The sequence below is a fragment of the Thioclava sp. F42-5 genome (genome assembly GCF_002213195.1).
GTDB classification, from domain to species: domain Bacteria; phylum Pseudomonadota; class Alphaproteobacteria; order Rhodobacterales; family Rhodobacteraceae; genus Thioclava; species Thioclava nitratireducens.
This window is the reverse complement of record NZ_NBNZ01000009.1, coordinates 1-95,914: the sequence shown is the minus strand read 5'-3', so window position 1 is coordinate 95,914 and position 95,914 is coordinate 1. Positions and strand designations below refer to the sequence as shown.

Annotated in this window: 95 protein-coding genes and 1 pseudogene; 58 read left to right on the top strand and 38 right to left on the bottom strand. The window is 64.1% G+C overall.

Going from position 1 to position 95,914, the window contains the following annotated elements; translation table 11 throughout:
- Both B6V74_RS17800 and B6V74_RS17795 read right to left on the bottom strand, forming a co-directional pair.
- Positions 1-173 (bottom strand): adenosylhomocysteinase (locus tag B6V74_RS17800; protein WP_146694578.1); only part of this gene is annotated, 173 nt, incomplete at its 3' end.
- Between the two features lie 73 nt (positions 174-246).
- Entirely contained in the window at positions 247-756 is a 510-nt protein-coding gene (locus B6V74_RS17795) for a hypothetical protein (RefSeq protein WP_075776685.1), read from the bottom strand.
- Between the two features lie 130 nt (positions 757-886).
- Between B6V74_RS17795 and B6V74_RS17790 the strand changes: the two genes are divergently transcribed.
- Positions 887-1,267 (top strand): hypothetical protein, encoded by a 381-nt coding sequence (locus B6V74_RS17790; RefSeq protein ID WP_088723579.1) that lies wholly within the window; start codon positions 887-889, stop codon positions 1,265-1,267.
- A gap of 88 nt (positions 1,268-1,355) precedes the next feature.
- Positions 1,356-1,940 (top strand): hypothetical protein, encoded by a 585-nt coding sequence (locus tag B6V74_RS17785; protein ID WP_075776683.1) that lies wholly within the window; start codon positions 1,356-1,358, stop codon positions 1,938-1,940.
- Positions 1,941-1,994: 54 nt separating this feature from the next.
- On the opposite strand, the gene B6V74_RS17780 is transcribed toward B6V74_RS17785, so the two are convergent.
- From B6V74_RS17780 to B6V74_RS17770, 3 genes are all read right to left on the bottom strand, one after another.
- A complete protein-coding gene (locus B6V74_RS17780; RefSeq protein WP_075776682.1) occupies positions 1,995-2,309 on the bottom strand; it encodes an H-NS histone family protein in 315 nt (104 codons plus the stop codon).
- Positions 2,310-2,375: 66 nt separating this feature from the next.
- Positions 2,376-2,930 carry an ActR/PrrA/RegA family redox response regulator transcription factor gene (locus tag B6V74_RS17775; protein ID WP_075776681.1) on the bottom strand — a complete coding sequence of 185 codons (555 nt, stop codon included), beginning with the start codon at positions 2,928-2,930 and terminating at the stop codon, positions 2,376-2,378.
- 63 nt (positions 2,931-2,993) lie between these two features.
- Entirely contained in the window at positions 2,994-3,656 is a 663-nt protein-coding gene (locus B6V74_RS17770) for an SCO family protein (protein WP_075776680.1), read from the bottom strand.
- Between the two features lie 105 nt (positions 3,657-3,761).
- On the opposite strand from B6V74_RS17770, the gene B6V74_RS17765 reads away from it, so the two are divergent.
- From B6V74_RS17765 to trxA, 8 genes are all read left to right on the top strand, one after another.
- Positions 3,762-5,144, top strand: a complete 1,383-nt coding sequence (locus tag B6V74_RS17765; protein ID WP_088723577.1) for an ActS/PrrB/RegB family redox-sensitive histidine kinase — start codon at positions 3,762-3,764, stop codon at positions 5,142-5,144.
- A 96-nt stretch (positions 5,145-5,240) separates the two neighbouring features.
- Positions 5,241-6,839 (top strand): PAS-domain containing protein, encoded by a 1,599-nt coding sequence (locus B6V74_RS17760; RefSeq protein WP_088723576.1) that lies wholly within the window; start codon positions 5,241-5,243, stop codon positions 6,837-6,839.
- Between the two features lie 46 nt (positions 6,840-6,885).
- Positions 6,886-7,380 carry a tRNA (adenosine(37)-N6)-threonylcarbamoyltransferase complex ATPase subunit type 1 TsaE gene (tsaE, locus tag B6V74_RS17755; RefSeq protein ID WP_088723575.1) on the top strand — a complete coding sequence of 165 codons (495 nt, stop codon included), beginning with the start codon at positions 6,886-6,888 and terminating at the stop codon, positions 7,378-7,380.
- Positions 7,373-8,368 carry a phosphotransferase gene (locus B6V74_RS17750; protein ID WP_088723574.1) on the top strand — a complete coding sequence of 332 codons (996 nt, stop codon included), beginning with the start codon at positions 7,373-7,375 and terminating at the stop codon, positions 8,366-8,368. Before tsaE ends, B6V74_RS17750 begins: the two co-directional genes overlap by 8 nt.
- Positions 8,344-9,027, top strand: a complete 684-nt coding sequence (locus tag B6V74_RS17745; RefSeq protein ID WP_088723573.1) for a nucleotidyltransferase family protein — start codon at positions 8,344-8,346, stop codon at positions 9,025-9,027. The genes B6V74_RS17750 and B6V74_RS17745 overlap by 25 nt, the downstream gene beginning before the upstream one ends.
- Positions 9,020-11,971, top strand: a complete 2,952-nt coding sequence (gene addB, locus B6V74_RS17740; RefSeq protein WP_088723572.1) for a double-strand break repair protein AddB — start codon at positions 9,020-9,022, stop codon at positions 11,969-11,971. The genes B6V74_RS17745 and addB overlap by 8 nt, the downstream gene beginning before the upstream one ends.
- Positions 11,968-15,357 carry a double-strand break repair helicase AddA gene (gene addA, locus B6V74_RS17735; protein ID WP_088723571.1) on the top strand — a complete coding sequence of 1,130 codons (3,390 nt, stop codon included), beginning with the start codon at positions 11,968-11,970 and terminating at the stop codon, positions 15,355-15,357. Before addB ends, addA begins: the two co-directional genes overlap by 4 nt.
- Positions 15,358-15,412: 55 nt before the next feature.
- A complete protein-coding gene (gene trxA, locus B6V74_RS17730; RefSeq protein ID WP_075776673.1) occupies positions 15,413-15,733 on the top strand; it encodes a thioredoxin in 321 nt (106 codons plus the stop codon).
- Positions 15,734-15,780: 47 nt separating this feature from the next.
- Here trxA and B6V74_RS17725 read toward each other — a convergent pair whose 3' ends face one another.
- Entirely contained in the window at positions 15,781-16,686 is a 906-nt protein-coding gene (locus B6V74_RS17725) for a hypothetical protein (RefSeq protein WP_088723570.1), read from the bottom strand.
- Between the two features lie 93 nt (positions 16,687-16,779).
- On the opposite strand from B6V74_RS17725, the gene hslV reads away from it, so the two are divergent.
- The 4 genes from hslV to B6V74_RS17705 are packed head-to-tail and all read left to right on the top strand — an operon-like array spanning position 16,780 to position 20,854.
- The gene (gene hslV / locus B6V74_RS17720; RefSeq protein ID WP_075776671.1) at positions 16,780-17,337 is read left to right on the top strand and encodes an ATP-dependent protease subunit HslV; all 558 of its coding nucleotides are present in this window, start codon (positions 16,780-16,782) and stop codon (positions 17,335-17,337) included.
- Positions 17,330-18,391 (top strand): hypothetical protein, encoded by a 1,062-nt coding sequence (locus B6V74_RS17715; RefSeq protein WP_088719989.1) that lies wholly within the window; start codon positions 17,330-17,332, stop codon positions 18,389-18,391. Before hslV ends, B6V74_RS17715 begins: the two co-directional genes overlap by 8 nt.
- A gap of 3 nt (positions 18,392-18,394) precedes the next feature.
- Positions 18,395-19,702, top strand: coding sequence for an ATP-dependent protease ATPase subunit HslU (gene hslU / locus B6V74_RS17710; protein WP_075776669.1), 1,308 nt, complete (start codon positions 18,395-18,397; stop codon positions 19,700-19,702).
- Between the two features lie 60 nt (positions 19,703-19,762).
- Positions 19,763-20,854 (top strand): alpha/beta fold hydrolase, encoded by a 1,092-nt coding sequence (locus B6V74_RS17705; protein WP_088723569.1) that lies wholly within the window; start codon positions 19,763-19,765, stop codon positions 20,852-20,854.
- Here B6V74_RS17705 and B6V74_RS17700 read toward each other — a convergent pair.
- From B6V74_RS17700 to B6V74_RS17690, 3 genes are read right to left on the bottom strand one after another with little or no spacing between them, the layout of a single operon-like run.
- Positions 20,851-21,444 carry a Smr/MutS family protein gene (locus B6V74_RS17700; RefSeq protein WP_088723568.1) on the bottom strand — a complete coding sequence of 198 codons (594 nt, stop codon included), beginning with the start codon at positions 21,442-21,444 and terminating at the stop codon, positions 20,851-20,853. The two genes, B6V74_RS17705 and B6V74_RS17700, sit on opposite strands and share 4 nt — an antisense overlap.
- Positions 21,441-22,325, bottom strand: coding sequence for an MltA domain-containing protein (locus B6V74_RS17695; RefSeq protein WP_240497142.1), 885 nt, complete (start codon positions 22,323-22,325; stop codon positions 21,441-21,443). The genes B6V74_RS17700 and B6V74_RS17695 overlap by 4 nt, the downstream gene beginning before the upstream one ends.
- Before the next feature lie 5 nt (positions 22,326-22,330).
- Positions 22,331-22,990, bottom strand: a complete 660-nt coding sequence (locus tag B6V74_RS17690; RefSeq protein WP_088723566.1) for a Tim44/TimA family putative adaptor protein — start codon at positions 22,988-22,990, stop codon at positions 22,331-22,333.
- Between the two features lie 118 nt (positions 22,991-23,108).
- On the opposite strand from B6V74_RS17690, the gene B6V74_RS17685 reads away from it, so the two are divergent.
- The 5 genes from B6V74_RS17685 to B6V74_RS17665 all read left to right on the top strand — a co-directional run bounded on the left by B6V74_RS17685 (position 23,109) and on the right by B6V74_RS17665 (position 30,389).
- Positions 23,109-23,633: an FxsA family protein gene (locus B6V74_RS17685; protein WP_088723565.1), complete on the top strand. Its 525-nt coding sequence runs from the start codon at positions 23,109-23,111 to the stop codon at positions 23,631-23,633.
- Between the two features lie 59 nt (positions 23,634-23,692).
- Positions 23,693-24,205, top strand: coding sequence for a protein-export chaperone SecB (secB, locus tag B6V74_RS17680; protein ID WP_075776663.1), 513 nt, complete (start codon positions 23,693-23,695; stop codon positions 24,203-24,205).
- A gap of 138 nt (positions 24,206-24,343) precedes the next feature.
- On the top strand, positions 24,344-24,868 hold the full coding sequence (locus B6V74_RS17675; protein ID WP_088723564.1) for an NUDIX domain-containing protein: 525 nt from the start codon (positions 24,344-24,346) through the stop codon (positions 24,866-24,868).
- 113 nt (positions 24,869-24,981) lie between these two features.
- Positions 24,982-26,775, top strand: coding sequence for an autotransporter assembly complex family protein (locus tag B6V74_RS17670; protein WP_088723563.1), 1,794 nt, complete (start codon positions 24,982-24,984; stop codon positions 26,773-26,775).
- Positions 26,775-30,389 carry a translocation/assembly module TamB domain-containing protein gene (locus B6V74_RS17665; protein ID WP_088723562.1) on the top strand — a complete coding sequence of 1,205 codons (3,615 nt, stop codon included), beginning with the start codon at positions 26,775-26,777 and terminating at the stop codon, positions 30,387-30,389. Before B6V74_RS17670 ends, B6V74_RS17665 begins: the two co-directional genes overlap by 1 nt.
- A 50-nt stretch (positions 30,390-30,439) precedes the next feature.
- On the opposite strand, the gene B6V74_RS17660 is transcribed toward B6V74_RS17665, so the two are convergent.
- On the bottom strand, positions 30,440-31,318 hold the full coding sequence (locus B6V74_RS17660) for a YihY/virulence factor BrkB family protein (RefSeq protein WP_088723561.1): 879 nt from the start codon (positions 31,316-31,318) through the stop codon (positions 30,440-30,442).
- Positions 31,319-31,635: 317 nt separating this feature from the next.
- Between B6V74_RS17660 and B6V74_RS17655 the strand changes: the two genes are divergently transcribed.
- From B6V74_RS17655 to B6V74_RS17640, 4 genes are all read left to right on the top strand, one after another.
- Positions 31,636-33,378: an alkaline phosphatase PhoX gene (locus B6V74_RS17655; RefSeq protein ID WP_088723560.1), complete on the top strand. Its 1,743-nt coding sequence runs from the start codon at positions 31,636-31,638 to the stop codon at positions 33,376-33,378.
- A 79-nt stretch (positions 33,379-33,457) separates the two neighbouring features.
- A complete protein-coding gene (locus B6V74_RS17650) occupies positions 33,458-35,092 on the top strand; it encodes a hypothetical protein (protein ID WP_088723559.1) in 1,635 nt (544 codons plus the stop codon).
- Between the two features lie 89 nt (positions 35,093-35,181).
- Positions 35,182-35,961 (top strand): MipA/OmpV family protein, encoded by a 780-nt coding sequence (locus tag B6V74_RS17645; RefSeq protein WP_075776657.1) that lies wholly within the window; start codon positions 35,182-35,184, stop codon positions 35,959-35,961.
- Between the two features lie 56 nt (positions 35,962-36,017).
- Positions 36,018-36,245, top strand: a complete 228-nt coding sequence (locus B6V74_RS17640; protein WP_088723558.1) for a CerR family C-terminal domain-containing protein — start codon at positions 36,018-36,020, stop codon at positions 36,243-36,245.
- Between the two features lie 52 nt (positions 36,246-36,297).
- On the opposite strand, the gene B6V74_RS17635 is transcribed toward B6V74_RS17640, so the two are convergent.
- On the bottom strand, positions 36,298-36,471 hold the full coding sequence (locus B6V74_RS17635; protein WP_075776656.1) for a DUF1328 domain-containing protein: 174 nt from the start codon (positions 36,469-36,471) through the stop codon (positions 36,298-36,300).
- 177 nt (positions 36,472-36,648) lie between these two features.
- Here B6V74_RS17635 and B6V74_RS17630 point away from each other — a divergent pair, with 177 nt between their 5' ends.
- From B6V74_RS17630 to B6V74_RS17620, 3 genes are all read left to right on the top strand, one after another.
- Positions 36,649-36,843, top strand: coding sequence for a PLD nuclease N-terminal domain-containing protein (locus B6V74_RS17630; RefSeq protein ID WP_088719999.1), 195 nt, complete (start codon positions 36,649-36,651; stop codon positions 36,841-36,843).
- Positions 36,844-36,952: 109 nt separating this feature from the next.
- Complete coding sequence (locus tag B6V74_RS17625) at positions 36,953-37,372, top strand: phage holin family protein (RefSeq protein ID WP_075776655.1); 420 nt, start codon at positions 36,953-36,955, stop codon at positions 37,370-37,372.
- On the top strand, positions 37,369-38,592 hold the full coding sequence (locus B6V74_RS17620; RefSeq protein WP_088720001.1) for a hypothetical protein: 1,224 nt from the start codon (positions 37,369-37,371) through the stop codon (positions 38,590-38,592). Before B6V74_RS17625 ends, B6V74_RS17620 begins: the two co-directional genes overlap by 4 nt.
- Positions 38,593-38,755: 163 nt before the next feature.
- On the opposite strand, the gene B6V74_RS17615 is transcribed toward B6V74_RS17620, so the two are convergent.
- Positions 38,756-38,953, bottom strand: coding sequence for a CsbD family protein (locus B6V74_RS17615; RefSeq protein ID WP_075776653.1), 198 nt, complete (start codon positions 38,951-38,953; stop codon positions 38,756-38,758).
- A gap of 156 nt (positions 38,954-39,109) precedes the next feature.
- Between B6V74_RS17615 and B6V74_RS17610 the strand changes: the two genes are divergently transcribed.
- A complete protein-coding gene (locus tag B6V74_RS17610; RefSeq protein ID WP_158275111.1) occupies positions 39,110-40,171 on the top strand; it encodes an AI-2E family transporter in 1,062 nt (353 codons plus the stop codon).
- Between the two features lie 22 nt (positions 40,172-40,193).
- Here B6V74_RS17610 and B6V74_RS17605 read toward each other — a convergent pair whose 3' ends face one another.
- The 4 genes from B6V74_RS17605 to B6V74_RS17590 all read right to left on the bottom strand — a co-directional run bounded on the left by B6V74_RS17605 (position 40,194) and on the right by B6V74_RS17590 (position 44,425).
- Positions 40,194-41,768 (bottom strand): phospholipase D-like domain-containing protein, encoded by a 1,575-nt coding sequence (locus tag B6V74_RS17605; RefSeq protein ID WP_088720003.1) that lies wholly within the window; start codon positions 41,766-41,768, stop codon positions 40,194-40,196.
- A gap of 61 nt (positions 41,769-41,829) precedes the next feature.
- The gene (locus B6V74_RS17600) at positions 41,830-43,680 is read right to left on the bottom strand and encodes a sensor histidine kinase (RefSeq protein ID WP_077701063.1); all 1,851 of its coding nucleotides are present in this window, start codon (positions 43,678-43,680) and stop codon (positions 41,830-41,832) included.
- A complete protein-coding gene (locus B6V74_RS17595; protein WP_075776650.1) occupies positions 43,677-44,282 on the bottom strand; it encodes an RNA polymerase sigma factor in 606 nt (201 codons plus the stop codon). Before B6V74_RS17595 ends, B6V74_RS17600 begins: the two co-directional genes overlap by 4 nt.
- Positions 44,279-44,425 (bottom strand): NepR family anti-sigma factor, encoded by a 147-nt coding sequence (locus B6V74_RS17590; protein ID WP_075776759.1) that lies wholly within the window; start codon positions 44,423-44,425, stop codon positions 44,279-44,281. The genes B6V74_RS17595 and B6V74_RS17590 overlap by 4 nt, the downstream gene beginning before the upstream one ends.
- 97 nt (positions 44,426-44,522) lie before the next feature.
- On the opposite strand from B6V74_RS17590, the gene B6V74_RS17585 reads away from it, so the two are divergent.
- Together B6V74_RS17585 and B6V74_RS17580 are read left to right on the top strand one after the other, a co-directional pair.
- Entirely contained in the window at positions 44,523-45,320 is a 798-nt protein-coding gene (locus B6V74_RS17585; protein ID WP_075776649.1) for a response regulator, read from the top strand.
- Between the two features lie 202 nt (positions 45,321-45,522).
- Positions 45,523-46,527, top strand: a complete 1,005-nt coding sequence (locus B6V74_RS17580; RefSeq protein ID WP_075776648.1) for an SDR family oxidoreductase — start codon at positions 45,523-45,525, stop codon at positions 46,525-46,527.
- 74 nt (positions 46,528-46,601) lie between these two features.
- On the opposite strand, the gene B6V74_RS17575 is transcribed toward B6V74_RS17580, so the two are convergent.
- The 3 genes from B6V74_RS17575 to B6V74_RS17565 form a co-directional block, all read right to left on the bottom strand.
- Positions 46,602-48,500, bottom strand: a complete 1,899-nt coding sequence (locus tag B6V74_RS17575; RefSeq protein WP_088723556.1) for a glycoside hydrolase family 15 protein — start codon at positions 48,498-48,500, stop codon at positions 46,602-46,604.
- A 132-nt stretch (positions 48,501-48,632) separates the two neighbouring features.
- The gene (locus B6V74_RS17570; RefSeq protein WP_088723555.1) at positions 48,633-49,154 is read right to left on the bottom strand and encodes an HPP family protein; all 522 of its coding nucleotides are present in this window, start codon (positions 49,152-49,154) and stop codon (positions 48,633-48,635) included.
- Positions 49,155-49,251: 97 nt separating this feature from the next.
- Complete coding sequence (locus B6V74_RS17565) at positions 49,252-49,956, bottom strand: GntR family transcriptional regulator (protein WP_233243069.1); 705 nt, start codon at positions 49,954-49,956, stop codon at positions 49,252-49,254.
- Positions 49,957-50,323: 367 nt separating this feature from the next.
- Between B6V74_RS17565 and ehuB the strand changes: the two genes are divergently transcribed.
- The 7 genes from ehuB (at position 50,324) to B6V74_RS17530 (ending at position 56,428) form a co-directional block, all read left to right on the top strand.
- Positions 50,324-51,166, top strand: a complete 843-nt coding sequence (gene ehuB, locus B6V74_RS17560; RefSeq protein ID WP_075776646.1) for an ectoine/hydroxyectoine ABC transporter substrate-binding protein EhuB — start codon at positions 50,324-50,326, stop codon at positions 51,164-51,166.
- Between the two features lie 76 nt (positions 51,167-51,242).
- Positions 51,243-51,908, top strand: coding sequence for an ectoine/hydroxyectoine ABC transporter permease subunit EhuC (gene ehuC, locus B6V74_RS17555; RefSeq protein ID WP_075776645.1), 666 nt, complete (start codon positions 51,243-51,245; stop codon positions 51,906-51,908).
- Between the two features lie 3 nt (positions 51,909-51,911).
- On the top strand, positions 51,912-52,583 hold the full coding sequence (gene ehuD / locus B6V74_RS17550; protein ID WP_075776644.1) for an ectoine/hydroxyectoine ABC transporter permease subunit EhuD: 672 nt from the start codon (positions 51,912-51,914) through the stop codon (positions 52,581-52,583).
- On the top strand, positions 52,583-53,398 hold the full coding sequence (ehuA, locus tag B6V74_RS17545; protein WP_075776643.1) for an ectoine/hydroxyectoine ABC transporter ATP-binding protein EhuA: 816 nt from the start codon (positions 52,583-52,585) through the stop codon (positions 53,396-53,398). Before ehuD ends, ehuA begins: the two co-directional genes overlap by 1 nt.
- Positions 53,399-53,500: 102 nt before the next feature.
- A complete protein-coding gene (locus B6V74_RS17540; protein WP_088723554.1) occupies positions 53,501-54,547 on the top strand; it encodes a pyridoxal-phosphate dependent enzyme in 1,047 nt (348 codons plus the stop codon).
- Complete coding sequence (locus tag B6V74_RS17535) at positions 54,540-55,715, top strand: Xaa-Pro peptidase family protein (protein WP_088723553.1); 1,176 nt, start codon at positions 54,540-54,542, stop codon at positions 55,713-55,715. The genes B6V74_RS17540 and B6V74_RS17535 overlap by 8 nt, the downstream gene beginning before the upstream one ends.
- On the top strand, positions 55,715-56,428 hold the full coding sequence (locus B6V74_RS17530; protein WP_088723552.1) for an aspartate/glutamate racemase family protein: 714 nt from the start codon (positions 55,715-55,717) through the stop codon (positions 56,426-56,428). The genes B6V74_RS17535 and B6V74_RS17530 overlap by 1 nt, the downstream gene beginning before the upstream one ends.
- Positions 56,429-56,501: 73 nt before the next feature.
- Here B6V74_RS17530 and B6V74_RS17525 read toward each other — a convergent pair whose 3' ends face one another.
- The 8 genes from B6V74_RS17525 to B6V74_RS17490 form a co-directional block, all read right to left on the bottom strand.
- Positions 56,502-57,719: an HlyD family efflux transporter periplasmic adaptor subunit gene (locus tag B6V74_RS17525; RefSeq protein WP_088723551.1), complete on the bottom strand. Its 1,218-nt coding sequence runs from the start codon at positions 57,717-57,719 to the stop codon at positions 56,502-56,504.
- 3 nt (positions 57,720-57,722) lie between these two features.
- Complete coding sequence (locus tag B6V74_RS17520; RefSeq protein ID WP_166504587.1) at positions 57,723-60,086, bottom strand: FtsX-like permease family protein; 2,364 nt, start codon at positions 60,084-60,086, stop codon at positions 57,723-57,725.
- Positions 60,087-60,090: 4 nt separating this feature from the next.
- On the bottom strand, positions 60,091-60,795 hold the full coding sequence (locus tag B6V74_RS17515; protein WP_088720011.1) for an ABC transporter ATP-binding protein: 705 nt from the start codon (positions 60,793-60,795) through the stop codon (positions 60,091-60,093).
- Positions 60,796-60,953: 158 nt separating this feature from the next.
- Positions 60,954-61,448, bottom strand: coding sequence for a hypothetical protein (locus tag B6V74_RS17510; RefSeq protein ID WP_088723549.1), 495 nt, complete (start codon positions 61,446-61,448; stop codon positions 60,954-60,956).
- Between the two features lie 145 nt (positions 61,449-61,593).
- On the bottom strand, positions 61,594-61,980 hold the full coding sequence (locus B6V74_RS17505) for a DUF302 domain-containing protein (protein WP_075776635.1): 387 nt from the start codon (positions 61,978-61,980) through the stop codon (positions 61,594-61,596).
- A 28-nt stretch (positions 61,981-62,008) separates the two neighbouring features.
- The gene (locus B6V74_RS17500; protein ID WP_088723548.1) at positions 62,009-63,394 is read right to left on the bottom strand and encodes an MBL fold metallo-hydrolase; all 1,386 of its coding nucleotides are present in this window, start codon (positions 63,392-63,394) and stop codon (positions 62,009-62,011) included.
- A 233-nt stretch (positions 63,395-63,627) separates the two neighbouring features.
- Positions 63,628-64,986: a HAMP domain-containing sensor histidine kinase gene (locus B6V74_RS17495; RefSeq protein WP_075776633.1), complete on the bottom strand. Its 1,359-nt coding sequence runs from the start codon at positions 64,984-64,986 to the stop codon at positions 63,628-63,630.
- Positions 64,986-65,660, bottom strand: a complete 675-nt coding sequence (locus tag B6V74_RS17490; RefSeq protein WP_075776632.1) for a response regulator transcription factor — start codon at positions 65,658-65,660, stop codon at positions 64,986-64,988. Before B6V74_RS17490 ends, B6V74_RS17495 begins: the two co-directional genes overlap by 1 nt.
- A 306-nt stretch (positions 65,661-65,966) precedes the next feature.
- On the opposite strand from B6V74_RS17490, the gene B6V74_RS17485 reads away from it, so the two are divergent.
- The 10 genes from B6V74_RS17485 (at position 65,967) to B6V74_RS17440 (ending at position 73,896) form a co-directional block, all read left to right on the top strand.
- A complete protein-coding gene (locus B6V74_RS17485; protein WP_146694576.1) occupies positions 65,967-66,443 on the top strand; it encodes a hypothetical protein in 477 nt (158 codons plus the stop codon).
- A gap of 8 nt (positions 66,444-66,451) precedes the next feature.
- The gene (locus B6V74_RS17480) at positions 66,452-67,231 is read left to right on the top strand and encodes a hypothetical protein (protein WP_088723546.1); all 780 of its coding nucleotides are present in this window, start codon (positions 66,452-66,454) and stop codon (positions 67,229-67,231) included.
- A 175-nt stretch (positions 67,232-67,406) separates the two neighbouring features.
- Positions 67,407-68,153, top strand: coding sequence for an ABC transporter ATP-binding protein (locus tag B6V74_RS17475; protein ID WP_088723545.1), 747 nt, complete (start codon positions 67,407-67,409; stop codon positions 68,151-68,153).
- On the top strand, positions 68,150-69,082 hold the full coding sequence (locus B6V74_RS17470) for an ABC transporter permease subunit (protein WP_088723544.1): 933 nt from the start codon (positions 68,150-68,152) through the stop codon (positions 69,080-69,082). Before B6V74_RS17475 ends, B6V74_RS17470 begins: the two co-directional genes overlap by 4 nt.
- On the top strand, positions 69,075-70,058 hold the full coding sequence (locus B6V74_RS17465) for an ABC transporter permease (RefSeq protein ID WP_088723543.1): 984 nt from the start codon (positions 69,075-69,077) through the stop codon (positions 70,056-70,058). Before B6V74_RS17470 ends, B6V74_RS17465 begins: the two co-directional genes overlap by 8 nt.
- Positions 70,059-70,060: 2 nt before the next feature.
- Positions 70,061-70,672 (top strand): hypothetical protein, encoded by a 612-nt coding sequence (locus B6V74_RS17460; protein ID WP_088723542.1) that lies wholly within the window; start codon positions 70,061-70,063, stop codon positions 70,670-70,672.
- A gap of 55 nt (positions 70,673-70,727) precedes the next feature.
- Positions 70,728-71,315, top strand: coding sequence for a tyrosine-protein phosphatase (locus tag B6V74_RS17455; protein WP_088723541.1), 588 nt, complete (start codon positions 70,728-70,730; stop codon positions 71,313-71,315).
- 118 nt (positions 71,316-71,433) lie between these two features.
- Positions 71,434-71,901 (top strand): GNAT family N-acetyltransferase, encoded by a 468-nt coding sequence (locus B6V74_RS17450; protein WP_088723540.1) that lies wholly within the window; start codon positions 71,434-71,436, stop codon positions 71,899-71,901.
- Positions 71,902-72,094: 193 nt separating this feature from the next.
- A complete protein-coding gene (locus B6V74_RS17445) occupies positions 72,095-72,640 on the top strand; it encodes a DUF393 domain-containing protein (RefSeq protein WP_206185222.1) in 546 nt (181 codons plus the stop codon).
- Positions 72,637-73,896: an MFS transporter gene (locus tag B6V74_RS17440; protein ID WP_240497141.1), complete on the top strand. Its 1,260-nt coding sequence runs from the start codon at positions 72,637-72,639 to the stop codon at positions 73,894-73,896. Before B6V74_RS17445 ends, B6V74_RS17440 begins: the two co-directional genes overlap by 4 nt.
- A 108-nt stretch (positions 73,897-74,004) precedes the next feature.
- Here B6V74_RS17440 and B6V74_RS17435 read toward each other — a convergent pair whose 3' ends face one another.
- On the bottom strand, positions 74,005-75,117 hold the full coding sequence (locus tag B6V74_RS17435) for a zinc-binding dehydrogenase (protein WP_088720020.1): 1,113 nt from the start codon (positions 75,115-75,117) through the stop codon (positions 74,005-74,007).
- Between the two features lie 316 nt (positions 75,118-75,433).
- Between B6V74_RS17435 and B6V74_RS17430 the strand changes: the two genes are divergently transcribed.
- The 3 genes from B6V74_RS17430 to B6V74_RS17420 all read left to right on the top strand — a co-directional run bounded on the left by B6V74_RS17430 (position 75,434) and on the right by B6V74_RS17420 (position 79,329).
- Positions 75,434-76,810 carry an NAD-dependent succinate-semialdehyde dehydrogenase gene (locus tag B6V74_RS17430; RefSeq protein WP_088723539.1) on the top strand — a complete coding sequence of 459 codons (1,377 nt, stop codon included), beginning with the start codon at positions 75,434-75,436 and terminating at the stop codon, positions 76,808-76,810.
- Entirely contained in the window at positions 76,807-77,421 is a 615-nt protein-coding gene (locus B6V74_RS17425) for a glutathione S-transferase (protein WP_088723538.1), read from the top strand. The genes B6V74_RS17430 and B6V74_RS17425 overlap by 4 nt, the downstream gene beginning before the upstream one ends.
- A 264-nt stretch (positions 77,422-77,685) precedes the next feature.
- Positions 77,686-79,329 carry an NAD(P)/FAD-dependent oxidoreductase gene (locus tag B6V74_RS17420; protein ID WP_088723537.1) on the top strand — a complete coding sequence of 548 codons (1,644 nt, stop codon included), beginning with the start codon at positions 77,686-77,688 and terminating at the stop codon, positions 79,327-79,329.
- Positions 79,330-79,332: 3 nt separating this feature from the next.
- Here the strand turns inward: B6V74_RS17420 and B6V74_RS17415 are convergent, their stop codons facing one another.
- The 9 genes from B6V74_RS17415 to B6V74_RS19090 form a co-directional block, all read right to left on the bottom strand.
- Positions 79,333-80,652: an MFS transporter gene (locus B6V74_RS17415; RefSeq protein ID WP_088723536.1), complete on the bottom strand. Its 1,320-nt coding sequence runs from the start codon at positions 80,650-80,652 to the stop codon at positions 79,333-79,335.
- A gap of 69 nt (positions 80,653-80,721) precedes the next feature.
- Complete coding sequence (locus tag B6V74_RS17410; RefSeq protein ID WP_075777576.1) at positions 80,722-81,045, bottom strand: SHOCT domain-containing protein; 324 nt, start codon at positions 81,043-81,045, stop codon at positions 80,722-80,724.
- 104 nt (positions 81,046-81,149) lie between these two features.
- The gene (locus B6V74_RS17405; protein WP_199224651.1) at positions 81,150-81,923 is read right to left on the bottom strand and encodes an anti-sigma factor; all 774 of its coding nucleotides are present in this window, start codon (positions 81,921-81,923) and stop codon (positions 81,150-81,152) included.
- Entirely contained in the window at positions 81,920-82,444 is a 525-nt protein-coding gene (locus B6V74_RS17400) for a sigma-70 family RNA polymerase sigma factor (protein WP_233243071.1), read from the bottom strand. Before B6V74_RS17400 ends, B6V74_RS17405 begins: the two co-directional genes overlap by 4 nt.
- 56 nt (positions 82,445-82,500) lie before the next feature.
- Positions 82,501-82,872, bottom strand: coding sequence for a hypothetical protein (locus B6V74_RS17395; protein WP_075777578.1), 372 nt, complete (start codon positions 82,870-82,872; stop codon positions 82,501-82,503).
- 101 nt (positions 82,873-82,973) lie between these two features.
- The gene (locus tag B6V74_RS17390) at positions 82,974-83,804 is read right to left on the bottom strand and encodes an FTR1 family protein (RefSeq protein ID WP_088720026.1); all 831 of its coding nucleotides are present in this window, start codon (positions 83,802-83,804) and stop codon (positions 82,974-82,976) included.
- A 24-nt stretch (positions 83,805-83,828) separates the two neighbouring features.
- Positions 83,829-84,170, bottom strand: a complete 342-nt coding sequence (locus B6V74_RS17385; RefSeq protein ID WP_088723535.1) for a cupredoxin domain-containing protein — start codon at positions 84,168-84,170, stop codon at positions 83,829-83,831.
- Between the two features lie 293 nt (positions 84,171-84,463).
- Entirely contained in the window at positions 84,464-85,111 is a 648-nt protein-coding gene (locus tag B6V74_RS17380) for a lysophospholipid acyltransferase family protein (protein WP_077701068.1), read from the bottom strand.
- Between the two features lie 124 nt (positions 85,112-85,235).
- Entirely contained in the window at positions 85,236-85,871 is a 636-nt protein-coding gene (locus B6V74_RS19090; RefSeq protein WP_240497140.1) for a DUF982 domain-containing protein, read from the bottom strand.
- A 361-nt stretch (positions 85,872-86,232) separates the two neighbouring features.
- Between B6V74_RS19090 and B6V74_RS19230 the strand changes: the two are divergent.
- Together B6V74_RS19230 and B6V74_RS19040 are read left to right on the top strand one after the other, a co-directional pair.
- Positions 86,233-86,277 (top strand): annotated as a pseudogene (locus tag B6V74_RS19230) (hypothetical protein); the annotation flags it as partial.
- A 353-nt stretch (positions 86,278-86,630) separates the two neighbouring features.
- Positions 86,631-86,792, top strand: a complete 162-nt coding sequence (locus B6V74_RS19040; protein WP_157771540.1) for a hypothetical protein — start codon at positions 86,631-86,633, stop codon at positions 86,790-86,792.
- A gap of 439 nt (positions 86,793-87,231) precedes the next feature.
- On the opposite strand, the gene B6V74_RS17365 is transcribed toward B6V74_RS19040, so the two are convergent.
- Positions 87,232-87,990 carry a DeoR/GlpR family DNA-binding transcription regulator gene (locus B6V74_RS17365; RefSeq protein ID WP_088723534.1) on the bottom strand — a complete coding sequence of 253 codons (759 nt, stop codon included), beginning with the start codon at positions 87,988-87,990 and terminating at the stop codon, positions 87,232-87,234.
- Positions 87,991-88,191: 201 nt separating this feature from the next.
- Between B6V74_RS17365 and glpD the strand changes: the two genes are divergently transcribed.
- The 7 genes from glpD to B6V74_RS17330 are packed head-to-tail and all read left to right on the top strand — an operon-like array spanning position 88,192 to position 95,729.
- On the top strand, positions 88,192-89,805 hold the full coding sequence (gene glpD, locus B6V74_RS17360; protein WP_088723533.1) for a glycerol-3-phosphate dehydrogenase: 1,614 nt from the start codon (positions 88,192-88,194) through the stop codon (positions 89,803-89,805).
- Positions 89,802-90,896: an ABC transporter ATP-binding protein gene (locus B6V74_RS17355; protein ID WP_075777587.1), complete on the top strand. Its 1,095-nt coding sequence runs from the start codon at positions 89,802-89,804 to the stop codon at positions 90,894-90,896. Before glpD ends, B6V74_RS17355 begins: the two co-directional genes overlap by 4 nt.
- 11 nt (positions 90,897-90,907) lie before the next feature.
- The gene (locus B6V74_RS17350; protein ID WP_075777588.1) at positions 90,908-91,999 is read left to right on the top strand and encodes an ABC transporter ATP-binding protein; all 1,092 of its coding nucleotides are present in this window, start codon (positions 90,908-90,910) and stop codon (positions 91,997-91,999) included.
- Positions 91,999-92,871 (top strand): sugar ABC transporter permease, encoded by an 873-nt coding sequence (locus tag B6V74_RS17345; protein ID WP_075777589.1) that lies wholly within the window; start codon positions 91,999-92,001, stop codon positions 92,869-92,871. Before B6V74_RS17350 ends, B6V74_RS17345 begins: the two co-directional genes overlap by 1 nt.
- Entirely contained in the window at positions 92,871-93,674 is an 804-nt protein-coding gene (locus tag B6V74_RS17340) for a carbohydrate ABC transporter permease (RefSeq protein WP_075777590.1), read from the top strand. The genes B6V74_RS17345 and B6V74_RS17340 overlap by 1 nt, the downstream gene beginning before the upstream one ends.
- 12 nt (positions 93,675-93,686) lie before the next feature.
- On the top strand, positions 93,687-93,959 hold the full coding sequence (locus tag B6V74_RS17335; RefSeq protein ID WP_075777591.1) for a DUF2160 domain-containing protein: 273 nt from the start codon (positions 93,687-93,689) through the stop codon (positions 93,957-93,959).
- A gap of 39 nt (positions 93,960-93,998) precedes the next feature.
- Positions 93,999-95,729: an ABC transporter substrate-binding protein gene (locus B6V74_RS17330; protein ID WP_075777592.1), complete on the top strand. Its 1,731-nt coding sequence runs from the start codon at positions 93,999-94,001 to the stop codon at positions 95,727-95,729.
- Positions 95,730-95,914 lie beyond the last annotated feature (185 nt).

Here is a 95,914-nt window from a genome sequence, read left to right as displayed (position 1 = left end):
GCGGTCTGCACTGTCATGTGCAGCGACCCCGCGATGCGCGCGCCTTTCAGCGGTTTGCTCTCGCCGAATTCTGCGCGGCAGGCCATCAGGCCCGGCATTTCGGTTTCGGCGATGTCGAGCTCTTTGCGGCCATATTCGGCCAGAGCGATATCCTTGATTACGTAATCGGCCATGCGCGGCTCCCAATCTGAATTTGGGAGCTATGTAGCACCGGGACCGTAAAGCGGCAATGAAGGCCGATCACGATCAGGTGGCGGGAAGAATCCCTTCGCGATGCAGAAGCGCTACCGGGTTCTTGCCACGCTTCCAGTCGGTGCCCGAGGATACGATGCAGGAGACGTTGTCGGCGCGGGTATAGACCGCAGTCCAGGTGCCCATGAGGCTCGACGCGTAAAGCTCGACCTTGCGGTGATCGCCGAGCTGTTTCGTCATCGCGGGCTTCTCCGCGAAATCGTGATTGAGGGAATCCACCAGCTTCGCGCGCTTGTCGCAATATGGTTGGTTGGGGCTTTGTGCCTCGCCGATCGCGGTGACGTCGTCGAAGGCGGACAGATCGCCATAGGGAATTTCGGAGGGAATATCCTCCATCGGGCGCCCGTTGCCCTCGTAGCCGTCGAGCATGACCTGCCGCGCCGCTTGGGGATGCTGGGCAGGCGTCACAGCCTCGTCGCTGCGCACGGCGGCGATGGCGATGGTCGCGGGGATCGAAATGATGGCGATCCCGGCGGTAAGAAACGTGGTTTTCGAGGTTTGCATTTTCGCGTCCCCTTTTTCTCTCCGTGTCAACCCGAGAACTCGCCATGCGCGGAAATGTTCCTCTTTCTGTGACGTTTACAGCCGGATTGGCTTTGGCTAGTCACAGATACGCGCTGCATGAGAGGAGCGAATGGAGATCGATCTGGCCTGCTCGAAACCGGCGCAGCACCGCAATGCGATCGCGTTTTGCTGCGACGGCGCTTACCCGCCTTATGCGGCGCATGCGGCCGCCCAGATTGCCGCGCTCCATCCGGATCGGGATTTCGACATCTGCATCGTGAGCGCCGAGCCGGTCACGCTTCCGGATTCGCCCGAGGCGTTGGGTCTGCGGCTGTGCAGTTTCGATGCGGAGCCGATATTCGCGGGCTTTTCGACGGATCGCGGACGCGGTTCGGGCATGTATGTGCGGCAGATGCTCCCGCAGATTTTTGCGGATGACACCGGCCCGACGAAACCGTGTAAAGCGCGACCGGAGACACTGCAGCCACGCTTTGGCCGGGCAGTAAGCTGATGAAGAAAATGCTCTTTCGGCGTCTCATCAACAGAAACAAGATGGCGCACTATCTCGCGCGCTCTCTCGACGACTATACGGTGATCACATGAAACGCGCTTGGCAAAGGATGCTCTCGGGACGCCGGCTCGACCTGCTGGACCCGACGCCCGTCGATATCGAGATCGAGGATATCGCGCATGGTCTGGCTTTCGTGGCCCGCTGGAACGGGCAGACCTTCGGTGACTGGCCCTATTCGGTGGCCGAGCATTCGCTGCTGGTGGAGCAGATTTTCTGCCACCAGAATCCTAGGATCGCGGCGAAATGGAAATTGGCGGCGCTTTTGCACGACGCGCCGGAATATGTACTGGGCGATATGATCAGCCCGGTGAAAGCGGCGATCGGCGAAGGCTACGGCGCGCTCGATAATCGTCTGATTGCGGCGGTGCATATACGGTTTGGTCTACCCGCGGCGCTTCCCGTGCGAATCAAACGCGCGATCAAAAAGGCGGATATCGTTTCGGCGCGGTTGGAGGCCGAACAGATCGCCGGATTTTCCAAGGCGGAATCCGACAAGGTTTTCGGCAAACTCGCGCCCGAATATGCCGAGACCTTTAAAATACACCTGCGGCCACCGTCGGAAGTGCGCGCTGATTATACCGCACGCCACGAAGCGCTTCTGGCAGAGCTGTAATGCGAAAAGCCTGCCATTTCGGCAGGCCTTGCATAAAGGTATCCAATTCGAGACTCAGATCTTCAGATCGTCGAGCGATTTTCCATTATCGAGAGCGGCTTGCACCCAACGCGGCTTGCGGCCACGGCCGGTCCAGGTTTCGCTGGGATTGTCGGGATTGGCGTATTTCGGCGGCACGGTGCGGCGCGGCTTGGCCGAGCCCGAACCGGTCAATTCCGCCAACGAATAGCCCATATCGCGTGCCGCGCGCTCAAGCTGATCGATCGCTTCTTTCTTCTTGCGATCCTCGTAGCTGGAGATCGCCTTGTCGACTTGCTTGCGAAGAGCCTTGAGCTCGTCGAGGGACATATCATCTAGATTCATTTTAATGCTCCGAATTGCATATTCCGAAGCATTAAATAGAAACGTAAATTAATTAACAACCTGACCAAAACGTCAGCGGGGGCTCCGTTTGGCCAAAATCCGCTGAAGGGTCCGGCGGTGCATATTCAAACGGCGCGCGGTTTCCGAGACATTCCGGTCGCAAAGTTCGTACACACGTTGAATATGTTCCCAACGCACGCGATCCGCGCTCATCGGGTTTTCCGGCGGCGGCGGGGCGACTTCGCCTTTCGCCAATAGCGCGTTCGTGACGTCAGTGGCATCGGCAGGCTTCGCGATATAATCGGTCGCCCCCATTTTTACGGCGGCCACCGCGGTCGCAATCGCCCCGTATCCGGTCAGAACCACGATTCGGGCATCGGCACGCTTTTCACGAAGCGCCTCGACCACATCGAGCCCATTTCCGTCCTCGAGCCGCAGGTCGATCACTGCATAGGCGGGCGGGTTCGATTGCACGATGGCGCGGCCTGCAGCCACGGTTTCGGCCGTCTGGGTCTCGAAGCCGCGCTTCTCCATCGCGCGCGCCAGCCGCGTGAGAAACGGTACATCATCATCGACGATCAGAAGCGATTTGTCCGGACCGATATCCGCGCTGATGTCTTCAGCCATTATCGTAACTCCCTGTCGTCGAGTTTAACGTTTGATTGGTTTTAGACGCGCGCGCCTACTCGGTCAATTTCCGGCTGCGCCGTCGGGATTGGCGTTTTTCCATGCGTCGACGAAACAGGCGACGCTGTCGGCCATCTGCTCCGGCGTCGTGTCGCGGTTGTAGTATTCCGCGAAACCGGAATCGGGGAAGACCAGGTAGCTCTGTGTCGAGTGGTCGATCAGCGTGTAGGGGTCGTTAGGATCCTGCACTTTGAAATAGGTACGATATTCCTGCGAGACCTTCTTGATCTGCTCCGGCGTGCCGGTCAGTCCGATCATTTTCGGATGCATGAAATCGGTGAATTCCTTGATAAGCTCCGGCGTGTCGCGCGCGGAATCGACCGAGATGAAGACCGGCGTCACCGAATATCCGCGCTTTTCGAGGAGGCTCACGGCCTCGGCGTTGCGCGCGCTGTCGAGCGGGCAGACATCGGGGCAGTAGGTATAGCCAAAATAGAGAATGCTCGGCTCGGTGATGACATCCGCATCGGTCACCTCCTTACCGTTCTCGTCGGTCAGCGTGAAAGGACCGCCAATCTCGCCCGCGCCGCCTGCGACGACACTCTGGCGGCATTGCGCGAAAATATCGTCGTCCTGGCTGCGGGTCGCTGCGAACCAGGTAACGCCAAGGCCGATGACCACGATCGCCGAAGCGCCGATGGCGGAAATTTTCGCAATACGGTTCATATTGTCACTCCTCTCACGGCTGCATTGATCGCGCGGCGGGCGGCGATTATCAATGCTTTCATGCCGCCAATTCCGGCGATGTGCGCTTTGGACGCGGGAGACGACATGGCTCAACGCCTCGAGGCCCAACCCGGCCCGGCCGAAATTCACCACGACTGGGTACGCCTCCGGACGCTGATCTTCCTGCGCTGGACCGCGATCGTGGGACAGCTTGGCGCGATTTTCGTGGCCTATTTCGTTTATGATATCGCGTTGGATCTGGCGCTGTGCCTCGCCACGGTGGCGGCAGCGATCGCGGCCAATCTCGTGGCGATTTTCCTGTTTCCCGACACCAAGCGCCTCACCCAGCCCGAAGCGGCGGCGACGCTGATGTTCGACATGGCGCAGCTCGCGCTGCTGCTGTCGATTACTGGCGGGATGAACAACCCCTTCGCGTTGCTCATTCTGGTGCCCGTCACCATAGCGGCGACCGCACTGGAGAGATCGGCCACGATCCTTCTCGGCCTTGCGACAATGGTGATGATCTCGATCGTCGCCGTGGTCTACCTACCTTTGGTCAGCAAGACCGGCGAGGTGATCGCGGTGCCGGACGTGTTCGAATTCGGCTACTGGCTTTCGATCATCATCGGCGTCGCCTTCCTCGGGGCCTATGCCCATAAGGTGGCGAGCGAAGTGCGCTCCATGGGCGATGCGCTCCGCGCGACGCAGCTCGCCTTGGCGCGCGAGCAGAAGCTGACCGATCTCGGCGGCGTCGTCGCGGCCGCCGCGCATGAGTTGGGCACGCCGCTTGCGACGATCAAGCTGGTCAGTTCGGAGCTGGCCGACGAGCTCGAAGACAGCCCCGATTTGCGCGACGACGCGCTCCTGATCCGCGAGCAGGCCAATCGGTGCCGCGACATCCTCCATTCCATGGGTCGGATCGGCAAGGACGATCTGCATATGCGCAGTGCGCCGATCGTCGCCGTTCTGCGCGAAGCGGCGGACCCGCATATGGAGCGCGGGATCGAAATTCATTTCGACGCCCATCCGATTGTCGAGGGGCTGGAGCGTCAGCCGACGATCTACCGCTATCCCGAACTGATCCACGCGCTGCGCAATTTCATCCAGAACGCCGTCGATTTTGCCCAATCCACCGTCTGGGTCGAGGCGGAATGGGATGACGAAGAGATCACCGTGCGGATCAGTGACGACGGCAAAGGCTATCCAGCGAGCGTGCTCAACCGGATCGGCGATCCCTTCCTGCAACCGCGGGCAAACGCGGCGGAACGCAAAGGTTACGAGGGGATGGGGCTTGGCGTGTTCATCGCGAAGACCCTGATCGAGAGGACCGGCGGGCGGCTCACCTTTTCCAACGGGGACGTACCCTTTGCGTCCCGCGCCGCAGCGCCTGTGCGCTCCGGCGCGGTTGTGGAGGTCGTCTGGCCCGCTACCCGCCTTCTGGCACGGGACGAGGCAGGGCTTGGCCTGAACCAACCGATCGCGGTCTGATCGCCATCGACGCCTGCATGCTCGACGCGAGTTAACGTCGGCTTAACGATTCTCCCGCACCTTCGACCTCGCGACAGGTTTGAAAGGCCGAAGGATATGAGGACTGCATGGCTCGAGGCGGCGATGATCGCGCTTACCTCGGTGGGCGCGGCTTTGGTCGGATTGCTGCTGACATGGATTGCCGTGGGGCGCGGGCCGAGGCGCAAGCTCACCCCCGCCGCGCGGGAGGACGTCGAGGAGGTGGCCTTGCTGTTCGATGATGAGGCGCTTGTGGATGCGACGCCGCCGGCGCGGCGCTTGCTGGAAACGATGCCCGTCGGGGTGACCGATTGGGCCCGTTTCACCGCCTTCGCCGCGCCGCGGTTTCCGGAGTTTCAGTCCCGGATCGCGCGGCTCTCCGAGTTCGCGCGGCTCGAGATGACAGAAACCGCGACCCGTGGCGACAAACGGCGACTGCGCCTGACTGCCGAAAACCTGCGCGGCCTGGCGCGGATCACCCTCATCGATCCGGAGGGCGAAGGGCAGGGCCAGCGCGTCGACAACCTCTCGCTCCGGGCGATGGAGGACGAGTTGGAGATGATGCGCGCCACGCTCGACCGTTCCCCCGTTCTGATCTGGCGGATCGAGAAAAATGGCGAGCTGACCTGGGCGAACAGAGCCTACCTCCTGCGCGCAGGCGCCTTCGACGCGGATGAAGAGGGGTTCGGCTGGCCGCTGCCGAAGCTGTTCACGCTGCCGCCGGACGCGTTCAGCGGCGGCGGGCCCCACCGGCTCGAGCTGACCTCGCCCGCGCCAGGCGCTTCGGATGTCGCGACCTGGTTCGACTGTCATTCCGTCGTGCTCGAAGGTGGTACGCTACATTTCGCGCTCCCCGCCGAGGCTGCCGTCCGGGCCGAGCAGGCGCTGCGCGATTTCGTCCAGACCCTGACCAAGACCTTTGCCGATCTCCCGACCGGGCTCGCCATTTTCGACCGGGACCGCCAGCTGAGGCTGTTCAATCCCGCACTGAGCGACTTGCTTCAGCTTGGCCCGGAATTCCTCGCCACGCGCCCTACGCTCTACGCATTTCTCGACAGGCTGCGCGAGACCAAAATGGTGCCCGAGCCGAAAGACTACCGAAGCTGGCGGCAGGAAATGACCGAGCTGGAGCGGGCGGCCGCCTCGGGGTTCCACGCCGAAACATGGAACCTGCCGGGCGGGCAGACCTATCGCGTCACCGGACGCCCGCATCCGGACGGGGCGGTGGCGTTCCTGTTCGAAGACATCTCCTCGGAAGCGTCCCTAACCCGGCAGTTTCGCGGTGAAATCGAAATGTCTCAGGAGATCTTGGACAGGATCGGGGACGCGATCGCGGTGTTCCGTCCTTCCGGCGAATTGGCGATATCGAATGCTGCCTATGGCGCGCTCTGGGGCGTCGATCCCGAGGCGACGTTGGGCCGGGTGACGTTACTCGATGCTGTAAAGCAATGGCAGGCCTGCGCCGAACCCAGCGCTTTCTGGTCGTGGCTGCAAAACCTCGCGCGCGAAATCGGCGCACGCGAGAACCTGACCGAAGAGATTACGTTGCTCGACGGTCGGCGGGTAACCTGCCGACTCGAGACGCTCTCGGGCGGGGCGTTCCTGCTGCGTTTCGCTGTTGCCGAGACTTCCGACACGCCGCCGCCACGTAAGGCCGAGGCCATCATCGCTCAGTAAGGCTAGTCGCTTGGCAAAAGGGCGATGCGCGCGCTAGAAGCAACCCATGCCCGCGCCGACGCACGCCCCCGTTTCAACCGAAATGCCCTGTCTCGATCTCCCTGATCCCGAGGCGACAGAGCGGCTTGGCGCGCTGTTTGCCGAATTCGCCGTGCCGGGCGATGTGCTGCTCCTCGATGGCCAGATCGGCGCCGGCAAAACCCATTTCGCGCGGGCCCTGATCCAGACGCGGCTCGGCGTGGCCGAAGACGTGCCCTCGCCGACCTTCACGCTGGTGCAGACCTACGAGGCCGATTGCGAAATCTGGCATGCTGACCTCTATCGGCTCACCGACCCCGACGAAGTTCTCGAACTCGGGCTGGAGGCGGCGTTCGACAGCGCGATCTGCCTGATCGAATGGCCCGACCGGCTGGGCTCCGCCGCTCCGAAAGGAGCGCTTCGGCTGCGCTTCGAGCAAACCGAAGACGGCGCGGCGCGAAGGGTCTGTTTCGAGACTGTTACGCCTCTCGCGCAGGAAGTTCTGGAGGCGTGGAATGGCTGACGAAGCCAAGGTTCATAGCTTCCTCGCCGCCGCCGGATGGCGGGAGGCCGCGCGCAGCCCGCTCGCCGGAGATGCCTCCGCCCGCAGCTACGAACGCCTGACCCGCGGCGCAGATCGCGCCGTGCTGATGAAGGCCCCGAACGGCTCCGAGATCGCGCGCTTCACCCGGATCGGTGATTGGCTTTCGGAGGCGGGGTTTTCGACTCCGCGGGTGCTCGCGCGCGACGATGCGGCGGGCCTGCTGTTGCTCGAAGATTTCGGCGACGCGCTCGCGGCTCGTCACCTTGATGCGACACCCGAGGATGAGGCCGCGCTCTATGCCCTGATCACAGAATTCCTCGCCGAATTGCGCCACCACGCGCCGCCCGCAGACCTGCCGCTGCTGGGCGGGTCGGCACTAGCCGAACTGCTGGATCTGGTGCCGGAGTTCTATCCCTGCACCGACCGCGCCGCCGCGGATCGGTTGCAACAGGCGATCACTCGGAAATTCGACACTATTCCAGCGTGGAAGCCGGTTTTGTGCCTGCGAGATTTCCATGCGGAGAATATCATTCTGCTGGATCGTCCGGGCCTGCGTCGCCTCGGTCTTCTCGACTATCAGGACGCGCTGCGCGCCCATCCCGCCTATGATCTGGTCTCCGCGTTGCAGGATGCGCGCCGCGATGTGAGTCCGCAGGTCGAGGAATCCGAAATTGCCCACTACTGCGCGCTGACCGAGGCCGACACTGGCGCGTTCCACCTCGCCTACCGGCTGCTTGGTCTGCAACGTGCCATGCGCATTCTTGGAATCTTCGCGCGGCTTTGTGTCCGGGATGGAAAGCCGCAATATATTGAGTTTATGCCGCGCGTCTACGACTATATCTCGCGTAACCTCTCCAGTCCGGCTCTTGCGGATCTGGCAGAGCTCTTCCACGCCGCCTATCCTGCGCCCGACCCGAATTTGATTGCTGATTTGAGACGAAAATGCCCGACCAGCCAGACGCCTTGATGCTCTTTGCCGCCGGTTTCGGCACGCGCATGGGTGCGCTGACGCAAAACCGGCCGAAACCGATGATCGAAGTCGCGGGGCGGCCCTTGATCGATCACGCGCTCGACCTTGCGCGGGCAGGCGGGGCGCGGCGGCTCGTGGCCAATGTTCATTACCTTGCTGATCAGGTGATCGCGCATCTGGCCGGTCAGGACGTCGCGATCTCGGATGAGCGCGACGAGATTCTGGAAACCGGCGGCGGGCTGCGCAAGGCGCTGCCGCTGCTGGGCGAAGGGCCGGTGATGACGTTAAATACAGATGCGGTCTGGACCGGCGAGAACCCCGTGGCCCGGCTGCGCGAAGCCTGGCAACCAGAGGACATGTCGGCGCTTCTGATGCTGGTGCGGCCAGAGAATGCCCGCGGCCATGCGGGTGCGGGCGATTTCGCAATGGATGAAACCGGCCGGCTGAGACGCGGGGCGGGCTATGTCTATACCGGCGCGCAGATGCTGAATCCTTCTGGAATAGGGTCTATCTCCGAGCAGAAATTCTCGCTGAACCTCCTTTGGGATGAGATGATCGCGGCGGGGCGTGTCTTCGGGCTCGTGCATGACGGGGGGTGGTGCGATGTCGGACGACCCGAGTCTATTGCGCTGGCCGAGGCGATGCTCGATGAGTGACGGCGCTGCCTCCGTCTACGCCCTCCCGCCCGGCGTCGATTTCCCCCGTGCGCTGGTAGCGGGCCTACGAGCGCGCTTCGCCGACAAGCCGCCCGAGGCACTGGCGCGTGTCACGCTCTATCTGAACTCCGGACGGATGCGCCGCCGTGTGCGGGAGGTCTTCCTCGAAAGCGGCGCGCTCTACCTGCCGCGGCTGCTATTGGTGAGCGATCTCGGGGCAGATCCGCTCGCGGGTCTGCCGCTGCCCGTGCCCCCGCTGCGCCGCAAGTTGGAACTGGCCCAGTTCGTCGAGCAACTCACCCGCGCCATGCCTGAATTCGAAGCCGGCGCGAGCCAGTTCGCGCTGGCCGAGAGCCTCTATTCTCTCCTCGCAGAGATGAAGAGCGAGGGCGTCCATATCGACGATCTCGATCAGCTCGAACTGACCGAGACCCATGCCCGGCACTGGCAGGAGAGCCTGCGCTTCATCCGGATCATTGCGCGCTATTTCGACAACGAAGTCGAACTGGACCGCGAGAGCCGTCAGCGGATGGTCGTCGAGGCAGTAATCGAGCGTTGGCGCGAAAGCCCGCCTGCGGATCCGGTGATCGTCGCGGGATCGACTGGTTCGCACGGGGCGACCTCGCTCTTCATGCAGGCGGTCGCGCGGTTGGAAAACGGGTCGATCGTGCTCCCCGGCTTCGACCGCGACATGACGCAGGCGGCGTGGGATAGTCTCTACTCCGGCCCATTTCCGCTCGAGGACCACCCGCAGTTCCGCTATCGCAGCTTGCTCGATAAGCTCGGGCTCTCGGCGGAGGACGTCGTCGATTGGGACGAGATCTCCGCGCCGGACCCGGACCGCAATCGCCTCCTTTCGCTGGCGCTGCGGCCGGCGCCGGTTACCGACCAATGGCGGCGCGAGGGCGCCGGACTGGGGCCGCTCGTTCCAGCCTGTCAGGGGCTGTCGCTGATCGAAGCACGCGATCCGCGCCATGAGGCGCTGTCGATTGCGCTCGCGCTGCGCGATGCGGTCGAGCGTGGTGTCAGTTCGGCCCTGATTACGCCGGACCGTCTTCTGGCGCGCCGCGTGGCGGCGGCGCTCGACCGGTGGGGACTGGTGCCCGACGACAGTGCGGGTCAGCCACTGCAGCAGACAGCGGCGGGGCGCTTCCTGCGTCAGGTCGCGGCGATGCGGGCGCGTCCCGTCGGGATCGCCGATCTGATCGCGCTGCTGAAACATCCGTTGACCGCGACCGGTGACGCGGAACGCGGGCCGCACTTGCGCAACACGCGCGAACTGGAGCTTCGCCTGCGTCGCTACGGGCCCGCTTTTCCGGATCGGGACAGTCTCACGAAATGGGCAGAAAAAGACCCCAACTCACGGGAAACCTGGGCGCATTGGCTCTGCGATATTCTCGAGGATTTCGCCGCACCTTCTGCGGCCGCGCTGTCCGATCATGTGGAGCAGCATTTCCGTCTCGCCGAACGGATCGCGGCCGGCCCGAGTGCCGCGACCGAGACCAGCGAGCTGTGGCGCGAGGCCGCAGGGCGCGAGGCGCGCCGGTTGATGGAAGACCTGCGCAGTCAGTCCGGCTTCGGCGGGCATCTCGGTGCGCTCGATTACGCCGATCTTGTCAACCGGCACCTTCAGAGCGGGCTCGTGCGCCAGACCCTCGCGGCGCATCCGCTCATCGCGATCTGGGGGACGCTGGAAGCGCGCGCGCAGGGGGCCGAACTGGTGATCTGTGGCGGGCTGAACGAGGGAAGCTGGCCGGAGGCGCCAGCCCCCGATCCATGGTTCAGCCGGCAAATGCGGCTGGAATCGGGTCTATTGCTGCCCGAAAGGCAGGTCGGCCTCTCGGCGCATGACTTCCAGCAGGCGGTTGCCGGGCCGCAAGTAATCCTGTCGAGATGCGCGCGGGATGCGGAGGCGCAGACGATCCCGTCACGCTGGCTCAACCGACTTTTGAACCTAGTCGACGGCCTGCCCGATCAAGGCGGCACCGAGGCGCTGGCCGAGATGCGCGGGCGCGGCAAGCGCTGGCTCAACCTGGCGGACGCGCTCGAGACGCCGCGGATCACGCTGCAGCCTGCCAAACGCCCGTCGCCACGTCCGCCGGTCGACGTGCGCCCGCGCGAGTTGCCTGTCACCGCGATCGAGACCCTGATCCGCGACCCCTACGACATTTACGCGAAGCGCATCCTGAAACTGCGAGTGCTCGATCCGCTGCGCCCCGAGCCCGATGCATTGCTGCGGGGACAGGTGCTGCACCAGATCGTCGAAACCTTCGTGAAGACCTATGACGAGGCGGCCACGATCGAGGCGGCGCAGGCGCGTCTGATGGAGATCGCCGAGGAGGTGATGACCCGGGACATTCCGTGGCCCAGTGCGCAGCGCATCTGGCTCGCAAGGGTCCGGGGGATCGCCGAGACTTTCTGCCGGGCCGAGGCCGAGCGGCGCGCGCAAGGCGCGCCCATGGTGATAGAGAAAAAAGGCTCTGTTTCACTGCAAAAGCCGATTTTCACTCTGACCGCGAAGCCCGACCGGATCGACATTCTCGAGGACGGGCGCGCGTGGATCTACGACTACAAAACCGGCACGCCACCTTCCGAGCGAGAGGTGATGGCTTTCAACAAACAGATGCTTCTGGAGGCGGCGATGGTCGGGCGCGGGGCCTTCGAGGCGATCGGACCGCGCGAGGTCGCGGGCATGTCCTATGTGCGGCTGGGCGGCGACGGAGCCACCACGCAGATCAAGGGAAAATCCGGGGATCGCAGCGAGACGCCCGAGGAGAGCTGGGAGAAATTCCGCAAGCTGATCACGCGCTATTTCGAGCCGACGCAGGGCTTCACCGCGCGGCGCGCCCCGCAGAAGGCCCGGGCGCGCTCCGATTACGATCAGGTTTCGCGCTTCGGGGAATGGGATGTCACCGATGAGGCCGAGGGGGAGGACGTGTCATGACCCATCCGGCCAGCCTAAGACAGCATCAGGCGTCGCAACCGGACAGCTCGGTCTGGCTTGCCGCGAATGCGGGCTCGGGCAAGACCAAGGTGCTCACCGACCGCGTCGCGCGCATGCTTTTGGCCGGAACAGAGCCTCAGCGCATCCTGTGCCTGACCTACACCAAGGCCGCCGCGGCGGAGATGCAGAACCGTCTGCTCGGTTTGCTGGGCGGCTGGGCGATGATGGACGAGGCGAAGCTGCGGGAGAAGCTGCGGGCGCTGGGTGCCGACGAGGCGCTCTCTGCCGAGGATCTGGCGAAAGCGCGACGGCTGTTCGCCAAGGCGATCGAGACGCCGGGCGGCCTGAAGATCCAGACCATCCACGCCTTCTGCGCCGGGCTTCTGCGTCGCTTCCCGCTCGAGGCGAAAGTCTCGCCCGGATTCTCGGAGATGGACGACCGCGCCGGGGAATTGATGCGCGAGGATATCCTCGAGGAGATCGCGACCGGTCCGGATTGCGACCGGCTCGATGCGTTGCTGGGCGTCTATTCCGGTGAGGACCTGACCACCCTCGCAGCCGAAATAAGCCGGAATAGGGTCGGTTTTGCAGGCGATCTGGGCTTGCCCGATCTGCTGGAAGCCTACGACCTGCCGCGGGATATGACCGAAGAGGCGCTGCTCTCTGAGGTCTTCGACGACGGCGATCTGAAGATGATCCGCGACGTCGCGCCCGCGTTCCTCGCGAGTTCAAAGAACGATCAGCGCGTCGGCGCGGGGTTGGCGGCGGCGCGTACCCGCGATCTGGACGCTGTGCAGGCGCTGGAAGACGTTCTTTGCGTCAAGAAACCGAAGGAGGGCCCGCCCTATCAGCCCAAGCTCGACAAGGTCGCCACCAAGGCGCTTGCGAAATCGCTGGGCGACGGCACGATGGCGGCGCTGTCCGATCTTTCCGAGCGCGTCTCCGAGAACCGCCCCCGCCGTCTCGCCTTCGTCGCGGCGAAACGCGCCCATGCGTTGCACCGGTTCGCGCAGGTCTTCCTGCCGCGGCTCGACGCCTATAAGGCCGCGCGCGGCTGGCTCGATTTCGACGATCTGATCGACCGCGCGGCGGCGCTCCTGGATGAGCCGTCGGTGGCGCAATGGGTGCTGTTCCGCCTCGATGGCGGGATTGACCATATCCTCGTCGACGAGGCGCAGGATACCAGCCCCCGACAGTGGCGGGTGATCGAGCGGATCGCCGAGGAATTCACCTCCGGCGAAGGCGCACATAAGGGCGAGCGCACGCTGTTTGTGGTGGGCGACCGTAAGCAATCGATCTATTCCTTCCAAGGCGCCGACCTTCAGCAATTCGAGGAAATGCGCGCCCATTTCGCCCGAAAATTCGCGGATATCGGACGCGCGCTCGCGCCGCTGGAGCTGGAACATTCCTTCCGATCATCCGCCGCTGTGCTGCGTTCCGTGGACCTAGCATTCGCGCGCGGGGCCGAGCAGGGCCTGGGCGGGGCGCCCTCGCATATCGCCTTCCATGAGGCGCTTCCGGGCCGCGTCGATCTGTGGCCCGCGATCGAGTCGGTGAAGACGGATGACGAGGACGATTGGGAGAGTCCGGTCGATCTGACCAGCGCGGAATCTGCGATTTCGCAGCTGTCGCGCATGATCGCCGCCGAGATTTCCGCGATGATCGCGCAAGGTGTGCAAATCCCCGATCACGAGGCGCCCGGCGGCGCCCGCCCGGTGCATGAGGGCGATTTTCTGATCCTCGTGCGGCGTCGCTCGGAACTGTTTTCCGAGATCATTCGCGCCTGCAAGTCGATCGGGCTCGCGGTCGCGGGGGCGGATCGCCTGAAGCTCGGTGCGGAGCTTGCGGTGCGTGACATCCGCTCGCTACTGAGCTTCCTCGCGACGCCGGAGGACGATCTGTCGCTGGCGGAGGCGTTGCGCTCGCCGCTGCTGAACTGGTCCGAGCAGGAGCTTTACCAACTCGCGCAGCCCCGGAAGGGCTATCTCTGGGAGGCGCTCCGCCGTGGCGAGATGCGGCCCGATACGCAGGAGATGCTGAAAGATCTGCGCGATCACTCGGATTTCCTGCGGCCATTCGAGCTGATAGAACGCCTGCTGACCCGGCATGGCGGGCGCGAGCGGCTTCTGGCGCGGCTTGGCCCCGAAGCGGAGGACGGGATCGACGAGCTGATCTCGCAGGCTCTGGCGTTCGAGCGCAATGAAGTGCCGAGCCTGACCGGCTTCCTCGGCTGGCTCGATGCGGACGACGTCCAGGTGAAGCGGCAGCTGGACGGGGCAGGGCGCGCGATCCGGGTGATGACGGTCCACGGCTCGAAAGGGCTCGAGGCGCCTATCGTGATATTGCCCGATACGGCGAAGAAAAAAGAGCCTAATCCGCCTAAAATCCTGCGTCTGGACAATGGCGTCGCGGGGCTGCGGCAGCCCGCGCCGGACGCGCCGGAGGCCCAGCTTTCCGCCGCAGGAAAAGAGACGACCGCCCGCGCGGAAGAGGCGCAGCGACTTCTCTACGTCGCGATGACGCGGGCGGAGAAATGGCTGATCGTGGCCGCAGCGGGCGAGGTCGGCGAGGGCGACGAGACCTGGTATAGCCGGATGAAATCGGGCCTCGAAGCTGCCGGGACCGAGGACGTCACGGGCCTTTCCAAACCGCTGCAAGAACTGGGCGAGTTTCCTCGCCACGCGACCGGCACATGGCCCGAAAACGCTGCGGCGCCAGCAGCCGCGGAGGAGGTCACGCGACTGGATCTACCCGCATGGAGCCTAACGCCGGCAGCTGCCATCGAGCCCCCGCCGCGCCCGCTTTCGCCCTCCGATCTGGGCGGAGCCAAGGCTCTGTTCGGTGATGGCGAGACGATGGACGAAGACGAGGCGCTGCGTCACGGGCGCAACCTGCACCGGCTTCTCGAACATCTGCCGGAACGGCCGCGCGACCAGTGGGAAGACCTTGCCGAACTGTTGCTGTCCGAGGGCGAGGATGCGCTGCTTCCGGGTGAAATAGAGCCTGTTTTGGCCGAAGCGACCCGCGTTCTCGAAGCGCCGGGCATGGCGGCCTGGCTGGGGCCGGACTGTCTGGCGGAGGTCGAGATCACCGCCGCGCTGGAGGAATTCGGCGGCCAGCGGATTCATGGCTTCATCGACCGTCTGCGGATTGATGCCGAAGGGGTTCACATTCTCGATTACAAATCCAACCGCATCGTCCCCCCGTCGCCCGATCAGGTGCCCGACGGGATCGTGCGACAGATGGCCGCCTATCGCGCGGCGCTACACCAGATTCACCCCGGACGCACGATTACCTGCGCGATCCTGTGGACTCAGGACGGAACGATCATGCCGCTCGCAGATGCACAGCTAGACGGGAGCTTGCGCACGCCCACTGTATCTTGACGCCGCCGGGGGCGGAACTTACCTTCCTTGCCGACCCAATATTCAGGAGGCTGACATGGCTACCGTTGCTGTTACCGACGCCACTTTCGATCAGGAAGTGCGTAAGTCCGACGTTCCCGTCGTGGTGGATTTCTGGGCTGAATGGTGCGGCCCCTGCCGCATGATCGGCCCGTCGCTCGAAGAGATTGCCGAGGAAATGTCCGGCAAGATCAAGGTCGTGAAAGTGAACGTCGACGAGAACCCCGACAGCCCGGCGACGCTGGGTGTTCGCGGCATCCCCGCCCTGTTCCTGTTTAAGGATGGCGAGGTCGTCTCGAACAAGATCGGCGCAGCCCCGAAAGCGGCGCTGCAAAGCTGGATCAACGAATCGATCTGATCTGCGGATCAGGTTTGACGGAAAAGGGCGCCCTCGGGCGCCTTTTTTCATATCGGCCAGCCGAAATGGCGCAGCCTTGCGCGCAGGCGGTCCTCGAATTCGGGGCGGCCTGCGTTGAGCGATTGGAGTTGCAGGAACCAGTAGAGGTATCGCGCCACCGGCGGCGTCTCGCGCAGTTTCTCGAAAGCGGCCTCGATCCCGTCGCGGGGCACCGATCCGGCGATGTGGTGGAAATCCGACAGGCCGAACAGGATCGCCGGTTTGCGCAGGAAAAACCCTTCCAGCGCGAGCGCGCTATTCTGGGTGGCGACGAAGCGGCAGCGGCGGAGCAGTTCGGGGGAACCGCCGGACTGGAAGCGAAAGCGTGGGTGACGGGCCGCGATCGCCTCCAGCGCCTCGATTTCGCGCGCTGTGTAATCCTCGTTCGGGTGCAGCGTGGCCACGACCGGGCCGGAATGACGGGCCAGCACCTCCTCGATCATCTGCACCGGGCTCACCGACTGGAACGAGCGGTGGTCCAGCAGTCGCCCTTGCAGCGGAATGAAGGCCAGATCCTCCTCATCGGACGGTTTTACGCCGGGATAGAGCCTGTTTCGCGTGGAAAAGAAGAATTGCGCGGCGGCGTCTCCATCCACCTCATCGGCATCGAACGCCGCCTGAGCGACCGGCCAATCCCACCGCTCCGCCTCCGCCTCGACATGCCAGAACGCCCCCACATAGGTCCGTCGGCAGGTCAGCGCCCGCACATGGGTCGGCGGCTCCATCCGGTAAAGCGCATAGCCTTCGCGGGCAGGGGCCGCCGCGCGCGCCTCGGGGCCGGTCCGATGCAGGCTAACGGTCCAATCCGCCGCCTCCACCGCCCCGATCAGCCGCTTGAAGAAATTGTGTTCGCCAGCCCGGACCTGCTCCAGAATCCAGTCATCGAGATAGATCGAAAGGTGCTGCGCGCTCATGCGGTGACGCTAGCCGCAGGCTCCCGCACCGGCAAGCGGGGTTGCAGCCCCGGCCTGCGGGTTACATATCTTTGGCGCAAACGGAGGACTATTATGGCCGAAGAGAAATTCCCGGGCTGGCACGGCACGACGATCATCGGCATCCGCAAGGGTGGTAAAGTGGTGGTCGCGGGCGACGGGCAGGTCAGCCTTGGCCAGACCGTCATCAAGGGCTCGGCGCGCAAGGTGCGCCGACTGAGCCCCGGCGGTCACGACATCGTCGCGGGCTTCGCAGGCTCGACCGCGGATGCGTTCACCCTGCTGGAGCGGCTCGAGAAGAAGCTCGAGGCTTCGCCCGGTCAGCTGATGCGCGGCTGCGTTGAACTCGCGAAGGATTGGCGCACGGACAAATATCTGCGCAATCTCGAAGCGATGCTGATCGTGACCGATGGCAAGGATCTTTACGTCCTGACCGGCGCGGGTGACGTGCTGGAACCGGAACACGGCATCGCCGCGATCGGCTCGGGCGGCAACTTCGCCCTCGCCGCGGCCCGCGGGCTGATGGAAACCGATCTCGACGCCGAGGCGGTGGCCCGCAAGGCGATGGAGATCGCGTCGGACATTTGCGTCTACACCAATGGCAACCTGACGGTGGAGAGCATCGGTGGCTGAGCTGACGCGCGACGATCTGCGTGCGGCGGTCGCGGCTGGCCATATCAGCGAGGCGCAGGCCGCCTCGGTGATGGCGCTGGCGAGCAACCGCCTCGCCGGTCGCGCGGCCCTTCCCGCCGAGGACGAACCCTTCGAGCTGTTCAAAGGCTTTGCCGAAATCTTCGTGACCGTCGGCCTCGGCATCCTGATCTTCGGGTCGTTCGGCTTCCTCCTCTTCGCGGGCGGCAAGCTGGGTTACGCGATGCTGATCCCGTTGATTGCGTTGCTGGGGGAATATTTCACCCGCAAGCGCCGGATGGTGCTGCCCTCGATCCTGCTGACGCTCACGCTGGGCGGGGCAGTTCTGGCGAGCTTCCTCGGGATTCCGATCCTCGGGATGCGCTTTGTCACCCAAGACCCGAACTTCGATCTCGCACTGGTCGCGACCGCCGTGGCGCTGATCGCGTGGTTCCTGCGCTACCGGGTGCCGTTCTCGATGTTCCTCGTAGGGCTCTGCGGGCTGGGCCTGCTTCTGTCCTTCGCGAAGGGCTTCGACCCCGAGGCGCCGATCTCAAAAACGGTCGACCTGTTCGATCTGTCCAACGGCTCGGCGCTGTCGCTGGCGATGCTGGTCTTCGGGCTCTTGGCGCTCGCAGGTGGCATCTGGTTCGACATGCGCGACCCGCATCGGCTGGGTCGGCAATCGGCCTCGGGCTTCTGGCTGCACGTTCTGGCAGCCCCCGCGCTGGTCAACACGCTCGCTCTGACCTTCTACAAGATGGGGCCGGGGACGGGCTATGTGCTGCTGCTCGCCACGCTGGCTGTGTTCGCCGCGTTGGCGCTGATCATCGACCGGCGCTCCTTCTTCACGGCCGGGATCGGCTACATGATCTTTCTCAGCTTCTATGCCTTCGGCAATGCCACCGATCCGCGCAGCTGGTGGATCACGCTGATCCTGATCGGCCTCTTTCTCACCGCGCTCGGCTCGTTCTGGACCGAGCTGCGCACGCGCCTGATGCGCGCGCTTCCCAATTTCCCCGGCAAGCATCGCCTGCCGCCCTATGCCACGGAGTAATCCATGACCGATCTGACCCCCCGCGAAATCGTCTCGGAACTCGACCGTTTCATCATCGGCCAGAAAGACGCCAAGCGCGCCGTCGCCGTTGCGCTGCGCAACCGTTGGCGCCGTCAGCAACTGCCCGACGATCTGCGCGAAGAGGTCTATCCGAAGAACATCCTGATGATCGGCCCGACCGGCGTCGGCAAGACCGAGATCTCGCGCCGTCTGGCGAAACTGGCCCGCGCGCCGTTCCTGAAGGTCGAAGCGACGAAGTTCACCGAAGTGGGCTATGTCGGCCGTGACGTGGAGCAGATCATCCGCGACCTGGCCGATGTCGCGATGGTGCAGACCCGCGAATATATGCGCGAAGAGGTGAAGGCGAAGGCGCATCAAGCCGCCGAGGATCGCGTGATCGCCGCGCTTGCCGGCACCGATGCGCGCGAAAGCACCCGCGAGATGTTCCGCAAGAAGCTGCGCGACGGCGAGCTCGACGACAAGATCATCGAGCTGGACGTGGCCGATCAGTCCGGCGGGATGCCGCTCGGGATGATGGGCGGTCAGCCGGGCATGGAGCAGCAGATGCAGGGGCTTCAGGACCTGTTCAAAGCCTTCGGCGGCAACCGCACCACGCGGCGCAAGATGACCGTCTCGGAAAGCTACGAGGTGCTGATCTCGGAAGAGGCCGACAAGCTTCTGGACGACGAGACGGTGAAGACCGCGGCACTCGAAGCCGTTCAGCATTCCGGCATGGTCTTCATCGACGAGATCGACAAGGTCACGGCGCGCTCGGATGCGCGCGGGGCCGACGTCTCGCGCGAAGGCGTGCAGCGCGACCTGCTGCCGCTGATCGAAGGGACGACCGTTTCGACCAAGCTCGGCCCGGTGAAGACCGACCATATCCTGTTCATCGCCTCGGGCGCGTTCCATATCGCAAAGCCGTCCGACCTGCTGCCTGAATTGCAGGGTCGTCTGCCGATCCGCGTGGAGTTGCAGGCGCTGACCGAGCAGGACTTCACCCGCATCCTGTCGGAGACAGACAACGCGCTGACCCGGCAGTATCAGGCGCTGATGAAGACCGAAGAGGTCGAGGTCGCCTTCACGGAGGATGGTATCGCGGCGCTCGCCCGGATCGCGGCAGAGGTCAATCGCTCGGTCGAGAATATCGGCGCCAGAAGGCTCTATACCGTCATGGAACGCGTGTTCGAGGAGCTGTCCTTCACCGCGCCCGACCGTGGCGGACAAAGCGTCACCGTCGACGCGGGTTTCGTCGAGAAAGAGCTCGGCGATCTGACCCGCGACACCGATCTGAGCCGCTACGTCCTCTAGGGCACTGGCACCCCGCGCGCGCTCTGGTATCCTCCTGCGGGATGATGCAAGGCACGGGCGATGGCGCGGTTTCTGATCGTAATCTTGATGCTGAGCTTGGCCGCCTGCGCACCGCGCGGGCGGCTTGCCTATCTCGATCACCCGGTCGCCGATGCACGCGCGATTTTCGTGGGCTCGACACGGGCGCCCGATCCACAGACCGGCCAGCCCTTCGGCACCGCGCGCAGTCAGCAGCTGCGGCTCGCGCGCTTCGACGTGGCCACGCCGCCGGATCGCAAGGTGGCCGAGATCGCCTATCCGATGACCGACACTGCGCCGGTCGATCCCCATAAGCAGTTCCTCGTCTCGCAATCCGAGATCGACATGCCTCGATCAGCCTTCCAGTCGGAGCTGCGCACGGCGCTGCGCAAACATGACGGACAGGCGGTGCTGTTCGTCCACGGTTTCAACAACTCCTTCGCCGAAGGCCTGTACCGGATGGCGCAGATGGGCGCGGATTTCGATCTGCCCGGCGTGATGGTGCATTACTCCTGGCCGTCGCGGGCGAATGTGCTGGGCTATGCCTACGACCGGGACTCGGTGCTCTTCGCGCGCGACGGGCTGGAGGAATTGATCGACGATCTGAACGCGGCGGGGGCGAAACGCATCCTGATCGTGGCGCATTCTCTGGGCTCGGAATTGGTGATGGAGGTGCTGCGTCAGGAGGCGATTGCGCATAAACAGGGTCGATTTTCGACGATTTCCGGGGTGGTCCTGATCTCGCCCGACATTGCGGTGGATGTGTTCAAGACGCAGGCCGACGCGATCGGCACGTTGCCGACGCCGTTCATAATCTTCACCTCCTCGAAGGACAGAGCGCTGCAGCTGTCGGCGCGGCTGACGGGCAAGCGTGACCGGCTCGGCAATCTAGAAGATGTCTCCCGCATCGCACGCTACAGGGTGACGGTGATCAACGTCTCGGCCTTCAATACCGGGGACGGCCATTTCAACGTCGTCACGTCGCCCGCGCTGATCCGGCTGCTCGACAGCGCGCAGCAGGTGGCGCAGGTGCTCGAGGTGGAACAGCTGGGACGCACGGGGCTGGGCGATGCGGTGGTGCTGACGGTCGAGAACACGACGCAGATCATCCTCGCGCCGATCTCGGGCGGTTAGCGGATCCGGCGCAGATAGACGTAATAGGCGCCCGCGCCGCCATGTTTCAGATGCGCCTCGCTGATCTGCATGACAGCGGGCGCGAGCGGCATCATCCGCAGCCAGTGCGGCACCTGATGGCGCAAAACGCCGACGCGCCGCGGGATCGGGCCGTCATCGTCGCCCCGCTTGCCCTTGCCCGTGATCACAAGCACCAGCCGCTTGCCGTGGCTTTGCGAATTCAGGATGAAGCGGATCAGTTCGGGATGCGCTTCGGCCAGAGTCAGCCCGTGCAGGTCGAGCACCCCTTCGGGTTTCAGCTTGCCGCGGGTCATCGCCTTATGCGCCTTGCGGTCCATCGTGACCGGTTGGCGCGCAAGATGCTCGCCCGGCTCCGGGGCCAGATCGTGACGGCTGGACGAAGGCTTTGCGTGCTGACCCAGCTCGAAGCTGCGTAGACCTTCGGCCTTCGGTTTCGGCTTGGGTTTGGGCGCAAGAAAAGACTCTAATTCGGCTCGATCGGCCTTTTTGGGGCGGTAATTCTCGGTGGTCGCCGCCACGCGATCCCAAAGCGCGCGCTCCTCGGGGCTGAGTTTGCGTTTGCGGCTCATGCGCGCCTCCGCAAGCCGATCATCCGGCCCTTGGTGTTGATCGCGCCTGCGATGCGCCCGGCGTCCGCGCCGGTGCCGATGAAGAGATCACCGCGTCCCGCGCCCTTGATCGCAGAGCCCACATCCTGCGCCACCATCAACCGCTGCCCGAAGCCGGGGCAGTCGATCCAGACCGGGCTGCCCAGCGGTACGATCTCGGGGTCTACCGCGAGGCTGCGTCCTGCGCTCACCGGACGCCCCATCGCGCCCAGGGGGCCGGTATCGCCCGGGACATCCAGCACCCGGAAGAACACGAAAGACGGATTGTGGTTCAGCAGCTCCTGCAACTGATCGGGGTTCTCGGCGGCCCAGCGTCGGATGAACTCGGGCGTCATCTCCTGGGCCGGGGCCGCGCCGCGCGCGATCAGCTCCTTGCCGATAGAGCGGTAGGGATGCCCGTTCTTGCCGTCGAAGCCGAGCCGCAGGCTGTCGCCATCCGCAAACCGCACCCGCAGCGAGCCTTGCACCTGCGCGAGATAGGCCTCGATAGGGCTCTCGAGCCAGACCAGCTCGCGCCCCGCCAGCAGATCGCCCGCTGCGATCTCGGCGCGGGTGTACCACGGCGAATTAGACCCTATTTCAGCCGGTTTCGCATAAAGCGGCCAGGCGAAGCGGTCGGATTTCTCGCGCGCGCCGGGCAGTTCGGGTTCGTAATACCCAGTGAAATGGGCAGCGCCCTTTGGCGCGATTTCATAGGGGGCGAAATAGGTCTCGAAAGCGGCTCGGGTGTCGTCCAGCCCGGCGGTGTCCATCCCGTATAGATCGGCCGTAACGCAAAACGCCGCCCAAGCGGCGGCGTGATCGTCCCGGGCCCAGCCGGGAATATCTTCGAAGGACAGCACTGGCCTCAGCCGCCCGTGGCGACGAGCTGCCAGTTCGGGTCTTTCGCACCCATCTCGCGTGCGAATGTCCAGATGTCACGCTGCTTGCGCGGCGTCTTGGGATCGCCCTCGACGACCTCACCCGAGGCATCGCGCGCCACCGAAATGATCTCCGCACCGAAGCGCACGGTCACCTCTGCCTCGTTCGTGGAATGGTCGAAATCGGCATTGCTCAGCACCAGTTCGCGCAGGCCGAGGAATTCCGCCTGAACGTCGAGGCCCTTCTCCTTGCGCGCTTCCACGGCACCTTCGAACGCCTCGTAGACTTCGGGCGACAGGAAGGGGCGCACCTTTTCCAGATCGCCGGTCTCGAAGGCCATCAGGATCATCTCATAGGCGCCACGTGCGCCTTGCAGGAACTGCGACACTGAGAAGCTGGGCTCGACCCGCTTCATCGCGGCCAGCGCCACGGCGGAGGTCGAGCCTTCGGGAACATGATCGATGATGTCGTGATCCGGCCCGCCCTCGATCACGTCGAAGTCACGCTTCGGTGCGGGCGTCGCGGGCGTTTCCGGCGCGACCGGCTTTTCATAGCCTTCACGGGTCCCGAGCACGCTTTTCAGCTTGAAAATCAGGAAGATCGCAATCGCCGCGAGGACGATAAGCTGAATGACGGCACCGGACATCGAGACCCCTGTGTTTGGCTTCGTGTTTGTTTCTAGGTCAATCGCTACTTATGTAAGGCGTCAACCAGTTCAAGTCCACCGGCGCAGCTTGCCGGAAGACGCGATAAAAGAGGATGCCATGTGGATCTTTCTGGCCTTTGTGGCCGTACCGCTGATCGAGATCGGTCTGTTCATTCAAGTGGGCGGGCTGATCGGCCTTTGGCCGACGCTGGGGATCGTGTTGCTGACCGCGATCGTCGGTACGTCGCTGGTGCGTCGGGAAGGCGCGCGGGCGCTCGACGATCTGCGCATCTCGCTCAATGAATTGCGCGATCCTTCGCGGCCGCTGGCGCATGGTGCGATGATTCTCGTTGCCGGGGTGCTGCTGCTGACGCCGGGCTTCTTCACCGATACGGTCGGTATCCTGCTGCTGATCCCTGGCATTCGCGACGCGCTGATGAAGGCCGTGGGCAGCCGGGTGAAGGTGCAGCGCTTCGAGATGGGCGGCGCCTACCGGTCAAACCAGTACGATCCCCGCCGCGATGCGCCGCGCCGTTCGCGCGATCCGGAGATCCTCGACGCTGACGAGGTCGAGGAAATGACCCATCGCGACCACCCGAACGGCAAGCCCTCCGACGGGCCGTCCGGCTGGACGCGTCATTGAGAATTGAGGCTTCTCCCAGCCGGTGCTAAACCTCGCACAATTAATTTTGGGAGAGGTCGATGACTGACGAAGCAAATGGCGAGACCAACGGCGCCGCGGATCCGCAGCAAGAGCAACAAGGGCTCCGCATGAACATCCTCGCGCAATTTACGCGCGACCTGTCATTCGAGAACAATGTCGCCACCAAGGGCGTGCAAACCAGCGACATCCAGCCCGAGATGCAGGTGCAGGTTTCGCTCGACGCCAAGAAGCGCAGCGTCGAGAACCAGTACGAGGTGATCACCAAGTTCAAGATCACGGCGAACAACAAATCCGACGGGGCGACGCTTTACCTGCTCGAGCTTGATTACGGCGGCATTTTCCACGTCGAGGGCGTGCCGGAAGATCAGTTGCATCCCTTCCTGCTGATCGAATGCCCGCGCCAGCTGTTCCCCTTCGTGCGCCGGATCGTCTCGGACGTGACGCGCGATGGTGGCTTCCCGCCCTTCAACCTCGAGATCGTCGATTTCGTCGCGCTTTATCGCAACGAACTGGCGCGCCGTCAGCAGACCGAGGCGCCGACGACGGCCTGATCCGTCAAGCAGGCCTGGGGCGCGTCATCGTGCCTCAGGGACAAGCTGACGCCGTGACTCTGTCCGGTCACGGCTCCATTTTGCACTGCGTGACCCGCCTGCAAGCCGGGCGGGATCACCGGATGCAAAAGAGGACTCATGGGCCAGATTCAGGCATGGATCGGGGGCGCGCTCGCCCCCGTCGACGCGATGGACGCACATCGCGAGGGGCTCCGCCATCGGGCGGTCTCCATTTTTGTCATGGATGGCGAAAAGCTTCTTCTGCAGAAGCGCTCGACGCATTGCCTGCAAGCCCCCGGTCTCTGGTCGAATACCTGCTGCAGCCATCCCGATTGGGGGGAGCGCCCCGAAACCTGCGCGCGGCGGCGGCTGCGCGAGGAATTGGGCATCGATGGGCTCTATCCCGCTCATGCAGATCGTATCGAATACCGCATGGATATCGGCGACGGCCTGATCGAGCACGAGGTGACCGACATCTACATCGCCTATGCGCAGCGTGGCCTTACCGTGACCCCCGATCCAGAGCTTGTCTCGGAGACTCGCTGGCTAAGCCTTTACGATCTCGGTGCGGAGGTGAAACGCTATCCCGAGCGGTTCTCGCGCTGGCTGCGGTTCTACATGCAAGAACATGTCTCCCGCATTCTGCCCACACTGATCTGCTGAGCGGCGGGGATTTCTGCCGATCACCTTCAGATGCTACGCGGAATTCCGCGCTTGCCCTAGCTTTCACTTCGCTTACCTGTAACTCTGCTTCCGATTGGGCGGGGGCATGAGTAATGGGACCGAAGACCATCCGAGTATTTCATCTGAGCGTGGCGGCGCTTGCGATCCTCGCGACCCCGGCACTCGCATATTCATTGAAGTTCAATACTCCCGGCGCATCCGACGATCTGCGCAACACGATCAAGGGCGCGTCGCTTCTGGCGCAATCCGCAGACGACAAGAGCAAGGACGCGCAGGACGTGCTTGCCGAGGCGCGGGCCGACTACAACCGTATCGTTTCGGCGCTGTTCGGCGAGGGGCGCTATTCCGGCACCGTGTCGATCAAGCTTGACGGGCGCGAGGCGGCCTCGATCCCGCCGCTCGATGCGCCTTCGACGGTGAACAACGTCGTCGTAACCGTGACGCCCGGCCCCGAATTCACCTTCTCGCGCGCCGATATCGCGCCGGTCGCGCCGAAAACCGATCTGCCCGAGGGCTACAAGGTCGGCAAGGTCGCGAAATCGGGCGTGATCGTTGATGCCGCGAGCGCCGCCACGACCGGCTGGCGCGATGCGGGTCACGCGAAGGCCGAAGTCTCCTATCAGAACATCGTCGCGGATCATCGCGCCAATCAGTTGGCCTCCGATGTGCGCCTGGCTCCGGGGCCGCTGGTAACCTTCGGCCGGCTCGAGACCTCCGGCAACAAGCGCCTGCGCACGAAACGCCTGCGCGAGATAGCGGGCTTCCCCAAGGGCGAGGTCTATGATCCGAAGAAGCTCGATCAGGTCCAATCGCGGCTGCAGCGCACCGGGATTTTCTCCTCTGTCGCGATTACCGAGGCGAAGACGCTCAACCCCGATGACAGTCTCGACGTGAATCTCGCCGTGGTCGAGCAGAAGAAGCGCAAGATCGGCCTCGGCGCGGAACTCAGCTCCAGCGACGGGCTCGGCCTCAACGGCTACTGGCTGCATCGAAACCTCTTCGGCGGCGGCGAGCGCTTTCGCGTGGATGCGGGCATTTCGGGCATCGGCGGCGCGACGGGCGGCACGGATTACTCGATCGGCGCGCGGATCGACCGCCCGGCCACCTTCAACCCGGAAACCAGCGCCTACATCACCACCGAGATCAGCCAGAAGAACGAAGAGGATTACACCGAGAACGCCTTCGATATCGGCTTCGGTCTGACACGGATATTCAACGACAAGCTGACTGGCGACGTCTCGATCAATTACGGCTGGTCCAAGGTGACCGACGATTCCGGCGAGACCTATTTCCGGCAGGTCTATCTGCCGACAAAACTCACCTGGGACGATCGCGACAACGCGCTCGACCCGACCAAAGGCTATTACATTCAGGCCGGGGTGACGCCTTTCGTGGGGATCGGCGGCGATACCGGCACCGGGGCACAGGTCACGGGCGATCTGCGCGCCTATAAGGGCTTCGGGCAGAACGATCGCTTCGTGTTGGCGGGCCGCGTGCAACTGGGCGGCGTCTACGGCTCGAACCTCGAGAACACCCCGCGCGACTACCTTTTCTACTCGGGCGGCGGCGGCACCGTGCGCGGCCAGCCCTACCAGTCGCTCGGCGTTGAAGTGCTCGAAGGCGGTACGCTGAAAACCGGCGGCACCGAATTCGTGGGTTTCCAGGGTGAAGCGCGCATCGGCATCACCGACAAGATTGGCGCGGTCGCCTTCTATGACTACGGCTATGTCGCAGGCGGCGGGCAATCGGGCTCGCAGGCAGGCGCAGGTCTTGGCCTGCGCTACAAGACGGGCATCGGCCCGATCCGTCTCGACGTCGGCTTCCCGGTCTCGGGCGGCACCGGATCGGGGGCGCAACTCTATATCGGTATCGGGCAGGCCTTCTGATGAAACGTTTCGCCATCCTTCTCGCTTTCTGCCTGACGCCTCTGATGGCTGCGGCGCAGGACAACTCGCCGCAAGCTGCGGACGGGGCAGGGGCCGCGACAGAACAGCAGACGCAGCGCGACCGCTCTTACCTGACGGGGCTGATCGAGGATAACCTCTCGGGCGCGGGGCGCACCGTGCGGCTCGACGGGTTTTCGGGCGCGCTGAGTTCGCGCGCGACCTTCGATCAGTTGACGATCTCCGACAAGGATGGCGCATGGATCACGATCAAGGATGGCGCGATCCAATGGAACCGCTCGGCGCTGCTGACCGGCAAGATCGAGATCGATGAGCTCTCCGCCGCCGAGATCGACCTGCCACGCCTGCCGACATCCCAGAGCAGTTCGACCGCCCCCAGCCCGGAGGCCAAGCCCTTCCAGCTTCCCGACCTCCCGGTCTCGGTGAAGATCGGCAAGATCGACGCGCAGAAGGTGATCCTCGGCGAGCCGATCCTCGGGCAGGAGGCGACGGTGAAAGTCACCGGGTCGATGTCGCTCGCAGGCGGCGAAGGCAAGGCGAAGCTCGATATCACCCGGATCGACACCAAGAAGGGCAAGTTCTCCCTCACCGCGTCTTACGACAACGGCACCCGCGATCTAGGCCTCGATCTGCTGGTGGATGAGGGCAAGAACGGCATCATCGTCCAGAAGATCGGCCTGCCGGGCAATCCGGCGATGACGCTTGCAGTGTCCGGAAGCGGGCCGCTCGACGATTTCACCTCCGACATCGTGCTGAGCACCGATGGCCAGCAGCGTCTGGCGGGGCAGGTCTCCATAGGCAGCAAAACGCCCGACGGCGCCCCGGCGGGCAGTCCGCCGGTCACGACATTCTCCGTCGCGCTGGGCGGCGATATCCGCCCGCTTCTGCCACCCGATTACCACGAGTTCTTCGGCAACGAGGTTGCGCTGGTCGCGGATGGCACCCGCACGGCTTCGGGGCAGACCACGCTCAACACGCTCGATCTTAAATCGCGCGCGCTGCAGCTGAACGGCTCGGCGCAGATCGGCGCGACCAACATGCCGGTGAAATTCGACCTGAAGGCTGACCTCGGACTGGGCAACGGGCAGGAAGTGCTGCTTCCGATCTCGGGGCCGAAAACCTACGTGCAATCGGGCAAGCTGGACCTCGGCTATGACAAGGCAGAGGGCGACGGCTGGAAACTCTCGGGCCGCCTGAACCAGCTGCGCCGCGAAGATGGCACAAAGATGCTGACCGCGAATCTCTCGGGCTCGGGCCGTATCCGGCAGGCCTCGCCACCCTCGGTCGGTGGCACGGTTCTGCTGGGAATCAACGGGCTGGAGCTTTCCGACCCGAAGCTGAGCGCGGCGGCCGGCAGCGCCGTAACCCTGCGCACCGTGTTCTCGTGGCAGCAGGACAAGCCTCTGCGCTTGTCGCAACTGGCGCTGAAAGGCACCGGTTACAGCCTGAATTCGAACCTGACGATCGACAATATCAGCGAAGGTATCACCGTCGAGGGCGCGGCGCAGATCGACCATTCCAACCTCGCGAAGCTGTCCGATCTGGCGGGGCGCAAGCTCGGCGGTTCGGCGCGGATGACGGTCGCGGGGAAATACACCGTCCTCAGCGGCGCCTTCGACGCCAATCTCAACCTCGTCGGTCAGGACGTCTCGATCGACCAGCCGCAGGCGGATCGGGCCTTGGCGGGCCGGTCGGAGATCGCGATCTCGGCCAAGCGCGACGAGACCGGGGTGACGCTGGATTCGCTTAACGTGCAGACGCGGGCGGGCACGCTTCAGGCGCAGGGCACGCTGGCCAGTCAGGATGGCAAGCTGACTGCCACGCTCGACACCAACGATCTTTCGGTGCTGGGCGGCGGCTATCGCGGCGCGCTGGCGGCCGATGCGACGGTGACGCTGAACGGCGAGCGCTACGGGGTGACGCTGAAGGGCACCGGCAAATCCCTCGCGATCGGGCAGCCCGAGGCCGACAAGCTTCTGGCCGGCACAACCAATCTCGACCTTCAGGCGAGCTACGCCAACGGCGCGGTCGAGGTGCAAAGCCTCAAACTGAGCAACCCGCAGCTCGACGTCTCGGCGAAAGGGACGGCGGGCGAGAGGTCGCGCAAGATCGACCTGAACGCACGTCTGGCGAATGCGGCCCTGTTCGCGCCGGGCTTTCCGGGGCCGGTGACGGTGTCGGGCACGGTGGTCGATGACGGCAGCGGCTATCAGCTGAACCTTTCGGGCACCGGCCCGGGTGGCACCGATGCGAAAGTCTCCGGCCGCGTGGCGTCGAATTTCGGCGATGCCGATCTTTCGATAACCGGACAGGCACAGACCGCGCTCGCCAACAGCTTCATCGAGCCGCGCTCGGTGCAGGGCCCGCTCAGCTTCGATCTGCGGCTGAACGGCAAGCCGGGGCTGTCGGCGCTGTCGGGCACGGTCTCGGCGAATGGCACGAAGGTCGTTGCTCCGAACCTCGGGATGGTGCTGGAGGATGTGAATACCCAGGTGCAGCTGTCGAACGGCGCCGCGCAGCTCGGTTTGACCGGGCGGCTCGGCACGGGCGGGCAGATCACGGTCAACGGGCCGATCAACCTGTCGGCGCCCTACAACGGCAACCTGACGATCCGTTTCGACCGCGCGCGGTTGAAGGATCCGGAGCTTTACGACACGCGCGCTTCGGGCACGATCACGATGGACGGGCCGCTTGCGGGCGGTGCGAAGATCGCCGGGCGCATCACGCTGAGCGATACCGAACTGCGGGTGCCGTCTTCGGGCGTCGGCGGCGGCGCCTCGGTCCCCGCCGGGATCGAGCATGTCGGCGAAAGCGGCGCGGTGCGCCAGACGCTCAAGCGCGCCAACCTGCTGAACAACGGCCAGAGCGATGCGAGCGGCGGCGCCAAGGCTTCGGGCCCGTCGTATCCGCTCGACGTCACCATCGCCTCGGAGCGCGGCATCTTCGTGCGCGGCCGCGGTCTGGATGCGGAACTTGGCGGCTCGCTGCGGGTCTCGGGCACCACGTCGAACGTGATCCCGATCGGGCAGTTCTCGCTCGTGCGCGGACGGCTCGACATTCTCGGGCAACGCTTCACGCTCGATCAGGGCCGGATCGCGCTGCAGGGCGCGCTGGTGCCCTATATCGACTTCACCGCGACCACGACGCAGAACGACTACACGATCTCGATCAACATTCAGGGACAGGCGAACGAGCCGAAGGTGACCTTCACCTCCTCTCCGGAGCTGCCGCAGGACGAGGTTCTGGCACGGCTTATCTTCGGACGCTCGATCGACAATCTCTCGCCTCTGCAGGCGGCGCAACTGGCCTCGGCGGTCGCGACGCTCGCCGGCAAGGGTGGCGAGGGGATCATCGGCAAGCTGCGGAAGAATTTCGGGCTGGACGATTTCGACGTCTCGACCGATGCGCAGGGCAATACCCAGCTCAAGGTCGGGAAATACCTGTCGGACAATATCTATACCGATGTCACGGTGGGCGGCGACGGCACCTCGCAGATCAACCTGAATCTCGATGTCACCAAAAGCCTCACCGCGCGCGGCACCGTCGGCTCCGACGGCAAGAGCGGGATCGGCCTCTATTTCGAGAAGAACTACTGAGCGATAAGTTTCGCTTCATTTCCGCCCCGGGAAATAAGTGAAACCCATGACTACTCGCCCCCGGGCTCGGCGTCGCCTTCGATCGCGTCGCGCAATTTTTCCTGCGTGCGGCGCTTGCGGAAGGCGGTGAGTTCGGCGTTCAGCGCAGCCCCCATCAGCACCGAAAAAGCGCTCAGATAGAGCCAGATGAGCAAGGCGATCACCGCCCCGATCGAGCCGTAGATCTTGTTGTAATTGCCGAAATTCGACAGGTAGAAGGTCAGCCCGATCGAACTCAGCCCCCAGAGCGCCGTTGCCAACACCGCGCCGAGCGTCAGGATCGGATCGCGCTTGCCCACCGTATTGGGACCGTAGCGATAGAGGATGCCAAGCGCTGTGAGCATCAGCAAAAGCATCGCCGCCCAGGGCAAGCCCGAGAGCAGGATCTTTGAATATTCGTGGAACGGCAGGAAATTGATGACGATGGGCACGACTACGACCGTTGCCATCGCGGCCAGCATCACGCCGACAAGCGCGATCGTCATCAGGTAGCCCATGATGAAGCTCCAGATCGTCGCGCGGGGCCGCGTGCCGTGGATCACGTTGAGCGAAAGCACCAAAGCCGCGACGCCCGCGCGGGCGGAGAACAGGGTCACGGCGGCCGAGAGCACGACGCCCAATCCGATTGATGCACGCGGCCCGATCAGCCAACTCTGGATCTGCTCGTTGAGCAGCCCATAGGCTTCGGGCGGTATGAAATCGTCGGCCACGTTTAGATAGGTGCGGATTACCGTCGGATCGGCAAAGGCGCTCCACAATGCGATCGTTGCGGAGATGCCGGGGAAGATCGCGAGCATGGAATAGAAGGCGACCCCCGCCGAGACGAGGGTGATATTCGACTCGAAAAGCCGCCCGAACAGGCTGACCGCGAATTTCGCCGTTTCTCTCACGCGCCACTCCTCGTTTCACCCACCATCGCGCAAGCCCCGCGTGATCGCAACGCGCGGCCCGCGCTTTGCTGAAAGCTGTTGCGCCACAGGCGCTTGGCGTCGGGCGGGCGGGGCATGCCTAGGGCGGGGGGGAGGCGAAATGCGGAAAACAGGGTGAAATAGGGTCTGTTTTGGAGCAGGGGCCGGCGGTGCTGCTGGCGCCCCGCGCGCCCCCGGCGAATGGCGGCGCGCCCGTTCACGCAAACGCGACATTGTCACAAAAGGGAATCACTTCGCCGTTAGGAGCGTCGTGAACGCAACTAGCCAAGGGATCAGCCATGTCGCTTCGCACCACCCTCCTCCAAGCCACCGCAATTGCCGTGCTGCCGCTCGCGGCGCATGCCGGCGATATCTCCTTCTCGTCCGTTCCTTTCGCCAAGGACGACGCGGCCAAGCGTGAGGCGATCGCCTCCGACACGGTCACCGTCAACGGCAAGGACTACAAGATCGGCTATCACGTGATGGCGCGCTCGGGCGACAAGATCGGTGACAACACCTTCGCGCTGCTGACCGACAAGGACGGCAAGCCGGTCAAGTCGGCCGACGGCTCCGAGCACATCTCCGAATCCGCCGATTTCACCTCGCTCATCCGTCAGGGCGACAAGCTCTACTCGGTGACGCATTTCGAGTCGCGCCCCGGTGCGATGTATCTCAGCGAAGTCAGCCAGGATGCCGATGGCAACCTGAAGCTGGTCTCCACCAAGCCGATCGACTTCTCTGAATATCACGGTCTCTGGGTGCCCTGCGCGGGTTCGGTGACGCCGTGGGAGACGCATCTGGGTTCGGAAGAATACCCGGCCGATGCACGCGCGATCGAAGCGGCGACCTCGCTCGACGAAATCGACGACTACGACTTCCCGATGGTGCGCTATGCGGGCGTGAACCCCGAGGGCATGTCGCTCGAGCAGTTCCGCGACGCCTACAAGCCCTATCGCTACGGCTATCCGACCGAGATCACCGTTTCGGAAGACGGGTCGGCCAAGGCCGACAAGCATTTCGCGATGGGCCGCGTGGCTGTAGAGCTGGCCTATGTCATGCCCGACCAGAAAACCGCCTACATCTCGGATGACGGCACCAATGTCGGCCTGTTCCGCTTTGAAGCCGACAAGGCAGGCGACCTGAGCGCCGGTACGCTCTACGCGGCCAAGTGGAACCAGACCTCGGATCAGGATGGCGGCGCTGCCGATCTGGAATGGGTCGATCTGGGCCATGCCGACGATGCGACGATCCAGAAGGCGATCGAAGCCGGCACCCGGTTCTCGGACCTCTTCGAGACCGCCGAAATCGGTGATGACGGCTCCTGCCCGGCGGGCTTCTCGGCCGCGAACGCCGAAGGCAATGCCGAGTGCCTGAAGATTAAGGACGGCATGGATGCGATCGCCTCGCGTCTGGAAACCCGTCGCTACGCCTCGATGAAGGGCGCCACGACCGAGTTCCGGAAGATGGAAGGCATCACCTACGACTCCGACAAGCACCAGATGTACCTCTCGATGTCCTCGGTCGAGAAAGGCATGGAAGATGGCGCCAAGCAGGACATGGGCGGGATGAACGCGATCCGCCTGCCGCAGAACAAGTGCGGCACGGTCTACGCGCTGTCGCTCGACGACAACTACGACGCGACGAAAATCTCGGGCTTCATCTCGGGCATGCCGAAGAAGACCGAGAACAACAGCTGCGATATCGACGGCATCGCGAACCCGGACAACATCACCTACATGCCGGGCTACAACACGCTGATCATCGGTGAGGACACCGGCTCGGGCCACCAGAACGACGTGATCTGGGCAATGAACACCGACACCAAGGAGCTTACCCGCATCCTGTCGACGCCCTACGGTTCGGAAACCACCTCCACCTACTGGTACCCGAACGTCAACGGCCACGGCTACCTGATGGCGGTGATCCAGCACCCCTACGGCGAGAGCGACGAAGACAAGCTGACCGACCCGGCGCAGGCTCGTGCCTATGTCGGCTATGTCGGCCCGTTCCCGCAAATGGATGACACCGTGAAGACCCAGTAACGGGCGCTCGCGAGACACTTCTGGCGAGGCCCGGCGGCAACCCGGGCCTCGCCTTTCTTTCAAGACTGAGGACTGACGGATGCTGCGGATTTCGATACTGGCGCTGTTGAGCATGACCACGATGGCGGGGGCGGTCGATCTGAAGACCACGGTGCTGGGCAATCCGACAGCCTATATTCCTCCGCAATGCTATACCAAGACGGAAGACAAGGCGGGCGCGGTGCATAACCCGTGCCAGACCTGTCACACCTATCCCCGCCATCCGAATTACGTGCGCGATGCCGATCTGCAGACCGAATATGCGTTTCCGGGCCCGGCGCTAGAGAACCCGTGGCGCAACCTCTTCGTGGATCGCCGCGCCGAGTTGGCCGCGACGAACAGCGCGGAAATCCGCGCCTATGTGCGGCAGGACAATTACCACGATGCGGCGGGCGGGATCGCCCTGGCCGCCAAGCTCGCCGATCCGCCCGCGGATTGGGACGTGAATGGCAACGGGGCGTGGGACGGCTATATCCCCGACGTGCAATTCGCCTTCGACGAGGAAGGGTTCGACCGCACCCCCGATGGCAGCCTGACCGGCTGGCGCGCCTTCGCCTATCAGCCGCTGCCCGGCACGTTCTGGCCGACCAATGGCTCGACCGATGACGTGATGATCCGTCTGCCGGAGGCGTTCCGTCAGAGTGCCGACGGGCTCGAGGACATTGCCACCTACAAGACTAACCTTGCCATCGTGCAGGCGCTGATCACCCGCGCGGATGTCGCGATCGAGCCCACCGACGAGGTCGCGATGGGCGTCGATCTGGACCGCGACGGGGTGATGGGGCAGGCGGAGGTGGTGAAATTCGCCTTCGCGCCGCTCGACGGGATCACGATGCATTGGGCGGGGCGCGCGGGCGTGGACGGCGCCGAGCTTGCCGCCGGGCTTTACCCGGAGGGCACCGAATTCGTGCATTCCGTGCGCTATATCGACCCGACCCCCGAGGGCATCCAGATGGCCGCGCGGCTGAAAGAGCTCCGCTACATGGTCAAGACGGATTGGGAAACCTATGCCGATCTGGAAGAGACCGCGTTGGCCGAGCTGAAGGAAGACAACGCCTTTCCGGATCGCACCAAGCAGTTCTTCGGCAGTTCCGAGACCGGCGTGCCCAACACGTTCGGCTGGCGGCTGCAGGGCTTCATCGAGGATGCGACGGGCGATCTGCGCCCGCAGAGCTTCGAGGAGACCGTGTTCTGCGTCGGCTGTCACGGCACGCTGGGCGTGAACGACGACTCCACCTTTGCCTTCGCCCGCAAGCTGGGCAAGGAGGCCTATCGCGGCGGCTGGTATCACTGGACGCAGAAGGGACTCGCGGGTACCCCCGACCGGGCGCGCGCCGACGGCAGCGGCGATTACGCCCATTACCTGCGCACCAACGGGGCAGGGGACGAGTTCCGCGCCAATGCCGAAGTGATCGAGGCGTGGCTGAAAGCGGGCAAGTTGCCGCCCGAGAAAGAGGCGGCCTTGGCCGAGGATATCGGCCCGCTGATCCTGCCTTCGCCGGAGCGTGCCGATGCGCTGAACGCAGCCTACCGGATGATCGTGCGCGACCAGAGTTTCACCCAAGGCCGCGATGCGACCATCGCCCCGGTCGACGGCACGGTCTGGCGCGAAGTGGAGCAGGATCAGCCGACAGGCATCGAGGAAATCGCCCTGCCGTGGTATAAGCGCCGCTAATCGGCAGCAATCTGCGCCGGCCGATTGCGTTTTTCGCCGTCAATTGGCAGTGTTCGCACAAATCGGGACATTTTTTCGGGAGCGCCACCATGGCAAAAGTCATCCGCCAACTTTCCGCAAGCGCCGCCATTGCAGTCGCTGCTGTCTGCACCGCGGCGAGCGCGCAGGCAGAAAGTGGCGTGACCTTCACCATCGGTGCGGGCGCGCGCTATGCGCCGTCCTATTTCGGCGCGGATCACTACGACACCAAGCCCACCGCGAAGGTTAAGCTCAACAGCTTCACGCTGCAGGGGATGCGGTTCGGCTCGGACGATCCGAATTACGAAAAGCTGGGCCCGAACGTGCATGGCTCCTTCCGGCTCGTAGGCGGGCGCAATTCCAGCGATTATTCCGAAATCGCGGGTCTCGACGATGTCGACACCTCGCTCGAACTGGGTCTCGGACTTGGCTACCAGGCGCCGCAATGGGGCGCTTTCGCAGATATGCGCTACGGCGTGGTCGGGCATAACGCCGTCGTCGCGGAAATCGGCGCCGATTGGAAGCCGATCAAGACCGACAATTTCAAGCTGAGCATCGGCCCGCGCATCTTTTATGGCTCCGGGCTCTACAACCGCACCTATTTCGGCATCAGCCCGTCGGAATCGACGGCGAGCGGTCTGGCAGCCTATTCGCCCGATGGCGGCCTCGTCTCGACCGGTCTGGAGCTGTCGGCGACCTATCAGCTCGGCAATAACTGGGCGGTGGAAGGCAAGCTGAACTACGACCGCCTGCAGGGCGATGCGGCGAACAGCCCGATCGTGCAGCAGGGCTCGCGCGAACAGAGCTCGGTCTCGCTGATGCTGACCCGTCGGGTGACGTTCCCGTTCTGATCGGATCCCTTCTGATCGGGACAAAGCTTCCTACGAGTCACGTGAAGCCAAGCCGCATGGGTCGCCCGTGCGGCTTGCTTTTTCGGGGCCTCGCTGACGCGGCGCTCAGGGTTTTTGCGATGAGCGGTCAGGTCCTCTATTTCCGGCTCGGCGCGGAAATCGTGCGCCGAAAGACGGGCTGGACGGAGATCGGCGAATCGGAAACCGCGCAGATATCCCGCGTCATCGCCGACCTCGACGCGATGCTGGCGCAGGCGCGCGCGAGCGCGGCGCCCGGCGCATGAAAAAGGCCGCCCCCGGTGGGAGCGGCCTGAAATATTCCTAGCGTCTTCGCACTTACACCGGCGGTTTGCCTTTTACCGCACGGGCGACCATGGCCACCACGAACAGGATCAGGAAAACCACGAAGAGGATCTGTGCGATCCCGGCAGATGCGCCTGCGATGCCGCCAAAACCGAGCGCTGCGGCAATCAGCGCAATAACGAGAAAAGTCAGAGCCCAACCAAGCATGGGTATTCTCCTTCGGATGTTGCGTACATTAGCGCTGAGTGCTGCGCCTTCATGGCATCCAAACGTGCGCATTTCACGAAAGTTCCATTACCCTGGGTCAGTGATTCCGAGGAACATCCAACGCTTTCCGGCGTTTGGGGCGCGATTCATGGGCTCACGAAAAAGGGAGATGGCGACATGGAAATGAATATGACTGGCCTCGGTGGCTTTTGGGGTATCGTCCTACTGGCACTCGATATCTGGGCGCTCGTTTCGATCATCGGGTCGAATTCCAGCACCGGGAAGAAAGTGCTCTGGGCGCTTCTTGTCTTCTTCCTGCCTCTGATCGGTTTCCTGATCTGGCTGGTGGCCGGGCCGCGCGCTTCGAAATGACGAAATCGGGGGTGGTGGAGGCAGCGGCCGTCACGGAACCGCATTCCGCAACCCGCGTTGGAACCACAGAAATCGCGGCGAGAAGTCGCGACATGTTTGGGAGAGGTCGATGAATTACCATGATACCGAGAATTCTGACGGCCACGAAGGCCGCGGGACGGTGAGCGATTTGCTGAACCGCGTGATCGAGCAAACGCGCGAGATCGCACGGACCGAAGCGGAATTGGTGCGCGCTGAAGCGGCCCACCGGGCTGGTCTGGCACGCAATGCCGCGATTCTCGGTGCGGTCGCCCTGGTTTTCGCCCTCGGCGCGATCTTCCCCCTGACGCAATCCGCCATCTACGGGCTGGAATGGGCCGGCCTCGATCGGGGCCCCGCGACGCTGATCGTCGGCGCGGTGCTACTGATCCTCGCCATCCTCGCGGCGCTGATCGCCGCGTCGAAGCTGCGCAAAGTGTCGAGCCCGCCCACCCGTCTCAAGGAAAACCTGTCTGCTGACGCGCAGGCGCTAAAGGAGAGCTTCAAATGACCGAGAAGAGAACCATTCAGGACATCGAGAACCGACTGCGCCAAGACCGCGCCGATCTCGCATCGACGCTCGGCGATCTGACCGCGCGTATCGCGCCGGATTACCTCTCCGAGCAGGTGTCGCAGGCCGTGCGCGATTACGCCGCGCCTGCCGCCCGCAGCGCCGAACAGGCCGTGCGCAAGAATCCGGTGGCCTTCGCCCTCGCCGGCGCCGGAATCGCATGGTTCCTGCTGCGCCAGCGCAACTCGGAGAGCATCGAGGAAGAAGATCTGGTGGCCGATGCCGATCCGCTCGTGATGCCGAGCGACGCGGGTGCCGACGGCTGGATCGACGAGATCGATACGCTGCGCCATGACGCCTCGGTCCGTCTCGAAGATCTCGAAGCCGAGCAGCGCAGCTCGACCGACAAGGCGCGCGACTTCGTCAAGGAGCGCTCCGAGGTGATGCAGAAATTCGCGAGCGACCTGCGCAACACACTGTCCTCGGGTCTGAGCGACCTCAACGAGGATGCGCGCGATCGCGTGGTGCGGGCCCGCGAAAGAGCCTATTCCGCCCGGATTCGCCTGCAGGACGGGGCGACCCATGCCGGGTCGACCAGCAAGCAGATGGTCAAGGATCACCCGCTGATCGCTGCCGCCATCGGCTTCGCCGTCGGGGCCGCGATCTTCAACGCGGTGCCCAAGCCGGACGTCAATGTCAGCCGCCGCAGCTTCGGGCCGCGCGCCAACCGCCTGTTCAACGAGGCAGAGCGTCTGTACCGCGACGAGAAGCGTCGTGCGGGCAAGGTGGCCGACCAGTTCACCGATGAACTGAAGCGGACCGCCCGCTCGGTGATGAGCTCGGCCGGTGACGAGGCGCGCAGCGCCGCACGCGATTTCGGCGATCAGGCGATGGCTGCCGGAGAGCAGCTGATCGACCGCCTCTCGCGCCAGTTGGCGGAGGAAGCCAATCGCGCGCTGCGCGATGTCGGTCAGTCGCTGCAGAAAGGCGAAGACGAGGTCCGCGCCGGGGCGCAAGAAGCCAAGGATGCCGCGCGGGCAAAAGCCGAGGATGTGGCGTCCAAGGCCGAGGCGAAGACCCACGAAGCGGCCGAGAAGGTGAAGGCGAACCATTCTTCGTCCTCTTCGTCGAGCACCTCGTCGACTGGTTCCGGCTCGTCCGGCGCCGGCTCGACCGGCGGGGGCAGCGCGTCGTCGTCGAGTTCGAAGGCCACCCACTGAACGGTGGGGCAGTATGCAGAAAGGCCGGGCATCGCGCCCGGCCTTTTTCTTTGCGCGGTTATCGGTGGGGATGCGAGACCGAGGCCCAAAAGAAAACCGGCGCCGCGATCTCTCCGGCGCCGGTTTGCATGTTTTACGCTGAAACAGGGTCTGTTTCTGAAGATCAGATCGAGCTGGACCAGGTGTCGACTTCGCGCTCGGCGTCTTCCTTGGTCTTACCGTATTTCTTTTGGATCAGGCCGACCATCTGCTCGCGATGACCTGCGGCCTCCTGAAGTTCGTCGTCGGTCAATTCGCCCCAGTTCTCGCGGGCCTTGCCCTTCATTTCGTTCCAGTTGCCTTTTATTTGATCCCAATTCATGGCGTCGCTCCTTTCAAGATGAAGACGCGGGTTCAGGCGTCTTTAATCAACGTTTCGCCGGGGGCGATGTTCCTCTGCACGGCAGCACAAAAACAGGGAACCCGCTATCGTCCGACGGCGTTAGATCGCGAAACCAAGAGGGAAGTAATTCTCGAAATGCATCGCCTGGAGACCCTGTCGCGCATCGCCATGATCGTGATCGCTGTAATCGCTGTCGTGGCTGCGCTGAGCCAGGTGGAAAGCCTACTCGCGCCCGTCGTGCTCGCGCTCGTCGTGGGGATCGTGCTTTCACCGATTTCCGATGCATGGGAGAAAAGAGGTCTGTCGCCTGTCTGGGGGGCGCTTACCTCGCTCGTGATCTCGCTGATGATCGCCGTGCTGTTGGTCCTCGTGATCCAGCCGGTCGTCTCCGAACTGATGCGACAGGCGCCGAAGGTGATGGACGACATGCGCTCCACCATCATTCATATGCGCCACATGTTCCAAGGCATCCAGGACGCCTCGAAAGAGGTCAGCGACGCGATCACGCCGGCGACGGATGGCGCCAAGGATGGCGGCGGCAATGGCGACAAGAGCGCCGTGCCGGATGCCAAGGATCTCGTGATGCTGGCGCCGTCCATCATCGCACAGGCGCTGATCTATGTCGGGGCGCTGTTCTTCTTCCAGCTTTCGCGCGGCGAGATCTACAACTGGATCGCGAAGCACCTCGCTGAGCCTTCGAGCCGCGGCGCTACGGCTGCGCGGTTGCGCAAGGCGGAGACACGGGTGTCGCGCTACTTCCTCACGATCACGGTGGTCAATGGCGGTCTCGGGCTGGCGGTGGGCGTCGCGATGCAGCTGATCGGGCTCCCGAACGCGCCGCTTTGGGGGCTTGTGGCCTTCCTCATCAACTACATCCTTTATCTCGGCCCCGCGGCGCTCATCATCGCGCTAGGATTCGCAGGCGTGGCCACGTTCGACGGGGTGCGCGTGATCCTGCCGCCGCTGATCTATATCGTGCTGAACGCGACCGAAGCCCAGTTCGTGACCCCTGCCGCGATCGGGCGGCAGATGCGCCTCAATCCGCTTCTGGTGTTCCTGTCGCTGACCTTCGGGATCTGGCTCTGGGGGCCGCTGGGCGGGATCGTGGCGATCCCGCTGCTGCTTTGGGCGCTGGTGCTGACGAACAGCTTGCCCGACCCGAAATCCGAGCCGGAGCAGAAGCTCGAAGCCGACTGAACCGGCGGGTCGCGGCGACGGATCAGACCATTTCTTCCGGAATGAACGGCAGTTTGCGCGCGATCTTGCGCGCGGCCTCCACGTCATAGGGGAGCACGAAGCCCTCGCGATCCTCGGGGGCTTTCGTGGCATTCGCGCGGGCCAGCTCCGCCCAGGCAGAGACTGCGCGCGTCGGGTCGAAGAAGGCCTCTTCGGGCGCGGGCGGCAGCCAATGGCGCATCAGGCGGCGGCGCATGGCCGGGATGCCGTCGTTGCGGCGCAGATAGACACCCGCCTCGCTGTCCCAATGCAGCGACCGCGCGTTGAGATTGGCCGAGGTGATCAGCGCGGCGTCCTCGTCGAAAATCGAGACCTTCGCATGGACGTAGATCAGCGGCGCGCCGCCGGTGCGCAGCGCCCCCTCATCACCGGGGTCGGCAAGGCAGGGCTCTGCCGGGCAGCCGATGAACAGGCGATTGCCGAAGGCTTCGCGGAGCGTATCCAGCGCGCGCACCTGAAGATATTCGCCATAGCGCACGTCGCTGGTCGGGCGATCGGCCAGCATCAGCGTTTCGGGCGCGGCGGGCAGGATCAGGATCAGGTTGAGATTGGGGTTCTCCCGCGCCGCCCGGGCCAAGTGGTGCGCCAGAGTGCGCGAGCGGAAGAACTGACTCTCGAGATAGATCAGCTTCTGCGCCCGCGCGATCAGCATCTCATGCGCGTTCTCGATCTCGGTCCGATAGAACTTCGGCCCGATGCGGAAGGTCGCGAATTTGCGCCGCTGCGACAGGGTGCGCAGCAGGCGGCGCGGCGGTTTGGCGCGGTTTTCGCCGGAGCAGCTTTCGTGGAAGCTCTCGAGATGGGCCTTCGCCTCGGCGACGACGGGGCCGGTCATCATGAGCTGCACATCGTGCCATGTCATCTCGCCGTCGCGCTCGTGCACGGGGGTGTCGAAGCGCCGGTTGTCGAGATCCAGCCCGCCGATATAGAGCTTCTTGTCGTCGAACACGGCGAGCTTCTGGTGGTGTGTCGCCGGGAACAGCTTCGGCGGCGTCGCGACGAACTTGCGGCGGATTTTGCAATCCGATCCGGCCTCGAGATATTCCCGCAGACCCGGCATGTCGCGCATCGCGGTCAGCCGCTTGGCCTCGTCCATGTCGTTGAGCCACGACGTGTGCTGCCCGAGCTTGTGATAGACATAGGGCCAGAAGATCGTACGCGGCACGATGCCCGATTGTGCCGGGTGCATCAGCGCGCGCAATTTCAGCTTCGCCTTGGGACCGCCCGCCAGTTCGCGCGCGGCGCAGAACATGCGGATCGACGACCATGTCATCCGGTGAAGATCCGGCTTTGCGCAGGGATCGAAATCGGTCAGGTCGATCTGTATCCTCACGCCGCGCTTCAGCATGTGAATGATCAGGTCGAACCACGTCTTGCCGATCGCGCGCCCGCGGTCGGATTTCAGTGTGGTGTTGAGGTCGAAGACGCGGAAGGAGCAATGAATGGAATGACGCGCGTCGAGAAAGGCATCCTCGAGCACGGGATAGGCCTCTGCTGCGGTCAAAAGCAGCTTTACGCGGCTCTCGGCGTGAACTCCGGCTTGTTTAAGACGTTCCATGCGGCTCGTTGGGTTGAACGGCCGCGAGGGTGACCTGTGGTCGCCGCGGCTGGTATCTCATTCAATGGCTCTCATCAGAAACTGTTTCGGGCGTCTCGGATTTCAAGCGTTCTTCGTGACGCAATTCGCTCTCGACGAGGGGGCGCAGTGCGAACGCGGCGCTGAGCATATACTCGTCTTCGTCGGTCTGGATCTCGATCGAGCCGCCCAGCTGCTGCACGAAGGCGTTAAGCAGTTGCGAACCGAGCCCGGTGCCTTCGACGGCCTCCAGCGGCGGGGCATCCCTATCGACGGTATTGCGCACGCAGAGCCGCGCCTGCATCCCTTCGAGTCTGCGCAGCGAGATGTCGAGCTGCGGTTTGCCGTCGCGGGCAGAGGCGTATTTCATCGCGTTTGTCATCGCTTCGGTCAGCAGAAGCGAGAGGGGCACAGCCTGATCGGGGGTCAGGTGGATGTCGTCGATATTGCAATCGACGGCGATATGGCGGCCCGGCCCGGTCGCGAGCCGGGTGATCTGGCGCACGATGTCGGGCAGCAGTTCCTGCGCCTGAATGTCGGTGAGGCCTGAGGTCTGGTAGAGCCCGCGGTGGATCGTGGCGAGCGAGATGACCCGCTCCTGGAGCGATTTCATAAGCCCCTTGGCTTCGGGCGTGCGCGCCTGCCGCATCTGCATGTTGATGATCGAGGCGATGAGCTGGAGGTTGTTCTTCACCCGATGGTGGACCTCGCGGAGCAGCACTTCCTTGTGGTGCACCATGTCCTCGAGCTCGGCCTCGTCATGCAGGATGGTTTCTGTCATCCGGTCATAGGCCTCGGCGAGGTCGCGGATTTCCGACGGTGCGGTCGACAGGTTGAGATTGCCCACGATCCGGCTGCCGGTGGCGAAGCTGGAGATCGCGCTCGACAGTTTGCGGACATGGCCGATCACCAGCTTCTGCATTGCGAAGTAGGCGACCAGCAGGCTCGCCATCCACATCAGGGCCGGGAACAGCACAGGCGAAATATCAGCGAAGGGACTAAGCGCCGAGGCCGCCTGTGCGGGCCAGCTCCCAAGCGCGTAGAGCTGGTTGGGCACCAGTTCGACGACGGAATAGACCCGCTCTATTCCGAGGTTGGAGTCTCCCGAGAAAGTCACCGCGCCATTGCCCGCCAGCAGTTTCAGAGAGCGGTCCACCGGCAGGTGCGACTGGGTGTTCGATAGCCCGTCCGAGGAGGTCAGGATCGTGCCTTCGCGGTCGAAGGTCATGATCACCAGCGGCCGGTCATCGGCGAGCTTCGGTCCATCCTTGGCCAGCGAGAGCGAGGAGTGGCTCATCGAGATCGCGATGATCCCGATATGATCGCCCGCCGCGTTGTAGACCGGATGGGCCACGCCGAGCACGGAGGTGCCCGACACCGGCGCATCGCGGTTGACGTAGAAGCTGGTGCGGTCCGCAGTCAGCATCTTCTCGAAGACATCCTGGTTCTTGAAGTCGTAACTCTTGCCCGAATTCGAGCAGGTCATCTTGCCGCTGTCTGGGATGAAGGAGACGAGCGAGAACTCCGGAAAGGCCCCTGAGATCTGCCGCATCCAGTTCGAGCAGGCCTCGGCATTGCCCACGAGCGGCTGGACCGTGCTGGCGAGGACGCGCGCGGCGTCCTGCGCGTGCTGGATCACCCGCGTCTCACCGGCGACGGCGCGCATCGTCTCGCCCATGAGGGCGGCTTCGGACCGCGCCTGCGCTTCGCGCACGACCGAGGTCGATTGCAGCACGGCGATGATCAGCAGAGGGAAGAGAGCAACCGCCAACATGAAGGCGAGGCGCACGCCAAGCCCGTCGAAAAACGGAATGACGCCCCGTTTCCTGGCTCGGAACGGGGCGTGATCACTGTAGTGCTCGTCGTCTGCCGCTTTCGCGGCTTCCGAATTCATGCGGCGGCAACTCCGGATTTGCCCATCACGGCGAGGGAATTTCGATCCGTGCCGGACAGGATATCTTCACCTTCCTCGAGCCCGAGCATTTCCGCAAGCCGGGCGCGTGCGCGGTTGGCGCGGCTTTTCACCGTGCCCACGGCGACGCCCATCATGCCGGCAGCTTCTTCGTAAGAGAAGCCAGATGCGCCGACGAGGGTCAGCACCTCGCGATGTTCCGGGCTGAGCTGATCGAAGGCCTCGACGAAATCATTCATCGCGAGACGTCCGTCATGCGCAGGTTTCTCATAGAGCGATGCGGCGTGAATCCCTTCAGGGTCAGCGACCTCGCGCTTGCGCTTGCGACGGTCCGAATAGAAGGTGTTGCGCAGGATCGTGAAGAGCCATGCGCGCAGATTGGTGCCGCGTTCGAACTTTTCGATATTCGACCACGCCTTGACGATCGTGTCCTGCACGAGGTCGTCGGCCGAGGCCGAGTTCCGGGTCAGCGACAGCGCGAAGGCACGCAGGGCCCCGAGGTGATCGGGCAGCTCCTCACGCGGATCGCGGGCTTCGCTGGAGGCATTGGCTTTGGACGAATTGGTGTTGGAGGGCGAAGTCATTTTCCGCCCTCCTTCGCCTTGAGTTGCGCCAGCAAATCCTTGAACCGATCCGGCACTTCTTCCTGAAGCGCCTCCTCGTAAACCTTCTTCAGGTTTTGATTGATCTGGTCCCTGATACTGGACTTAGGCTTTTCGTCTGCCATATCACTATACATCCGGTTTCGATCCCACTCATTTTGCACGGAACCGAACGCGGGGCCAGAGAGTTTGGTTCCCGAAAAAACGCAAAAGGGGGTTTTCATGTCCGAAGACATCGCCGGCACCATCGGAGCCAACCTGCCGTATTTACGGCGTTATGCCCGAGCGCTTACCGGCAGCCAGGACAGCGGCGACCGTTACGCCGCGGCTACGCTCGAGGCCATACTCGAAGATACGTCGCCTTTCGAGAACAACGATCCGAAGCTCGCATTGTTCCACGCCTTCCACTTGGTCTGGGCCTCCGCGGGGGCGCCGCTGGGGGAGCCGGACAACCGGCTTTCGGCCCGCGCGCAGGACCACATGTCGACGCTGACGCCAAACACCCGTGAGGCGCTTCTGCTGCATTCGATCGAAGGGTTCCGCATCGAGGAAATCGGCACGATCATGCAGGTCGATGCCGAAGAGGCGAAAGAACTGATCGACATCGCGATCCGCGAGATGGAAACGTCCGTTGCGGGTAAAGTGATGATCATCGAAGACGAAGCGATCATCGCAATGGATATTCGCGCCATCGTCGAGGATATGGGCCACCAGATCACCGGCATCGCCCGCACCCGCACCGAGGCTGTGGAGCTTGCCGCGACCGACAAACCGGACCTGATCCTCGCCGACATCCAGCTGGCGGACAATTCCTCGGGGATCGATGCGGTGAACGACATTCTCGCGCAGTTCGGCAACGAATTGCCCGTGGTCTTCATCACCGCCTTCCCGGAGCGCCTGCTGACCGGCGAGCGGCCCGAACCGGCCTTCCTGATCACCAAGCCCTACACCGAGAGCCAGGTGCAGTCGGCGGTCAGCCAGGCGATGTTCTTCTCCTCGACGGAGACGCTCGCGGCGTAACGGCCCGTTCAAAGCTATTTCTCGAGAAAGGCGGCCCCGGCAGACGGGGTCGCCTTTTCCTTTGCCGCATGTGCCTTTGCGCAGGCGATGCCCGCCGCAACGCACTAGAATGTGAAGTCGCGCTCCTGCAACCCGATCTCGCCCGTGCCGGTTCTTCCTCTGAGACAGACTGACGAAACCGTTCACAACGAAGGAGCCGCACATGACGAATATCGTGATTACCGGCGCATCCGCGGGCGTGGGGCGCGCCGTCGCTCGCCGCTTCGCTGCCAAGGGCAACCGCATCACCCTGATAGCCCGCAACAAGGCGCGGCTCGAGACGGCGGCGCAGGAAATTCGCGAGAAGGGTGGCGAGGCGCTCGTGCAGCCGCTCGACGTCGCAGATGCCGATGCGGTCGAGGCCGCGGCGGTCGCCGCTGAAAGTGCCTTCGGTCCGATCGACGTCTGGATCAACGTCGCGATGGTGACGGTACTCTCGCCGGTGTCGCAGATGACCCCGGAAGAGTATCGCCGCGTGACCGAAGTGACTTATCTCGGCACGGTCAACGGCACGCTCTCTGCGCTGAAGCGGTTCCGCCAGCAGGGCTGGGGCACGATTGTGCAGACTGGCTCGGCGCTCGCCTATCGTGCGGTGCCGCTGCAGTCGGCCTATTGCGCGGCGAAGGCGGCGATCGTGGGCTTCACCGACAGCCTGCGCACCGAGCTGATCCACGAGAATTCCGACGTGAAGATCACCGTCTGCCATCTGCCGGCGGTCAATACGCCGCAATTCGACTGGGCCCGCAGCAAGCTGCCGAACCGCCCGCGCCCGGTCGCGCCGGTCTTCGAGCCGGAGCTGATCGCAGACGGCATTCATCACGCGGCCTACCATCCGAAGCGGGAATACTGGCTGGGCTTCTCGGCGGTGAAGGCGATCCTGTCGGAGAAGCTCGCGCCGGAACTGGGCGATCTCTACCTCGCGCGCACGGCGGTGTCCGGGCAGCAGACGGGCGAGGCTGCCGATCCTGATCGGGCCGACAATCTCTATGACAGCGTCGACGGTGACTGGGCGGCGCGGGGGCGCTTCTCCGACGAGGCGAGCGACAGTTCCCCCGCGATGGCGCTGTCCGAGCATGGCGGCTCGCGGCTTGTCGCGGGCGGCGGCGCGGCGCTCGTCGCCGGGCTGATGCTGGGAGCGATCTTCGCGGTCTCCCGTCAGCGAGCCTGACGATCGCGACAAGGAAACGAGAAACGCGCGCCCGGGTGGCGCGCGTTTTTGTTCTTGTGTAGGTGGCAGCGAGATCAGTCCTTCACCGCGCCCCGATATGCGGTAATCGCCGCGATCATCCCGGCATGGGACAGCCCTTGCGGGAAGTTACCAAGCTGGGCGCCGCTCTCCGGGTCGTGCTCTTCCGACATCAGTCCGAGATCGGTCGTGGCCTTCAGCATCCCCTCGATCTGGCTCCGCGCGTCATCAAGCCGCCCGGCCCTCACGAGGTAGTCGGCGGCCCAGAACCCGCAGACGTTGAAATGGCCCTCGACGCCGGGCATCCCGTCTTCCTGCGCGTCGTAGCGCCGCAGATGAACGCCCGTGCCAAGCCGCTCACGGATGGCAGTGTAGGTCGCCGCCATCTTCGGGTCGTCTGCGGGGATCACCCCGATACGTGGCATCAGCAGAACGCTTGAATCGAGCCATTCCTCGCCGATCGCACCGGTGAAAGCGCCGATCTCCTCGTTCCAGGCCTCTTCCCGGATCAGGGCTTCGATCGCGGCGCGCTCCGCCTTCCACAGCCGCGTGTCGGCATTGATCACGCCGTTCTCGGCCAGCGAGATCACCCCATCCAGCGCGCCCCAGCACATCGCCTTGGAATAAGTGTGGTGTCGGCGCGGATTGGGCATTTCCCAGATTCCGTTATCGGGCCGTGTCCATTGCGAGACCACGACATCGGCGAAATTCGCGAGCCGGATGCCTTCGCCCGGATGCAGCTCGCCGCCGGCCTCGACATAGGCGCGCGCGGCCATGATCATCGAGCCATAGGCGTCGAGTTGCAGCTGTGTCGCCGCGCCGTTACCCAGCTGCACCGGGGCCGAGCGGCGATAGCCCTCGAGCGTCTGCAAGCTCGAGATCGAGACGTTGCTGTCGCCCCGCACCGTGTAGAGCGTCCCAAGTTCCGGCGCCGTTTCGCGTGTTGCTGCCATCAGCCAGCGGAAGAAGGCGTCGGCCTCGTCGGTGAGGCCCTGATCGAGAAAAGCGTGCAGCACGAAATAGGCGTCGCGAAGCCAGCAATAGCGGTAGTCGTAATTGCGGATGCCGCCGATCACCTCCGGCAGCCCCATCGTCGGCGAGGCGATCACCGCGCCGGTGGGGGCGTGGATCAGAAGCTGCAGCGCCAGTAGCGAGCGTTTGAGCGCTCCGGAAAAAGGCCCGTCGCCGAAATCCGTCTTGGACTGCCGCTTGCGCCAAGCCTCACGAGTTGAGGCGAGCGCCTCTTGCGCCGCCTGCATTCCGCCGACATGGCCGTGCCCGCCTTGCGTGACAGTGAGGGTAACATAGCCGCGTTCCCCGGTGGCGAGGGTACCGCGCCCGTTCAACCGGCCGGAGCCTTCGATCTCCAGTTCTATCGAGCTGTCGATCAGGATGATGTCGCCGTCTTGGGTAAACTGCCAGCTGCCCGGGCCGCGCCGGATGAACTCGGGTGTGCTCAGCGCGTAGTTGCAGCGCGGGGCGATGCAGATTTCGACGTCTGCCGCGCCTTCGGTGGCCTCGAAAAGACGCACGACCGAGCGCCCGAAGCTCGCCGCTTCTTCGAGCGAGTCCGGCAGGTTCATGAAGTCGGTGACCTTGAGGCCGCCCGCCTCGGACGCATGGGTGGTGGTCAGGATCGGGCCATAATCTTCATAGACGCGTCGGGCGGTCGTCTGACGATCTGGATCCGGCACCGGACCGACATAGAAGGTCCCGCCGCGAAACTGGTCGAGCAGCCGCCCGAAGAGCGGGTCGCCGTCGAAATCCGGCCCGCAGAACCAGTCGATCGCGCCGTCCCGGGCCACCAGCGCCGCCGTGCGCGTATCCCCGATCACCGCGTAATCGGCAATCGGGAGATAGCCGCGTCGGCCCTCCAGAAAGCGTAGCGGCGGGCTGTTCGGATCGGGCTGGGTCTTCGAGGATGTGCCGGAATCGGGATCGGTGCGTTCGGTCATGCAATGCCTGTCCTTTGACGGTTTTCCGGGCGTCGCCCCGGAGATATATCGCGCCCCTCTCAGGGATCGAACGGACGCGCCGCCCCCCAGTTCCTTGAAAAAACCGTGTGCGTTCGTGTGCTCTCGCGCCGCTCAGATCCAGTAGCGGGGCCATTTCTCGGTGTTGCGCGCATTGTTCACGAGGTAGGCCAGAAGCACGAGGATCACTGCGCCCGTTAGCACCGGCGTCAGAAGAAAGCTCCAGCCGAGCGTGTGGCCCTTGAGAAGGATCACCAGCGGATCGGCCCCTGCGGGCGCGTGGACTATGCGGGTCAGTTGCATCGCGACGATGGCGATCGTCACCACGGCTGCCAGACCGATCGCCCCGTGCGGATCGGCAAGGTGCTGCGCCGCAAGCCCGATGGCGCTTGCGAGAACATGCCCGCCGATGACGTTGCGCGGTTGGGCGAGCGCCGTGTCGGGCGTCGCGAAGAGCAGCACACAGGTCGCGCCGAAGGGCGCCATCAGCAGGTCGACCCCGGCGTGACGGGTGAGCCCGGCAAGGATGGCGATGCCGAGGAAGCTACCCGCCGTCGTCGCCAGAACTTGCCGAAGGCTCGGAAGTTCCGGCAGGCGATGGGGCGCGCGATGGCGTTCGAGCAATCGTTTCAGCATTGGCGGTCCTGTCGGGCTGGCCTTCAGAACCCGAACCCCGGACCGTCTGCCCGGTTTCCTTCGCCCGCGTCACGTCGCAGTGAAAGGGCGCGATCCGTCAGGACGCTTTGACCAATGCCGGCATCCGCGCGAAGCTCATCGAGATATGGCCGCGCCTCATATGGCCGAGCGCGTCGAGATCGCCGAGCCGCAGCGCGCGCAGCATGTCGCGCAGCTCGTTGTTGTAGATCTCGATCTCCTGCATCAGGTCGATCTGCGAAGCCGTGACCTGCTGTAGCCAGATCCGCGCCGTGCGGAAATACAGCGCTGCCGACATCGTCCGGAGCGGTGCATTCGCGGTCAGCTCCAACAAGGCGAGGAAGGTATCGCGGTCGAGCTCCGAAAAGGCCCGGGCGGTGGGTGCATCGACCAGTTCGCGGCCGCGCTCCTGAAAGGTGACGAAACGCGCGATCAGCGCGGCGCTGGGCGGCACCGGATCCAGGCTCGTCTGCAGCACAGCGAGTTCGCGCCGCAGCCGGAAGACCTGCCCAAGCTCGGTGTAATCGACGTCGGTGACGAAAGTGCCGACCCCATGCATGGAGCGCAGCATCCCCTCGTCCTCGAGCCGCGCCAGCACCCGACGCAGCGGAGTCCGCGAGATGCCGAATTCTGACGCGAGCGCGGTCTCCGACAAGCGCATTCCCGGCGGGTAATCGAGCAGACAGATGCGGCTGCGAATTTCGTCGTGAATGAGATCGTAGCGGTCGCGGGCGCGGAGCCGCTCCGGATCGGTTTGCCGGGGGATCATGGAGATGTCGTCCATAGAGTTCTGTCGTCTGTTCGCGCAAAGCCATGATCGGCGGCGGAGGCGCGCAGGTCAATCCGCTTGGCCGCGTCCTCCCCCATGGGGCGTTTCAGCCGCAGATATTGCGGAGAGCCGGGCGGCGCAATCGGCACGAAACGACGGCCTTCGGCGGAACCGGCGCACACACATGCGCGTTCAATGCTCAAAGCTCCGGCATTGGTGCACAACATATGCGTTTAGCTCTTTATCGGCCTACGACATCTGCTTTTTGCCCCAGTATAATCAATGCGATCTGCTTGACACTCCGGAGAAACTCATAGGTGTTGTGTACATCAATCGCGGGAGGCTTGGGCTTCCCGTCAACAAGAACCAACAGGAGAGACGCATGAAATCGATCTTGAAATCTGTCGCCGCCGCCGGCATCGGCATCGCGCTGAGCGCAAGCGCCGCACTCGCTGGCCCCCTGATGGACCGTATCAATTCGGGCGAGCCGATCCGCATCGGCTTCGCGAACGAAGTTCCGTGGGCCTATCCGGGCGAAAACAACAAGCCGCTGGGCTTCGTGAACGCCTATGTTCTGGGTGTGCTCCACGAGATGGGCTATGACAACATCACCCCCGTCGTGACCGATTGGGGCGGGTTGATCCCGGGCCTCAACGCGAACCGCTTCGACATGGTCACCGGCGGTCTCTACATCCTCAACTCGCGCTGCCAGAACGTTGCCTTCTCTGAGCCGATGGCGAAAGTCGGCGATGCGTTCATCGTGCCCAAGGGCAACCCGAAGAACCTGAACAACTACGAACAGATCGCCAAGGCTGGCGCGACCTTCGTGACGGGCGCGGGCTATAACCAGGTGGAGTCCGCCAAGAAGGGCGGTATCCCGGATAGCAACGTGATGACCGTGCCGGGCCCGACCGAAATCCTCGCCGCCGTGAAAGCGGGCCGCGCGGATGCAGGTGGCGTGACCTACTTCACCGCGCAGAACCTTGCCGATCAATCGGACGGCGCGGTCGAGGTGTCGGACGTGAGCCAGCTGCCTGAATGGACCCAGAACTGGGTCGGCATCGGCTTCCGCAAAGCGGATCAGGACTTCGTCGACAAGTTCAACGAAGCCCAGAAGAAGTATCTCGGTTCGGACGCGATGATGAAAGCGGTCGGCGAGTACGGCTACTCGAAAGGCAACCTGCCGGGCGACAAGACCTCGGCTGAAGTCTGCAAGATGCGCTAAGCGCAAATGCTGAAGACATGGACGGGCCTGTGCATGGCCCGTCCATTTTGACATTCACCGCCGGGGCGGGACGGGAATGAGCTACATAGAATTCTTGAAAGAGTACGGGCCGCGCTTCTGGGACGGCACGCTCGTAACGGCGGGGCAGTTCTTCCTGGCCTCCGCTCTGGCGATCGTCATCGCGCTCGTCGCAGGGCTGATGAAGCTCTCGCGCAACGGGCTGATCCGGGGCATCGCCGTCGTTTATATCGAAATTTTCCGCGGCACCTCGCTGCTGGTCCAGCTCTACTGGATCTTCTTCGTGCTGCCGCTGTTCGGACTGACCCTGCCGAAATTCACCGCGGGCTTCGTCGCGGTGGGGATGAACCTCGGGGCATACGGCGCCGAGCTGGTGCGCGGCGGCATCCAATCCGTGCCGAAAGGGCAATGGGAGGCGGCCTATGCGCTGTCGATGAGCCCGATGAAGCGGATGTGGCGGATCATCCTGCCGCAGGCGTTCGTCAACATGCTGCCGCCGTGGGGCAACCTGCTGATCGAACTGCTGAAGAACACCGCGCTGGTCGCGCTGATCTCCGTGTCGGACCTGATGTTCGAGGCGAAGCAGATCAATGGCTCGACCTTCCTCTCGGCGCAGACCTTCGGGACGGCACTGATCGTGTACTACATCTTCGCGCGCTTCATCGTGACGCCGTTCATGCGCTGGCTCGAGCTGGTCATGCGGCGCAAGCTGGGGAGGGCCTGATCCATGGGGTTCAACTGGAACTGGGAATTCACTTGGGAAATCCTGCCCAAGCTGATGCATGCGACGCTCAACACGCTGATGGCGGCGGGGCTGGGCTATGCGATCGCGGTTGTGCTGGGCATGGTCTTCGCGCTGGCGCAGCGGACGCCCTACTGGGCCCTGACCAAAGTCGTGCGCGAATTCATCGAGTTCATCCGCTCGACCCCGCTGATCCTGCAGATCTTCTTCGTCTATTACGTCGGTCCGCAATTCGGCCTGAAGCTGGGGCCGTGGACGGCGGGCATGATCGCGATCGGTCTGCACTATTCGGCTTACCTGTCGGAGGTCTATCGCGGCGGTCTCGACGCGGTGCCGAAGGGCCAATGGGAGGCTTGCACCGCGCTGAACATGTCGACCCGCGATACCTATTGGCGGATCGTGATCCCACAGGCCATCCCGCCCGCGCTGGCGGGGATGGGCAACTACCTCGTGGGGATCTTCAAGGACACGCCGATGCTCTCGGTGATCGGGGTGGCCGAACTGATGCACACAGCGAACGCGATCGGCTCGTCGAGCTATCGCTATCTCGAACCCTATACGCTGGTGGGGGTTATCTTCCTCGCCATCTCGCTTCCCACCGCTGCCCTGATCCGCGTCTTCGAGGATCGCGTGCGGCGTAAACTCGGATTGAAATGATGGAAGATCTTTCGAACTATCCGCTCGAACTGACGGGCGACGACGTGCCGATGGTGCGGTTCCTGAAAGTCACCAAACGCTATGGCGATCTGGTGGTGCTCGACCAGCTCGATCTCGATGTGGCCGAGGGGGAAATGGTCACGATCATCGGCCCCTCCGGCTCGGGCAAGACGACCGTGCTGCGGATGCTGATGACGCTCGAGACGATCAACGAGGGCGTGATCTACGTGGACGGCAAGCCGCTGACCCATATGGAGAAGAACGGGAAGCTGGTGCCCGCGGACCGCAAGTATCTGCGCAAGGCGCGCAGCCAGATCGGCATGTGTTTCCAGCATTTCAACCTTTTCCCGCACATGACCGCGCTGGAGAACTGCATGGAGGGCCCGGTGCAGGTGCTGGGCATGAAGAAGGCCGAGGCGCGCGAACGGGCCGAGGAACTGCTGGAACTCGTCGGCATGTCCGACAAGCGCGACCAGCACCCCTCGCGGCTCTCGGGCGGTCAACAGCAGCGCGTCGCGATCGCACGCGCGCTGGCGATGCGGCCCAAGGTGATGCTGTTCGACGAGGTGACCTCCGCGCTCGACCCGGAGGTGATCGGCGAGGTGACGAACGTGATCCGCTCGCTGGTGGAGAAGCACAATCTGACGATGCTGATGGTGACGCACCAGATGGGCTTCGCGAAGGACATCTCGGATCGGGTCTGCTTCTTCTACGACGGCAAGATCGAAGAGCAGGGCGCCCCCGACGATTTGTTCGGCAATCCGCAGAAAGAGCGCACGCAGCAATTCCTCTCGGCGGTGAAAGAGGCCGACTGACGCGCCTCACGATGTCGCGCAATGGCCTTTCCGAAAAGGCCATTGCGTGCGTCGACGTCTCGTTGCCTTATGGGCTTGGTTCCATCGCAGCGAGGCTCCGACATGCCGATCACGATAGACAACCCTTGGCGCGGCGACGGGCTCGACCCGGACGGCGTCATGCCAATTGCCGATGCGGCGGGCGTGGCCAGCCTGCTTGCGCGCTGTCCGGCACATCACGAGACCCCGCTGCGCGCGGCGCCCGAGATCGCGCGGCTTGCCGGGGTCGGTGAGGTCTGGATCAAGGACGAGCGTGAGCGCATGGGGCTCGGCAGCTTCAAAGCGCTGGGCGCGGTCCATGCGATCGCCCGGGAGGCTGCGGCGCGAGCGGAGGGCGACGATCTTCAGACAGCTCTCGCTGGCGAGACCTATGTCGCGGCCAGCGCAGGCAATCATGGCCTGTCAGTCGCGGCAGGAGCGCGGATATTCGGCGCCCGCGCGATCATCTATCTGGCCGAGACCGTGCCTGAGGCCTTCGCCGCGCGGTTGGAGGCACGCGGGGCGGAGGTCGTCCGGGCGGGTGCGGAATACGAGGCCAGCATGCAAGCCGCCGAGCAGGCGGCTGCCGAGAATGGCTGGACCCTTTTGTCGGACAGCTCGTGGGAGGGCTATGTCGATCTGCCGCTGCGGGTGATGGAGGGTTACACCCAGCTTGCGGCGGAGGCCGTCGCGCAGATCCAAGCGCCGCCCACCCATATTCTGCTGCAGGCGGGCGTTGGTGGTCTCGCGGCAGCCGTCGCCGCTCATGCGCGGATGGAATGGGGCGATGCGCCTCAGGTCATCGTGGTCGAACCCGACGCGGCCCCCGCGCTGATCGAGAGCATTCGCGCAGGCCATCTGGTGACCACGCAAGGGCCGGTCTCAGCGATGGGGCGGCTCGATTGCAAGACACCTTCGAGGGTGGCGCTGGCGGGTTTGTCGCGCGATGCGGATCGCTTCGCCACGATCACCGAAGCCGAGGCGCAGTCCGGCGTCGATATCCTCGCCGCGCACGGGCTGGCCACGACGCCTTCGGGCGGCGCCGGGCTGGCGGCTCTGCTTGCCGGGCTGTCGCTGGGACCGGAGACGCGCGTTCTCGCGATCCTCAGCGAAGGCCCAGAAGATGGCTGAGCGCTCGCTCATCTTTCCGGCCGAGGAGTTTCGCACCCGCGTCGGCCGCCTTCAGGCCGAGATGAGCGAACGGGGGCTGGATGCGCTGTTCCTGACCTCGGCTGCGGATATCTTCTACGTCACGGGCTTTCTGACCCGGTTCTGGGAGAGCCCCGCGCGCCCGTGGTTCGTGATCGTCCCGGCCAGCGGTGCGCCGGTCGCGGTGATCCCCTCCATCGGGGCGGAACTGATGGGCCGCACATGGATGACGCAGATCCGGACATGGGATGCACCCGACCCTGTGGATGACGGCGTGAGCCTGCTTGCCGAGACGTTCTGCGATCTGCTGCCTGAGAGCGCGCGGATCGGCGTGCCGATGGGGTTGGAGACCCAGCTGCGGATGCCGCTCGCGGATTTCACGCGGCTTGGGGAGCGTATCGCGCCGCGCCGCTTCATCGACGGCACCGCCGCGATCCTGCGGGTGCGTGAAATCAAGAGCGCGGCGGAGATCGAGAAGATCCGCAGGGCCTGCGCCATCGCGGGCCGCGCCTTCGCGCGGGTGCCGGAATTCGCGGGGCAGGGGCGCCCGCTCGAGGGTATCTTCCGCGCCTTCCAGTCCGCGCTGCTGGAGGAAGGAGCCGACTGGGTCAGCTATGTCGCCGGGGCGTCGGGACCGTCGGGCTATGAGGATGTGATCTCGCCCGCCGGGCCCGCGCCTCTGCAAGCGGGCGATGTGCTGATGCTGGATACCGGCGCGGTGCGCGACGGGTATTTCTGCGATTTCGATCGCAATTTCTCGGTCGGTCCGGCGTCGGATCCGGTGCGGCGCACCCATGCCGCGCTCTGGGAGGTGACCGAGGCGGCGATGGCGCTGCTGCGGCCCGGCATGCGGGCGCATGATGCGCATCGTCTGCTGGTCGAGGGGCTGGCGGCGCGCGGTATTGAGGCGGGCAGCGGACGCCTGGGCCACGGGCTGGGGATCACGCTGACCGAATGGCCCTCCTTCACCCCGCGCGACGACACCGAACTGCGCGAGGGCATGGTGCTGACGCTCGAACCCGGCGCATGGGTCGAGCCTGCGCAGGGCCCGCGCCGCCTGCTGGTTCATGAAGAAAACATCGTCCTGCGCGCGACCGGGGCGGAGCTGCTTTCGCCACGCGCCCCTGAAACCCTGCCGGAGCTGAGCTGATGGCCGATTTCCCCTATCGTCTTCGCGAAGACGCCACGCCCACGATGGGGCTGATCGTGCTGCGCGTGGACGAGACCATCGAGGACGAGTTCCGCCGCTACATCCCGCCGGACGACGCGCGGATGCATGTCACGCGCGTTCATTCCGGCGACGACCTGACCCCGTCGAGCATTGCCGAGATGGAGCGCGCTCTGAGCGGTGCTGCGGCGCTGCTGCCACCTGCGGCGAAGTTCGACGTGGTGGGTTATGGCTGCACCTCTGGCGCCGCGCTGATCGGCCCAGACGAGGTGCGGGCGAATGTCATGGCGGGCGTCACGACGCGGCATGTGACCGATCCGCTGAGCGCCGCGTTGGCCGCGATTGCGGATCTGGGGCTGGAGCGGGTGGGGATCGTCTCGCCCTATGTCGCTTCGGTCGCGGAGCCTTTGCGGGCGGCCTTCGTCGCTGAAGGGATCACCGTCCCCGCGACGCTGTCTTTCGGCGAGGAAGCGGAAGCGCGGGTGGCGCGGATCGACCCAGCCTCTATCGCGGAGGCTGCGCGGAGCCTTGCGGGGCAGGCGCGTCTGGACGGGATTTTCCTGTCCTGCACCAACCTGCGCACGCAGGGGATCTTGCCGGGGTTGAGAGCGGAGCTCGGGATGCCGGTGCTCAGTTCGAACCAGGCGCTTGCGTGGCACATGCGAAAGCTCGCAGGAATCGCGGCGCCGGGATGAGACAGGGCAGTTGAATGGCTGGCCGGCCATCCGGTCGGTCGCGCGAGGGAATCAATGGTCCGCTGCGGAGACTTCAGCCGCCGGACCTTGCCTCCACCGGCGCGCCATCTTCCAGCGTTTCGACCGGATAGAGCACGACACGGTCGCCCTCGCTCAGACCGTCCTGAAGCTCTGCATAGGTGCCATTGTCTGTCCCGACGTCCACGTTCACTTCCCGCGCGCGCCCGTCTTCGACCTTGAAGACAGCCCAGCCGGTGCCGCGCCGGAATAGCGCGCTCGACGGCACCCGCAGCGCATCGGGGTTCTGCCAGACGACGATCCGCGCGGTCACCTGAAAACCATGGCCCAGCCCCGCCCGTTGCGCGGCATCGCCGGTGAAGGCGATGACCACGCCCACCCGCTGTTCCTCGACGCCCAAGGCCGACACCTTCGTGGTGCCTGACGGGTCGATGCGGACCACCTTGCCTTCGAGCACGTCCGGCCCGCCCCAATCGGTAATCTCCACCGGATCGCCGAGGCGTACGCGCACCGCGTCGCGCGACAGAAGATCGGCCACCACCTCGAGCCCCTCCGAGATGTCGCCGATTTCCATGATCGGGGAGCCGGCCGAGAGCACGGTCTCGTTCTCCTGCAGGATTTGCAGCACGGTTCCGGTCGCGGGGGCATAAAGGGGGATCGGCTCGGCCCCGTCGCTGTTGCTCGCGGCGGCATCGTTCTGCAGCACGGATTTTGCGGAGGCCAGCGCTGCCTCGCGCATCGCGATGGCGGCTTTCGCGGCGGCTTCCTGTGCGGCGGCGTAATCGGCGTTGATCTGATCGCGGTCCAGCTTGGACTGGCTGATCGTGCCGGAAAGCGCGAGCCTCTGTGACCGCGCGAGATCGCTATCGGCCTGTTCGCGCATCGCGACGGCGGCGCGGTAATCGCCTTGGGCCGCGCTGAGCGCGGCCTGCGCTTCGGCGAGCGCGGCCTCTGCCTGTGCCCGGCTGCGGGCATCCAGAACGGCGGGCAGGGCGGGGCGCATCCGGGCGACGACTGTCTCGTTCGCGACGACATGATCGCCGACATGGATATCGAGCCGCTGTAGCCTGCCGCTGACCGGGGTCGAGACCGTGTAGCTTTCGCTGACGCGGGTCCGGCCATCATCTTCAATGACGAGCTTCATCGGACCGCGCGTAACCTCGCCCATGTCGACGGTCTGCGGCTGCGGCCAGAGCAGCGCGGCGATAGCGCCCGCCGCGATCAGGCCGATCAGGATGAGAATGAGCCATCTGGTTCGGGGTTTTGGTGTCACGGGTCAGTCCCTCGCCTTGAGCGCCGAGATCATGTTCAACCGATCCAGCGCGCGGCGCAACATCAGGATCGAGGCCAGCGTCGCCGAGACTACGACCAGCACCGCGGTCGCGATGCTGGGTAGATCGAAGCTGACGCTGACCCGGTAGAGTTCATTGGAGAAAACCCGCGCGATCAACTGGGCAAGTGTCCAGCCGAACCAGATCCCGACCGGGAGCGCACAGGCCACGAGTACAGTGATCTCCCCGGCGAGGATCAGCGTCACTTCCCCGCGGGTGAAGCCCAGCACTCGCAGGCTCGCCAACTCATGCGCACGTTCGGAGAAGGCGTTGCGCGCGGCGTTGTAAACGATGCCGAAGCTCAGCACGAAGGCGATCGCGCCGAAGACGAAACGCATCTGGCCCGCGCCCTCGTCGGCAATCTCCCGGAACGCGGCGAGACTGTCGGATTTTATCGAGACGCCCGCGACCTTGGGGCGCGCGCGCAGCTCGTGCAGAAGCTCCGGCGACGGTGCACCTTGGGTACGGATCGAGACCGAGGTGATCCGGTCCGCCTCGCCCACGGCCCGGGTCAGCGAGTCGAGGCGCATATAGGCCGGAGCGCCCAGCAATGTGTCGGAGATCGCAGCGACGGGCAGCGAGAGGGTCCGCTTGCGGCCCTCGGTGACTTCGGCGGTGAGGTTTTCGCCCGGCTGAAGTTTCAGCACATCCGCGAGCCCCCGCGAGATCACGACGCCCTGCGCGGGCAGGGCGATCGGCTCCAGATCGGGCCGTAGCGCGCGATTGAGCTGCGCATCCTCCGACAGGCCGGTCAGTTCGCCGCGATGGGTGATGACGCCGTTGCGGAAGAGGACCGGCACGTAGCGCGTCGGCTCGGCCTCCAGCACGCCGGGAAGGTGCGCAATCTCATGTGTCACATCGCGCGAGACGGGGTGGATGAAGCTCACCGTCGCGTCGGAGCGGTCGGCAAAGCCGAAGGTGACGTCCATCGTGTGATCGAAGCCCGAATAGATCATCAGCATCGCCATGTTCAGCGCGAGGCCCGCGGCCACGCCCGCGATGGTGCCGAGGCTGCGTACAGGTTGCCGCGTGATCTGACGCAGGATCATCCGCCCAGGCTGGTCGAGGAATTTCGTGACGATCGCGAGGAAGCCGACCCGGCCATGGGTGAAATCGGCCGGGGCCGGGGGGCGCATCGCCTCGGCGGGTGTCAGGCGGAACACCGTGCGCAACGCGATCGCCGCCCCGAGCGCGGCGGCGATCAGCGAGAAGGCGAGGCCCCCGGCGAAGGGGCCGGGATGCATCGAGAAGACGAGGTAGGGGAATTTGTAGAATTCCATGTAGAGACCGGTCAGAGACCGCCCAAGCATCACGCCCAGAGCCGATCCGAGCAGCGCGCCGGCGAAGGCGATCATCAATGCCATTTCGAGGTAATGCCCTGCGATCTCCGCCCCGCTGTGACCGAAGGCCTTCATCAGCCCGATCTCGCGCCGCTCCGCCTGCACGATACGTGTGATCGTCACGTTGAGCAGGAAGGCCGCAACTGCGAGAAAGATCGGTGGCAGGAACAGCCGCGACTGGCGCAGGCCCTTTAGTTCTTCCTCGATGAAGCGCGCAGAGGTCTGCTGATCCTGAACGAAGCCCGCGCCGCCGCCATAGGGCGCCATCAGCCTGTCGAGATCGGCGAGCACCGCCTTGCGCGGCCGCTCGCGCGTGGTGAGCGCCAGCACCTCGTTGAACGCCCCGTCGAGATCGAGCACGGCGGCCGCTGCCTTGCGCTCCATCCAGATCACGGCGAAGCGACCGTCGTTGGGAAAGAATTCGCCCGGCGCGGGCATGAACAGGAACTCCGGCGCGCGGGCGAAACCGACGACCTGCAAGCGCTGGTGACGGCCCTCGACGGTAACGCCGAGCGTATCGCCAAGCGCGATCCCGCGCGCGGCTGCGAATGTGTCGAGCAGCACGACCTCGTCGCTGCGCCCCGCGATCGGCTTCCGCCCCGCCGTCATCAGGATACCGTTGAGGCCTGCGGGGCCGGGCAGCGACAGGACACGCGCCTGTATCGGCTCGCCCCCGTCCGCGTCGATCCGGCCGAAACCGCTGACCCGCCCTTCGGCGGCCAGCACGCCGGGAATCGCGTTGACTTGTTCCATCATCGAGCTGGGCGCGCGGGTGAGCGGCTCGAAGACCTGCGCTAGCCGGTGGCGCTCGAAATAGGCGTCGCGGGTGACGGTGAGCGTATCGGTCAGCCCCGCCATCATCACCTGTACCATCACGCCCAGAGCGACGACCGCCGAGATCGCCAGCGCCTGCGCCCGGATTCGCCAGAGGTCGCGGAAGAGCTTGCGATGGAGAACGGTCAGGGCCATCGGCTTACCATTCGATCTCGGCGGGGTCGGCGCGGGTCTCGTTGACGATCGTCTCGCGCAGCTGGCCATCGGTGAAATGCAGCACGCGATGCGCCATCGCCGCCGTTGCCGCCGCATGGGTGACGATCAGAACGGTCGTGCCCAGCTCGCGGTTCACATCGTTGAGCACCTGCAGCACGCGCCGCCCCGTCATACTGTCGAGCGCCCCGGTCGGCTCGTCGCAAAACAGCACCGCCGGACGCTTCGCGATGGCCCGCGCGATGGCGACGCGCTGCTGCTCGCCGCCTGACATCTGCGCCGGGAAATGGTCGAGTCGTCCCTCCAGCCCGACCAGCCGCAGCGCTTCGCCCGCGTCCATCGGATCGTGCGAAATCTCGGTCACCAGATCGACATTCTCGCGCGCGGTGAGGCTGGGCATCAGGTTGTAGAACTGGAAGACGAAACCGACATGGCTGCGCCGGTATTGCGTCAGCGCCCGGTCGGACATTTCGGTCAGGTTCTGATCGCCGAACCACGCCTGGCCCGAGCTTGGTCTGTCGAGCCCGCCGATGATGTTGAGAAAGGTGGATTTGCCGCTGCCCGAAGGTCCAAGCAGCACGACGACCTCGCTGCGCGGAATTTCCAGGGTCACGTCTTTGAGGGCGTGGACCGCGGCTGGTCCCTCGCCATAGGTTTTCGACAATGCTTCGGTGCGAAAGGCAGGCTGCACGCTCGGCCTCTTCAAACAGATTGGGCGCGTCACCCGTCCCGGATCAGATCACAGCTTCTTCAGGCAGTCAAAATTTGTCGAGGCTGAGGGAGAGTTGAGGGCGTCCGCGTGGTGTTCGCGCCTCACCGGTCGAAGGCGACGTTTCCGTTCGTCGGGCGTCACGCGCTGAGGCCGTGGACGAAGAGATCAATCTCCAACGCCAGACCGAATTCGAATTCGTTGAGTTCGGGGCCAGTCCATTGATGCTCTTCGAGATGGTCGAGGAAGTCGCGGCGTTTGCGTTCGTCGTCCGGTCCCAGCGACAGGGTCTCGGCAGCGCGCAGCAGGTCGATCCGCTTGTGGACCTCGCACATAGCGGAGAAGGCTTCCATCATCACCGCTGCCAGACGCGGTTCCTCCTGCCACGACTGGCCGCCGAAGACCTCCTGCACGACCCGATTGCCGGAGCCGAGGCAATCATAGGCGACGCAGCCTGCCATGCCTTTCTGGGTCAGTTTGTCGTGAATCGAGCAATCGTGCCCGCAAAGGTTCCGGCAGGGCTCTCCGGGGTTCTTGCTGAAGGCGAAATCCTTGCCCTTGTCGAAGGACAGCACCACGCAACAAAGCGCCGCGCATTGGGAACAGTCGGTCTTGAGGCGGTCGGTCCGGGGCATACTGGCCTTCGCTTGGCTTGACCTCTCAGCGAGGTCGTCGGGCCGTCGTATCCCGCGAAACGGGCCTGAAATGCAAGGGGCGCCCGGGGGGGCGCGACGCGAAGCTCCGGCAGCGGACAGTGGACCGCCGCCGGGTCGGTTCAGCTCAGATCGCCTCGATCGCCTTTGCCAGCATGTCGCGCACGTCGCCTGCGACCGATTTCAGCCGGGGGTTGTCGATCGCCATCATCGAGGCCGCCGGGTCGATCGCGCAGACGAGGATATCCGCGCCGTCCTGCCGCAAAATGACGTTGCAGGGCAGCATCGCGCCGACGTTCGGCTCCAGCTGGATCGCCTGATGCGCCATCTTCGGGTTGCAGGCGCCGAGGATCATGTAGCCGGCCATGTCCTCATCCAGCTTCTTCTTCATCGTGGCCTGCACGTCGATTTCGGTGAGCACGCCGAAGCCCTGCTCCTTGAGGGCCTCGCGCGTCCGGGTGTCGGCCTCTTCCAGTGTGGTATTGGTGAGGCGTTTGTCGATGGTGTAGCTCATTGTCTTGGATCCTCTGAGGTTGAGCGGTTCAGGATTCGACCGGGTAGTCCTGCGCGGACCATGCGCCGAAGCTGCCCGGCACAGCGGAGACGTTCTTGAACCCGGCGCGGTGCAGCAGGCTCGCAGCGACGCTGGCGCGGTAGCCGCCCTGACAATACACCGCATAGTCGGTGGAACGGTCGAGTTCGTCCATCTCGTCTTCGATCGTACCGAGGAAATGGTGGAGCGCGCCGGGGATACGGCCGCCGTCCCATTCCTCGTCCTTGCGCACGTCGAGCGGGGTCAGATCGCTGCCCTTCAGTTCCTGCACGGTGACCTGCGGGATATGCGCAAGCGGTCGCCCGGAGGTGCGCCACGCGGCGATGCCCCCGTTCAGGTAGCCCGCGAATTTCGTGAAGCCGACGCGCCAGAGCCGCAGCACGGCCTCGTCGATCTCGGCACTCGTTTCGCTAACAAGCGCAATCGGTTTGTCGGGATCGAGCATCCATCCGGCCCAGACCGACAGGATCGGCTGCAGCCCGATATTGAGCGAGCCTTCGATGAAGCCGCCGCCGAAGGCGAGCATGTCGCGGATATCGACCAGTTGCACGTCCTTGTCGGCGATAAGCGCCTCGAACTCCTTCGGGCTCTTGCCGATGCAGCGCGGCAACCCGTGCATTACCTCGGGGCCCGCCGCATTGACCTTCTTTAGGCGCGGGTAATGCGTGGGCACCGGCGGAGCGTCCTTCGTCATCGCGTCCTTGAAGGCCTCGAGATCGGTGATCCGGGCATATTGGTTATGGGCTTTCTCATAGGCGATGCTGGTCGACATCCGGTCGCCGATATTCGGCCCGCAGGCCGAGCCCGCGCCGTGGCAGGGATAGACCAGAACGCCCTCGGGCAGCTGCATGTAGAAATCCTGCGTGGTGCGGAACAGCGCCTCGGTCAGTTCCTCGGTCTTGTCGTCGCCCAGGAGGTCGGGGCGGCCGACCGAATCCACGAAGAAGGAATCCCCGCTGAGCACGCCCCAGGGGTCGTCATTGTCCTTCTCGTAGAGCAGGAAGGAGACGTGTTCGGGCGTGTGCCCCGGGGTGTGCCGCGTCTCGAGCGTGAGTTGCCCGAAGCTGAACTTGTCGCCGTCGCGGATGCCCTCATGCTCGAAATCATATTCGGCGCCGCCCTCGACGCTGACGCAAAGCTTGGGCGTGCCATCCAGCCGGTCCACCAATTCGCGCGCGCCTGACAGGAAGTCGGCGTGGATATGGGTCTCGAATACATGGGTGATCGTCAGTCCGAGCGCCTTGGCGCGCTCGATATAGATATCGCAATCGGGGCGGGGATCGACGACGGCGGCGGTGCCGCTGCCAGTGTCGCCCAACAGGTAGGAGCACTGGGCGATCCCTTCCGCGAGAATCTGTTCAAAACGCATGGTCATGTCATCTGCCTCCGAATTTCCGTCCGTTCGGGATTGCGGAAGGAATGCGCGGGGGGCGGTTCATGTTCCAAAAATTGAATATGTATCCTGCCGGTCAGGCATAAAGTTGCGATAGGAGCGTGACCCCATTTCCAGAACCACGCGCGCTCATCGCTCAGAGGCCCGAGAGAGCGGGTGATTGATCGCCCCTTTTGCCTGCCCGGGGGGGCGGAATTTGCTCGCAGCGAGAGGCATCAAGGTTTCGGAAAGCGTATGTCCACTCGCAGACCGCGCTCGAGGTTCTGCAGGCGCAGCTCACCGCCGTGAATCTGGGCGATGGCGTCGACGAGGCTCAGGCCCAATCCGCTGCCCTGCGTGTTTCGGCTCCGGTCGAGGCGCACGAAACGTTCGCGCACCCGTGCCAGATCTCGATCCGGGATACCGGGGCCGTTATCGGTGACGCTCAATGTGATGTGATGGCGGGTCTCATGCACGCCGATCGAGACCCGTGCCGGGGACGGGCTGTAGCGAAGCGCGTTGTCCACGAGGTTCACGAGCGCCTGGAACAGAAGCTCGCGGTCGCCTTCGATCCGGACGTCTTCGGGCAGATCGAGCGCCAGTTCCTGCCCTGCATCCTCCGCGCCAGCGCCGAGCATCTCCGCCACGTCCTGACAGAGCTGCGTGAGGTCGATCGAGGCGCGCGTGATCTCGACCATTCCGGCTTGCATCCGGGACAGGCGCAGGATCGCGTCGAAGGTTTCCGAGACCTGATCGAGATCGCTCAGCGCTTTTCCGATTTCGCCTCGCTGCGCCAGCGGCAGCGACGAATCCAGCGCCACCGGCTCCAGCCGCAGCCGCAGTCGGGCGAGCGGCGCGCGCAGGTCATGGGCGACATCGGTCGAGACCTGCCGGATCGACGCGATCCCCGCCTCCAGTTGATCGAGCGCCTGATCCACGCTTTGCGCAAGACGCGCCACGTCGTCATCGCCTTCGTCGCGGATACGTAGCCCGTGGCGACCTTCGCCCACCGCGTGCAGGACCTGCTCCATCCGGTCGATGCGCACCTCGTTGCGGCGCGCGATGAAGACCGCGAAGCTGATCGACAGCAGAAGCGCGAGCCCGAGGCCCCAGCCGAAACTGGTGGCGAGGATTTCGCCCTGCTCGCGGAGCCACGCATCGTCGCGCCCCGTCATCAGCCAGCCCGAGGGGAGCCGCATCCCGAAGGTGACATAGCCCTCGGGGACATTCGCGCCGGGCGGATCGAGGAGCGTTACGTCGGGTCCTGGTTCGAGATGGCGCGCCCCTTCGAACTGGCTTGCGACGCGAACATTGCCAAGCGGTTTGGAGCCATCGGCCGGCACGAAGGTCACGATATTCGCGCCGTCGCGACTCGTCGTCATCCGCGCCGAGATCTGCTCGCTCAGGTCCTGCAAGTCGGCGCCGCGGGCCGAGATGGCGAGCGCCTCGGTATCGGCGCGCACCTCGCCTTCGAGGCGGCGGCTCATTTCCTTGGATTGTAGCGTGTAGGAGACCCCGCCCGCGACCAGTGCGGCAAAAGCGAAGACCGTCGAGATCGCGATGGCGAAGCGCATCGACCAAGTGAATGCACGCATCACGAGGCCTCGAACACGTAACCGATCCCATGCAGCGTCGTTAGGTAGGGGGTCGCGAAAGGCTTGTCGATCTTGCCGCGCAGACGGCTGATATGAGTCTCGACGACGCTGCTTTTCGGGTCGAAATGAATGTCCCAGATCGCCTCCAGCAGGATCGTCTTGGTCTGCACCCGGCCGGGACGTTCCATGAAGTGCTTCAGAAGCATGAATTCCCGCGGCTGCAATTCGATGCACTGGCCTTCGCGCCACGCCTCCCGGGCGAGCAGGTCGAGGCGCAGATCGCCCTGCACCAGTTCGGTCACCTCTGCCTTGAGGGCAGGGCGGCGCGCGATCGTGTCGATCCGCGCGAGCAGTTCGACGAAAGCGAAAGGCTTGACCATGTAGTCATCGGCCCCTGCGCGCAGCCCGGCGACGCGATCTTCGACGCTGCCCATCGCGGTGAGCAGAATCGCGGGCGTGGCGATCTGCGCGGCGCGCAACGCCTTGAGCAGGGCCAGCCCATCGAGCCCCGGCATCATCCGGTCGAAGATGAACAGGTCGTAGCTCTGCGCGGTGGCTTGGGTCAGCGCTTCGCGCCCGTCGCGGAGCAGGTCGACGGCGTGACCTTCACCGGTCAGCCCCTTGCGCAGGTAGTCGCCGGTCTCGGCATCGTCTTCGGCAATCAGGATCTTCATCGCACCATCTTTCGATAACGGACCGGCATTGTCACGGTCGGCCCCGCTACGCCTGTGCGATTTCTTACAAATTCGTAAGATGGGAGCAAAACGCTTCGTCCTTCTGCAGGCGATTGCTGGCGGCATCGGTGCGGATGCATCGCAAGCAATGAGGACCTTATGCGAAACCTGCTTCTTTCCGCCGCGCTCATCGCGGTGCCGGTCGCGTCATTTTCAATGGTCGAAATGGCCATGAATACGGGAGGGCCGGGCGCTTCCGCGGCGCAAGCTGCAAGCCTCGGCGATATGAGCCCTTACGAGACGATCGTGAGCGATACACAGATGCTTGCCAAGAAAGGCGAGTTCACCGCTGCGGAGAAACGTATCACCGATCTGGAGACCCTTTGGGACAAGAACGCGGCCAAGCTGCGCAAGGCCGATCCTTCCGCTTGGGGCGTGATCGACGGTGCGGCGGACAAGGCTTTCGCCGCGCTGCGCACGAAGTCGCCGGATTCGAAAACCGTGATGGAGAGCCTTAACGGCTTGCAGACCGCGCTTGCCGATCCGGTGCCCTCGGAAGTCGGGGCTGTGCAGAAAGTCGCGGGCATCGCGGTGACCGACAAGACCGGCCATGCGCTGCCCTGCGAGGCGATGATCGGGCAGTTGCGCGACACGCTCGGCGGCAAAACCGCGCCGCAAGCGGTTTCCGACCTTCAGGCGAAAGCGCTCGAGCGCTGCAACGCCGACGACGATACCCGCGCCGATGCCTTCTCGGCGCAGGCGCTGGCAATGCTGAACGACTGAGGCGCAACATGAGCTATCAACAGACTTTCATCTACCCCGACGAAGAGTTGACCAACCCGGTCAGCCGAGTTCCCGAGGTCACGCCGGGCTTTTGGCTCATCAAACTGATGGCGGTGACGATGGGCGAGACGGCGGCCGACTTTCTGGCCGTCAATCTCGGTCTCGGTCTGACCGCGACGACGATCCTGATGACTGCGATCCTCGCCTTGGTGATCCGCTGGCAATTCGCGCAGCGCCGCTACGTGCCTGCAGTCTACTGGTCGGCGGTGGTGCTGATCTCGATCGTGGGGACGCTGATCACCGACAACATGACCGACAATCTCGGGATTCCGCTGATCGACTCGACGATCGGGTTCACCATTCTGCTGGGCGCGACCTTCGCGGCGTGGTTCGCCTCCGAGCGCACGCTCTCGATTCATGAGGTCTACACCGCCCGGCGCGAAGGGTTCTACTGGCTCGCGATCCTGTTCACCTTCGCGCTCGGCACGGCGGTCGGCGATCTGATCTCCGAGCAGTTCGGGATCGGCTATCTCGCGACCGGCATCCTCTTCGGGCTGATCATCGCGTCGCTCACCTTGGGGTATGTCACCTTCAATCTGGGCGGGCTCTGGGCGTTCTGGCTCTGCTATATCTTCACCCGCCCGCTGGGTGCGTCCTTCGGCGATCTTCTCTCGCAACCGACCGATTATGGCGGGCTGGGCTTCGGCACCATTCCCACCAGCCTCGGCTTCCTCGCCGTCATCGCGATCACCGTCGCCGCGATGACCTTGAAACGCAGGCGCATCTGATTCCCTTTCCAGATCGTACGCCGCGTGGCCCTCCGTCCCGTCCGTCCGGGGCGGAGGGTTTTTCGTTCCGGCCAAGCCGGTAATCCAGCTTCTCACCGATTTGTAAGAAACTGTCGAAGTCGATCCGGATCGCGACGGGCAATTTCCTCTCAACATCAAAAGGAGGTGCCCAGAGATGCAAACAGACACACTGGCCGTGAGCACGCGGGGACTTACCCTGCGCTACGGCGATTTCACCGCGCTCCAGCCGCTCGATCTCGATATCGGACGTGGCGAGATCTTCGGATTTCTCGGCCATAACGGCGCGGGCAAGACCACGACGATCCGGCTACTGACGACGCTCATGGAGCCCAGCGGCGGCACGGCGAGCGTCGCCGGCTGCGACCTCGCGCATAACCGCATCGCGCTGCGCCGCGCCATCGGCTACCTGCCCGAGAACGTCCGCCTCTACGACACGCTCACCACGCGCGAGAACCTGCGCTTCTTCGCGGCGCTCTCGCGGATCGAGGATGCCCGCGACCGCGTCGAGGAGGTGATGGAGTTCCTCGGCATCACCGATCTCGCCGACCGCCGGATCGCGACCTTCTCCAAGGGGATGCGCCAGCGGGTCGGCTTGGCCCAGGCCATCGTCCACCGTCCGCAGGTCCTGTTTCTCGACGAGCCGACCTCGGGGCTCGACCCGATGGGGGTGCGCCAGCTGCGCGAGGTGCTGGAGCGGCTGAACGCGCAGGGCATGACGATCTTCATGAACACCCACCTGCTGAGCGAGGTGGCGCGGTCGTGTTCCTCCATCGGCGTTCTTTCGCATGGGCAGCTGGTCTTCCACGACACGATCGAAACGGTGAAGGCGCGCTACGGCTCGGAAGAGGCCCTCGAGGAGCTTTACCTCTCGGTGGTGCCGGATCGCGAGGTCGCGGCATGACACCTTCCACGATCCTGCGCCGCCACGCGCTTGCCGCGCTTGCACGCGAGCGGACGATCGCGCTGGTGGCCGCGCTGTTCGCCGCGCTGGTGCTGGTCTCGGCCTATCTCGGCTGGTCCGCGACCTCGACGGTCGACGCGATCTACGCCAGCGCCACGCATTGGTTCGAAGCCAATGGCAAGCCGGTGCCGCCAAACCCGGTTACGCAAGGCTCACCGCTGGCGCTGCTGCGCAACCTCACGATCTATATCAGCCTGATCGGCGCCTTTTCGGCCATCGTGATCGGCTACCGGATGGTCGAGACCGACCGCCGGGCCGGCGTGCTGCCGCTGATCGGCGCGCGCCCGCTGGAGCGGCTCGATTACGCGCGAGGCAAGGTCTCGGCACTCGCTCTGGCCGTCGGCGGACTGGCCGCGCTTGCGGGCGTAGTGGGCGCCGCGACCCTCGTCATCCTGCCTTCGGTGCATCTCGCCTCAGGGGATTGGGCGCGGCTGGCTGCGTTCTTCTCTCTGGGCTGGCTCTACATGATGACCTTCGGGCTGATCGCGATCGGTGCTTCGGCGCGGGCGCGCAGCGAAACCGTGGGTCTGATGGTGCCGACGGTGGTGTGGCTGGTGCTGACCTTCGTCTGGCCTGCGCTGACCGGAAACATCCTGCCCACCGCTGCGATCAACCCGATCTCGGCCCTCGCACCCGCCCCGCAATCCGCGATCTTCGACCTCTCCGCAAACCTGCTCGGGCCGTTCTCGCTGGCCGAAGCCTACAAGTATCTCGGAGCGGAGCTGATGGGTTACCTGCCCGACGGTCTGCCGCCGCGCGGTCCCGTGCCGCCGCTGGTCGTGATGATGCTCTTCGCTGCGGGCTCCGGCCTCTATGCGCTGCGCGGCTGCCTCAAGCTCGACATGACGAAGGGAGGCCCCGATGCCTGATCTCTCCGCAATCTCCACCATTGCGCTCAAGGACGCGCGGATTGCGCTGCGCGACCGTTTCCTGCTCGCCGCGACGCTGGCGCTCGTCGCCGCCGCGCTGATCTCGCTGATCACTGGGACGGTTGCGATGCGCACTGATGTCGCCACCTACATGGCCGCGAAACAGCAGCTGCTGGCGCTCGGCAAAAGTCTCGGTTCGATCGCGGCGCCAGAGTTCTATCCGCTGAAGCTGATGCGCGGCACGATCGAGCAGATCGAGATCATGGGCGCGGTGATCGCGCTGATCGCGGGCTACCGCGCCGCCGTCGAGGAGCGCGGACGCCAGACGTTGGCGCTGATCCTGACGCGGCCGCTCTCGAACTGGCAGTTCCTTGCCGCGAAGCTGCTGGGCGGGGCCGGGCTGATGGGGACGGCACTGGCCTTCGTCTTCGCGCTCTGCGCAGTGGTGCTCGCGCTCGGTTCGGGCATCGGGATCGGGGCGAATGACCTCTTGCGCCTTGCGATAACCTGGGGGGCTTCGACGCTCTATCTTAGCGCGATCTTTGCGGTGGGCTTCGGGCTGAGCCTCTGGCTGAAAAGCCCGGCGAGCGGGCTGCTCTACGCCTTCGCGCTGTGGCTGCTGGTGGTCCTCGTCGCGCCGCAGATCGGCGACACGATGGACCCCGATAACCAGGTCGCAGGCGGCGTCTTCGCGCAGCTTTCGATCCCGAAGGCCGAGCAGACAAAGATCAAGCAGGGCTTCGCCACCTACGAAACCATCCGCAACGGGATCGAGGTCTCGTCCGTGACCAAGCATTACGAGCGCTTCACCTTCGCGGTGCTCGGAATCAAGGACATCTACACCGGCAAAGCGCTCGGGCCGATCTGGGCCGACAAGAAGGGCGATGCCTGGTTCCTCATTCTCTTCACCCTCGGTCTCGGCGGGCTCGTCCTGCTGCGTCCGATCCGTGCCGACCGTCTGACCAAGGAGACCTGACGATGAACAAGACCCTTTCCACCCTCACCGTGCTGCTGATGCTCGCCGCTGGTGGCGCCCAGGCCGCGCAGACCGATACCGACAAGGATGGCGTGCCCGACATGGCCGAGCCGCTGCTGCACACCGATCCGCAGAACCCCGATACCGATGGCGACGGGCAGAACGATTTGGCCGACAAGGACCCGGTGGTCGCGCAAAGCCCGATCCAGCCCGGGGGCACTGCCGCGCCGTTCCATATCGGAGAGCTGCTGGTCGAGAACAACGTCGATCCCGCAACCCATACGGACGCCCCGGATCACCTCGAGATCCAACTGGTCAATGACAGTGCCAAACCGCTGAGGGGCTTCACCCTCTTCTACACCATCACCGACGCCGATAGCGGCGCGAAGGAGGCCTATATCCTGCACCCCGACGTGACCGTTCCCGCCAATGGCTCGGCCCGCATCCATGTCGATGACAGCGGCAAGCCGGGGCATCTGCGGGCGAACCCGAACTCGATCTACACCACAGCGCAATCCGCGAAACAGGTCGATGTGAGCCTGCAGCTTCCGGGCACTGCCGCGGTGACGCAGGGTGTCAAGAAAGACGCCGGCGGCGCCGAGCAGGCGGATTGATCGCCAACCATCGCAGAGCGGCCCCGCATCCGGGGCCGCAACGGAGACAGAGGCGATGAAACTTCGCGAAATCGCGCGGATCGTGGGCACCGTATTGGTCGGGACGCTCGCGGCGCTGGTGCTCTATTTCGGGTATTTGCAGGTGACCGGAAATTTCCACACCGTGGTGGCTGGAGAGTTCTATCGTTCGAACCAACCGACCGCCGCGAGGCTGAAGACCTACAAGAAAAAGGACGGCATACGATCGGTCCTGAACCTGCGCGGAGCGCATCCGGGACAGGCGTGGTACGATCAGGAGAAGGCTGCGGCAGAACGGCTTGGATTGGAATTGATCGACTTCAAGATGTCCGACCATCAAACCCTCAGCCCGATCCGCCTCGCGGCGCTCGAAGGGGCGATGGCGCGGGCGCCCAAGCCCGTTCTGGTTCACTGCAAGGCGGGGGCGGATCGCACCGGGCTCGCTGCCGCGCTTTACCTTTATCATCAGAAGAAGCGTTCGCCTTCCGAGGCGGGTTGGCAGCTCTCGTTTCTCTACGGCCATATAGGCGTGCCGTGGCTCTCGAGAGCCTGGCCGATGGACGAGACCTGGATGGCGGTGAATACTGGCGACCGCGTGCCGGCTGTTGCGTGGCGTGGGTCGTGACCGCGGCGATTAGTCCAGCGAGCGCTGCGGTTGACCCGCAAGGGGCTTCTGTGTCAGGCACGCGACCTTTCATGATCCACCTCGGCGCGCGCGCCGGGCCCAGCCTAAGGAAGGACATATGGCACTCACCCTGCGCCGCAACCGCGACCGCGATCTGGCCCCCTTGGCAGCGATGCTGTCGGACGCCGAAATTCCCCTGCTCAATCCCAATGCGAAAGTTCCGTTCGACGAGATGGAATGGCATCGCAAGTGGCTTGGAGAACATCAGGACGTCTCGTTCTACCTTCAGGATGAGACGGGGCGGGATGTCGGTTTCTTCGCGCTGCGAGAGGGTATCGGGCCGGAGGTGCGGCACCTGACCTACGTCTATCTCGTCGAAGAGGCGCGTGGCGGGGCGGCTGCAGAGCTGACGGGGCACGTGGAACAGGCGGCGCGAGACCTCGGCGCGCTGTCGCTGACCCTGAAGGTGGAGCTCGAAAACGCGCCGGCCTTCAACGCCTATCTCTCGGCCGGCTACGAGGAACTGTCCCGTCGTCAGGGCATGGCGACGATGCGGTTGGATCTGGAGGAGAGGCCCGCCGAATAAGCGGGGCTTCCGACGGGTGTGGCGCAAGATGAGAACCGTTGGTTCGCGGTCCTCCAGGTCGTTCAGGCCGTCGCTTCGCGATCCAATTTTACGCGCGGTCCGCGGCCTTCACCTGATAACCTTCGAGCTTAGTTCTCAGGGCGCGACCGTCGCAACCTGAGCAGGCGGATGCATTTCGAGCGTATTTCGAGCGTTGGCGGCTCTGCTGCGGGGCGATGAATTGCCCCGAGGCGCTTTCGGATGGACCTGCGCGTTCGCGGAACCAACGAGCCTGCTGCGAAAGATCCTCGAACTGTCCGGGCGCGTAACACTCATCGAAGCTGAAGATGAGGGAAACGTGTGCCGATCCGCGACGAATACGACAAGCAAGGCGACCGTCTTCTATGACGGGGCGTGCCCGCTTTGTCGTGCCGAAATCGGGCTCTATCGCGAAGCGCCGGGGGCGGACGCTTTGGAGTTCGTCGATCTCTCCGACCCGGGCGCGACTCTGCCCGACGCTCTGAACCGGGACGACGCGCTGGCGCGGTTTCACGTGCGGACGCGGGATGGGCGTCTCGTCTCGGGGGCCACCGCGTTTGCAGAGCTCTGGGCGCAACTTCCGCGCTGGCGTGGTCTGGCGCGCATCGCGCGATGGCCGATTGTCAGGACTCTCCTCGAACTGGCCTACCGTATCTTTCTGAAGCTGCGCCCCGGTATCGTCTGGCTCTTCGTCAGGCTGACGGGGCCGCGCGCCCGATGAGCGTGATGCCGGTGGATCAGCCAAGGGACTTTTGGCGCGTGGGGTTTCTCGCGATGGCGCTCGCGACGGCGAGCATCCCGATCTACATCCACCTGCCGAGTTTTGCGGCCACGCGACTTGGCCTGTCGCTCGGTCAGGTCGGGGCGATCCTGCTGCTGATCCGTATCGTGGATTTCCTGCAGGATCCGCTCTTGGGGTGGATGACAGACCGCTGGGCGCAGTACCGCTCGGGGTTCGCGGCCCTCGCGATGGCGCTGCTGGCGGCGGGCTGTGTCGCGGTCTTTTCTCTGCCCGTGCAGGGAAGTCCCGCGCTTTGGCTGACCGGGGGGCTTGTCGTCGCGTTCACGGGGTATAGCCTCGGGACGATCCTGATCTACGGCCAGAGCGCCGCTTTCGCCGGATCGGGGCGGACCCAGTCGCAGCTGAGCCTCGCCGGCTGGCGCGAAACCGGCGTTCTGATCGGGGTGACGCTCGGCGCGATCGCGCCGGCGCTGCTTTCGACGCTCCACGATCAATCGGATGGCTACCGGCCTTTCGGCTGGCTGATCGCGCTGTTGTCGTTGATCGCGGTCGCGTTGGCGCGGCCGCTTTGGCGCAAGACGCAACTCGCCTCGACGCGGTTGAACTGGCGGGGACTCATCGGGTCAGACGCGGGTTGGCTCTTGCTGCTGGCCTTCGTCAACAGCCTGCCGGTGGCCGTGACATCGACGCTGTTTCTGTTCTTCGTGGGGGACCGGCTTGGCTTGCCGGACTTGGCAGGACCATTTCTTATCCTGTTCTTCATAGCCGCCGGGGCGAGTGCCCCTCTATGGGGACGTCTCGCCAGACGGTTCGGCGCCCGCCGGGTGCTGCTGGTCGCGATGGTTCTTGCAATCGTGAGCTTCGTAGGCGCCTTCAGCCTGCCGACCGGGGCCGCTTTACCGTTCGCGGCGATCTGTATCGGGTCCGGTGTCGCGCTCGGAGCGGATATGGTGATCCTATCGGCGCTTTTCGCGTCAGCGCTGTCGCGTGCGGGGCTGCAAGCGGGGCAGGCGTTCGGGATCTGGAATTTCAGCGCCAAGGCGACTTTGGCGATCGCCGCCGGGACCGTGTTGCCGTTGCTTCAATATTTCGGATACCAGCCCGGCGCAGGCAACACCGGCGCGGCGCTCTCGGCGCTCAATGTCAGCTATGCGCTCGTGCCCTGCGCGCTGAAACTGGCGGCGATCGCGCTCGTGCTCGGATTGCCTCGCGACATTCTCGACAATTCGAGCTGATGCGGAGCGCGGCAAGGCAGATTACGATCTAACCCTCATTTGTTCGACGCCGAAGCGACCCCGATCGGATCAGGGCTACTCCGGCGACGCATCGTCAGGATCAGAGGCTCAGGACCAGGGGGTCACGAGGTATTTCTCGCCGGTCTTCATTTTCCGGTAATCGGTCACGGCCTCTTTCGTCAGCATCTCGTCGAGATTGACGCGGGTCTTGTAATGGCTCGCGAAGGTGGTCGTGAGATTGTCGCGCACCCGCTTGCGCATCCGCGCGACGGTCTCTTGCCCGGCCGATTGCAGGAACGGAAACAGCAGCCAGCCCGAGAGCGTCCAACCGAAGCCGTAGCTCGGCGAGAGGGTCGTCGGGCCGGTGTCGAGACGTCCGTAAATGAACATCCGCTTCGGCTGGTTCGAGCCGTAGCGCGAATATTCCGTCATCCGGCTCACCGCGACCTGCTCCATCGCCTTGAAGGCGTTGTCGACCGCATGGCCGCCGCCGATCGGATCGAAGCCGTAGAAGGCTCCGGTGTCGTCGATCGCATCGCGAAGCCGTTCCATGAAATCGTCATCCGAGGAGTTCACGACATGGGTGGAGCCGATCTTCTTGAGCAGATCGACCTGATCGTCCTTGCGAACGATATTCACCAGACCGAGACCGTCCTCCTGACAGATGCGCGTCAACATCTGCCCGAGGTTCGACGCGCCAACTGTGTGCAGGATCGCATCCTGCCCGTCCATCTTGGCGTTCTCGACGAAGCCGAGCGCGGTCATCGGATTGACGAAGGCGCTCGCGCCATCTTCGGAGGAATGATCGCCCAGCGGCAGGCACATCTCCGCATCGGCGATGCAATACTGGCTGTAGGCGTTACCCGGCACGCAGGAGACGCGCTGCCCCATAAGCGCTTTCGCCGCGTCGCTGTCGCCGGTTGCGACGACCGTGCCTGCGCCCTCGTTGCCCGCGGGCAGCTTCAGACCGTGCCGCGCTTTCGAGCCCGCGTTGAACGGCTCGGGCATCTTGGCCACGAATTTGCCGGGGGAATACGCGGCGTTCTCCATATCCGCCGCGCCCACGAGGATGGCGAGGTCTGAGGGGTTGATCGGAGCCGCCTCCATTTTGACGAGAACCTGATTGCCGGTTGGGTCGGGGAAATCCACGTCCTCGATCGCGACGGTGAGTGTGCCGTCCGCCTCCAGCGTCGTGAACAGTTGTTTGCCAGTGGTCGCCATGTCGATCTCCAGATGCCTGACTTGGGGTGAAAACTCGGGTCGGGTCGCGAACGGAGCTCCGGGAGATTGCGCCCGCACCGTCCGCGCTTGCCTTGCCAGATAGAGCGGGGCGCCCGCGCGGCGACCGCGTGCGACGCGACGTCTTGTCGGTTCGCGTGTCCGGCATCGCCGCGAGCGACTGGCGCATATCGGTGGCCCGCACATCTGTGCGGGGGGATTTGACCGGTGAGGCCCGCGAAAGCCTGCGCTTCCGCGAGGGGCGCTGGAACTCCTGCCCGCGGCGAAAGTTGGCCCCTTTGAAATCGAAGGAGTCCCCATGTCAACGATCACCACCACCAACCCCGCAACGGGCGAGACGATCAAGACCTATCCTCTGATGAGCGAGGCCGAGGCCTTCGAGAAGGTCGAGGCCGCGCATTCCGCCTTTATGGATTGGCGCACGCGGACGCCCGCCGAGCGCGCGCCCTACTTGACCAAGATCGCAGAAAAGCTCCGCGAGAACGCGGATGAGCTGGCAGCGCTGATGACGCGCGAGACCGGCAAGCTGCTGAAGGACGGCAAGGCCGAGGTCGAGATCTGTGCCGCGATCCTCGACTATACCGCGAAGACTGGCCCCGACGCGCTGGCCGACGAGGAGCGTACCCACGGCACAGAGGGATCGCGCGGTGTCGTGACCTACCAGCCGATCGGCGTGATCTACTCGATCCAGCCGTGGAACTTCCCGCTTTACCAGCCGATCCGGGTGCTCGCGGCGAACCTGATGGCGGGCAATGCCTGCGTACTCAAACATGCCAGTATCTGCACCGGCTCGGGCCTGCGCCTGCGCGACTTGTGTATCGAGGCAGGGCTGCCCGAGGACCTCTTCCAGGTCATTTTGATCGACCACGACACCAGCGACAAATTGATCGCGCATCCCAAGGTGCGCGGTGTGACCCTGACCGGTAGCGACGACGCGGGCCGCCACGTCGGAAGCGTCGCCTCGAAGTCACTGAAGAAGACCGTGCTGGAGCTGGGCTCGAACGATGCCTACCTCGTGCTGGAAGATGCCGATATCGAAACGGCGGTGAAATTCTCCGTGATGGGGCGGCTGTACAATAACGGCGAAACCTGCGTCTCGGCGAAACGGTTCATCGTCGCGGACAAGGTCTATGACGCGTTCGTCGAGGCCTTCGTGGAGCAGATGAAGTCGATCAAGATGGGCGATCCCACTAAGGACGACGTCCAGCTTGGTCCGCTTTCGAGCGACGACCAGTTCGCGATGGTCAAGGAGCAGGTGGAACAGAGCCTCGCCAAAGGGGCGAAGGCGCTTTGCGGCGGCGAGGCCCCGGATATCACCGGCGCCTACTACCCCGCGACGGTGCTGGTCGATGTGGCTCCCGGGATGCCCGCCTATGACGACGAGATATTCGGCCCCGTCGCAGCGGTGATCCGCGCCAAGGATGACGAGGACGCGATGCGCATCGCCAATGACAGCCGATATGGCCTTGGCGGCGGGATCTTCAGCAAGGACGAAGAGCGTGCGCTCAAGCTCGCTCGCGATCACTTCGACACCGGGATGGTGAGGATCAACTCTTTCGGGACTGCCGATCCGAACATGCCCTTCGGAGGCGTCAAGGATTCGGGCTACGGCCGCGAGCATGGCGGCTTCGGCATGAAGGAATTCGTCAACGCAAAAGCGGTGTTCCTGCCATGATCACCCTTCACGCCCTGCACTATTCCCGCGCGACCCGGGTGCTGTGGCTGCTCGCCGATCTGGGCGAGCCCTGCCACCGGGTCGATTATCAGCGCACCGAGAATTTTCGCGCGCCGGAGGCCCTGTCGCGGGTTCACCCGCTGGGCAAGTCGCCGGTTATCGAGGACGGCAACCGGATACTCGCGGAATCCGCGACGATCCTGCGTTACCTCGTCGCGAAATACGGTGACGAGACCCATACGCCGCCGCGTGGTACGCCGGAATTCTGGCAGCACGAAGAACTGCTGGATTATGTCGAAAGCTCGTTTGCCGAGGTTGCGCTGCGGGCGGTCCTGCCCGCCTTCCGGGGCAAGCCGGTGCCCGCAGAGGCGCAGGCGGCGCTCAATTCTCATCTCAATTTCATCGGGCGGACGATCGGTACCGGGCCAATGCTCTTCGGCGAGAGGGCAATGCTGGCCGATATCCAGATGTCCTATGTCATCGCCTTGCTGGCGCGGCTCGATCTGCTGGGAGAGCATCCCAAGGTCGGCGCCTACTGGAGCGCCCTGCAGGCGCAGCCCGGCTATGTCGCCGCCGTCAAGGCCGCAGGCCCAATGGCACCGCCCGGCTGACACTCCGGGCAGCCCCGATCCACTCATGCGAAATAGGGCAGCGCGACGCCTCTCGCGCTGCCCTTCATCTTGTGCCGGGGCGCAACACTGCGATCCGGGTTGAGCGCGCACGACCGATCTCGGGATGTTGAAGGTCTGCCCCGAGAAGCCCTCGCAAGGGCGGCGGAAAAACTGCTACTCGCTTGCATAGGCCGATATTCTCGTGGAGGTGTTCTCTACCGCTGCGGTCGGCGACGGTGAGGATTGGCGCAACAGGAGACAGCGATGCAGGAACTGACAGCCTTCGGCCCGGATTTTCCCTTTTCCTACGAGGACTGGATCAGTCACCCCGCGGGTCTCGGTACGCTGCCCAAGGATGTGCTGGGCGCGCCGGTCGCCATCATCGGCGCCGGGGCGGCCGGGGTCATCGCGGCCTACGAATTGATGAAGCTCGGTCTGCGGCCAGTGGTCTACGAGTCCTCGCAATTCGGCGGGCGGTTGCGTTCGCAGAGCTTCGAAGGGACGGACGGGGTCGTCGCGGAGCTTGGCGGGATGCGCTTTCCCGTGTCCTCGCGGGGGTTCTACCATTACGTCGATCTTGTCGGATGCGAGAGCCGCCCCTTTCCGAACCCGCTGACGCCCGCCGCCGGATCGACCGTCATCGAGCTTGAAGGCGAACGGCATTTCGCACGCAGCCTCGACGACCTGCCCGAGGGGTTCCACCAGATCGCGCAAGCCTATGACGAAGCGCTGCGCAGTCAGGCGGCCTTCCCCGACCTGCAAGCCGCGGTGCGCGCCAAGGATGTGGCCGCGATCAAGGCGATCTGGGATCCGCTTGTCAAAGATTGGGACGAGCGCACCTTCTACGATTTCGTTGCCCATTCGGAGGCGTTCCAAAAGCTCGATTTCTCGCATCGTGAGATTTTCGGTCAGGTCGGGTTCGGCACCGGCGGCTGGGATTCGGACTTCCCGAACTCGATGCTGGAGATCCTGCGGGTAAATCTGCTCGGGCTCGACGATGACCAGCGCTATATCGTGGGAGGGGTGGAGTCTGTCCTGCATCGCCTGTGGAACGCGGCGCCGGCCTGCGCGCATTGGCCCGAGGGTACGACGCTCGCGAGCCTGCATGGCGGCGCGACGCGCAGCCGGGCGACCGCGCTGAGCCGCGCCGGAGAGATGATCCGGCTGCGCGACCAGTGGGGCAACGAGGACGACTATGCCGCGGTGCTCGCGACGTGCCAGACGCACTTGCTGACGACGGCGATCGAGACCGAAGAGGACCTGTTCGATCAGAAGATGTGGATGGCGCTTGACCGGACCCGCTACATGCAGGCCGCGAAGACCTTCGTCATGGTCGACCGGCCGTTCTGGAACGACATCGACCCGGAAACCGGCGAACCGCTGATGTCGATGACGCTGACCGACAGGCTGACGCGCGGCACCTATTTCTTTGATAACGGGCCCGACCGCCCCGGCGTGATCTGCCTCAGCTACGCCTGGATGAGCGACGCGCTCAAGGTGCTGCCGCTCAGTGCGGAACGCCGGGTCGAGCTGTCTCTGCAGGCGCTTGGCAAAATCTACCCCGGCGTCGACATTGCCTCGCATATCCGCGGCCAGCCGATCTGCGTGAGCTGGGAGGCGGACGAAAACTTCCTCGGGGCTTTCAAGGGCGCGCTGCCGGGTCACTACCGCTACAACCACCGCATTTACGGCCACTTCATGCAACAAGGCATGACGGCGAGCCAGAGGGGCGTCTTCCTCGCCGGGGACGGTGTCAGCTGGACTCCCGCCTGGGTCGAGGGCGCGGTGCAGACATCGCTCAATGCGGTGTGGGGGATCATGACGCATCTCGGCGGACGCAGCCCCGAGGAAAACCCCGGACCCGGCGATCTCTATCCCGAGCGCGGGCCGATCAAGCTGGCCGATTGAGCCTCAGAACCGGTTGCCCCAATGCGGGTGGAGGTCGTCGATCACCAGCGGATGGCGATGAGTGCGTTGGCCCTGCAGATGCGGGTGATCCGGCGCGAGATTGTCGTGGCGATGCTCCAGCGAGACCGGATCGCCGGAGGGCCAGACGCGCAGCGCGACGGCCAGCCCGAGCATCGCCACGCCCGAGAGACCGAGCAATGCCGGGACCGCGCCGAACTCCGTCATCAGCCAGCCGGAGAGCGGATAGGTCACCAGCCAGCAGGCATGGCTCAGCGCGAATTGCGCCGCAAAGAGGGCCGGGCGGTCCTCGGGATGCGCGGAGCGTCGCAGCAATCGGCCCGACGGAGTGAGCACGGCCGAATAGCCCAAGCCCGTCGCCAGCCATGCTGCGAGAAGCAGGGGCCAGCTCAGCCCGACCGTCGAGATTGCCAAGGCAAGGCCGAGAAGCGCGCCGATCATCACGCCTGCGCCCGACAGCATCACCGGGCGGTCCGCTATGCTTTCAAGGATATGGGGCAGGCCGAGGGCCGCCAGCATCGACCCCGCCCCAAAGGCGAACATCGTCCAGGCCAGATCGCTGTCCGACAGGTGGAGCCCGCCGCGTACCAGCACAACCGAGTTCACCAGCACCATAGCACCCGCCGCAGCGGCGGCGAGATTTACCGCCAGAAGTCCCCGCAGCCGTGGCGTCGCAAGATAGATCCGGATGCCGCGTGTGGTCCGGTCATAGATGCCGCGCCGGGTTGCTGCCTGCGGGCTCGGCAGGATCACCGACACCACCAGCATGGCCGAGCCCGCAAACCCCGCGACCGTGCCGAGAAACAGGCTGTTATAGCTCATCACCGCCAGGAGCAGCCCGGCGAGCGTTGGGCTGACGATATTCTCGAGGTCGTAGGCCAGGCGCGACAGCGACAGCGCGCGGGTGTAGCGCTCTTCTTCCGGCAGCACATCCGGCAGCGTCGCCTGAAATGTCGGGGTGAAGGCGGCGGAGGCCGATTGGAGAAGGAAGATCAGCACATAGACTTGCCAGACCTCGGTCACGAACGGCAGCGCCAGCGCCGCGAAGGCCCGGACGAGGTCGAGCGTGACCAGAAGCGCCCGTCGGTTTACCCTGTCGGCGAAGGCGCCTGCCACCGGCGCGATCCCGACATAGGCGACCATCTTGATCGTGAAGACCGTGCCCAGCACCATCCCCGCTTTGTCCCCCGCCAGATCATAGGCCAGCAGCCCGAGCGCAACCGTGGCGAGCCCGGTGCCCAGAAGCGCTACGATCTGCGCGGCGAAGAGATGGCGATAAGTTCTGTCAGCGAGGATGGCGAGCATGGGCTCAGGAATAGCGTGAAACGGTCCTGCGTTCCATGCGATCCGTCGCGATCCCCGCGCGCAGCCCGGTCATTCTTCGAGCGCCTTACGGCGGGCCTGATATTCCTCGGGGTCGATTTCCCCCTTCGCGAGACGTTCCTTGAGAATGTCGAGCGCGGTGTTCTGGCTCCGGCCCGGTCCGCGTTCCGTGAACCAGCGCACGGCAAGTACGGCAAGGAGAATGAGTACCCCCCAGAATACCACCATCATGCCGACACCGAAGAAGCCGTAACCGTCGCCCCACATCATGGGATGACCATAATATCCCTCTCCATAGCCGCTCGGGGCGTCGGCGAAAGCCACGGCCGGGGCAAGGGGTGCGAGAAATGCAGTGAAAAGAGAAAGTTTCGTCATAATCACCTCCACGGGTTCGTTTCCGCCTCGATACACCTCTGACGAGTTCGCGACATTGAGGCAGATCAACGGCGCGCTCGGACGGTCCCTTGCGCACGGTTCGTTCATCCGGTGAAGGCGAGCTGTCGGTAGGCGGCCTTGGCCATCGGCCAGAGTGCAGCGCTGCTCAGCGGCGCGGAGAGGGCGAAGCCGTAGCCGCCGTCGACCCAGACGAGACTCGCGACACCATCCCCTTCGGTCAGGCGAAATGCGGTCTCTCCAGTGGAAAGCGCGGTGACATAGAGCGTCAGGCGCGCGCCTGCTTGGGTTTCATACATCAGCTGCGCGGCGGGACCCTGATCGGCAGGCAACAGGCGTCCGCCCACCAGTGTGTAGCCCTGCGCCGACAGGTCCGGGGCGACCAGCTTGCGGTCGAGCCGTTTCGACAACCACGCCATCAGGTGCGCGCGCTCCTGCGCTGCGACCTCGACCGGGTGGACGACCTCCACCGAATAGACCGCGTGGGCGACCTGCGCCTCGCGGGCGAGTTCGGTCAGCGGAGCGCGGGGGGATCCGCCGCCCTGCCGCGCCAGTCCCCAACCGGCGCCAAGCCCCGCTGCGAAGAGCGCGATAGCCGCCGCTACCCTTGGAACCCAGCCTGCCCCCACGGGCGCAGCGAGGCGCAGCCGCGCAGGGATAGGCGCGGCGTGGACCGGCGCGAGGGCTGCGCGCAGCGCGTCGCGATCGGCGCGCATCGCGGACAGCCGCTGCGCCAGGGCCGGATCCGCCGCGAGCTTGGCCTGCATCCGGGCGCGATCTTTGGGAGCGAGCCGGCCATCGAGATAGGCGTGCACCTCCGCCTCGTTTCGCATGATGGGATCTGCATGGGGATCGGTCATTTGAGCCTCCGCAGATGGGGGTGGCGCGTGCGATCGGGGCGGTCATGGCCAGTCATCTCGCGCAGCGCCTCGCGTCCCCGGGCGAGGCGCGACATTACCGTACCCTTGGGCAGGCCAAGAATCCGGGCGACCGCCTCGTAGCTGAAATCCTCGACTCCGACCAAGAGAAGTACCTCCTGCTGCTCGATCGGCAGGCGAGCGAGCGCACTGAACACGTCGCCGAGAAAGACGACCGTTTCGGCATCCGCATCGCGCCCAGCGAGCCCGTCGGGATCGAGCGCCCCGCCCTCGGGGCGGCGGATGCGACGGCGATGCGCATCGTGGTAAAGGTTCCGCAGGATGCGAAACAGCCAGGCCCGCAACTGGTCTTCCGAACGCAGCAGGTGCCAGCGCGTCAGCGCCCGCGCGAGACAGTCCTGCACAAGATCGTCCGCCGCGTCGCGCTCACGGGTCAGCGCGAAGGCGAAGCGGCGCAGCGCGGGAATCTGCGCCTCGATCAGGTGGCGGGTGCGACGGGTCACATGGGTGGGCCTTGTTCGACCGGGCGGCGTCAATGCGATACCGCCCGGGGATTGCGTCAGGGCTGAGCGACTTTCCACGCGCCGTTGGCGACGCCGTCACCGGTTACGTCGCCCGGCTTCGTGTCATTCTTCCAAGTATACAGTGGTTGGCCCTTGTAAGCCCATTGCTTCGTGCCGTCGTCGCGGGTGATCACGCTCCAGTCGCCCATCGCCTGATCTTCGGCGGTGGCCATCAGCGGCGGCCAGTTCGTGGCGCAGGGCCCGGTGCAGGCGGACATCCCCTCACTGTCCTTGGCGAAGGTATAGAGCGTCATGCCCGCGGAATCGACGAGCGTCGGCCCCTTGGCGGTGTCGGTGACACTGGCGGGATCGGCTTGCGCAATGCTCGCGGCCAGCAAAACTGCAGTGGTCAGCAGAAAACGTTTCATCTTCCTCTCCTCTCGGGTTTGGGTCCTGTAGGGAAGAAGACGACCCCGGCGCGGGAATAATCCCGGCCGGGGCAAAAAAATGCGAATTGTAAGGATGGGCCTCAGGCCAGACGGGCTTGTAAGCTGCGGCTCTGCCAGCGCAGGATACCTGCGACCGACGCCCAGTAGACGATCCAGCCGCCCAGCGTCGCGGCGTCCGGCGCGGCGCGATAGCCGGTCAGCGCCGAGATCAGCCCGCCAAGACGGCCCCCGTCATCGAGCAGCGCGCTCATGTCCCAGAGCGGCGCGCCGAAGGGCAGGATGCCCGCCGAGACGAGATCATCCACGCCGGTGGTGAAGAGCGCAGCGCCCAGCAGGAGCAGCATCACCTCGGACACACGGAAGAAGCCGCGCCACGGCAGGAACTTCGCGCCGGCCCGCAGCAGCGCATAAGTCGCTCCGGCCGCGGCCACACCGACCGCGATCGAGGCGAGAACGCCGGTCATCTCGCTCTGCTTCGCCGCGGCGAGCGAGCCGTAGAGGAAGACTACCGTTTCCGAGCCCTCGCGCGCTACCGCCGCCATCGCGAGTAGGAAAACCGCCCACCAGCCCTGACGTATCGCGGCGGCCTTCAGCCCGGCCTCGAGATCGCGTTTCAGCGTACGGCCGTGGCCGCGCATCCAGACCACCATCTGCACGATCAGCCCGGCGGCTACGAAGACCATCACCGTCATCAGGTCCTGACGGACCTCGGTCGACAGCAGTTTCGAGAAGCCCAGCAGCGTCAGCGCGAAGGCCAGCGCCAGCGCCAGCCCGGTCAGAACGCCACCCCAGAGGAAGCGCGCCGCGCGTCGCCCGGCGCCTTCATGTGCGAGCCATCCCGCGAGAATGCCGATGACGAGAAGCGCCTCGACGCTCTCACGCCACAGGATGAAGATGATCTGTCCGTCCATGACATTCTCTCGTGGGTTGGTGCGTTACTTGACGACGATCGTGCCCTTGGCGGTGTCTTGATCCTCGTGGAATTCCTCGACGAAGGGATAGCTGCCCGCCGGCAGCGCCCGCAGTTCGATCGTCGCGGTCTGACCCGGCGCGATGATCTTCTCGATCCGCAGGCGCTTGCTCTCGAACTCGGCTGCGGTCTTGCCGGTATTCGAGACGGTCAGCGTCACGGCGGTATTCGCGGGAAGGTCGATCTGCTGCGGCGAGACGACCCCGTCGGTCAGGGTAATCGTCGGGGTTGTTTCGTCCGCCACGGCCAGCGCCGGCGCGCAGGCGAGCACGAAAAGCGCGGGGAGAATGCGTGAAATGCGAGTCATGATGTTCCTGCTTGTCTGTTCGGTGCTCGAATAACCGACAAAAACACTTGGGTCAAGAATTCCCGATTAAAATGCTATGGTTTTTGACTCGGGACAGCGGATGGGCGCTGAGCCGTCTGGCTCTTCTGTTCGCGGGCAGCCGATGACAGACCATCGGCCATAGGCGCCGCGATGCGTTTTTGTATTCTTCATTTCAAGAATACGGGCCTCTCATTGTGAGGCCCGCTCTTCGCGGGCGCCAAGGGAGAGGCCGGTCCCACGCAAGAAACGCAGGACACATTTAGCGTATTCGTTCAGGGTCGCGCGGGGGGTAGGCGGTCCTTCTCGACGTTGAGAAGCGCTTCGACCTGCGCGCTGACCTCTGCCGCGGGGAGGCCGGGGGGGATCGCCGGGAAGTAGGCCACAGTGATGGTGCCGCCGGTCTTCGCGTCTTTGCGCCAGACATGGCCGGCATTATGCGCGACGGGGACGATCGGCAGGCCGAGCTTGCGATAAAGCGCGATAAGGCCGGGCTGGAACTCGCAGCGATCGTCCACGCCGACCCGCGTCCCTTCTGGAAAGATCAGGATCGAGCGGCCCTTGGCGGCCTCTTCGCGCGCCTGAGTGATCATCCCGGCGAGGGCGCGTCCGCCCGCGCTGCGGTCGATCAGGATCATCGGCGAATGTTCGAGGTACCATCCGAAGATCGGGATACGCCGCAACTCGTGTTTCGCGATGACGCAGACATCGGGCACGAGCCGGTTGAAGGCCAGCGTCTCCCAGGTGGATTGGTGGTTGCAGACGTAGATGCAAGGGCTGTCGAGATGCTTGTTCTCGAGCCCTTGCTCCTGCACGCGCAACCTGAGAACCCCGCGTGCGAGCGCGAAGACCCCGCCGGTCCAGAACCGGACCGCGGCGCGCACGAGCCGCGGTCGCCGAGCCAGCGCGAGGACCGGGATCATCGGGGCTTGCAGTGCAGTCCACGTACCGAAGAGCGCGTCGAAGAGCTTCGAGCGCAGGCCTTCCAGCCGAGGCGCCGATCTCTCCCGATCCTGTCGCGCCCGCGGCGCCGTATGTGGTGTTTGATCAGGCTGCAATCGAATGATCCAAGGTTTCCAATGGCAAGAATCCGGCAGTGGTTGCGGCACCAAGGAAGGCGCTGCGCGCGTCGGCCACGGTGCCCAGACACTCCATTGCCGCTTCGACGCGGTCAATCGCGCGGCTCTGCGCGAGGTCGCTGACCGGCCATTTCTTGCGCAACCAGTAATGCACCTGTTCGATGGTGCTGAAGGACTTGACGTCGCCTTTCGGCGACACGACGAGGGAGATGGGTTTGCCCCAGTAAATTTCGATCAAGGTTCGTATCTTTCTAAGTGTCCGTGACAGCACCGATTTCAACGGTCGCGCGATCACGGAGGCATAGGCGGGCGAAGCCGGCGCTACGCGGTGAATTGGGTTGGCGCGCGTTGGCGCGCTGGTCTCGCATTCCGAGCGGATCATGACGTGTCGGCTTCGATGCGCGAAGGTCACGATCCGGCCCCTTCGGTACGCGAAGCTCTCCCGGCGGTCGCGAGGGGCGGAAATAGCGGTGGCGACCAAGGTCAGCTCGATATGGTGGCTGAGGGGTTGGTCTGCTCGAACGGCGTCACGCCACGATTGGCCGATGTGAGGCTCCTTTTCCTTGATGCCGCCTTTGACAAGCTGCGGCCCGACAAAGCTCAAGATCGTCGCTGAGCCGGGAGGAACAGGGTCCGAGAATTAAGATTTTCGAATTTACACATAAGCGATTTGCCCCCGAATTACGAGGCAATTGCCCGAACGCGTCGGAGTTTTTGCGCAACGGTTTGATTGTGCAGGATATAATTCCCTGCCCTGAAAGGTCGAGAGATGAGGGCCGGGGCATGCCCCCTATTTGCTTTGCAAAAAGAGCCAGCGTCGCGTAAGTATGACGAGCAACGTTATTCCCTTCTGCAACCTGTCTATCTTCTTGGCTACAGTCTGCCTCGTCGAAGCGGCTGAGTCTGGCTGTCGCATTCTGCGGACGGCCTCTGCGTGAAGAGGCGTCACGACGGCCAATGGCATCGTGAGACGGTTCAACCGGACAATAGGCTTCGGCTTTATCGAAGCGAAGACCGGCGGACGGGGTATTTTCGTTCATATCTCGGCTCTGAAGCGCGGGCCTCTCGCAGCTCCATCACGGGCAAGCCGGGACTTACGAAATCGATACCGGTCGCGACGGGCGCCAGCCCGCCCGACCACCGCTCCGGAAAAGACGGACGCTGCAGTGCGGCTCATCCGTGAGGACAATGCCGAGAAAAAGCGGCTCCGACCGCACGCATACGCGCGGCCCGATTGCCACGGATCGACGGACGCGCCGCAACGCCGCCTTCTCGCGAGGAGAGGCCGCGAATTTGACCGGAGACTCCGGTCACCCAGAGGAGTTCCCCGAGTATTTCTCCGGGATAAAATGGAGGGCCGAACATGGCTGTCGAAAAAATGCCTGCGGGCAGGAAACCCCAGACCACCGAGCTTGCGAACAATAAGGGCCATGCCGCCCTCGCTTGGCATCACTTCTTCCGGGGGCTGTCCGAAGAGAAGAGTGACGATACGCGCAGCGCCTTGCCGCGCGGCGTTCAGGAATGATCTTTCCTGCAACACAGGACCGGAGGTCCCGGCAAGATGGCTGAGCGATGTGAGGTTCCGTGTGAACCGGTCGGCGTTCGCCACACGACTTGCCGGGAGGTGGAGCGGCAGGGGGAAGCTCCTGCCGCTTTGCTTTTTCGAAGACGGTATCGATGATCTTCAGGAACAGGGATCGTCGATCAGCCGCGCGGGCTTGGCGAAAGCGCAATGACTTTGCGCAACGGTGATCGTCATGCCGCTCCATTCGATTTCGACGCATTAGGGCTTCAATTGACGGATTGCGCGGCTCAAGTTCTCTGGCACGATCCCGCTATATCCGTGCGCCAGTTTGCGAAAAGATCCGGGACGAAGATCTGCTCAATCGAGGGAATGTCCGTCTACACGAACGCGGGTTCTTTCCGCAGGCGGTGCTTCTGCTCAGGAGCGTTCAGCGCGGCCCTTAGACGACGACGATTTTGGTGTTCCATTCCGCGCAGCGCTTGGTCAGCGCATCGGAGAGCGGCGCGTCTGTAAAGATCGTGTCGATCTCTTCGAGCGAGGCGAGCCGCACCGGAGCGGAGCGCGTCAGTTTCGAACTGTCGGTGACCAAGAAGACCTTGCGTGCCTGGCGTATGATTGTCCGGCTGACGCGGACTTCGGCGAGATCGTAGTCGAGCAAATCGCCCTCGTCATCGAGTGCCGAGACGCCGATCACCGCGAAATCCACTTTGAACTGACTCATGAAATCGGCCGTCAGATCGCCGACCAGCCCGCCATCCGACCGACGCAGGTTGCCGCCCGCCACCATGATCTCGCAACTCTCGTTCGTCAGTAAGGTATTGGCGACATTGCTGTTATTCGTGACAACGGTAATGTTCGAATGATGGCAGAGTTCGCGCGCCACAGCCTCGGTCGTGGTGCCGAGGTTAAGGATTATCGAGCTGTTATCGGGGATCTCCTTGGCGCAGGCCCGACCGATGGCCGCTTTCGCATCCGCACCCATCCGGCGCCGTTCTTCGTAATCGAAATTGACGACGCCCTTCCGGATGACGGCGCCACCATGAACGCGGTCGAGATGTCCTGCGTCGGATAGCTCCGACAAATCGCGACGGATCGTCTGCAGCGAAACATTGAAATGCTCGGCCAGCGTTTCGACCACGACACGCCCGTCGCTGCGCGCGATTTCGAGAATTTCGTTCTGTCGAAAATTTAGCGCCATGCGGCCTCCTTGGAAGTCCCCTGCCACAGCTTCACGCCCGTGTCACGCCCGTGTCGCCCGGGCGCTTCGCGCGATTTGCGGGATCGCGCTATTACCCGCGAAAATCCAGAAAAACGCCGCAAAACGATCAAAAACGAAAAAACTTTTGACAGAAAGTAACGAATCGCTCACGTTTGTAGGCGCAGCGAGGGAGGATCGTCTGTGCCAGCTTTCGAAAATAACGACCGGGTGACCGATCTTTTCGTGATCGGCGGCGGCATCAACGGGTGCGGTATCGCCCGGGACGCTGCGGGGCGCGGACTATCGGTTACGCTTGCGGAAATGGGCGATCTCGCGCAGGCGACCTCGTCTTCGTCGACCAAATTGTTCCATGGTGGCTTGCGCTATCTCGAGTTTTTCGAATTCAGGCTGGTGCGCGAGGCGTTGCGCGAACGCGAAGTACTCCTGAACGCCATGCCCCATATCAGCTGGCCGATGCGTTTCGTGCTGCCCTACAGCGCCGACATGCGTTTCGAGAGCGACACGCCCACGTCGCGTCTGCTCTCGCGGATCATGCCCTGGATGAAAGGGCGCCGCCCGGCCTGGCTCATTCGGCTGGGCCTTTTTCTTTACGACCATCTTGGCGGGCGCAATCTGCTTCCCGGAACGAAAACTCTCGATCTTTCCGAGGACGAGGCGGGTCGACCGCTGCAAGAGCGGTTCCGTCTTGCCTACGAGTATTCGGATTGCTGGGTTCAGGATGCGCGTCTGGTCGTCTTGAACGCCCGGGATGCGGAGGCGCGCGGCGCCACGATCCTGACCCGCACGAAGGTCGTCGCTGCCGAGCGGCGCGACGGGGTTTGGCATGTCACCACCGAAGGCAGGGAAGGGCGTCGCGAACACTACGCCCGCGCGCTGGTGAATGCCGGGGGGCCCTGGGTCGAGAACGTGATCACCAACACGGTGCGGATCAACACGCGGGAGTCGATCCGCTTGGTCCGTGGAAGCCATATCGTCACGCGCAAGCTCTACGACCATGACCGCTGCTATTTCTTCCAGGGCGAGGATGGCCGGATTTGTTTCGCGATCCCCTACGAGCAGGATTTCACGCTTATCGGTACCACGGATCAGGATCATCAGGGGCCGCCGGGCGAAGCCGTCTGCACCGACGCCGAGAAAGATTATCTCTGCGCCTTCGTGTCGAATTATTTCAAGACGCCAGTGACCCGGGACGACATCGTCTGGACCTATTCGGGCGTGCGGCCGCTCTATAATGACGGGGCGTCTTCGGCGACGGCGGCGACGCGCGACTACGTGCTCTCGCTGGACGATCAGGCGGGGCTTCCGCTGCTCAACGTGTTCGGTGGAAAGATCACGACCTATCGCCGCTTGGCCGAAGGCGCGCTGGCAAAGCTCGCGCCTTATTTCCCGGATATGTCCGGGGAATGGACTGCGCGCGCATCCTTGCCGGGCGGAGAGTTCGCGCCGACCGACACCGATCGAATTCTTGGCGAACTCATGCGCGAGTATCCGTTCCTGGATACGGCATGGGCGGAGCGGATGCTGCGTCATTACGGGCTCGATGCGCGCGAAATCCTTGGCGATGCGAAATCGGCAGAGAATCTCGGACAGGATTTCGGCGCGACGCTCCGTGCTGCCGAGGTCGACTGGCTGATGAAGAAGGAATGGGCGCAGACCGCCGACGATATCATCTGGCGCCGGACCAAGCTCGGGCTCCGTCTGAGCGCATCCGAGATCGAAACATTGGCCGAATACACGAAAGCACGACTTGCGGATCAGCAGGGCGCGGGTAGCGGAATGAGGGGGCAGGCATGACACTGGAGTTGAAAGGCGTCGAGCGAGTAGTCGATGGGCGGACCCATATCCACCCGACCGATCTCGTCTTGCAGAAGGGCACGATGAACGTGCTTCTCGGGCCGACGCTGGCGGGCAAGACGTCGCTGATGCGGCTTATGGCGGGGCTCGATGAGCCGAGCGCCGGCCGAGTCTTCTGGGAAGGCGAGGACGTCACCGGCGCGCGGGTGCAGGACCGTAAGGTGGCGATGGTCTACCAGCAATTCATCAACTACCCGGCGATGAGTGTCTACGACAACATCGCCTCGCCGCTGCGACTGCAGAAGCGCGAGGCCTCCGAGATCGACCGGCGCGTACGCGAGACCGCCGAGATGATGAAGCTGACGCCGATGCTCGAGCGCAAACCGCTGGAGCTGTCGGGCGGCCAGCAGCAACGCTGCGCGCTGGCGCGGGCGCTCGTAAAAGGCGCGGGGCTCGTGCTGCTCGACGAACCGCTGGCCAATCTCGACTACAAGCTCCGCGAGGAGTTGCGTGTCGAAATTCCGAAAATCTTCGAAGCTTCCGGCGCGATCTTCGTCTACGCCACGACCGAGCCGGAAGAGGCACTGCTGCTCGGTGGCAATACCGCGACGCTCTGGGAGGGGCGGATCACGCAGTTCGGCCCGACCGCCGAGGTCTACCGCCAGCCGCGCGACCAGATTACGGCGCGGGTCTTCTCGGATCCGCCGATGAATTTCGTCGACGTCGCGCGCGACGGTCACCGTCTCGTTTTCGGCGGAGAGGCGCGCTGGCCGGCCGACGGCGGTTTCGCGCAGCTCGAGGCAGGGCGCTACATCGCCGGCTTCCGGCCCAATCACGTCCACCTGGCGCGCGAGGGCGGGGATGGCAACGCGCTCGAATTCCGCTGCCAGCTGACCGGCACCGAGGTGACGGGATCGGAGACTTATCTGCATCTGCGTCACGGCGACCAGTCCTGGGTCGCCTTGATCCCTGGCGTCTATGACCTCGGCACGGGGGACGAAGTGGTGATCGCGGTAGATACCGATCGGATTTACCTGTTCTCCGAGGACGGATCTCTGGCGGTTCCGGCCGCATATGCGCAGGCGGCTTGAGGGGGAAGACAATGGCACAAATCACTTTGAACAATCTTGCGCATAGTTATCTGCCCGATCCGAGTTCGGAGGATGACTGGGCGCTCAAACCCTTCGATCATATCTGGGACGACGGCGGCGCCTATGCGCTTCTGGGATCCTCGGGCTGCGGAAAATCTACACTTCTCAACATCATCTCGGGACTGCTGCAACCTTCGCAGGGACGGATCCTTTTCGACGGAAAGGACGTCACCCACGCAGCGACGGCGGAACGAAATATCGCTCAGGTGTTCCAGTTTCCCGTCGTCTACGACACGATGACGGTGCGCGACAACCTAGCCTTTCCCCTGAAAAATCGCGGCATGAGAGCCGATTACATCAAGGCGCGGGTCGACCAGATCGCCGCGATGATCGGGATGGAGGAGGTGCTTTCGCGCAAGGCACGCGGCCTGACAGCGGACGCCAAGCAGAAGATCAGCCTCGGGCGCGGCATGGTGCGCGAGGACGTCAATGCGATCCTCTTCGACGAGCCGCTGACCGTCATCGACCCGCATATGAAGTTCGAACTCCGTACGCAGCTGAAAGCGCTTCATCGCGAGTTCGGGCACACGATGATCTACGTCACCCATGACCAGACAGAGGCGCTGACCTTCGCCGACAAGGTGGTCGTGATGTCCGAAGGCCGGGTCGTGCAGATGGGAACGCCGAAGGAATTGTTCGAGCGGCCCGCGCATACATTCGTGGGTTACTTCATTGGCTCTCCCGGAATGAATTTCCTAGAGGCCAAGGTGTCGGGATCGCGGGCCGTCATCGACGGCTACGAGATCCCGCTGGGCGCGGCCTATTCGAATGGGCCATTGGAAGGTCGCGTCCAGCTTGGCATCCGTCCGGAATTCTGTGCGCTCTCGGATGAGGGAGATGGTCTGCCGGTGCAGATCGAGCGCGTCGAGGATGTCGGACGCCACCGGATCGTCCGGGCCCGGGCTGCCGGGACGGAGCTGAATATCTCCGTGCCCGAGGGGGCGCCGGTGCCCGCAGATGCGAACCGGCTGATCCTCGCACCCGAACAGATCAACATTTACGCCGACAATTGGCGCGTCGCACCGATCGGGGAGGCAAGCTGATGGAAAAGACACAGAATAACCGCGCTTGGTGGCTGGTTCTGCCGGTCCTGTTGCTGGTCGCCTTCTCGGCGGTGATCCCACTGATGACGGTGGTTAATTATTCGGTTCAGGACACGTTCGGAAACAACGTCTTCTTCTGGGCCGGGCTCGAATGGTTCGATGAGATGCTGCATTCGGATCGCATGTGGAACGCGCTCGGGCGGCAGACGATGTTCTCGGCGATCATCCTCGCGATCGAGGTGCCGCTCGGGGTGTTCGTTGCGCTCAACATGCCCAAGCGTGGCGCCTGGGCCTCGTTCTGCCTGGTGACGATGGCGCTGCCGTTGCTGATCCCGTTCAACGTGGTCGGCACGATCTGGCAGATTTTCGGGCGCGTGGATATCGGTCTCCTGGGATATTCGCTCGACGCGATGGGGATCGACTACAACTACACCGCAAATGTCCGCGATGCCTGGATCACCATCGTTGTGATGGATGTCTGGCACTGGACGTCGCTGGTCGCGCTTCTGGCCTATGCCGGGCTGCAATCCATTCCGGACGCCTACTACCAGGCGGCCAAGATCGATCAGGCGAGCCGCTGGAAGATCTTCCGCTACATCGAGCTACCGAAGATGCAGGGCGTGCTGACCATCGCGATCCTGCTGCGCTTCATGGACAGTTTCAAGATTTACACCGAACCCTTCGTCGTCACCGGCGGCGGCCCCGGCAACTCCACCACCTTCCTGTCGATCGACCTCGTGAAGATGGCGCTGGGGCAGTTCGACCTCGGTCCCGCCGCGGCCTACTCGCTGATGTATTTCCTCGTGATCCTGTTGGTGAGCTGGGCCTTCTACACGGTGATGACCAATATCGAGAAGTCGGAGGGCAAGTGATGCGACTGAAATCACAACCGATCGTCATGGCGCTTTACCTGCTGTTCCTGATGATCCCGATCTACTGGCTTCTGAACATGAGCCTGAAGACCAACGAGGAGATCCTGTCGAGCTTTTCGCTCTGGCCGCACGATCTGACTTTCGCAAACTACGTCAAGATCTTCACCGATCCGAGCTGGTACATGGGCTATGTCAATTCGCTCATCTACGTGGTCCAGAACACGGTGATTTCGATCACCGTCGCGCTGCCTGCCGCCTACGCGTTCTCGCGCTACAACTTCATGGGCGACAAACACCTGTTCTTCTGGTTGCTGACGAACCGGATGGCGCCGCCCGCGGTTTTCGCCCTGCCGTTCTTCCAGCTTTATTCCTCGATCGGGCTGTTCGACACGCATATCGCGGTGGCGCTGGCGCACACGCTGTTCAACGTGCCCCTCGCAGTCTGGATTCTCGAAGGCTTCATGCGCGGGGTTCCGAAGGAGATCGACGAGACCGCCTATATCGACGGCTATTCCTTCGGGCGTTTCTTCATCAAGATCTTCATGCCGCTTATCGCATCCGGCATCGGGGTCGCGGCCTTCTTCTGTTTCATGTTCTCCTGGGTCGAGCTGCTGCTGTCGCGCACGCTGACATCGGTCGCGGCCAAGCCGATTGGGGCGACCATGACCCGTACCGTCTCCGCTTCGGGGGTGGATTGGGGGCTGCTCGCAGCCGCTGGGGTTCTCACCATCATTCCCGGGGCGCTCGTGATCTATTTCGTGCGCAACTACATCGCCAAGGGCTTCGCCCTGGGCCGCGTCTGAGGAGGTAGCACTATGAGCTGGATGGCATGGACATGGCCGACCGCATTATTCTTCGCGGTGATTGCGCTCTTGTTGGTGATCTTCACCGTGATCGGGGTCAAACGTCCCGAGACGCCGCGCGTCGGCATCCTTCGTATCGAGACGACCCGGGGCGACCGGCTGTTCATCAGCCTGCTCGGGGCGGCTTTCATCAATCTGATCTGGCTGGGCATGGCGGGAGCGCCGGTCTGGGGCGGGCTGATCCTTAGCTTCGTCTGGGCGGCGGCCGTGTTCCGCTGGGTCTGATCCAAGACAAACAACGCAAAAACTCAGGGAGGAGAAACTATGAGACTGCGTTTAACTACCGCGATGGCGCTTGCGCTAATGGTCGCGTCACCAGCCTTGGCCGACATGGAGGCGGGCAAGCAGTTCCTCGAGCAGGAAATCGGCGACATGACGACACTGTCGCAAGCCGATGCCGAAAAGGAACTGCAATGGTTCGTCGACGCGGCGAAGCCCTATCAGGGCATGGAGATCCACGTGGTCTCGGAATCGCTCACGACCCACGCCTACGAGTCGAAGACGCTCGCGCCGTGGTTCGAGAAGATCACCGGGATCAAGGTGATCCATGACGTGATTCAGGAAGGCGACGTCGTCGAGAAGATCCAGACCCAGATGCAGACGGGCGAGAATATCTACGACGCCTATGTCAACGACTCCGATTTCATCGGGACGCACTGGCGCTATGGTCAGGTCCGCGATCTGACCGATTGGATGGAAGGCGACGGCAAAGCGGTCACCGATCCCTATTTCGACCTCGAGGATTTCATCGGCCTCAGCTTCACCACCGGGCCGGACGGCAAGCTCTACCAGCTGCCCGACCAGCAATTCGCGAACCTCTACTGGTTCCGCTACGACTGGTTCAACGACGAGAAGACCAAGAAGGACTTCAAGGACGAATACGGCTACGATCTCGGCGTGCCCGTGAACTGGTCGGCCTACGAGGATATCGCCAAGTTCTTCACCGGGCGCGACATGTCCTATATCGGCGGTCCGAAGAAGGTCTATGGCAACATGGACTATGGCAAGAAGGATCCCTCGCTCGGTTGGCGCTTCACCGATGCGTGGCTGTCGATGGCCGGCGAAGGCGACAAGGGCCTGCCGAACGGCAAGCCGGTCGACGAATGGGGCATCCGCGTTAACGAGCAGGATCAGCCGATCGGCTCCTGCGTCGATCGTGGCGGCGCGACCAACGGTCCGGCGGCGGTTTACGCCGTGCAGAAATATATCGACTGGCTGAAGAACTATGCTCCGCCGTCTGCCGAAGGCATGACCTTCTCCGAGGCAGGTCCGGTTCCGGCACAGGGCGAGGTCGCTCAGCAGGCCTTCTGGTATACGGCCTTCACCGCCGACATGGTGAAGAAGGGTCTGCCCGTCGTGAACGAGGATGGTACGCCGAAATGGCGCATGGCACCGTCCCCGCATGGCGCCTACTGGGAGAAGGGCATGAAGCTCGGCTACCAGGACGTGGGTTCGTGGACGCTGATGAAATCGACTCCGCTCGAGCGGGCACAGGCCGCGTGGCTCTATGCTCAGTTTGTGACGTCCAAACTCGTCGACGTGAAGAAGAGCCAAGTGGGTCTGACCTTCATTCGTGAAAGTACGATTCAGGACAAGAGCTTCACCGATCGCGCGCCCGACCTGGGCGGTCTGATCGAATTCTATCGCTCGCCCGCCCGCGTTCAGTGGACGCCTACGGGCACCAACGTGCCGGATTATCCGAAACTGGCGCAGCTGTGGTGGCAGAATATCGGGGATGCGTCCTCGGGTGCGAAAACCGTGCAGGAAGCCATGGACTCGCTCTGCGAAGCCCAGGAAAAGGTGCTCGAGCGTCTCGAGCGTGCGGGTGTCCAAGGCGACAAGGGTCCGAAAATGGCCGAGAAGCACGATCTCGAATGGTGGCATAACTATTCGGTCGAGCATGGCTCGCAATCGCCCAAGCTGAAGCTGGACAACGAGAGCGAAAAGCCGATCACCGTCGATTACGACGAGCTCGTGAAAAGCTGGAATGAATAACTGAAACGAGGCGAGGCGGTGCCGCGGCATCGCCTCGTTCTCTTTCTCGCCATGCCCTGGATGGAGAGGGCATCGCCAGAAAGAGAACGGTAGGATTGATGGCGAGCTATATTCTGGCAATCGACCAAGGCACCACGTCGTCGCGGGCGATCGTTTTTGACGGCGCGCTGCGCCCGGTGGCGAGC

Excerpts from the sequence above, each read along its gene's own strand:
- B6V74_RS17795 (WP_075776685.1), bottom strand. The coding sequence starts at position 756 with ATGCAAACCTCGAAAACCACGTTTCTTACCGCCGGGATCGCCATCATT.
- B6V74_RS17790 (WP_088723579.1), top strand. The coding sequence starts at position 887 with ATGGAGATCGATCTGGCCTGCTCGAAACCGGCGCAGCACCGCAATGCG.
- B6V74_RS17785 (WP_075776683.1), top strand. The coding sequence starts at position 1,356 with ATGAAACGCGCTTGGCAAAGGATGCTCTCGGGACGCCGGCTCGACCTG.
- B6V74_RS17775 (WP_075776681.1), bottom strand. The coding sequence starts at position 2,930 with ATGGCTGAAGACATCAGCGCGGATATCGGTCCGGACAAATCGCTTCTG.
- B6V74_RS17770 (WP_075776680.1), bottom strand. The coding sequence starts at position 3,656 with ATGAACCGTATTGCGAAAATTTCCGCCATCGGCGCTTCGGCGATCGTG.
- B6V74_RS17765 (WP_088723577.1), top strand. The coding sequence starts at position 3,762 with ATGGCTCAACGCCTCGAGGCCCAACCCGGCCCGGCCGAAATTCACCAC.
- B6V74_RS17760 (WP_088723576.1), top strand. The coding sequence starts at position 5,241 with ATGAGGACTGCATGGCTCGAGGCGGCGATGATCGCGCTTACCTCGGTG.
- tsaE (WP_088723575.1), top strand. The coding sequence starts at position 6,886 with ATGCCCGCGCCGACGCACGCCCCCGTTTCAACCGAAATGCCCTGTCTC.
- B6V74_RS17750 (WP_088723574.1), top strand. The coding sequence starts at position 7,373 with ATGGCTGACGAAGCCAAGGTTCATAGCTTCCTCGCCGCCGCCGGATGG.
- B6V74_RS17745 (WP_088723573.1), top strand. The coding sequence starts at position 8,344 with ATGCCCGACCAGCCAGACGCCTTGATGCTCTTTGCCGCCGGTTTCGGC.
- addB (WP_088723572.1), top strand. The coding sequence starts at position 9,020 with ATGAGTGACGGCGCTGCCTCCGTCTACGCCCTCCCGCCCGGCGTCGAT.
- addA (WP_088723571.1), top strand. The coding sequence starts at position 11,968 with ATGACCCATCCGGCCAGCCTAAGACAGCATCAGGCGTCGCAACCGGAC.
- trxA (WP_075776673.1), top strand. The coding sequence starts at position 15,413 with ATGGCTACCGTTGCTGTTACCGACGCCACTTTCGATCAGGAAGTGCGT.
- B6V74_RS17725 (WP_088723570.1), bottom strand. The coding sequence starts at position 16,686 with ATGAGCGCGCAGCACCTTTCGATCTATCTCGATGACTGGATTCTGGAG.
- hslV (WP_075776671.1), top strand. The coding sequence starts at position 16,780 with ATGGCCGAAGAGAAATTCCCGGGCTGGCACGGCACGACGATCATCGGC.
- hslU (WP_075776669.1), top strand. The coding sequence starts at position 18,395 with ATGACCGATCTGACCCCCCGCGAAATCGTCTCGGAACTCGACCGTTTC.
- B6V74_RS17705 (WP_088723569.1), top strand. The coding sequence starts at position 19,763 with ATGGCGCGGTTTCTGATCGTAATCTTGATGCTGAGCTTGGCCGCCTGC.
- B6V74_RS17700 (WP_088723568.1), bottom strand. The coding sequence starts at position 21,444 with ATGAGCCGCAAACGCAAACTCAGCCCCGAGGAGCGCGCGCTTTGGGAT.
- B6V74_RS17690 (WP_088723566.1), bottom strand. The coding sequence starts at position 22,990 with ATGTCCGGTGCCGTCATTCAGCTTATCGTCCTCGCGGCGATTGCGATC.
- B6V74_RS17685 (WP_088723565.1), top strand. The coding sequence starts at position 23,109 with ATGTGGATCTTTCTGGCCTTTGTGGCCGTACCGCTGATCGAGATCGGT.
- secB (WP_075776663.1), top strand. The coding sequence starts at position 23,693 with ATGACTGACGAAGCAAATGGCGAGACCAACGGCGCCGCGGATCCGCAG.
- B6V74_RS17675 (WP_088723564.1), top strand. The coding sequence starts at position 24,344 with ATGGGCCAGATTCAGGCATGGATCGGGGGCGCGCTCGCCCCCGTCGAC.
- B6V74_RS17670 (WP_088723563.1), top strand. The coding sequence starts at position 24,982 with ATGGGACCGAAGACCATCCGAGTATTTCATCTGAGCGTGGCGGCGCTT.
- B6V74_RS17665 (WP_088723562.1), top strand. The coding sequence starts at position 26,775 with ATGAAACGTTTCGCCATCCTTCTCGCTTTCTGCCTGACGCCTCTGATG.
- B6V74_RS17655 (WP_088723560.1), top strand. The coding sequence starts at position 31,636 with ATGTCGCTTCGCACCACCCTCCTCCAAGCCACCGCAATTGCCGTGCTG.
- B6V74_RS17650 (WP_088723559.1), top strand. The coding sequence starts at position 33,458 with ATGCTGCGGATTTCGATACTGGCGCTGTTGAGCATGACCACGATGGCG.
- B6V74_RS17645 (WP_075776657.1), top strand. The coding sequence starts at position 35,182 with ATGGCAAAAGTCATCCGCCAACTTTCCGCAAGCGCCGCCATTGCAGTC.
- B6V74_RS17640 (WP_088723558.1), top strand. The coding sequence starts at position 36,018 with ATGGGTCGCCCGTGCGGCTTGCTTTTTCGGGGCCTCGCTGACGCGGCG.
- B6V74_RS17635 (WP_075776656.1), bottom strand. The coding sequence starts at position 36,471 with ATGCTTGGTTGGGCTCTGACTTTTCTCGTTATTGCGCTGATTGCCGCA.
- B6V74_RS17630 (WP_088719999.1), top strand. The coding sequence starts at position 36,649 with ATGGAAATGAATATGACTGGCCTCGGTGGCTTTTGGGGTATCGTCCTA.
- B6V74_RS17625 (WP_075776655.1), top strand. The coding sequence starts at position 36,953 with ATGAATTACCATGATACCGAGAATTCTGACGGCCACGAAGGCCGCGGG.
- B6V74_RS17620 (WP_088720001.1), top strand. The coding sequence starts at position 37,369 with ATGACCGAGAAGAGAACCATTCAGGACATCGAGAACCGACTGCGCCAA.
- B6V74_RS17615 (WP_075776653.1), bottom strand. The coding sequence starts at position 38,953 with ATGAATTGGGATCAAATAAAAGGCAACTGGAACGAAATGAAGGGCAAG.
- B6V74_RS17610 (WP_158275111.1), top strand. The coding sequence starts at position 39,110 with ATGCATCGCCTGGAGACCCTGTCGCGCATCGCCATGATCGTGATCGCT.
- B6V74_RS17605 (WP_088720003.1), bottom strand. The coding sequence starts at position 41,768 with ATGGAACGTCTTAAACAAGCCGGAGTTCACGCCGAGAGCCGCGTAAAG.
- B6V74_RS17600 (WP_077701063.1), bottom strand. The coding sequence starts at position 43,680 with ATGAATTCGGAAGCCGCGAAAGCGGCAGACGACGAGCACTACAGTGAT.
- B6V74_RS17595 (WP_075776650.1), bottom strand. The coding sequence starts at position 44,282 with ATGACTTCGCCCTCCAACACCAATTCGTCCAAAGCCAATGCCTCCAGC.
- B6V74_RS17590 (WP_075776759.1), bottom strand. The coding sequence starts at position 44,425 with ATGGCAGACGAAAAGCCTAAGTCCAGTATCAGGGACCAGATCAATCAA.
- B6V74_RS17585 (WP_075776649.1), top strand. The coding sequence starts at position 44,523 with ATGTCCGAAGACATCGCCGGCACCATCGGAGCCAACCTGCCGTATTTA.
- B6V74_RS17580 (WP_075776648.1), top strand. The coding sequence starts at position 45,523 with ATGACGAATATCGTGATTACCGGCGCATCCGCGGGCGTGGGGCGCGCC.
- B6V74_RS17575 (WP_088723556.1), bottom strand. The coding sequence starts at position 48,500 with ATGACCGAACGCACCGATCCCGATTCCGGCACATCCTCGAAGACCCAG.
- B6V74_RS17570 (WP_088723555.1), bottom strand. The coding sequence starts at position 49,154 with ATGCTGAAACGATTGCTCGAACGCCATCGCGCGCCCCATCGCCTGCCG.
- B6V74_RS17565 (WP_233243069.1), bottom strand. The coding sequence starts at position 49,956 with ATGGACGACATCTCCATGATCCCCCGGCAAACCGATCCGGAGCGGCTC.
- ehuB (WP_075776646.1), top strand. The coding sequence starts at position 50,324 with ATGAAATCGATCTTGAAATCTGTCGCCGCCGCCGGCATCGGCATCGCG.
- ehuC (WP_075776645.1), top strand. The coding sequence starts at position 51,243 with ATGAGCTACATAGAATTCTTGAAAGAGTACGGGCCGCGCTTCTGGGAC.
- ehuD (WP_075776644.1), top strand. The coding sequence starts at position 51,912 with ATGGGGTTCAACTGGAACTGGGAATTCACTTGGGAAATCCTGCCCAAG.
- ehuA (WP_075776643.1), top strand. The coding sequence starts at position 52,583 with ATGGAAGATCTTTCGAACTATCCGCTCGAACTGACGGGCGACGACGTG.
- B6V74_RS17540 (WP_088723554.1), top strand. The coding sequence starts at position 53,501 with ATGCCGATCACGATAGACAACCCTTGGCGCGGCGACGGGCTCGACCCG.
- B6V74_RS17535 (WP_088723553.1), top strand. The coding sequence starts at position 54,540 with ATGGCTGAGCGCTCGCTCATCTTTCCGGCCGAGGAGTTTCGCACCCGC.
- B6V74_RS17530 (WP_088723552.1), top strand. The coding sequence starts at position 55,715 with ATGGCCGATTTCCCCTATCGTCTTCGCGAAGACGCCACGCCCACGATG.
- B6V74_RS17520 (WP_166504587.1), bottom strand. The coding sequence starts at position 60,086 with ATGGCCCTGACCGTTCTCCATCGCAAGCTCTTCCGCGACCTCTGGCGA.
- B6V74_RS17510 (WP_088723549.1), bottom strand. The coding sequence starts at position 61,448 with ATGCCCCGGACCGACCGCCTCAAGACCGACTGTTCCCAATGCGCGGCG.
- B6V74_RS17505 (WP_075776635.1), bottom strand. The coding sequence starts at position 61,980 with ATGAGCTACACCATCGACAAACGCCTCACCAATACCACACTGGAAGAG.
- B6V74_RS17500 (WP_088723548.1), bottom strand. The coding sequence starts at position 63,394 with ATGACCATGCGTTTTGAACAGATTCTCGCGGAAGGGATCGCCCAGTGC.
- B6V74_RS17495 (WP_075776633.1), bottom strand. The coding sequence starts at position 64,986 with ATGCGTGCATTCACTTGGTCGATGCGCTTCGCCATCGCGATCTCGACG.
- B6V74_RS17490 (WP_075776632.1), bottom strand. The coding sequence starts at position 65,660 with ATGAAGATCCTGATTGCCGAAGACGATGCCGAGACCGGCGACTACCTG.
- B6V74_RS17480 (WP_088723546.1), top strand. The coding sequence starts at position 66,452 with ATGAGCTATCAACAGACTTTCATCTACCCCGACGAAGAGTTGACCAAC.
- B6V74_RS17475 (WP_088723545.1), top strand. The coding sequence starts at position 67,407 with ATGCAAACAGACACACTGGCCGTGAGCACGCGGGGACTTACCCTGCGC.
- B6V74_RS17470 (WP_088723544.1), top strand. The coding sequence starts at position 68,150 with ATGACACCTTCCACGATCCTGCGCCGCCACGCGCTTGCCGCGCTTGCA.
- B6V74_RS17465 (WP_088723543.1), top strand. The coding sequence starts at position 69,075 with ATGCCTGATCTCTCCGCAATCTCCACCATTGCGCTCAAGGACGCGCGG.
- B6V74_RS17460 (WP_088723542.1), top strand. The coding sequence starts at position 70,061 with ATGAACAAGACCCTTTCCACCCTCACCGTGCTGCTGATGCTCGCCGCT.
- B6V74_RS17455 (WP_088723541.1), top strand. The coding sequence starts at position 70,728 with ATGAAACTTCGCGAAATCGCGCGGATCGTGGGCACCGTATTGGTCGGG.
- B6V74_RS17450 (WP_088723540.1), top strand. The coding sequence starts at position 71,434 with ATGGCACTCACCCTGCGCCGCAACCGCGACCGCGATCTGGCCCCCTTG.
- B6V74_RS17440 (WP_240497141.1), top strand. The coding sequence starts at position 72,637 with ATGAGCGTGATGCCGGTGGATCAGCCAAGGGACTTTTGGCGCGTGGGG.
- B6V74_RS17435 (WP_088720020.1), bottom strand. The coding sequence starts at position 75,117 with ATGGCGACCACTGGCAAACAACTGTTCACGACGCTGGAGGCGGACGGC.
- B6V74_RS17430 (WP_088723539.1), top strand. The coding sequence starts at position 75,434 with ATGTCAACGATCACCACCACCAACCCCGCAACGGGCGAGACGATCAAG.
- B6V74_RS17425 (WP_088723538.1), top strand. The coding sequence starts at position 76,807 with ATGATCACCCTTCACGCCCTGCACTATTCCCGCGCGACCCGGGTGCTG.
- B6V74_RS17420 (WP_088723537.1), top strand. The coding sequence starts at position 77,686 with ATGCAGGAACTGACAGCCTTCGGCCCGGATTTTCCCTTTTCCTACGAG.
- B6V74_RS17415 (WP_088723536.1), bottom strand. The coding sequence starts at position 80,652 with ATGCTCGCCATCCTCGCTGACAGAACTTATCGCCATCTCTTCGCCGCG.
- B6V74_RS17410 (WP_075777576.1), bottom strand. The coding sequence starts at position 81,045 with ATGACGAAACTTTCTCTTTTCACTGCATTTCTCGCACCCCTTGCCCCG.
- B6V74_RS17405 (WP_199224651.1), bottom strand. The coding sequence starts at position 81,923 with ATGACCGATCCCCATGCAGATCCCATCATGCGAAACGAGGCGGAGGTG.
- B6V74_RS17395 (WP_075777578.1), bottom strand. The coding sequence starts at position 82,872 with ATGAAACGTTTTCTGCTGACCACTGCAGTTTTGCTGGCCGCGAGCATT.
- B6V74_RS17390 (WP_088720026.1), bottom strand. The coding sequence starts at position 83,804 with ATGGACGGACAGATCATCTTCATCCTGTGGCGTGAGAGCGTCGAGGCG.
- B6V74_RS17385 (WP_088723535.1), bottom strand. The coding sequence starts at position 84,170 with ATGACTCGCATTTCACGCATTCTCCCCGCGCTTTTCGTGCTCGCCTGC.
- B6V74_RS17380 (WP_077701068.1), bottom strand. The coding sequence starts at position 85,111 with ATGATCCCGGTCCTCGCGCTGGCTCGGCGACCGCGGCTCGTGCGCGCC.
- B6V74_RS19040 (WP_157771540.1), top strand. The coding sequence starts at position 86,631 with ATGGCTGTCGAAAAAATGCCTGCGGGCAGGAAACCCCAGACCACCGAG.
- B6V74_RS17365 (WP_088723534.1), bottom strand. The coding sequence starts at position 87,990 with ATGGCGCTAAATTTTCGACAGAACGAAATTCTCGAAATCGCGCGCAGC.
- B6V74_RS17355 (WP_075777587.1), top strand. The coding sequence starts at position 89,802 with ATGACACTGGAGTTGAAAGGCGTCGAGCGAGTAGTCGATGGGCGGACC.
- B6V74_RS17350 (WP_075777588.1), top strand. The coding sequence starts at position 90,908 with ATGGCACAAATCACTTTGAACAATCTTGCGCATAGTTATCTGCCCGAT.
- B6V74_RS17345 (WP_075777589.1), top strand. The coding sequence starts at position 91,999 with ATGGAAAAGACACAGAATAACCGCGCTTGGTGGCTGGTTCTGCCGGTC.
- B6V74_RS17340 (WP_075777590.1), top strand. The coding sequence starts at position 92,871 with ATGCGACTGAAATCACAACCGATCGTCATGGCGCTTTACCTGCTGTTC.
- B6V74_RS17335 (WP_075777591.1), top strand. The coding sequence starts at position 93,687 with ATGAGCTGGATGGCATGGACATGGCCGACCGCATTATTCTTCGCGGTG.
- B6V74_RS17330 (WP_075777592.1), top strand. The coding sequence starts at position 93,999 with ATGAGACTGCGTTTAACTACCGCGATGGCGCTTGCGCTAATGGTCGCG.